Origin of the sequence: Pedosphaera parvula Ellin514 (assembly GCF_000172555.1) — a bacterium.
In the GTDB taxonomy this organism is placed as follows: domain Bacteria; phylum Verrucomicrobiota; class Verrucomicrobiia; order Limisphaerales; family Pedosphaeraceae; genus Pedosphaera.
On record NZ_ABOX02000003.1, the window covers coordinates 115344 to 230686 of the forward strand.

Annotated in this window: 102 protein-coding genes (2 of these 102 cut by a window edge); 46 read left to right on the plus strand and 56 right to left on the minus strand. The window is 52.0% G+C overall.

Translation table 11 applies throughout. The annotated features are described in order from the left end of the window. From CFLAV_RS02910 to CFLAV_RS02920, 3 genes are all read right to left on the minus strand, one after another. Window positions 1-908 carry the 5' portion of an ABC transporter permease gene (locus CFLAV_RS02910; RefSeq protein ID WP_040546662.1) on the minus strand. It extends 109 nt beyond the left edge of the window, so 908 of the gene's 1017 nt are visible here — the first part of the coding sequence; it begins with the start codon at window positions 906-908; its stop codon lies off the left edge, out of view. Then, a complete protein-coding gene (locus CFLAV_RS02915) occupies window positions 901-2406 on the minus strand; it encodes a sugar ABC transporter ATP-binding protein (RefSeq protein ID WP_007413115.1) in 1506 nt (501 codons plus the stop codon). Before CFLAV_RS02915 ends, CFLAV_RS02910 begins: the two co-directional genes overlap by 8 nt. A gap of 109 nt (window positions 2407-2515) precedes the next feature. Beyond that, window positions 2516-4762, minus strand: a complete 2247-nt coding sequence (locus CFLAV_RS02920) for a glycoside hydrolase family 2 protein (RefSeq protein WP_192812789.1) — start codon at window positions 4760-4762, stop codon at window positions 2516-2518. A 322-nt stretch (window positions 4763-5084) separates the two neighbouring features. On the opposite strand from CFLAV_RS02920, the gene CFLAV_RS02925 reads away from it, so the two are divergent. Beyond that, a complete protein-coding gene (locus CFLAV_RS02925; protein WP_007413118.1) occupies window positions 5085-5822 on the plus strand; it encodes a 3-keto-disaccharide hydrolase in 738 nt (245 codons plus the stop codon). 93 nt (window positions 5823-5915) lie between these two features. Here the strand turns inward: CFLAV_RS02925 and CFLAV_RS02930 are convergent, their stop codons facing one another. The 4 genes from CFLAV_RS02930 to CFLAV_RS36355 form a co-directional block, all read right to left on the minus strand. Beyond that, complete coding sequence (locus tag CFLAV_RS02930) at window positions 5916-6827, minus strand: hypothetical protein (RefSeq protein ID WP_007413119.1); 912 nt, start codon at window positions 6825-6827, stop codon at window positions 5916-5918. Between the two features lie 152 nt (window positions 6828-6979). Then, on the minus strand, window positions 6980-7960 hold the full coding sequence (locus CFLAV_RS02935) for a Gfo/Idh/MocA family protein (protein WP_007413120.1): 981 nt from the start codon (window positions 7958-7960) through the stop codon (window positions 6980-6982). A 127-nt stretch (window positions 7961-8087) separates the two neighbouring features. Then, entirely contained in the window at window positions 8088-10100 is a 2013-nt protein-coding gene (locus CFLAV_RS37350; RefSeq protein WP_425500505.1) for a DUF7133 domain-containing protein, read from the minus strand. Beyond that, the gene (locus tag CFLAV_RS36355) at window positions 10033-11097 is read right to left on the minus strand and encodes a PVC-type heme-binding CxxCH protein (RefSeq protein ID WP_083808736.1); all 1065 of its coding nucleotides are present in this window, start codon (window positions 11095-11097) and stop codon (window positions 10033-10035) included. The genes CFLAV_RS37350 and CFLAV_RS36355 overlap by 68 nt, the downstream gene beginning before the upstream one ends. Window positions 11098-11280: 183 nt before the next feature. Here CFLAV_RS36355 and CFLAV_RS02945 point away from each other — a divergent pair, with 183 nt between their 5' ends. Beyond that, entirely contained in the window at window positions 11281-12192 is a 912-nt protein-coding gene (locus tag CFLAV_RS02945; protein WP_007413123.1) for an amidohydrolase family protein, read from the plus strand. Window positions 12193-12202: 10 nt separating this feature from the next. Here the strand turns inward: CFLAV_RS02945 and CFLAV_RS02950 are convergent, their stop codons facing one another. Both CFLAV_RS02950 and CFLAV_RS02955 read right to left on the minus strand, forming a co-directional pair. Further along, entirely contained in the window at window positions 12203-13036 is an 834-nt protein-coding gene (locus CFLAV_RS02950; protein ID WP_160164470.1) for a hypothetical protein, read from the minus strand. 80 nt (window positions 13037-13116) lie between these two features. Beyond that, a complete protein-coding gene (locus CFLAV_RS02955; RefSeq protein WP_007413125.1) occupies window positions 13117-14217 on the minus strand; it encodes an alpha/beta hydrolase in 1101 nt (366 codons plus the stop codon). A 238-nt stretch (window positions 14218-14455) separates the two neighbouring features. On the opposite strand from CFLAV_RS02955, the gene CFLAV_RS02960 reads away from it, so the two are divergent. The 5 genes from CFLAV_RS02960 (at window position 14456) to CFLAV_RS02980 (ending at window position 20487) form a co-directional block, all read left to right on the plus strand. Continuing rightward, window positions 14456-15730 (plus strand): 6-phosphofructokinase, encoded by a 1275-nt coding sequence (locus CFLAV_RS02960; protein WP_007413126.1) that lies wholly within the window; start codon window positions 14456-14458, stop codon window positions 15728-15730. A gap of 262 nt (window positions 15731-15992) precedes the next feature. Beyond that, window positions 15993-17849, plus strand: a complete 1857-nt coding sequence (locus CFLAV_RS36810) for a glycoside hydrolase family 9 protein (protein WP_272941466.1) — start codon at window positions 15993-15995, stop codon at window positions 17847-17849. Then, window positions 17803-19377, plus strand: a complete 1575-nt coding sequence (locus CFLAV_RS36815) for a glycoside hydrolase family 9 protein (RefSeq protein WP_007413128.1) — start codon at window positions 17803-17805, stop codon at window positions 19375-19377. The genes CFLAV_RS36810 and CFLAV_RS36815 overlap by 47 nt, the downstream gene beginning before the upstream one ends. 69 nt (window positions 19378-19446) lie before the next feature. Continuing rightward, the gene (locus CFLAV_RS02975) at window positions 19447-19974 is read left to right on the plus strand and encodes a hypothetical protein (protein ID WP_007413129.1); all 528 of its coding nucleotides are present in this window, start codon (window positions 19447-19449) and stop codon (window positions 19972-19974) included. 189 nt (window positions 19975-20163) lie between these two features. Next, window positions 20164-20487: a BON domain-containing protein gene (locus CFLAV_RS02980; RefSeq protein WP_007413130.1), complete on the plus strand. Its 324-nt coding sequence runs from the start codon at window positions 20164-20166 to the stop codon at window positions 20485-20487. 53 nt (window positions 20488-20540) lie between these two features. Here CFLAV_RS02980 and CFLAV_RS02985 read toward each other — a convergent pair whose 3' ends face one another. The 12 genes from CFLAV_RS02985 to CFLAV_RS03040 form a co-directional block, all read right to left on the minus strand. Next, window positions 20541-21056 carry a signal peptidase II gene (locus tag CFLAV_RS02985; protein ID WP_007413131.1) on the minus strand — a complete coding sequence of 172 codons (516 nt, stop codon included), beginning with the start codon at window positions 21054-21056 and terminating at the stop codon, window positions 20541-20543. Between the two features lie 224 nt (window positions 21057-21280). Then, a complete protein-coding gene (locus tag CFLAV_RS02990; RefSeq protein WP_007413132.1) occupies window positions 21281-22369 on the minus strand; it encodes a winged helix DNA-binding domain-containing protein in 1089 nt (362 codons plus the stop codon). Between the two features lie 135 nt (window positions 22370-22504). Then, window positions 22505-23851, minus strand: coding sequence for a sulfatase-like hydrolase/transferase (locus CFLAV_RS02995; RefSeq protein ID WP_007413133.1), 1347 nt, complete (start codon window positions 23849-23851; stop codon window positions 22505-22507). After that, on the minus strand, window positions 23848-25614 hold the full coding sequence (locus tag CFLAV_RS03000; RefSeq protein WP_007413134.1) for an arylsulfatase: 1767 nt from the start codon (window positions 25612-25614) through the stop codon (window positions 23848-23850). Before CFLAV_RS03000 ends, CFLAV_RS02995 begins: the two co-directional genes overlap by 4 nt. A gap of 25 nt (window positions 25615-25639) precedes the next feature. Next, window positions 25640-27313, minus strand: a complete 1674-nt coding sequence (locus CFLAV_RS03005; protein ID WP_007413135.1) for an arylsulfatase — start codon at window positions 27311-27313, stop codon at window positions 25640-25642. Window positions 27314-27444: 131 nt separating this feature from the next. Next, window positions 27445-27861: a lysozyme inhibitor LprI family protein gene (locus tag CFLAV_RS03010; RefSeq protein ID WP_007413136.1), complete on the minus strand. Its 417-nt coding sequence runs from the start codon at window positions 27859-27861 to the stop codon at window positions 27445-27447. Window positions 27862-27964: 103 nt separating this feature from the next. Continuing rightward, a complete protein-coding gene (locus CFLAV_RS03015; RefSeq protein WP_007413137.1) occupies window positions 27965-28153 on the minus strand; it encodes a hypothetical protein in 189 nt (62 codons plus the stop codon). A gap of 11 nt (window positions 28154-28164) precedes the next feature. After that, a complete protein-coding gene (locus CFLAV_RS31720; RefSeq protein ID WP_007413138.1) occupies window positions 28165-28641 on the minus strand; it encodes an ankyrin repeat domain-containing protein in 477 nt (158 codons plus the stop codon). 229 nt (window positions 28642-28870) lie between these two features. Further along, window positions 28871-29968, minus strand: a complete 1098-nt coding sequence (locus tag CFLAV_RS03025) for a hypothetical protein (protein ID WP_007413139.1) — start codon at window positions 29966-29968, stop codon at window positions 28871-28873. 259 nt (window positions 29969-30227) lie between these two features. After that, on the minus strand, window positions 30228-30467 hold the full coding sequence (locus CFLAV_RS03030) for a hypothetical protein (RefSeq protein WP_007413140.1): 240 nt from the start codon (window positions 30465-30467) through the stop codon (window positions 30228-30230). 359 nt (window positions 30468-30826) lie between these two features. Beyond that, window positions 30827-31627 carry a hypothetical protein gene (locus CFLAV_RS03035; RefSeq protein ID WP_040546668.1) on the minus strand — a complete coding sequence of 267 codons (801 nt, stop codon included), beginning with the start codon at window positions 31625-31627 and terminating at the stop codon, window positions 30827-30829. Window positions 31628-31642: 15 nt separating this feature from the next. Then, window positions 31643-33277: an RNA polymerase sigma factor gene (locus CFLAV_RS03040; protein WP_007413142.1), complete on the minus strand. Its 1635-nt coding sequence runs from the start codon at window positions 33275-33277 to the stop codon at window positions 31643-31645. Between CFLAV_RS03040 and CFLAV_RS33860 the strand changes: the two genes are divergently transcribed. From CFLAV_RS33860 to CFLAV_RS03095, 11 genes are all read left to right on the plus strand, one after another. Beyond that, complete coding sequence (locus CFLAV_RS33860; RefSeq protein WP_083808737.1) at window positions 33263-33529, plus strand: hypothetical protein; 267 nt, start codon at window positions 33263-33265, stop codon at window positions 33527-33529. The genes CFLAV_RS03040 and CFLAV_RS33860 overlap by 15 nt on opposite strands. Before the next feature lie 24 nt (window positions 33530-33553). Continuing rightward, window positions 33554-34042, plus strand: a complete 489-nt coding sequence (locus CFLAV_RS31725) for a DUF5063 domain-containing protein (RefSeq protein WP_007413143.1) — start codon at window positions 33554-33556, stop codon at window positions 34040-34042. Window positions 34043-35193: 1151 nt separating this feature from the next. Next, window positions 35194-37008, plus strand: coding sequence for a carbamoyl-phosphate synthase large subunit (gene carB, locus CFLAV_RS03055; RefSeq protein ID WP_007413146.1), 1815 nt, complete (start codon window positions 35194-35196; stop codon window positions 37006-37008). Window positions 37009-37213: 205 nt separating this feature from the next. Next, the gene (locus CFLAV_RS03060) at window positions 37214-38611 is read left to right on the plus strand and encodes a circularly permuted type 2 ATP-grasp protein (RefSeq protein WP_050785611.1); all 1398 of its coding nucleotides are present in this window, start codon (window positions 37214-37216) and stop codon (window positions 38609-38611) included. A 28-nt stretch (window positions 38612-38639) separates the two neighbouring features. After that, complete coding sequence (locus CFLAV_RS03065) at window positions 38640-39701, plus strand: alpha-E domain-containing protein (RefSeq protein ID WP_007413148.1); 1062 nt, start codon at window positions 38640-38642, stop codon at window positions 39699-39701. 13 nt (window positions 39702-39714) lie between these two features. Then, complete coding sequence (locus CFLAV_RS03070) at window positions 39715-40563, plus strand: transglutaminase family protein (protein ID WP_007413149.1); 849 nt, start codon at window positions 39715-39717, stop codon at window positions 40561-40563. 154 nt (window positions 40564-40717) lie between these two features. Continuing rightward, a complete protein-coding gene (locus CFLAV_RS03075; protein WP_007413150.1) occupies window positions 40718-41164 on the plus strand; it encodes a response regulator in 447 nt (148 codons plus the stop codon). A 275-nt stretch (window positions 41165-41439) separates the two neighbouring features. Further along, window positions 41440-41808, plus strand: a complete 369-nt coding sequence (locus CFLAV_RS03080; RefSeq protein ID WP_007413151.1) for a hypothetical protein — start codon at window positions 41440-41442, stop codon at window positions 41806-41808. A 124-nt stretch (window positions 41809-41932) separates the two neighbouring features. Further along, entirely contained in the window at window positions 41933-42940 is a 1008-nt protein-coding gene (locus tag CFLAV_RS03085) for a tetratricopeptide repeat protein (protein ID WP_007413152.1), read from the plus strand. Then, window positions 42940-43452 carry an LPS assembly lipoprotein LptE gene (lptE, locus tag CFLAV_RS03090; protein WP_007413153.1) on the plus strand — a complete coding sequence of 171 codons (513 nt, stop codon included), beginning with the start codon at window positions 42940-42942 and terminating at the stop codon, window positions 43450-43452. The genes CFLAV_RS03085 and lptE overlap by 1 nt, the downstream gene beginning before the upstream one ends. Before the next feature lie 233 nt (window positions 43453-43685). Then, window positions 43686-44102, plus strand: coding sequence for a hypothetical protein (locus CFLAV_RS03095; RefSeq protein ID WP_007413154.1), 417 nt, complete (start codon window positions 43686-43688; stop codon window positions 44100-44102). Between the two features lie 66 nt (window positions 44103-44168). Here the strand turns inward: CFLAV_RS03095 and CFLAV_RS03100 are convergent, their stop codons facing one another. Further along, on the minus strand, window positions 44169-45146 hold the full coding sequence (locus tag CFLAV_RS03100; protein ID WP_237712358.1) for a serine/threonine-protein kinase: 978 nt from the start codon (window positions 45144-45146) through the stop codon (window positions 44169-44171). Between the two features lie 451 nt (window positions 45147-45597). Between CFLAV_RS03100 and CFLAV_RS03105 the strand changes: the two genes are divergently transcribed. After that, window positions 45598-45936, plus strand: a complete 339-nt coding sequence (locus CFLAV_RS03105; protein WP_150107252.1) for a hypothetical protein — start codon at window positions 45598-45600, stop codon at window positions 45934-45936. Window positions 45937-46393: 457 nt separating this feature from the next. Next, window positions 46394-47722: a 3-deoxy-D-manno-octulosonic acid transferase gene (locus tag CFLAV_RS03110; protein WP_007413158.1), complete on the plus strand. Its 1329-nt coding sequence runs from the start codon at window positions 46394-46396 to the stop codon at window positions 47720-47722. Between the two features lie 63 nt (window positions 47723-47785). Here CFLAV_RS03110 and CFLAV_RS03115 read toward each other — a convergent pair whose 3' ends face one another. The 11 genes from CFLAV_RS03115 to CFLAV_RS03160 all read right to left on the minus strand — a co-directional run bounded on the left by CFLAV_RS03115 (window position 47786) and on the right by CFLAV_RS03160 (window position 61280). Continuing rightward, window positions 47786-48874, minus strand: coding sequence for a type IV pilus twitching motility protein PilT (locus CFLAV_RS03115; protein WP_007413159.1), 1089 nt, complete (start codon window positions 48872-48874; stop codon window positions 47786-47788). A gap of 587 nt (window positions 48875-49461) precedes the next feature. Then, complete coding sequence (locus CFLAV_RS03120; RefSeq protein ID WP_007413161.1) at window positions 49462-50499, minus strand: beta-ketoacyl-ACP synthase III; 1038 nt, start codon at window positions 50497-50499, stop codon at window positions 49462-49464. Between the two features lie 11 nt (window positions 50500-50510). Continuing rightward, window positions 50511-51539: a phosphate acyltransferase PlsX gene (gene plsX / locus CFLAV_RS03125; protein ID WP_007413162.1), complete on the minus strand. Its 1029-nt coding sequence runs from the start codon at window positions 51537-51539 to the stop codon at window positions 50511-50513. Window positions 51540-51594: 55 nt separating this feature from the next. Beyond that, window positions 51595-51783 (minus strand): 50S ribosomal protein L32, encoded by a 189-nt coding sequence (gene rpmF, locus CFLAV_RS37535; protein WP_083808740.1) that lies wholly within the window; start codon window positions 51781-51783, stop codon window positions 51595-51597. A 5-nt stretch (window positions 51784-51788) separates the two neighbouring features. Then, the gene (locus CFLAV_RS03130; protein WP_007413163.1) at window positions 51789-52277 is read right to left on the minus strand and encodes a YceD family protein; all 489 of its coding nucleotides are present in this window, start codon (window positions 52275-52277) and stop codon (window positions 51789-51791) included. A gap of 13 nt (window positions 52278-52290) precedes the next feature. Continuing rightward, window positions 52291-52779 (minus strand): pantetheine-phosphate adenylyltransferase, encoded by a 489-nt coding sequence (gene coaD / locus CFLAV_RS03135; protein ID WP_007413164.1) that lies wholly within the window; start codon window positions 52777-52779, stop codon window positions 52291-52293. Between the two features lie 51 nt (window positions 52780-52830). Further along, window positions 52831-55170, minus strand: a complete 2340-nt coding sequence (locus tag CFLAV_RS03140; RefSeq protein WP_160164471.1) for a CHASE2 domain-containing protein — start codon at window positions 55168-55170, stop codon at window positions 52831-52833. 80 nt (window positions 55171-55250) lie between these two features. Continuing rightward, complete coding sequence (locus tag CFLAV_RS03145) at window positions 55251-56075, minus strand: FecR domain-containing protein (RefSeq protein WP_007413166.1); 825 nt, start codon at window positions 56073-56075, stop codon at window positions 55251-55253. A gap of 142 nt (window positions 56076-56217) precedes the next feature. Further along, window positions 56218-58083 carry an O-antigen ligase family protein gene (locus tag CFLAV_RS03150; RefSeq protein WP_007413167.1) on the minus strand — a complete coding sequence of 622 codons (1866 nt, stop codon included), beginning with the start codon at window positions 58081-58083 and terminating at the stop codon, window positions 56218-56220. A 90-nt stretch (window positions 58084-58173) separates the two neighbouring features. Further along, window positions 58174-59541, minus strand: a complete 1368-nt coding sequence (locus tag CFLAV_RS03155; RefSeq protein ID WP_007413168.1) for a 3-isopropylmalate dehydratase large subunit — start codon at window positions 59539-59541, stop codon at window positions 58174-58176. 884 nt (window positions 59542-60425) lie between these two features. Continuing rightward, entirely contained in the window at window positions 60426-61280 is an 855-nt protein-coding gene (locus tag CFLAV_RS03160) for a hypothetical protein (RefSeq protein WP_150107253.1), read from the minus strand. Between the two features lie 237 nt (window positions 61281-61517). Between CFLAV_RS03160 and CFLAV_RS35395 the strand changes: the two genes are divergently transcribed. After that, window positions 61518-61775: a hypothetical protein gene (locus tag CFLAV_RS35395; protein ID WP_040546675.1), complete on the plus strand. Its 258-nt coding sequence runs from the start codon at window positions 61518-61520 to the stop codon at window positions 61773-61775. Beyond that, window positions 61699-62133 (plus strand): outer membrane beta-barrel protein, encoded by a 435-nt coding sequence (locus tag CFLAV_RS03170; protein WP_160164472.1) that lies wholly within the window; start codon window positions 61699-61701, stop codon window positions 62131-62133. Before CFLAV_RS35395 ends, CFLAV_RS03170 begins: the two co-directional genes overlap by 77 nt. 172 nt (window positions 62134-62305) lie before the next feature. Here CFLAV_RS03170 and CFLAV_RS03175 read toward each other — a convergent pair whose 3' ends face one another. The 4 genes from CFLAV_RS03175 to CFLAV_RS03190 form a co-directional block, all read right to left on the minus strand. Beyond that, complete coding sequence (locus CFLAV_RS03175) at window positions 62306-64831, minus strand: tetratricopeptide repeat protein (protein ID WP_007413171.1); 2526 nt, start codon at window positions 64829-64831, stop codon at window positions 62306-62308. Window positions 64832-65025: 194 nt separating this feature from the next. Then, the gene (locus tag CFLAV_RS03180) at window positions 65026-65733 is read right to left on the minus strand and encodes a hypothetical protein (RefSeq protein WP_040546679.1); all 708 of its coding nucleotides are present in this window, start codon (window positions 65731-65733) and stop codon (window positions 65026-65028) included. Window positions 65734-65802: 69 nt separating this feature from the next. Further along, entirely contained in the window at window positions 65803-68244 is a 2442-nt protein-coding gene (locus CFLAV_RS03185; protein ID WP_040546680.1) for a choice-of-anchor tandem repeat GloVer-containing protein, read from the minus strand. A gap of 224 nt (window positions 68245-68468) precedes the next feature. Beyond that, complete coding sequence (locus CFLAV_RS03190) at window positions 68469-69521, minus strand: virulence RhuM family protein (RefSeq protein ID WP_007413175.1); 1053 nt, start codon at window positions 69519-69521, stop codon at window positions 68469-68471. Between the two features lie 903 nt (window positions 69522-70424). Here CFLAV_RS03190 and CFLAV_RS03195 point away from each other — a divergent pair. After that, window positions 70425-70991, plus strand: coding sequence for a universal stress protein (locus CFLAV_RS03195; RefSeq protein ID WP_007413176.1), 567 nt, complete (start codon window positions 70425-70427; stop codon window positions 70989-70991). Window positions 70992-71245: 254 nt separating this feature from the next. Further along, the gene (locus CFLAV_RS03200; RefSeq protein ID WP_007413177.1) at window positions 71246-71758 is read left to right on the plus strand and encodes a cyclic nucleotide-binding domain-containing protein; all 513 of its coding nucleotides are present in this window, start codon (window positions 71246-71248) and stop codon (window positions 71756-71758) included. Between the two features lie 160 nt (window positions 71759-71918). Here CFLAV_RS03200 and CFLAV_RS03205 read toward each other — a convergent pair whose 3' ends face one another. Beyond that, window positions 71919-72446 carry a Crp/Fnr family transcriptional regulator gene (locus CFLAV_RS03205; RefSeq protein WP_007413178.1) on the minus strand — a complete coding sequence of 176 codons (528 nt, stop codon included), beginning with the start codon at window positions 72444-72446 and terminating at the stop codon, window positions 71919-71921. Between the two features lie 82 nt (window positions 72447-72528). After that, on the minus strand, window positions 72529-72777 hold the full coding sequence (locus tag CFLAV_RS03210; protein WP_007413179.1) for a hypothetical protein: 249 nt from the start codon (window positions 72775-72777) through the stop codon (window positions 72529-72531). A gap of 198 nt (window positions 72778-72975) precedes the next feature. Here CFLAV_RS03210 and CFLAV_RS03215 point away from each other — a divergent pair, with 198 nt between their 5' ends. From CFLAV_RS03215 to CFLAV_RS03225, 3 genes are all read left to right on the plus strand, one after another. Next, on the plus strand, window positions 72976-74739 hold the full coding sequence (locus CFLAV_RS03215) for an RNA polymerase sigma factor (RefSeq protein WP_007413180.1): 1764 nt from the start codon (window positions 72976-72978) through the stop codon (window positions 74737-74739). Between the two features lie 73 nt (window positions 74740-74812). Continuing rightward, window positions 74813-75607 (plus strand): 3-keto-disaccharide hydrolase, encoded by a 795-nt coding sequence (locus tag CFLAV_RS03220; RefSeq protein ID WP_007413181.1) that lies wholly within the window; start codon window positions 74813-74815, stop codon window positions 75605-75607. 385 nt (window positions 75608-75992) lie between these two features. Beyond that, window positions 75993-77672 carry an RNA polymerase sigma factor gene (locus tag CFLAV_RS03225; protein WP_083808742.1) on the plus strand — a complete coding sequence of 560 codons (1680 nt, stop codon included), beginning with the start codon at window positions 75993-75995 and terminating at the stop codon, window positions 77670-77672. Between the two features lie 324 nt (window positions 77673-77996). Here CFLAV_RS03225 and CFLAV_RS03230 read toward each other — a convergent pair whose 3' ends face one another. The 6 genes from CFLAV_RS03230 to CFLAV_RS31730 form a co-directional block, all read right to left on the minus strand. Further along, window positions 77997-78422 carry a DUF4019 domain-containing protein gene (locus CFLAV_RS03230; protein ID WP_007413184.1) on the minus strand — a complete coding sequence of 142 codons (426 nt, stop codon included), beginning with the start codon at window positions 78420-78422 and terminating at the stop codon, window positions 77997-77999. A gap of 21 nt (window positions 78423-78443) precedes the next feature. Further along, a complete protein-coding gene (locus tag CFLAV_RS03235; RefSeq protein ID WP_007413185.1) occupies window positions 78444-79142 on the minus strand; it encodes an SdpI family protein in 699 nt (232 codons plus the stop codon). Continuing rightward, on the minus strand, window positions 79057-79416 hold the full coding sequence (locus CFLAV_RS03240) for an autorepressor SdpR family transcription factor (protein ID WP_050785612.1): 360 nt from the start codon (window positions 79414-79416) through the stop codon (window positions 79057-79059). The genes CFLAV_RS03235 and CFLAV_RS03240 overlap by 86 nt, the downstream gene beginning before the upstream one ends. Before the next feature lie 262 nt (window positions 79417-79678). Beyond that, window positions 79679-80140: a hypothetical protein gene (locus tag CFLAV_RS34525; RefSeq protein WP_007413187.1), complete on the minus strand. Its 462-nt coding sequence runs from the start codon at window positions 80138-80140 to the stop codon at window positions 79679-79681. Next, window positions 80137-80994, minus strand: a complete 858-nt coding sequence (locus CFLAV_RS03255; protein WP_007413188.1) for a hypothetical protein — start codon at window positions 80992-80994, stop codon at window positions 80137-80139. The genes CFLAV_RS34525 and CFLAV_RS03255 overlap by 4 nt, the downstream gene beginning before the upstream one ends. Before the next feature lie 11 nt (window positions 80995-81005). Further along, window positions 81006-83993, minus strand: a complete 2988-nt coding sequence (locus CFLAV_RS31730; protein ID WP_050785613.1) for a Kelch repeat-containing protein — start codon at window positions 83991-83993, stop codon at window positions 81006-81008. A gap of 268 nt (window positions 83994-84261) precedes the next feature. Between CFLAV_RS31730 and CFLAV_RS03265 the strand changes: the two genes are divergently transcribed. The 4 genes from CFLAV_RS03265 (at window position 84262) to CFLAV_RS03280 (ending at window position 89019) form a co-directional block, all read left to right on the plus strand. Further along, window positions 84262-84903 carry a response regulator transcription factor gene (locus tag CFLAV_RS03265; protein ID WP_007413190.1) on the plus strand — a complete coding sequence of 214 codons (642 nt, stop codon included), beginning with the start codon at window positions 84262-84264 and terminating at the stop codon, window positions 84901-84903. A gap of 14 nt (window positions 84904-84917) precedes the next feature. Further along, the gene (locus CFLAV_RS31735; RefSeq protein WP_007413191.1) at window positions 84918-86684 is read left to right on the plus strand and encodes a CHASE domain-containing sensor histidine kinase; all 1767 of its coding nucleotides are present in this window, start codon (window positions 84918-84920) and stop codon (window positions 86682-86684) included. 109 nt (window positions 86685-86793) lie between these two features. Next, window positions 86794-87537 carry a hypothetical protein gene (locus CFLAV_RS03275; RefSeq protein ID WP_007413192.1) on the plus strand — a complete coding sequence of 248 codons (744 nt, stop codon included), beginning with the start codon at window positions 86794-86796 and terminating at the stop codon, window positions 87535-87537. A gap of 75 nt (window positions 87538-87612) precedes the next feature. Continuing rightward, window positions 87613-89019: a sigma-70 family RNA polymerase sigma factor gene (locus CFLAV_RS03280; RefSeq protein WP_007413193.1), complete on the plus strand. Its 1407-nt coding sequence runs from the start codon at window positions 87613-87615 to the stop codon at window positions 89017-89019. A gap of 90 nt (window positions 89020-89109) precedes the next feature. On the opposite strand, the gene CFLAV_RS03285 is transcribed toward CFLAV_RS03280, so the two are convergent. After that, the gene (locus CFLAV_RS03285) at window positions 89110-89853 is read right to left on the minus strand and encodes an MBL fold metallo-hydrolase (RefSeq protein ID WP_007413194.1); all 744 of its coding nucleotides are present in this window, start codon (window positions 89851-89853) and stop codon (window positions 89110-89112) included. A gap of 283 nt (window positions 89854-90136) precedes the next feature. On the opposite strand from CFLAV_RS03285, the gene CFLAV_RS03290 reads away from it, so the two are divergent. From CFLAV_RS03290 to CFLAV_RS03315, 6 genes are all read left to right on the plus strand, one after another. Then, window positions 90137-90670, plus strand: coding sequence for an SMI1/KNR4 family protein (locus tag CFLAV_RS03290; RefSeq protein WP_007413195.1), 534 nt, complete (start codon window positions 90137-90139; stop codon window positions 90668-90670). Continuing rightward, window positions 90667-90990: a hypothetical protein gene (locus tag CFLAV_RS03295; RefSeq protein ID WP_007413196.1), complete on the plus strand. Its 324-nt coding sequence runs from the start codon at window positions 90667-90669 to the stop codon at window positions 90988-90990. Before CFLAV_RS03290 ends, CFLAV_RS03295 begins: the two co-directional genes overlap by 4 nt. A 163-nt stretch (window positions 90991-91153) precedes the next feature. Beyond that, window positions 91154-91744 carry a phosphatase PAP2 family protein gene (locus tag CFLAV_RS03300; RefSeq protein ID WP_040546801.1) on the plus strand — a complete coding sequence of 197 codons (591 nt, stop codon included), beginning with the start codon at window positions 91154-91156 and terminating at the stop codon, window positions 91742-91744. 145 nt (window positions 91745-91889) lie between these two features. Beyond that, on the plus strand, window positions 91890-93923 hold the full coding sequence (locus CFLAV_RS03305) for a beta-N-acetylhexosaminidase (protein ID WP_007413198.1): 2034 nt from the start codon (window positions 91890-91892) through the stop codon (window positions 93921-93923). A gap of 33 nt (window positions 93924-93956) precedes the next feature. Next, window positions 93957-97151, plus strand: coding sequence for a golvesin C-terminal-like domain-containing protein (locus CFLAV_RS31740; protein ID WP_007413199.1), 3195 nt, complete (start codon window positions 93957-93959; stop codon window positions 97149-97151). Window positions 97152-97166: 15 nt separating this feature from the next. Continuing rightward, window positions 97167-97511 carry a DUF6717 family protein gene (locus CFLAV_RS03315; protein ID WP_007413200.1) on the plus strand — a complete coding sequence of 115 codons (345 nt, stop codon included), beginning with the start codon at window positions 97167-97169 and terminating at the stop codon, window positions 97509-97511. A 419-nt stretch (window positions 97512-97930) separates the two neighbouring features. Here the strand turns inward: CFLAV_RS03315 and CFLAV_RS03325 are convergent, their stop codons facing one another. From CFLAV_RS03325 to CFLAV_RS03340, 4 genes are read right to left on the minus strand one after another with little or no spacing between them, the layout of a single operon-like run. Beyond that, window positions 97931-99691 carry an Ig-like domain-containing protein gene (locus CFLAV_RS03325; RefSeq protein WP_007413201.1) on the minus strand — a complete coding sequence of 587 codons (1761 nt, stop codon included), beginning with the start codon at window positions 99689-99691 and terminating at the stop codon, window positions 97931-97933. 59 nt (window positions 99692-99750) lie between these two features. Then, window positions 99751-100287: a phage tail protein gene (locus CFLAV_RS03330; protein ID WP_007413202.1), complete on the minus strand. Its 537-nt coding sequence runs from the start codon at window positions 100285-100287 to the stop codon at window positions 99751-99753. 13 nt (window positions 100288-100300) lie between these two features. Next, window positions 100301-100840, minus strand: a complete 540-nt coding sequence (locus tag CFLAV_RS03335) for a phage tail protein (protein ID WP_007413203.1) — start codon at window positions 100838-100840, stop codon at window positions 100301-100303. Window positions 100841-100862: 22 nt separating this feature from the next. Next, a complete protein-coding gene (locus tag CFLAV_RS03340) occupies window positions 100863-101384 on the minus strand; it encodes a phage tail protein (protein ID WP_007413204.1) in 522 nt (173 codons plus the stop codon). Window positions 101385-101614: 230 nt separating this feature from the next. Here CFLAV_RS03340 and CFLAV_RS03345 point away from each other — a divergent pair, with 230 nt between their 5' ends. The 5 genes from CFLAV_RS03345 (at window position 101615) to CFLAV_RS03365 (ending at window position 104554) form a co-directional block, all read left to right on the plus strand. Further along, window positions 101615-102400 carry an apurinic/apyrimidinic endonuclease family protein gene (locus CFLAV_RS03345; protein WP_007413205.1) on the plus strand — a complete coding sequence of 262 codons (786 nt, stop codon included), beginning with the start codon at window positions 101615-101617 and terminating at the stop codon, window positions 102398-102400. Window positions 102401-102410: 10 nt separating this feature from the next. Next, window positions 102411-102905 (plus strand): GNAT family N-acetyltransferase, encoded by a 495-nt coding sequence (locus CFLAV_RS03350; RefSeq protein ID WP_007413206.1) that lies wholly within the window; start codon window positions 102411-102413, stop codon window positions 102903-102905. 2 nt (window positions 102906-102907) lie between these two features. Next, complete coding sequence (locus CFLAV_RS03355; RefSeq protein WP_007413207.1) at window positions 102908-103120, plus strand: Nif11-like leader peptide family natural product precursor; 213 nt, start codon at window positions 102908-102910, stop codon at window positions 103118-103120. Next, on the plus strand, window positions 103117-104103 hold the full coding sequence (locus CFLAV_RS03360; RefSeq protein WP_007413208.1) for a sulfotransferase: 987 nt from the start codon (window positions 103117-103119) through the stop codon (window positions 104101-104103). Before CFLAV_RS03355 ends, CFLAV_RS03360 begins: the two co-directional genes overlap by 4 nt. Window positions 104104-104206: 103 nt before the next feature. Next, window positions 104207-104554 carry a hypothetical protein gene (locus tag CFLAV_RS03365; RefSeq protein WP_007413209.1) on the plus strand — a complete coding sequence of 116 codons (348 nt, stop codon included), beginning with the start codon at window positions 104207-104209 and terminating at the stop codon, window positions 104552-104554. Window positions 104555-104641: 87 nt separating this feature from the next. On the opposite strand, the gene CFLAV_RS03370 is transcribed toward CFLAV_RS03365, so the two are convergent. The 5 genes from CFLAV_RS03370 to CFLAV_RS03390 all read right to left on the minus strand — a co-directional run bounded on the left by CFLAV_RS03370 (window position 104642) and on the right by CFLAV_RS03390 (window position 111499). Then, window positions 104642-106417, minus strand: a complete 1776-nt coding sequence (locus tag CFLAV_RS03370) for an ABC transporter permease (RefSeq protein WP_007413210.1) — start codon at window positions 106415-106417, stop codon at window positions 104642-104644. Beyond that, entirely contained in the window at window positions 106414-107172 is a 759-nt protein-coding gene (locus CFLAV_RS03375) for an ABC transporter ATP-binding protein (protein WP_007413211.1), read from the minus strand. Before CFLAV_RS03375 ends, CFLAV_RS03370 begins: the two co-directional genes overlap by 4 nt. A gap of 1738 nt (window positions 107173-108910) precedes the next feature. Beyond that, window positions 108911-109666 carry an SDR family oxidoreductase gene (locus CFLAV_RS03380; protein ID WP_007413213.1) on the minus strand — a complete coding sequence of 252 codons (756 nt, stop codon included), beginning with the start codon at window positions 109664-109666 and terminating at the stop codon, window positions 108911-108913. 169 nt (window positions 109667-109835) lie between these two features. Further along, complete coding sequence (locus CFLAV_RS03385) at window positions 109836-110582, minus strand: SDR family NAD(P)-dependent oxidoreductase (protein WP_007413214.1); 747 nt, start codon at window positions 110580-110582, stop codon at window positions 109836-109838. 41 nt (window positions 110583-110623) lie between these two features. Beyond that, a complete protein-coding gene (locus CFLAV_RS03390) occupies window positions 110624-111499 on the minus strand; it encodes an alpha/beta fold hydrolase (protein WP_007413215.1) in 876 nt (291 codons plus the stop codon). 174 nt (window positions 111500-111673) lie between these two features. Here CFLAV_RS03390 and CFLAV_RS03395 point away from each other — a divergent pair, with 174 nt between their 5' ends. Further along, window positions 111674-112594: a LysR family transcriptional regulator gene (locus tag CFLAV_RS03395; protein ID WP_050785619.1), complete on the plus strand. Its 921-nt coding sequence runs from the start codon at window positions 111674-111676 to the stop codon at window positions 112592-112594. Between the two features lie 388 nt (window positions 112595-112982). Beyond that, the gene (locus CFLAV_RS03400) at window positions 112983-113810 is read left to right on the plus strand and encodes a glycoside hydrolase family 32 protein (RefSeq protein ID WP_160164473.1); all 828 of its coding nucleotides are present in this window, start codon (window positions 112983-112985) and stop codon (window positions 113808-113810) included. Between the two features lie 332 nt (window positions 113811-114142). Here the strand turns inward: CFLAV_RS03400 and CFLAV_RS03405 are convergent, their stop codons facing one another. Next, window positions 114143-114325: a hypothetical protein gene (locus CFLAV_RS03405; RefSeq protein WP_040546692.1), complete on the minus strand. Its 183-nt coding sequence runs from the start codon at window positions 114323-114325 to the stop codon at window positions 114143-114145. Between the two features lie 44 nt (window positions 114326-114369). Between CFLAV_RS03405 and CFLAV_RS03410 the strand changes: the two genes are divergently transcribed. Both CFLAV_RS03410 and CFLAV_RS31745 read left to right on the plus strand, forming a co-directional pair. Next, a complete protein-coding gene (locus tag CFLAV_RS03410; protein ID WP_007413218.1) occupies window positions 114370-114831 on the plus strand; it encodes a hypothetical protein in 462 nt (153 codons plus the stop codon). 185 nt (window positions 114832-115016) lie between these two features. Next, on the plus strand, window positions 115017-115343 hold the 5' portion of the coding sequence (locus CFLAV_RS31745; protein ID WP_007413219.1) for a hypothetical protein. 300 nt of this gene lie beyond the right edge of the window; only the first 327 of its 627 coding nucleotides appear in the window; the start codon lies at window positions 115017-115019; its stop codon lies off the right edge, out of view.

The window sequence follows — 115343 nt, forward strand, 5'->3', positions numbered from 1 at the left end:
ACCGAAGGCTCCACACCCAAATTATACATGGTCACTGTAAGCGTCTGAATCAGCAAGGCTCCAATCACGGATCCAACCAGCGAAAATCTTCCTCCCGTCAACGGCGTTCCGCCCACCACCACCGCAAAGATGGCATCCAACTCCATGAACTCTCCAACCCGGCTTGAATCGGCCGCCTTGATGTTCGACGTTGCGATCAATCCTGCCACTCCAGCGCATAATCCCGAGTAGGCATAAACCATGACTTTGACGAGTGAGGCATTGATTCCGCAAAACCGCGCCGCTTTCTCGTTATCTCCAACCGATTCAAGAAAGAGTCCAATTGCAGTCTTCCGCGTGGCCAGCAACGTGAAGCACAGGACGAAAAGCACAATGGTGACAGTGAACGGCAGACCGAGAAAATGTCCATTGCCTATAAAAACAAAAGCTGGATGTTCAAAAGTGATGATCTGCCCCCCGGTAAGCAGCATGGCCAACCCACGTCCCGCTACCATAAGAATGAGCGTTGCTATGATCGGCTGTATGCCCCCGTAGCCAATGAGTATCCCATTGCAGACACCTGCCACGGTTGCGAGGCCGAGACTAAGAGCTACAGCGGCAGCGAACGAAATTTTGGTTACCATGAGCGCCGCCACTGCTCCCGCAATCGCCATCAACGACCCCACCGATAGATCGACGCCGCCGGTCGCGATTATCAAAGTCATGCCGATGGCCAGCAGCATTACTTTTGATCCCTGGTTCAAAATATCGACCAAGGTTCCATAGAGATGCCCATCGCGAACTTCCAGGTGGAAAAAGCTCGGCGAGAAAACCGCATTGAAGCCAAATAAAAGTGTCAGTCCCACCACTGGCCAGAGCAGTGAGCCACCTTGAAAGAGTGATTTTAATTTTGCGAGTGGATCATTCATCGTGCTGGGCAATAACATTCATGATCCGGTTCACCTGAATATCCGCGCCGGAGAGTTCACCAATTTTCTTGCGATCTCGCAACACCGCCACTCGTTGACAGGTGCGCACGATTTCTTCCATGTCCGAAGAAATAAACAATACCGACATCCCTTGCGCTCTCAATGAATGCACGAGCTTTTCAATCTCCGCCTTCGCACCAACATCGATGCCACGCGTCGGCTCATCCAGAATTATCAATTTCGGCTGCATCGAAAGCCACCGCGCCAACAGAACTTTTTGCTGGTTTCCTCCGGAGAGATTTTGAATCAGCGCCTCGGCATTCGGGGTCTTGATGTTTAACGCACGGATGTAATGTTCCGCCAATCGATCCTGCTCTTTGCGTGGTAACAGCCGAAGCGGACCGCGACTTGCCTGCATGGCCAGGATCAAATTCTCGCGCACGGAGAGGTGTGGGATTAACCCTTCGGATTTTCTATCCTCTGAACAAAAGGCCAGGCCATGTTGCACCGCCTGACGCGCTGACTTGATGGTGGCCTGTTTCCCCTGAATCCGAATCTCGCCTTTATCCGGAACCGCAATTCCAAAAAGCATCTTCGCAATCTCAGTGCGTCCCGAGCCTAACAGACCAGCCAACCCCAGAACCTCACCTTCAGCAATGCTCAGACTGACCGGATTCATTAAACCCCGCTTGCTGAGATTAACGGTTTCAAGGAAAACTTTTCTGGCCGGAGCGCTATGCGCGGTTTCCTCTTTTAAATGTTCCATCTCCTCAAACTCGCGGCCAAGCATCGCACCAATGAGCTTCAATCTTGGCAAGTCTGCCGCCAAATATTCGCCCACCAACTTCCCGTTCCGCAGCACCGTAATGCGATCGGACACTGCGTACACCTGGTCCAGAAAATGGGTCACAAACAAAATTGCCATCCCCTCATCCCGCAGCTTGCGCATGATTCCGAACAGAAATTCCACTTCCCGTTCATCAAGGCTCGAAGTCGGTTCGTCGAGAATAAGCACCTTCGCTTGAATGTCCAAGGCGCGCGCGATCGCCACCATCTGCTGCACGGCCATCGAACACGAACCTACCGTCTGTCCCACATCCAGCTTCAGCCCGAGCCGCGCCAAAGCAGCTTCCGCCCTCTTCTTCAACGCCTTCTTCCGTAACAGACCAAAAGTCCTCGGCTGTCGCCCAAGCAAAATATTATCAGCAATCGAAAGCGTGGGTATGAGATTCACCTCCTGATAAACCGTGCTGATCCCCGCAGCCTCAGCTTCGCGGGTGGAACCTGGTGAAATCGCGCGGCCTGCCATTTCAATTCCACCGGCGTCAGGCTTGTGGACGCCGGTAAGCACTTTGATAAGTGTGGATTTGCCCGCTCCGTTCTCGCCCATGAGCGCATGGATTTCCGCTTCGCGCAAATCAAGCCCGGCCCCATCCAGGGCTTTAACACCTTGGAAGGCCTTCACTACATTCTGGGCGCGCAGGACAGAGGCACTCATGGAACTCTCAACACGATACTCAGCACGGGCATTGCTTGACAAGATTTGAAGACAATCATCGGGCTTAGCTTAGTGCTGACCTGTAAATTCGGCAAAATTCAACCTGCGGCTAAGGTGCCTTTGCCGTTGTTGTTGTTTGAACTGGCGTCGCGAGTATCCCGACGTCTATATACTGGCCTCCGCTGGTTTGATGGCAATGCACCGCCAGGATATTCGTGCCCGATCTGAAAGCCGTCATCGCCTCTGGACTGATCTCCGAATCTTCATAATCCGAGGTAAATCCCGGCAACCTCGCCGCCAGCACACCATTGATATAAATCTCAGCATCCTCATCGTGATGAACCTGTAGCACCGCATTCTTCAGTTTTCCATCTTTCAGGGTGAACTGTCGGCGCATCCAGATGTCAGCGGATTTCCACTCGGTCTTGACAATCGCTCCGGGCGTTCCCTTCGTGCCAAAACCCGCACGACCTTCTTTCCAGCTGGTATCGACGAATTCAGATTTTGCCCAATCCGCACTCGGCTGCTCGAAGGTGTATTTCCAACTCACCTTGTCCTGCTGCGCATCAGGAACCACAACCTTGACTTGTGCTTCCTTCGTTTCGCCTTTGTTGGCAGCCAAAGCCTGCTCCGCGTCGAGCTTCATCACCGCCCGATCATAAGTCATCAGGCCATTACATTCGGTTTCCACATCCGTGGTTTGGGTATAGACATAGGCGCACAACCCCGCGTCCTCCTTCAACGCCCACGCCCTGCTGATCAGCGACACATATTTTTGCGTCAGCTTTTTCGAATCCGCCATGCCTTGGTAACCCCACGACTCCTTCGACCACGTATGCCCTTTCATCGCCAGTCCCAAACCACCAAATTCTCCCAACACCGCTGCCCGGTTCGTCTCCGTTTCCGGACAACCCGGTCCCGGATATTTGTGCATATCGACCAGGTCCCCCACGTTTTTATCGGTCCAACCACTGGCATTATCCACCAACCGCGTTGGGTCGGCTTTCTTCACCCATGCCGTCAACCGCTCTGTATCATACTGCCCCCACCCTTCATTGAACACGACCCATGTAACAATGCATGGATGATTATGCCGCCCCGGCAACATGCGCGCCAATTCCGATTCAAACTCCGTCCTCGACTCCGGTGTTTTGTTATCGCCGCTCGGCATATCCTGCCAGACCAACAACCCCAGCTTGTCGCACCAGTAATACCAACGCTCCGGTTCCACCTTGATATGCTTGCGTGTCATGTTGAAACCGAGCTTCTTCAAAATCTCAATATCATATCGCAATGCCTCATCGGAAGGCGCCGTGTAAAGTCCATCCGGCCAAAAGCCTTGATCGAGCGTGCCCATCTGGAAAATCACTTTGCCATTAAGCGCGATGCGATTGATCCCCTTCTCATCTTTTTGCAGCGCAATCTTGCGCATCCCAAAATAACTGCCCACCTCATCCACGGCGCTCTTACCGTGCAGGATTCTCACCTTCAAATCGTAAAGGAAAGGCTGCTCCGGCGTCCAAACTTTCGGCGACTTAATCGCCAGATTCATCTCCTGATTCAACGCTCCCGTGATCCGCACAACCTCTTTGTCATTTTCAAATGCCACCACCTCCACCTGCACATCCGCCACTTTCGAACTGGAGATAACTTTCACTTTCAACGCCCCCGCATCCAGGTCAGGAGTGATCTTCAAATCCTCAATCGCCACCTCGGGCACGGGCTCCAGCCAAACGGTCTGCCAGATCCCAGATGTCGGTGTATAAAAAATTCCTTTCGGAGTCCTGGTCTGCTTGCCCCGCACCTGGTTGCCATCGGTCGGATCGTAAACCTTCACCACCAACTCCTGCTTCCCATCCTTTTTCAAAGCCTCGGTAACATCATAGCTGAAGCCATCATAGCCGCCCTTGTGTGTGCCCAACTCTCTGCCATTTACAAAAACGGTTGTTTTCCAATCCACCGCGCCAAAATGAATCAACACCCGCTCACCCTGCCAATTCCTGGGCACTTCAAACGTCCGCCGATACCACAGCACACTCTTTTCATCCAAACCCTTCATCACGCCCGAAAGCGCCGATTCCACCGGGAACGGCACCAATATTTCTCCGTCAAATTTTTCCGGTTGCGCACTGTCCATCGGCGCGATCGCATAATCCCACAACCCATTCAGATTCTGCCATTCCTTACGCACCATCTGTGGACGCGGATATTCCGGCAGCACGCTCTGCGGTGACACCTGCTTGCCCCACCTGGTCATCAAGGGCCCTTCCGCCGCCTTCCATTCCGCCTGCGCCAGGTCACAACTCAATCCACCGAATAGAACGGTTAGACCAACTGCCTTCAATAAGATTTTCATCGTCATTGCGTTAATGCTTTTTCTGATGGTGCTCCATTAGAATGAACATTCCCCCGCCTTATTCAAGTATGAGAACACCTCCCCGCATGGCATGAACATGCCACAGAAGCTCCAGCTGCTTTCCGCCCTTATTATATTTTAGGAATGCGATGGCTGCCGGACTCCGCCCAAATCGGCTCTGCTTCCCTCCAGCCCTTCACGGGCCAATTCACCTCGACTTGGCCGTGTGCCTGCCTGAAACAACGCAGGAGTTATCCACTGTCCGCGACCTTCTTTCCCTTTTCTCCTTGCCCGGAAAGCCCCGCCTGCACAACATCCATCCATGAAACGCTCCATTTTAATCACTCTCGCCTGTCTGCCTCTGGCCCTGACTTCCTGTGCCACGAGCGAAAAACAAGCCGCCGCCCCCAACACCCTCACCGCCCAGGAAAAGTCTGCCGGATGGCAACTTCTGTTCGATGGTAAAGACCTCGAAGGCTGGCACAATTTCAAACACGAAGGCATCCGCCCCGGTTGGCAGGTTAAGGACGGCACTGTCGCCTGCATCGATCCGCACAACGCTGGCGATATCGTCACCGCCAATAAATACGACTGGTTCGAACTCCAACTCGATTACAACATCTCCGAAGGCGGCAACAGCGGCATCATGTATCACGTCACCGAGGATGGTGGCGCTGCCTGGGCCACCGGCCCCGAGTTCCAACTCGAGGATAACGCGAAGGCGGCCGACAAAATCCGTTGCGGCTGGCTCTATGCTCTCTACCAACCCCCGACCGATCCAAAGACTGACAAGCCTCTGGATGCCACCAAGCCTGCTGGTGAATGGAATCATGTTCGCCTGCTCATCTCCCCGGAGAAATGCGAACACGAAATCAACGGCGTGAAATATTTTGATTACAAGCTCCACAGCGACGACTTCAACGACCGTGTTGCCAAGAGCAAGTTCGGCAAAATGCCTCACTTCGCGAAGTACGACCTCGGTTTCATCGCCCTGCAAGGCGATCACGGCCAGGTCTCCTTCCGCAACATCAAGATCCGTCCGATCGCAGTGACAAAGTAATTGCCTCGACCGCGACTCTTGGTGGTAATTTAAAAGGCGCCATTCTCACACCGGGAATGGCGCCTTTCCTTTTTTAACTGGCCGATGCCAGACTCAAGGCAGAGCCTTATTATGATAGGTATCTTCGAAGTGAATAATGTCCGTATCAGAAACGAGCATCTGGTTAAACTCCCAGGCAAAGCTCACGAACCCGGCAAATCCGATATTGTGAGCGGCCGTGCTGCGCGCGTTGATCGCATTGTCCCAACCTGCATACGACACGCCGGAACGTCCGCGTCCCGTACCCGTCGTGGTTTGGGAGAAACTCTCCACCAGGTACAGCTTGCTCAGCGGCACGCCCACGTTGGCATAGCTGTTCACCGAACTCTGGTATTGAGTCTGGCACCAGCTTACCGAGTTCCCGCTGGCATTGATATCCTGCCCGCTCAGGTAAGTCTCCGTCGCGATGTAGCACTCGTTGGCAAGCCCCTGCCAGTCGGCTGAATTATTTCCCGGATTGGGGAATGGTGAGCACACGATTACGGTATGTCCATAGTAGCCATGCAAACGTGTGACCACGGCTCGCACCCACGCACGGTAATTGGCATCGGATGGCCATGACCCGGCCGACAACTCATTCAAGATGACCCAACTAGGCCTGACACCTGTAACCGTAAAGTTGGGGAGGATATAATTGTTCTCAATATCATCCGCCTTGGCTGCGCCGGTCATGGAACCATAACCCGAATTCAACGTGTTGTAGTAAACGGACAGGAAATTGCCGTTTCCGTTCACTTCTGAACGATGCACATCGCTGCCCATCGCGAGGAAGTGTCCATTCGCACTGGTAAAGTTTAGATGATCAAACTGGCTTTGGCATAAATGCTGGTCTGGTGAACAGGGACAGCAAAACGTCACGATGTCGAATCGCCGGTCTGCGACTGCATGGACACTGGTGCAGAGGGTCGACGTGAGTACAACTGTGATGAGGGAACCAATTAGTTTTTTTAGGATTGAGGATTTCATATGACTAACATGGGTTGTTCGTCAGTTCTTTTTGAGGACTCAATTGCTATAGACAAAGCCCTATCCTAAGTCAACTATTGGACCAGCTTTTTAGCGAAGAAAATTTTAAACAACTTGCGCAAGCTACTTCGAATTAAAGCGCCCGCAAACAGCTATTCCATCGGATATTTCAATCCCCACTGCGCGCGTAAAGCATCCATTGTCTTCATGATGGCAAGTGTTTCGTCCAGCGACATGACCGCACACTCCGTCTTGCCATTACGCATACAGTCCATGAACGCCTCCGCTTCAAATTGGTAGCCATTGCCAGTGTATGGAAATTCCAGAAGTTCCTCCCCGCCATTGTCCAGCGCCACCGTCATGTCTGAACCTTTCCACCATGATTTGTGCAAGGTGATTTTGCCTTCGGTCCCCACGAGTGAAGCTTCATGAAAAGTATTGGCTGTGATCAAGGTCTGTAACAGGGCGAGTTGCCCTTTCGCATGCTTGAAAATCATTGCCGCCTTTTCATCGACTCCCGTCGTCCCGATCTCAACCAGTCCGGTCACCTGGACAGGTGGCCCAAAAATCATATAGGCCAGCGACACCGGGTAAACCCCCAAATCCAGCAACGCACCGCCGCCCAGCGCCGGATCAAACAATCGACCTCCCCGCCGATCTGCCTTGAAACCAAAGTCCGCCGTCAACACCTCCACCTCACCGATAACTCCTTCGGCCAGCAATTCCCGCAACCGCACCATCAACGGCAAAAAACGCGTCCACATCGCTTCCATCAATAGAATCTTTTTCTCCCGGGCAAAGTGAATCACTTGCTCTGCTTGAACCGCGTTAATCGTAAACGGCTTCTCACACAGGACTGGCTTTCCCGCCTCCAATGCCAGCAAAATGTTTTCAGCGTGCAGCGAATGGGGAGTAGCCACATAAACCGCATCCACCTTGGAATCGCTCACCAGGCTTTCATAGCTTGCGTGGCGATAGGGGACATTGGATTCCACCGCAAAAGCATCCGCCCTCGCCTGCGTGCGGGAGCCGATCGCGACCAACTCCGCATCCGGCAGTGTGTGTAATCCTGCCGCAAACTTTTTGGCGATGGCTCCAGTCCCGAGAATTCCCCAACGAATCTTGTCTCCCATAATATCCGAACTGCCAAACGGAATGTGCCGCAGCAGTTCCTAAATAAAATTATCACAATTCAGGCGGTTGACCAAGCCGATCAACCACTCTCAAGCATTCCAAACCGGACCGTCCTTTGCCGAAAACTTACTTTTTCGCTTCGGCAGCCGGACCCGCATCCGCGGTGGAAATATATTCCAACAGGTTGGCAAAATCCTGTGGTGTCAATCCTTGCTCCAAACCTTCCGGCATGAGGGATTGTCCCTGACTCTGCATGCTCTTGATCTTCGAGCGCATCAGATTGTCCTCTTTTCCGAATGCCTGTCTTACCGTAATACTTGACGTCGTTTCGCTCGCGATTATGCCCACCAGGCTCTCATCGTCCTTGGTTTCAATCTGGAAGGCAATATACGCCGGGGCAATCTCACGGTTGGGATCGAGAATATTTACCAGCATCTTTTCTTTGCCGGTATTTTTCACGGTCACCAGGTCTGGCCCCAGTTGATAACCATTGCCGCCCAAGCGATGGCAGGAAGAACAGCGCTGAAGATATATCTCCTTCCCTTTCGCCGCCTCGCCGTTGAGGTTCAAGGCGCTCTGATAAGCATCAATCACATCCTGCCGCTTCTTTTCCTTGAAGTTCGCAAACACTTTGGCAGCGAGCTTATGCACTTCCGCATCATGATGATTGCGCAGGAACTTGATTTGAGCGGTCGTAAGATCAGTGGGCTGCATCGTCCCGCCCGCAATCGTGTTCAACAGCGCCGTCGCTCGTTCCGGCCGTCCCAGCAACACCGACATGATCTCGCTCTTCACGCGAGGGGCAGACTTGGGCCATTGCTTGATCAGTTCGTTGGCAACTTCAGCATCATTGAACCTGGCCAGAGTCGTCACGGCTGCCATCTGAATCATTTGCGGCTGGCTTTTATCAAGCAATGATACCAGCGTGGCACCCGATACCTTGTACTCAGTAAAGGCGAGCAACTGGATCGCCTGTGCACGTGTCGCTTCGTCAGCCTTGCTGTCTGCCGCCACCTTGGAAGCTTGCGCAAAGATGCCTTTCAAAGCTCCTTGAGTATCACTCTTCACCAAAGAACCACCAGACTTCTGCAAACCATCTCCCAGCGAGCGCACGAGGGAAAACGTGAGCGCATCGTCATGCGATTTGCTGATGAACGCCAACACCTGCGCCACTTCCTGCTGGTTATTCTTCGCCCCGACGAGGGAAACCAATTGCAGGAGAAATTCCTGACCCGACTTATTCTTAGTGAAAGCTTCATCCCTGGCCACTGTGCCGAACATTTCACTCGCTCCCTCAGTGAGTGAACTCAGCACCGCTGCCTGAACCCATGAGCTTTGAGCATCCTGTTTTACGATCACACTCAAAACCTGAATTCGGCCTTCGTTTTTCAATTCTCCGAGAGTGAAAGCGAGTTGATAGCGAACGTTGATCGAAGGATCAGATGCCAGATTCTGAAGCCTGCTCCACAGTTTCTTTGATGCCATCGACTTCTTGACGAATTTTTCCGACAACTTGATGGCGTGCTCACGCACATGTGCTTCGGTGTCATTCAAGCCAATCAAGACTTGCTCCTCCTTCAGTGAGTTCAACCCATCCAATGTGCAGAGAGCTTGTAATCGTCCGAGAGCAGATTTGGAGTTCTTCAACAACTTCACCAAGTCCGGCACCGCCGACTTATCCTGTCTCTCATTCAACAAACGCGAGGCCGTATCACGATACCAGCCATTGGGACTTTCCAATGTCGCCACCAGTTCCTTCGTTGAAGTCTTGTCGAGATGGGGCAATGCGGGCTGCTTGTAACCATCCGGCACCACCCGATAAATGCGTCCGCGATCATTGCCGCTATTCAAATCGAGAAATTGCTTGATGCTCGACGGGAGGGACCAGGGATGCTCAATCGTCTCGCGATACATATCGATAACATACAACGTGCCATCGGGAGCATTCGCAAACTGCACCGGACGAAACCACGTGTCCTTCGAAGCCATGAACTCCACATTCTCCTCACCCGGACCGCGCTGGGCTTTCAAACCGACATCGTCTGGCAAGAGCACCTTGCGATGAACGAGATTACCACCCGCATCCCCCACGAAAGCATTGTCCAAGTATTCCTTCGGAAACGCATTGCCTCGATAAATCGTCGTGCCTGTAGCCCCGGTAAAATAACCAGCCGAACGGCCGCCGCCCTCCACTGGCCCACTGACCAGACCGGCCACACGCCAGTGGGGTACGAATCACGCGCCACGGTTCCTCCGGGCTAATACGAAACACCTCCGCTGCCGGGCCATCCACCGCGATGCTCGCCAGCGGCGCTGGCATTGCATAATACGGATTGCGAGCCGCGTATTTGTCATCATACATGAACAAGCGGATGTGGTCGCTGTTGTTGCAGGCGAAACGATGTCCCCAATCGTCAAAGCTCAACCCATGCTGTCCCCCGCCCGATTCCGAAGTCATAGTCATCGTGCGCGGATCGATGACGAAGTCGCGTCCATGCAAATCAAGCGGCTTGGCTTCAGGATGTCTAAGTGATTTGATCCAACCACCGTTACCGCTGGTGGCGCCATGGATTTTGTTATCCAAGCCCCAGTTGAAGCTGTTCAACATCGCCTGCACATTGATGCGTTTCACCCCTTCGGCAAAACCGGTAAAAACCACTTCGCGCACATCCGCCTTGCCATCGCCATTGGTATCCTTCAGGTAAATAATATCCGGCGTGGCACCTACAAAAATCCCGCCATCATAGCAAATCACTGCCGTGGGCCACGCCAGATTTTCCGCATATATGGTGCTCTTATCAAAAACGCCATCCCCATTTGTATCTTCCAGCATGCGGATTCGTCCCAGATGCGGCGTCTCATCCCGGCGCTCGGAATAATCGATCATTTCCACAACGAACAACCGCCCTTTTTCGTCGAAGGACATTGCCACCGGACTCACCACCAGCGGCTCTGACGCTGCCAGTTCCACATGAAAACCGGGTTTAACCTGAAAGGTCTTCAAGGCATCCTTCGGCTCAACCGCCGGCATGCGCGGCAGGTCTTTGGCGGTGATCGTAGGTTCGGCAGCCTTCAGGGCTGGAACCATTAAGAGTGAGGTGGTCACCAACCCCACCAGCGCGGGATACATTCTCATATTAGATAATCGTCTATTCAGACAGCCCGAACGACAAGTGCAAGTGATTTCTGGTTATCTCGGCAAATGAATACAGACGCATCCAGTTCAATCTATCTTCACTGTGACAAAACAATTTTCTGGTTTGAATTCCCATGGCATTCACTCCAGAATCACCGCCAGTCAATCTAACAAACCGATTTCATGAAGCATTCCTGCACTCGCCGCGAGTTTTTGGCCTCCACCTCCCTGATGCTCTTCGCTGCCGCCGCGCATGGAGCAGACGCCCTGCCAGAAAAGCCTGAGCCGATCATCGATATCCACCAGCACACGAATTACAGCTTTCGCACCGATGAACAGTTGCTGGCCCATCAAAAGGCCATGGGGGTGACGCAGACCATTCTCCTGCCAGCAGGTTCGCTCTATGGTCTGGAAGCCAATTGCACGGGGAACTCCGCCGTTTACAACTTTTGCCAGGACCATCCCGGCGAATATGTCTATTGCGCCAACGAGGTGGCCGGTCTGCCGGGAGCCCGCTCAGAAATCGAGAAATGGCTTAAAAAAGGAGCTCTCGGCATTGCGGAACAAAAGTTTCATGTGAATTGCGATTCCCCGGCTATCGAGGAAATTGCCGAGATCGCCCAGGAATACAAAGTGCCGGTACTGCTGCATTTCCAGCACAATGTCTACAATCTAGGAATAGAGAATTTTCATAAAATTCTCGAAAAATATCCCAAGGTCAATTTTATCGGCCATGCCCAGACCTGGTGGAGCAACATCGACAAGAATTCGGATCAAAAAACGATGTATCCCATGGGCAAGGTGACGCCCGGCGGCCTTACCGATCGTCTCCTTACCGAATACCCCAACATGTATGGCGATCTCTCGGCCGGGTCGGGTTTGAATGCCTTGAATCGCGACAAGGAATTCACGCAGGGGTTTTTTGACCGCCATCAGAACAAGTTGCTTTACGGCAGCGACTGCAACGACGCCATTGGCCGCGGCCCCGGCTGTCAGGGCGCGCGCACGATTGCCACCGTCCGCCAGCTTGCACCGAGTAAAGCGATTGAACGAAAACTGCTGTACGAAAACGCCAAACGGGTGTTTAAACTCTGATACCAGCAGCTTATCCTTGTGCCCGTCGTTGCACGCTCCTTTTCACCTTCAAGGAGCGGATAAGGCGCACCCAGTCCTTTTTTTCCTCCGCACTGTCGCGCACCACCGCTCGCTCCCGCACGCCAGGCATGGGCATTCTCAAGGCCTCGCCGGCCTTGCCCACCAATTCTTCAACGGTCGAACACTTTAATCCGAAGTCGGTGTAGAATCGGCTGTTGAGATCATCATTAAGTCCCACGACAACACAACCCGCAACCAGGGCTTCCTTTGGTGGACGAGGCGATCCTTCCTTATCATTGCCACGCCAGACAAAAACCTTGGCATCTTTCAGCATCTCCGCGACGACTGCTTCAGGTTGATTCACTATCTCCACCACCTTGTTTCCGTAACGTTCGCGCAACTGGCTGGCAGTTTCCGGGAACTTGTGCGACCTGGTCATATAACAAATCTGCTCCTTTTTTGGCCTGCCATCATATTCGAAAAGCGAGCGTTGGATGCTTGGCTTGACGATTACGCAGCGCAGTTTCGGATTCTGCTCTTTTAGCCATACCAGCGTGTCGGGAGACTTGCATACGACCAAATCAGCATGTGACTCGATACGCTTATACTTCCCGAAAGCGCAGCAGAGATGGAAAACCTCTTCCCCCATGTTGATCGGGTGGATCGCCGGATAGACTACCAGGTCAGGCTTATAATTATTCTGGTTGATCTCGCAACGGTGCGCGAACCAGTGAACAAGGTGAGAGCCATCAAATGGCTGGATGGTGCTTTTCCCGAGACTGCCCAGCCATCCACAGACCGTGTACAACGATTTGACTCCTCCACTGTAACCTGGAGGTGCCAAAACAACAGAATCGACTGCTCTGATCCGGCGAACAAATTCCCTTCGCTTCTGCAGCGACCTTCTGAACTTCCCTAAATCAATCATCTCAATGCTGACTCCAAAACATGGTATGACTCGAACCGCTCCACATCAGGAAAATCATGCGCGCAATTGGGATGCCTCACCAGCAGATTTTGCGGCACCCCGTAGATTTTATATATTTGTCCCGCTTCATTCACGATTCTGTCCACACTTTGCCATTTGAAATTACTGTCGCCCAGCGGTGCATTGATAAAGCAAACCCGCGGAGCCAACGCTCCGATGAGTTCGTAAAAATCAAAGGGGATTGCGTTCAACTTATAATCAAGCAACTTTGGCATGTATCGTTCACTGGTCCAGCCCTTGATATTTCCGTTCATGTAGTCCTGGTAGGAATCAAATCCGCTGCTGGACACAATCACTTTGATCCGTTCATCGAACACCGCCGTGTAAATCGAATTGTGCCCGCCCAGCGAATGGCCAATCGCTCCATACCTTCCCTTTCGCACGTAAGGCAAAGAGTCCAGCAAGTCCATGCCGCGCTTATTATCCCAGATTGCTTTCATCGTGCCGCTTTGATAACCAAGCGATTTGAGGTCCGGTTGAGAATTGGCCATGAGCGGATAAGCGGGCGAGAGCGTCACAAAGCCTCGTTCAGCCAACTCCGCCGCATACGCTCTATGCTCTTTTCCAAAGCCGACCACGACCTTATGACCGAGTTGCATCTCGGTTGGATGCAGGCAAAGCACGGCGGGAAATTTCTTTTTGCCTTTCAACGCTTCCTTGGGAATGCAGAGATAGGCTGGAACTCTTGAATTGGGTTCGGAGGCATAGCTGATCAATTGACGCACGTAACTTCCGCAATCCACCTCCTCTTCGACCTTCACGTTCAGCGCACAAGACTTCTCTTTTCCCGGCAATGGCCCCATCACCTCCTGCATCGCACGCAAAATGTCAGCGCGCCGTTTGTTCCAGTCCGATTTCGATTTAACCGGCGCCACAACTCCTTTGCTGTTGCGGTATGCCAGCAGATTGGTTCTCTCCAACGCTGCCACAGCATGCGCCCTGTGATCGCTTGAGTCACCCACACTTTCCGCCTGTGCCCATTCCTGACAGGCCACAAGAAATAGCACAGGAAGAACTTTCAGCAGTGGTCGAAGCATCCCTTGATGATTGTCCCCTGCTCAAAAATCGTCAATGCCGCTCCTTAAATGGTTTGCAAGCCTGCAGTTTGCCACAACAGAAGGTCCTAAGTCGGAGGAAAAAAGGGTTTTTTAGACTGGGTCATACGGTTTCGGCTTTACAGATACGCGTGTGGTAGGCAAGGTTTCGCGTCAATTTTTAAACATTTAGGTGAGTTTTTCAGACAAACAACCTCACCTATGCTAAGAATAGCAGCTTATGGCAGAACTTGTTGGAAATCTATTGGTCGCACAGTCTGGTGGTCCCACTGCGGTAATCAACGCCAGTGTCGCGGGTGTCATTCAAGAAGCCGGCAAACATGAGTGCATTGAAGAGATCTATGGTGGTCTCAACGGCATTCTCGGCATCTTGAACGAGGAACTGATCGACATTAACGAAGAAAAAGCCAAAACCATCGAAGGGCTGAAATATACACCTGCCGCCGGTCTTGGTACCTGCCGCTACAAAATCGATTTTAAAAAGAAGCCCGAACAAGCCTCCAAGGACATGGATCGCCTGTTCGAAGTCTTCAAGGCGCATAACATCCGCTTTTTCTTTTATGCCGGTGGTAACGATTCCCAGGACACGGCGCATAAGATTCACGAAGAAGCCATCAAGCGCGGTCATGAAATGCGCGTGATTGGCGTGCCCAAAACCATCGACAACGATTTGCCGCACACCGATCATTGTCCCGGTTATGGTTCCGTCATTAAGTATAATGCCGCCACCGTCATGGAAGTGGCCTTTGATGTCAGCAGCATGGCCACCGATGACGGCTCCTGCTGTTTGATTGAAGTCATGGGCCGCGCCGCTGGTTGGATTGCTGCGGGCACTGTGCTGGCCAAACGCTTGGAATCGGACGCTCCCCATATTATTTTGATGCCCGAGATTCCGCTGAACGAAGCGGTATTTCTCGCCAAGGTGAAAGAAACTGTTGCCTCTCATAAATACTGCATCGTGGTGGTCGGCGAAGGTCTGAAGAACGCTGCCGGTGAAGAAATCGGCGCTGATAAATCCCGCCTCGATGCGTTTGGTCATCCGGTACTTTCCGGCGCGGCTGAGCGCCTTGCCGAGATCATCCAGGGCAAGATCAACCTCAAAACCCGCACGGTTAAACTCGGTTACGCCCAGCGTGCCGCGGAACATTATGCCAGCTTGACTGATTCCCAGGAAGCAGTCGCTTGCGGCGAAGCTGCAGTGAAGGCCGCCGTCTCAGGCCAGAGCGGTTTAATGGTCAAAATTGTCCGCACCCAAACCAGTCCGTACAAGTGGACCACTGGTCTGCAGCCCCTTGGCGATATCGCCAATGTTGAACATTTCCTCCCACGCGATTGGGTGACTGAAGATGGCTTCCTGCCCAACCAAAAGTTTATCGAATATGCCCGCCCTTTGATTGAAGGCGAAGTGAAAGTGCCGACCGAAGGTGGCTTGCCCAAATTCGCAGTTCTGGAAAAAGTGCGCATTGATAAGCAGCTTCCTCCTCACGTGAAGTAAGTCGGCGCCCTGCGCTTAATCAGTTTCTAAATCCCTCTCTTTTTGTGAAGAGAGGGATTTTGCTTTTCTCGCAGGATGTCGCTTAGTAGTTGTCGACACGTAAGAATCATTTCTTACATAATCCATCAGTTTGACTTCTTAAAAAACTCTGCCATTGTTCTCGTGAAAGATGGCTAATGGAGGTTCTTTCCGGTTTCTGTTTCGATTGCTCCCGTTACTGCTTGTTTTGCTTGGCTCGACCGGAGTTGGGGCCAACCTGCCCATGGACGACTCGTTGCCGTTGCGAATGCCCTCAATCGGGGATCACCAGTTGCGAGTTCTTTCCTCCACCTTGTTGGAGTTGACTCTCATCACCACCAAGGCACCCGACCCGGCAACGGTAACACAATGGAACTTTGTTAATGCAGCGGGCCATCTGACTTTGCCCGCCACTTCGGAGTTTGGCGTCAAGGTCAACGGTCAGAGTGTTCCGGTTCAGGCAGTTGGTTTTAAACGTCGTGTGCTTTATGCACCACTGAAACAACGAGATCTGCGTATCGGCAACCAACTCTACCTCCGGCTGAGCAACCCCGTGCCGACCGGTGCAGCGGTCCAGGTTTTTAATCCATCCGCTGCGCTATGGGATACCAACACCATTTTCACTGTCCAGGCAGATGCTCTGCGCTACAGCCCGGTCATTCACGTCAACCAAATCGGATATTTGCCCACCATGCCCAAAAAGGCGATGGTCGGCTTTTACCTCGGCAGCATGGGCGAAATGAATCTTTCCGGCTTTTCAACCTTCCAATTGGTGGATGCCCAAAGTGGAAGCGTCGTCTTTAGCGGGAATCTTACTTCACGACTGGATACGGGCTACACCTATACTCCAACACCTTATCAGCGAGTGCTTCAGGCCGACTTTGGCAGCTTCGTCACGCCCGGTGAATACAAACTCGTGGTACCTGGATTGGGAGCATCCTTTCCGTTCTTCATTGATGAGAGCGTTGCCGCGAATTTTGCCCGCACTTATCAACTTGGCATTTATCACCAGCGCTGTGGCACCGATAATTCCTTCCCTTATACTCGCTTCATCCATGCAGACTGCCACATCAATCCGGTGGAGATTCCAACAATGGATTCGCCGGAGGCCGGCTTTGTCAATGATGTGCTGAATAACGAATCGATGGGGGCGCTCAACAATCCCCTGCACACCGCCCCGCGCATGACCAACATCGACGCCAGTCTCTACCCTTTCATCAACCAGGGTTACATCGATGCCAGCGGGGGGCATCACGACGCTGGTGATTACAGCAAATACACGATCAATGTCGCGGCGCTGATACACTATCTGGTTTTCGCAGTGGACGCATTCCCAGGCGTGAAGGACCTGGATAACCTCGGTATTCCCGAAAGTGGCGATGGCATCAGCGACCTGTTGCAGGAAGCGAAGTGGGAGGCGGATTTCCTGGCAAAGTTGCAGGATGCGGACGGTGGATTTTATTTCATCGTCTATCCGCGTACTCGTGAATATGAGAACGACGTGCTGCCGGATCATGGCGATCTGCAACTGGTGCTGCCAAAGAACACTTCTGGTACGGCAGCGGCCGTGGCGGCCCTGGCTGAAATTGGTTCCTCGCCCACTTTCAAAGCTGCCTACCCTGACGCGGCCTCCAACTATCTGGCCCAGGCCCTGGCCGGCTGGAATTTTCTGCAAACGGCCATTGCCACCTACGGACGCGATGGTTCTTATCAGATGATTACGCAGTACGGGGATGAGTTCATGCACAATGACGAACTGGCCTGGGCGGCAGCAGCCTTGTACGCGGCCACGGGTGATCCGGTTTATGACAACGATTTGCGAACCAACACACCCAATCCGAACGATCCCAATCTCCGGCGATGGGGTTGGTGGAGCATGTTTGAAGGCTATGGCTGCGCGTATCGCACCTATGCATTTGCGGCCCGCACCGGTCGCCTGCAACCGGCGCAACTGAATTCGAATTATCTCGCCAAATGTGAGGCGGAAATAAAGTTCGCCGCCAGCAATGCCGTGTTGTATTCGCAGCACATGGCTTATGGCTCCAGCTTTTCCGATGAGAACAAGCCGATACTCACCGCCCGGTTGGTATTTCTCCGGTGAACAGGCCTTTGATGTTGCTGTGGCCTATCTGATTGCTCCCCAGTCGAGCTACCTTGATATCATCTTCCAAAATTTCAATTATGAAATGGGCTGCAACCCATTGAATGTTTCCTTTCTCACCGGCACAGGTTGGAAACGCCAACGCGAAATCGTGCATCAATACGCACAAAACGATCGACGCACACTTCCTCCGTCCGGCATTCCTTTGGGCAATATTCAACAGGGAGCATACTATGTGGACACCTATACAACCGAACTGGGGGCGTTAATATTTCCACCCGATTCTGCAAATACCGCTCCCTACCCCATGTATGATCGATGGAGCGATGCTTTCAATGTGATGACCGAATTCGTCGTTTCCAGGCAGTCAGGCAAAATGGTCGCAACCACCTCCTGGCTGATGGCGATGACCAGTTACAAAACGCAGGCGTGGAATTCCGCGGTGGGAATAATCACCGGAATTCCGGCACAGACATCGGCAACTAATTCCATTACCGCCAATGTTTTGGCACCAACCATGTCTCTGAACAAGGCGCGCATTGTCTGGGAGGGATTGCTTCAGGAACCTTACCTCGGCCCGCAGTTCAGCTTTACACCGGGGAACATCGGGGACAACTGGATTGAAGTTGAGGCACAACTCCCGGATGGGCGAAGAATTGTGGCGGCCACCAACGTATTCGCTCTGCCCGTGAACTCCTTGCCGCCTGTCGTCACAGATTCAAACACCGTTGCTGCCTATCGATTGGCCACCAACTTCAGCGATGCCATGCAACAACAAACCGATCTGCAAGTCGAAGGAAACGCTGCCCTCGATCCCATAGGCCTGCATGTCGGCGGCATAGGTGACGATGTCACCGTGGATTTGGACAATCTTCTCGTTTACAATCCCACCAACACAGCGGCAATCAGCGTCGAGGCAAAACTGTATATCAACAGCTTCAACGTGCTTGGCCTCGGTGTTGCCAACATGCTGGTCCTGACGGCATCCTGGAACGCGCAACTCAATCTTTCACAGGATACCTGGAAGCCGCAACCGGACATTTGGGGTGGCAGCAATTTGATTCTGGATGGCACCGTCCTCACTAACAGCCTTACGTTGCGGAACTGGCATCTGGTGAACATTACGCTTGATGGGACTGGGTATAGTGTGACGGTCGATACAAACAAAATATTCCAGAATATCAGCTCAGATCTGACGAACTGGAATGGCTCGGGATTTGATACCTTGAGAGCCGGTAATTTCGATGGTTGGATTCGCGATCTCGTCGTGCGCAACATTCAGATCACCAACTATCCCCCTCCCATTTTGAAGGTCATCGGCTTCGCCCCCAATGGCTCCTTTCGCCTGCACATCGACAACGGCACCAGCGGCGCGTTCGTGCTCGAAGCCTCGACTCAATTAACCAACTGGACTCCAATCTATACGAACTCCGTCGGCGGCCAAATCGATTATACTGACACAGCCTCACCCGCGAACCCGAAACGATTCTATCGAGCACGCAACCTGCTCGTGGCCGTTCCACCATGATGCCAGGCACGGTTGCCACTGGCCGACAGTTTTCTGCCATATCCCAAGGTGAAGAACACGCTCACAAATATGAAAACCCACCTGAGCTTTCTATTGTCGGCAATTTTGTTTTCCGGCCTGCTGTCGGGTTGCCATTCCACCAGCGCCGTGGTGCGGGCGACGACGACTCTTTCCAAAGCCCCCAGTTTTGAATGCATTTCAAACGCGGTGCTGCATGTCCCCGGCGTCACCCAGATCCTTCCGGCAAACGTTACACCGGATCCGACCTGGACGGTTTATCATCGTCTCAGCCGCCAGCTTCCCTATGAAAGTTTTCTTTATTTGGAAAATAATGGCACCCGCGGCATGGTTACGCTCAAGCCTCAATGGAAAGCTCCTACCATACTCGAGTTGTCAAAAATCTGGATCGATAAAACGCCTGCAAACGCCGAAGTCGATAGGGTTCGTAGAGTCATGGACGAAATTTATTCTGCCATCCAGGAACAGTGCGGCAATCTGCCTCCGCCTGAAGCCGTCCGGGAGCGATTCGTCAATCTGAAGAATTATGAAAAATCTTTAGCCACCGCATCGGAGGGCATGAAATCTTTACCCCGATAAGCAAGCCACTCTTTAAGGCAATGCGGAGTCGTCTCACTTCAATTCCAAAGATGTCCCCCTCGAAATACCCCATAGGAATCAGTGGTCTTGTTTGCAAATCTCTGGACAACAGCACGACCGCTTCAACGCTCAAGATTATCTGGAGCAGCGGCAGTCGCAAAGAATCAGAAATAATCGAAGGAAAACCATATGTACAATACAAAGAAGATCATGGGGCTGATGATGTGTGCAGGCGCACTCGCATTCACCGCTGGCGTTACCGGCTGCGCGGGCGATCGCTACAACCAAAGCACCGGTGAGCACATCGATGACCGGGCGACCACCACCCGGGTCAAAAGCGCGTTGTCCCACGATGCCACCTATAAGTATGAGAATGTGAACGTCACGACCTTCAAAGGAGTGGTTCAACTGAGCGGCTTCACCGATACCGGAGCCCAGAAGAGCCGGGCTGGCGATATTGCCAAAGGCGTTGAAGGCGTTCGCGAGGTGAAGAACAACATCACCGTTAAGTAATTTGCAACAGCGGGGCGCACTGGTACGGCGAGACTATGCGCTTGCCGTACCAGTTATTTCGGATTTTGCTTTGGATTCTTTTTGCCTTGCTGCCAGAGATCCCAAGCCAGCACCGCGACACCGATCATGATCAGGACATCAGCGGCATTAAACACCCCGGTGTGAAGTGGGCCGGCCTGGAGGAAAACGAAGTCCGTGACGCGCCCGTGACGGGTGGCGCGATCAATGAAGTTGCTCGTCCCACCAGCCCAGACCAGTGCGAGCGCAAAGAAGGAGAGGCGACTCAGCCTGGGACTACGGGCCAGGTAACCAAATAAGACAAGCAGTCCCACCCCCACCCCGAAGGTGAGCAATCCGACACGCAGAGGCTCTGGTAACGAAGAGCCGAGACTCAGGAAAGATCCCGAATTCTCGGCGATCCGCAGCTCGCCCAATCCGCCGGGCAGCGTGACGTATCCCAGCCGGCCAAGTTTCGTGCGTGCGATCTGTTTCGAGGTCTGATCGCAGCCAATCGTGCAGCCGAGAACTATGAATAATATGAGCAGACGGAGTTTAACCGATGCGGTCATAAGTTTAGGGCAACCTGCATTTTCATATTGGAACGTAATAACGGCATCGTTTGAAATGGTTTGTTACCATTGCCTATTTAGCTCATCCATTCAAACAAAAAGACCTTTGGATTCGAGTTTGGTGTTGAAGGAAATTGGGAATAATCGATTCGCTGACTGGAGGTAGAGCAACCAGGTTGAGGCCTTCGAACTTTTCCCATATCAAACTTAAGGCACAAAAATGGTTACGCCTCCTCGCAGGAGAGAATTACAGGCGCGCCCAGATACCTGGCATAGCGTTCGGCAGCAGGTGCAAGCGCGCGCGTTTGAGTTTTAGTCATTGAATCAAAGGGAGTCGGCTGAAGGACTGCTGTCCCCTTTTTGAAAGTGCGCTTCCAAGTTCCGACCACCCGACCATCCCACACGAGTGTCGGACTAAACATACCATTCGATCCCGGGCAGATTTTATCAGCATGTTGCAACTCCAGTGCCGCGGTGCGATCCTTGTAGCCCAACATAAATTCATCAAAACCGGGCAGAAGAAACAGGGTTGATAAGGTGCGGTTCACAACATTTAGCTCCTGAGGCATCCAGTAAACTGTATCGTTGATTTTCATCTGTACGAGTCGTGAGGCGACCGCATCCAGACCGGCTTTGGCATCGGCAATTCTTAATCCGGACCATCCGACGAAATCGTGCAGCGATGCCGGCCCATGGCTGGAGAAATAGCGTTGAGCCAGTTCTGCCAGGGCAACCTCACGTTCCAAACTCTTACTTTTTGGAACCCATTCATCGAGCAGCGCAAAAGTCTGCTGTTTGCCTTCCGGTGCGCCAAAACAAATAAGTCCCTCCTGAGCCAAGCGCCACAAGATATGATAACCGCGCTGGCCTCCAGTCGAGATATGGTTTTTTTCGAGCAACGCATAAATCGCATCGCGAGAAAGTTGTCGACCGCCCTGCAATGCCTGGATAAATAGTTTTTCGCAGCGCGCAAAAACCTTCCCGTCCAGTTCGAGCTCTTGCTGTCGTCGCGCACTGCCGGCAATGGTGCGGGTTGTCAGCAACTTCAGCATCCAACGGACATCTTCAGCCGCTAAAAAGTGCAACGTGCCGCGCATCGGCCAGGTGCGAACAATTGTCCGATCAATAATGGCTCGCTCAATTCCCTTGTCTGTCGTTTCGGGCAGACGGAGGCCAATGGACCATTTCGCACCGGCGAAATCCTGGGCTTGAACCGCTCCAAGCCAGGCGACCACCTGTGCTGGCTGCGCGAATCGTTGTGTAGCGATCTGTTGGTTATAAAGCCGGTGGTGGGCAATATCCAAAGTATTCATTGTTTCTCAGGCCGCCCCGCGTGGCGGGCTGGGATACGATAAATGGCATCTCCGCAGGGAACGAGTGAATTTCTTGCCACCGATTGAGATGGACAGAAAGATTTGGCGGTTATCAACGACTCGCAACGGCCCGGTTCACGGCAAAGAATGCCGCCAGTCGAGGACGAGTGCTGAAAGTCGACGCGTCACTTCGGGATTCTGTTCCGCGACATTGTTTTCTTCCTTCGCATCTGCCTTCAAATCGTAAAGTTCTGCCTGGGTGCCATCCGCATTGACGAGTAATTTCCAATTTCCATCGCGAACCGCAACATTTGGACTACGGTTTCTGCCTTTGGGATAGCCAAAGGAACTGTTGCGACCATATTCCCAGAGCATCGGCTGCTTGTGTATTGCGGATTTTCCAAGGAAGATTTTACTCAAGTCCTCGCCATCGAACTTCACATCCTTTGGCAGACTCGCTTGGGCGATTCCACAAAAGCTGGGAAATAAATCGACGGCATTGATCAATGATTTTTCATCCACCTGTCCGGCGGGGACGTGGCCTGGCCAGCGAATGATCAATGGCAGGCGAATGCCGCCTTCATAGAGACTGATTTTGCTGCCACGCAAACCCGTTGTTCGTTTACCGTTGAAGGTCGGCAACGGCCCGTTGTCGCTGCTGAAGACAAGAATGGTATTTTCCTCCAGGCCCATTTCCTTCAAACCGTCCAGCAGACGTCCCACCTGCCGATCATATTCCGCCATCACGGCCAGGAATTTAGTCTCACGCTCGCCGCCGTCCTTGGATTCCGCCGGATCGCTTCCCTTTGGCACCCAGGGGGTATGCACATCATCCGGCCAGAGGTTCACGTAACACGGTTGGTTCGGATGACGCTTTAGAAAATCCAGAGTTTTATCAACGAAGAAAGAGGTGCGATCCCAACGTTTGACCTTATCGTCCGGTGACCAAATCCAATTGCGGGCGGTGATATCGGGATCCGGTTGAGGACTTTCATACGTGCTGGCATGTTCGTCGAACCCGTAGGCAGAAAAAGGAGGGGCATTGGTGACATCACGACCGCCGCCCATATGCCATTTGCCGATGTGCGCCGTGGCGTACCCGGCAGCTTTGAGCGTGCGGGCGATGGATGGAGCCTTGGGATCAAGGAAGTCTGCCTGCTCCGAGGCGCGATTGCCCGCACGGGTTTGCAGGTAGTTGGTGATGCGCCAGCGTGCCGGATAGGAACCGGTGAGCATTCCGGTTCGCGATGGAGAGCAAACTGGTGAAGCGACGTAATACTGCGTAAACCGCGTGCCTTCGCTTGCCAGCCGGTCAATGTTCGGCGTGGGAATCATTTTACCGCCATAACAGCCGACATCGCCCAGGCCCATGTCATCGGTGAGCAGAAAGATGATATTGGGCGGACGTTTTCCTGACTCGGCCCCATTGGAAAGGAGGCAGACGAAAACCAGCAGACAAAGTGATAGCAACCACTTCTTCATTCCCGGCCTCCTTTGGCCTTGATCTTTTTATTTTTATTCACATCTTCCTTCCAGGCGCCGAGTGGCAGCACATCCGCGCGGGCCGCCCATGCATTCCAGGCGGCAGCGAGTTCCTTAACCTTTTTCGGATTCTTTTCCGCGAGATTACAGGTTTCCGTACGATCACTTTCCATATCGTAGAGTTCCCAAGGTTGGTTCTCTTTCGCAACAAGTTTCCACCGGCCGTCCCGAATGGCCCGATTGCCTTCGTGCTCCCAGAAGATCGGGTTTTTGCGTTTGAGATTTTTGCCATTAAAGGCAGGCTGCAAGGAAACGCCTTCCATCGGTTTAATCGCCTGTCCGTTGAATTCCCTGGGATAAGTCACGCCTGCGACATCCACACATGTGGCCATGATATCAACCAGGTGACCGGGTTGGCTTTCAAGGCGACCATCCCGTCCTGAAGCGATGCCAGCTGGCCAATGCACAATCAACGGAGTGCTGATGCCGCCTTCGTGTACCCAATGTTTGTATTCACGGAAGGGCGTATTGGAAACATTGGCCCAACTGCGACCGTAAGCTACATAGGTGTCCTCCGGCCCAGGCATGACACCGGGACCGCTGCGAACCCAGCGACCGTCGCGAGTTTGCATGGGAGGCCAGATATTGGGTTGCAAGTCATCCGGTCCCATTGGTTTCAAATTTTCATCACGACCATGGCCGCGATCAGTGCGGCCCATGTCCTCCGCACATCCTCCGTTGTCCTGGAGAAAGAATATCAATGTATTGTCGAGGTTCCCCTGCTGTTTCAACTCGGCAACGATGCGACCAATGCCTTGATCCATATTGTCAATCATGGCGGCATAAACCTCCATGCAACGGGCTTCCCACTGCTTGTCCTCCACCTTGTCCCAATCACCCGCCTGGTCGGACAAGTTCCATTTTGGATTGATAAGGCCGAGTTGCTTCAGGCGTTCGAAACGAGCTTTGCGAACCGGTTCATAGCCCTGGTCGAACTTGCCGCGATATTTGGCGATGTCCTTTTCCAGCGCATGCATGGGCCAATGTGCGGCGGTATAAGCCACATACATGAAGAATGGTTTGCCGGTGGATTCCTGTTTGTGCTGTTGCAGAAAGCGGATGGCGTTGTCGCTGATGGCTTCGGTATAATAAAAATGATCGGGTTTGTACTCCGGATCATTTACCGGAGTGACATAGGTGTTCTGACGGCAAAGCGTGGTTGGATCGTAAAAGCTGCCGCCGCCAGTGATGGTGCCGTAAAAGTTTTCAAAGCCACGCTGCACGGGCCAGTCGGATTTATTTGCGTTTTTGCCGATGAACTGGGTGACATGCCACTTCCCGCACATGTAGGTATTGTAACCGCCCTGGCGCATCACCTCAGCGATGGTCATGCATTTGTGGTTCAGACTTCCGACATAACCGTCGTATCCACTGTCATGCGTCATGTGGCCAATGCCAGCTTGGTGCGGGTAAAGGCCACTGAGGAGTGATGCGCGAGTGGGACAGCAACGGGCCGTGTTGTAGAACTGGCTGAACCGGACGCCATTGGTGGCGAGGTAGTCGAGGTTGGATGTTTGAATTTCACTGCCGTAACAGCCGAGGTCGGAGAAACCCATGTCATCGGACATGATGAGCAGGATGTTGGGGCGCTTGGCGGTTGCGGCTGAGACGCTCTCCGATCGCAGAACAAAGGATACTAGAAGGCAGAACAAAACCGCCGCCCTTCCCAAACAAAAGCTGCCGTTTCTTTTCATTCTCTTCATGATGAATGACTGAGAGTTTAGGCAATCACTGCACACTCGCAGCTTCTTTTTTGGCAGCCTTGCCTTTTTTCTTTTTGGGCGTGTTGGCTACGGGTTGGTTTTCTTCACTCGGATACGGTTTTACATGCGCGCGTTCCGCCCAGGCGTCCCATTTGGCGGCAAGTTCCCTGGCTTGGTCAGGTTGCTCAGTGGCGAGATCGTGCAATTCAGTGCGGTCGGTTTTCATGTTGTAAAGCTCCCAGGCACCTTTGCGGTGGAAGCGGACGAGTTTCCAGTCACCAACACGCACGGCAGCGTTGCCTTCGTGTTCCCAAAAAATGGCGTCGCGTTGAATCGGTTTGTTCTCGAATGCGGGTACGAGACTGCGGCCTTCCATGGGCGGAATGGTTTGGCCTTTAAATTCAGTGGGATACTTCGCACCAGAAACATCCACGCAAGTGGCCATGATATCGATGAGGTGACCGGGTTGTGTGCGGAGTTCATCGTGCGCTTTGAAGCCTGCTGGCCAGTGGGCGATGAGCGGCGTGGAGATGCCGCCTTCATGATTAAAATGTTTGTAGCGGCGGAAGGGAGTGTTTTCGAGCGTGGCCCAGGATTGACCACAATAAACAACGGAATGGGCAGAGCCGGGATCTTTGCCTTCGAGCCGGCCTTCCGGACCGCTTTCGGCATTACCACCATTGTCGGACATAAAAAGAATCAAGGTATTGTCGAGGACGCCGCGTTTCTTCAAACCATCGACAAGCGTGCCGATGCTGCGGTCCATGCGCGAAACGACGGCGGCATAAATGGCCATGATGTTATCGAAGTGGTCCTTCTCAGCATCGCTGAGGGAATCCCACGCTTTCACCATGTCAGGGCGGGGAGAGAGCGGCCAGGATTTATCGGTGATGCCCATCTCGATTTGTTTGGCGCGGCGTTGCTCGCGGAGTTTGTCCCAGCTCATTTTGTATTTGCCGCGGAACTTCGCGATGTCCTCGGCGGGCGCTTGCAAAGGGAAATGAGCCGCGTTGTGCGCCAAGTAGAGGAAGAATGGTTTTTTGACGTCGCGGGCTTCGTCAATGAAGCGCAGGCCGTAATCGGTCCAGAGATCGGTGGAATACCAATCCTTGGGCACGGATGGATCGTGAGGAGAGAGTTCCTTGCCGTTGAAAAAGAGTTTTGCCCCTGGACTGTCAGCGAAATAGAAGCCACCGGCAGCGGAAGTCATGTTGCGGTCGAAGCCGCGAGTCCATGGTTCCACACCAGCAGCATGACCCAGGTGCCATTTGCCGGTCATGGCGGTAAAGTAACCGGCTTCATGCAACACTTCAGCGATGGTAACGCATTGATTATTCAGGTGGCCTTGATAACCAGGCTGGCCGCCATCCTCGGTCATGTGCCCCACCCCAGCCTGGTGAGAATAAAGCCCGGTGAGCAGTGAAGCGCGGGTGGGACAACAGCGGCCGGTATTGTAGAATTGCGTGAAACGGAGCCCCTCCTTGGCCAGATTATCGAGATTGGGTGTGGGAACTTCGCTGCCGTAACAGCCGATGTCGCTGAAGCCCATGTCATCCACGAGAATGACGATAATATTTGGCTTGGAGGCGTTGGAGGTTGCAGCCGTGAGGTGGCCGGAAAAGACCGTAGAGAACAAGGAAAGCGAAATCAGCGCGTTCCGAACGAAACGAAATCCGTTTCTTCTGCTCATGGTTATCATAATGGATAAGGCTTGTTTACCAGACTGGTTGAGCAGAGAAAAGGTTTCAATTATTTGGGGAAAGTACCAGGATGCGGCATTTCGACCATCGAAGCCTGTTAGATGAATTTGGCTTCGATTTCAGCGAAGAACTACCTGGGGCTTGCTCGTCCAGCCAATGCATCGGTATAAAGTGCTTCCAACTCGATGACGCGGTGCTCTGTAATGTGTGAGTAGGTAGAATTTGCGATCAGAGGCTGAATGCTTCCACCTTCAGAAAAGCCTGCACGAAAGGAGACTTCACTGGATCGGTATTTTTGCCAGAGCTTTTTCGTTTGCAGAAATTTTTTATGCTCCTGACGGTTGAGTCGACTCTCAATCTTTCTCTCGGTCCGGAGGAGTTTGGCATCCCAGAAATCAGCAATCGCTTTCGAGGTCAGATTCGTTTCAGTTTGGGTTTTGGCCTGGTCCAAGTTGTTTTTTAGCTGCTGCAAATTGGAGTCGGATGGCTCGCCAGCCAGAGCCGCAACTGTGAGAAAGAGACACAAAAAAGCTATAATTGTGCGCATGTTTCAGCTGAAATCGAATGAATTGCTGATATTTTGGATTGAGGTTTCCATGGTGAGGTTAGTCTAAACCTGCGAACTTACAGACCGGGGACTGAGTAAATTTTCATTCGTTCTTGTCCCGTGCTGCAAAGCATTTCTGAACAAAATATAGAACGAAGTACACGATCAAAGCGATTAGCACACCCAGACCTGCCGATGCAAACAGGCCCAATTTAACGATTCGCATGAAGAAATACATGGCGAACTGCTGGACCATGATGAACACAACAATGAGAATCAAAGAGGGTTTCATAAGGCGCACGGTTAGGCATCCTTTTCGCAGTTCTCATCAATTTGTTTCTCCAACTGTTGTATCGAACCGCTCAGCGCCTGGAGGTGCCGGGTGTGCCTCTGCATATGCGTGTCGCTGCCTTTCCCGGCGAAAGTCCGGAGCAACTCACAAATTTCGTCGTTCCCAGTTAGCCGAGCTGTGGTGAACGGTAAATCGCCCGCTGTGCGCGCAAAAGTGTCAGCGCCGTGCTCAAGCAAAAGTTGCACAATCTCCTTATGGCCAAATGAACAAGCCAGATGGAGTGGTGTATATCCTTCCTCGCCTTTCTGATTCACATTGATGCCGTGAGCCAAAAGAATTTTCGCAGCTTCATAGTCACCCCAAACGATAACGCAGTGTAGCGCATTATCCCCGAGCTCGTTTGTGGTGTTAATATCAGAGAAGTCAACATAACCAAAATCCGCCGTCTCTTTGACTCGCTCCAAAACTGCTTGTACTTCGGGTTCCATAGACACACCTTTATATGAAAATAGCTGCTTTTATTAATAAGGTAAACATCGAATTCAGATGGTTGGCAAAACAGGAGTTCCGAAGGATTCAGCGGTGGAGAATGCGAGTTCGAAGCGAACTGATCTACACACAGCGAGGAAGCCGCAGGATGAAGGAGCCGCCGTACTCACTTTAATCCAGTGCAGCAGGCGGCTCCAAAACCATAGATGAGCAGGTCAAACCAATGTCTCAATCGCACTCACGCCTGGCTTCGTCTGCCTCTTCCGCCAGGTCGAATACAAAGTCGAAGAACTTCTTGCTTTGACCGGAGAAGAGTCCCGATTGGGTGAAGCCGGTGAAAGCGGCCACGGCCCCTGCCTGCTGGGTGGAGATGGGCCGGATCACCGAGCAAAGCGGCAGGCTCGTGCTGATGAACTTGCAGGGTGCAGGCATGATTTGATTGGTGTCGATCGGTTCGGCATGATCAATGCCATCCGGAACAGGATCGGGACCATGCGGAAGTTGTGGGAATACTTCGTTGCCGTGGTTATCGAACAATTGAGGCGCGTTACCGGCTTTATCCTGCCAGGTTTGGAAGTGCTGGATCTCAGTGCCACCAATGGCACCGACAATTTTGAGCACCTCCAGGCTGGTTGCCTTGGGGAGGAACGATTGGTAAAGGCTGGAGCCACCCTGCTCGATCGTCGCGAAGTGGAAACCGGCGGTGTTGGCGATGAGTTGGATCTCGAACCCGAAGGTTGGGTCTGTGGGCAAAGGCAGGTCATGGTTCGGAATGGCCGGAACATTTTGCAGAGTCACGATCTGCGCAAAGGTGTCGCCAAAGTCCGGGTTGCCTGGCGATCGGTAGCGTAGATACCAACTGGTATCGACAGTGAGGTCCATCAGATTAGTCAGGCGTTTGGCGGTTTTGTTCGAACCGGTTGCCTGACTGCTGGGCAGAGTGCGAAACTGGTCCAGGTTGATGGGCTTTTGGCCTTTCGACATCAGGTACGCATTGATAAAGCTCTGGTGGCTGAACTCGTCGCGGGTGTTCTGATTCACGTAAGTGGGCATGTCGCCATCGAGCACCTCCAAGGCCAGTTGATAGGCCGGATTACCGAGAGCGAGTTCGGTGTACTGCTGCCAGAGATCCGTCTCCAGTATCTCGGCCGCAGCCAGGAGCCGCAGGATGGCCGCGTCGCCGCGACTGAGTTTGGAGTCGTGTTTGCCGTGATCATTGCCCTGGTCAGCCAACAGCGAGCTGGCTGGAATCAACGCTACGCCTCCGAGGCCAAGGCCCTTCATGAAGGACCTGCGCGCCATGAATTTCGGGGTTTCTTTTTGCATTGGATTATTCCTTTTATTTTGGTTTTTCTGACAAATCGTTTTTGCCAGACGAACTCAGGAGCAAACCTCGGAAGAGGCGCGCTCAGACAAAAGCCTTTCCCCGAAAAGGCAGAATGGTCCCTCCTGTTGTCCGCGGCGTTTTTTTGTCAGTCGTTGAGTATTACAGTGCAAGGGTAACGACACAATGGGGAGTAAACCCCAAACAGGTTACTTTGCTGATGCCGGTAGCGACGCGACAGGCTACGTGCATTTCGTAATCTTAAGCACCAAAGAATCCCTGCTTCCAGGCGAAGAGTATAAAGCCGATGAGTGGCAATTGCAGGAAAACGCCGCCGCCGATGAACCAGCCTCGGGAGGCGACTAGATGGCCGGAGGCATCGAGGGTGTCGTCACGCAGACCGCGGAGAATCCAGCGCAGGCCCCAAAATGAACATAAGCCGAAGGCGATGAATCCTCCCCACATGACTTCGCTTGGCGTGCTGTTGGTGGTGAAGTTCATACAGGTGGCTTTGTGATCGCCTCTCAAAATGTTGGGACTGAATATTCATGACCGGATTCCTTTTACTGCGGACAGTTTGATTTGTGAATGCGGTTTGTCAAGGCGAGTTGAATCTGTGAGAGAATGCGTGGAAGAGTGATTGAAATTTATGGCCATGTTAGTGCGGCGCGCACGGAGTGACGCAGCCCTACCTACGATGCTGGCGCGCGATCCGGAATCGTGGGCTGCGTCCGCAGATAAACTCGATGGGCTGAGTAGAATCACCGACGGGGTTAATGTTCGAGAGACTCTCACACCACCATTTAATTGATTGCTGGCGCGCGGAGTGGAGGCGTTGGTTGCGTTATGCTTGATTATTTTTATAGAGGCCGGGAGGGCTCGTTCCATGAGGGAACGCCCTGTTGCGCCCAGCTGTTTTTACTTACTCCAAAGCGCAGATCAAATTCGGCATCGACTGGTTTTTTTTGGGTAATGAGCCAGTCTCCGGTCATCAGCAAACTGGGGAGTTCCTTGCCGGGCAGGATGACGTACCGCTGCAAGATGGCCTCATCCACGGGAGCGGGTTCGAAGTAAGATTGCAGTTGTGAGAGCGCGGTTGGGAACTGGCCGTTATGGGATTCGATGTATTTGTCCAAGGCAGGTCGCAACATTTCAGCAAATCGCTTTTCGCCAGCCATGCGCAAGGTGCTGAGAGCGCGGCGAAATTCCTTATCCTCGTCAAGATTGCGATCTTTTACGGCGGCGAGCCAGTCTTCCTCGTTGAGCAATTGAAATTCTGGAATCCCAACCTCGGGTGTTTGATTTACTCTCTGTTTAACGAGCCCGACCTTCGACGACCAGGATTTTAAGGCTATTTCGGTGGCGCTGCTGGAAGCGGTATTTGTGGCGGCATTTAAACGGGTTACTTCACTCCGCAATTTTGGCAACTCAGCGGTGTTTTGGCTGAGGCGCTTGTTTTCATCGCGAAGCGCGGCGAGTTGGCGTTGGGCGGTGTCGCGGTCGCGGGTGACCTGGTTGATTTGATCTGAAAGTGTGGCTTGTTGTTGTTGAAACGTCTGGACTTGGGCACGGAGGGTGGAGGTTTGATGAGCTTTGTAGACTCCGATGCCAAAGGCGGGGATAAGCGCGACTATAATGGCGGTTTTTTGGCGCGTGGTCATAGCCATCGTTTTGGATTATTTTGCGGCGGACGCCTGGGCTTCCTTGACTTTAATCATTCGTTGGAGGGCGGCTTGTTGTTCGGGGGTAGTGGCGTAGGGCATCAGGTCGGCGGCTTCGGTTGGTTCGAGGCTATTGTGGGAGGCGGCATAGGCTTTCATCACTGGCTTGAGAGCATTGACATCTTTTCCGATGGTATCGTTCCAGGCTTGATTTCCGGCGCTGCCATAACCGTTCGGGCCTATGCCGAATCGTTGATCGTATTCGGCGTCCACAGGTGCTTTTTGGCTGATAACCTTATCTCCGCCCATGCCCAAACTGGAGATTTCTTCGGCGGGCAGAATGGCAAAACGCTGCAAGATGGCTTCATCCAGAGGTGATTCAAAGTATGGCTGTAATTGAGAGAGGTCGCTCGGAAATTGGCCGTTGTTGGCTTTCATGTATTTGCTCAAGGCCGGCTGCATCATTGAAGCGACCTTGCTCTCGGCATTGTTGCGAAGGTAGCTAAAGGCGCGGCGATAATCTTTTTCGGTGCTCAGATTGCGGCCCTTCACTGCTCCGAGCCAATCTTCGTCGCTGAGTAATTGGAACTCGGGAATGCCTGCCTCAGGGTTTTGTTTCAGCCTTTCCTTGAGCTGCTCGACTCGCGCCAACCAGGATTTTGCGGCGGATTCGGCGGGGCTGCCCGTAGAGGGATTTGCGGCTGCGTTTAGGCGGGTGACTGTGCTGCGCAGTTTCGGCAACTCAGCGGCGTTCTGGCTGAGGCGTTTGTTGTCGTCGCGGAGGGCGGCCAATTGGCGCAAGGCGTCTTCGCGGTCGCGGATGAGTTGATTGATTTTTTCCGCGAGCGGGGCTTGTTGTTGCTGGAGGGCCTGGACCTGGGTTTGGAGAGCGGAAGCTTGTTTAGCTTGGTAGAGTCCCGTGCCGACGGCGGCGATGAGCGTGGCGGCAAGGAGAGTTTTTTGGAGTGTGGTCATAGCAATCGTTTTGGTGACTCCGATGAGAGTTGCGGTGCTGCTGAGGGCGGCGGTGGAAATGGTGGCAGCGAGGCCGATGGGGGCAGCGGTGACGGCTTGGGCGGTGAGCGCAGTGGCGAGTGCGCCGGCTGAAAGAGTGACGCCGCGATTTTTAAGGAGTGAATGGAGTTTCTCCAAGGCGCGATTCACTCGCATGCGGGCGGCGTCCTCGTTGGTGCCGATGGCTGCGCCAACGGTGCGGAAGTCGTGTTGCGCGAAGAAGCGGAGCATGATGGCGGTGCGATCCCCTTCCCCGAGCTGGTTGATGGCTTCGTCGAGGATGGGCGCAACCTGGGCGAGGTTGGCGTCGGAGTGGTCGTGCAACGCATTCATTTGGACGGCTTCGTTTTCACGCAATTGACGGCGGCGTTCGCCCCGGAGGAAGGTGGACGCAACGTAGCAGGTATGCCGATGCAACCAACCGCCGAGCATGACATCCTTGGAAAGCGTCGGAGCAATGCGGGCGAGGTCAACAAAAACGGTCTGCGCGATATCCTGGGCCAGGTGGGCATCGCGATTGACCAACCGAAAGGCGACCGAATAGACGAGGTCGACATAGCGCGTGACCAGTTCCCGGAAGGCGGTTTCGGAGCCGTTCCTGACGTAATCGGCGAGGAGTTGTTGGGTGTCGGTCATCTTCAATTCACTATTAAAGAGCCGCTGCGGGGCGAAACCGAACAAAAAATTTTAGAATTGCCAGGGTATGCAGGCACCAAGAAATCAGGGAGGAGTGGCCACGAGAAGGCACAAAAAGCGCAAAAAAAGACCTTGCTCGGATATGGCATACCGATACAAGTAACCCCATTTATTGAAACTTACAGGCTTGCTTCACAAAAGCAGGTTGCCAGTGATCCGTCCGGTTATATGCTGTTCACAAAAGGACCATGAGGAGATCATCCAGTCCGCAAGTATATGAACCGCTCCGTCGAAGAATTTGTAAATAATGTGCGGAAGTTCTGCCAGTGGGCGGAATCGAGCCAGCATGAGGTCCAAACAGCGCGGGAATTACTGCTGGCGCTCATGCAGGGTGTTTCTTATCTGCCCGCCGATTATACGGAGGAAAGCGAGACAGAGTATCCAGAGCGTAGCCGCGAGGATTGGAAAGCTGATTATAAGCGGTTCGCCGATTTTCCATTTCAATATTACTGGAAGATTTTCTCCCCCTGCAACCTTGACGAAGAAACGCCTGTTACCGGGGACGTCCATGACGATCTGGCAGATATTTATGAGGACTTGTGGCATGGTTTGCAGGCTCTTGATCTGGGAGACGCCACATATGCCAGGAACTACTGGTATGAATCCTATTTCATCCATTGGGGTCACCATGCGTCGTCAGCCGTTTACGCCGTTGATGAGTATTTTAGGAAAGAGTATTTCCGGAAACTTGTGGAAGGGGAATAGATAGGCGGCAAGCCTTAACCGACTGGCAATATTCCCTGCCCAATAAATGATTGCTGGCGCGTGGTTTTCAATCATGGCCGCGTCCTCGGAGTGGCTCGATGGGCTCAGCAGAATCACCGACGAGGTTAGAATTCCGGCGAAGCGTCATTCCACCATTTAATTGATTGCTCGCGCGAGGGATTGGAATCGCGGATCACGTACGCGAATGGGGCAATGGAAGGATGAGATCGCGGGCCTTGCTAGTGCGGCGCGCACGGAGTGACGCGGCCCTACCTACGATGCTGGCGCGAAAGGTTGGATCAGTGACTGGTTGATCTGCGCAGCAATATTCCAGTCAAATATTTAACTAAATCAGTAGCATATTATGAGCCAATCACGCCACTATTAATAACATTAATATAGAAATATATGTTTACTTAGTTATAGTATTTTTGTGTATTTTAGAGGCGGCATAAATCTTTTGAAAGAAGCTTATGGTAGAACATTCAAACATCGACGGGAGACGGGATTCTGGAACCACTGGGCGGTTTGTGGCCTTCGATTATGGCGGCGGCTTCCAGCAAATCGCGGGCGATGAAAGTCGTGTTATCTCGGGTTAACTCGCGCTATCTCGCCTTAACTCGGGTTAAAAAAGTATAAGACTTATGGAATCAATCTTAAAAAAGGACAGTCCGTTGGCAGTCGTTGGTTGCCCGTCGGCAGAGGCAGGTTTTCAGCCAGGACGCCTGCCATTGGAGGGCAAAGGAATTTCGAATAACGCATTTCGAGTTTAGATTGGAACGTCTAACGCCAAATAACGGCAGATAACGGTACATAACGCCAAATAACGGTTAAAAAATTTTTATCGCAGATGAAATGGTTAAAGCAGAATTCAAAATTGAGAGTTGGGATGCCACTCAACTCTGGCTGCGGCCATTCAGCCAGATCGGGCGCATTGAAGGTCAATGGACTAATTGACATGGCGGAGAGGATTAACTTCGTTGGATGGTCACCGAGAGAGGCAGCTCAGTCGGTAATGGTCGGTATCGGACGCCATTAGTCGGTATCGGTCGGTTAAATTATTTTCCGCAAAAACAAGATTGAAACCGGTACTTGCAACCGGGGGCAAACCAAGGCTTACTTTGCCCGGTTTATTTTGAAGATTTAGACACATGAATCGTGACCTGTTAGCCAAAGCAAAGTCGTTGGGTTTTTCGGACCGGCAAATCGCGCATCTCACCGGCCAGACGGAGGATGCCGTTCGCGCTGAACGCAAGAAACTCGGTTTGATTCCGAGCTACCGGCTGGTGGATACCTGCGCCGCCGAGTTTGAAGCTTATACGCCCTATTATTATTCCACGTACGATCGTGGTGACGATGAGATTCGCCCTTCCGACACGCGCAAGGTGATGATTTTGGGCGGCGGTCCAAACCGCATTGGCCAGGGAATTGAGTTTGATTATTGCTGCGTGCATGCGGCGTTCGCGCTGAAGGAAGATGGCTTCGAAACGTTGATGGTGAATTCGAATCCGGAGACGGTTTCAACGGATTATGATACGAGCGACAAATTGTTCTTTGAACCGTTGACGCTGGAAGATGTGCTGCACATTTACGAGCGGGAGAAGTGCTGGGGAGCAATCGCGCAATTCGGTGGACAAACACCTTTGAACCTGGCGCTCGCGTTGCAGAAGAATGGTGTCAACATCATCGGCACTTCGCCGCAGAGTATTGAAATCGCGGAAGATCGCAAGCTGTTCGCGGCGATGTTGAACAAGCTGAATATTCCGCAGCCACCGAACGGTTTGGCGACGAACGAAGCGGAGGCGCTGGAGGCATCGCGCAGACTGGGTTACCCGGTGTTGGTGCGGCCTTCGTTCGTGCTGGGCGGCCGGGCGATGCAGATTGTTTATTCTGATTCGGAGTTGACTCATTACATGCGGTTCGCGGTTGAGGCGTCGCCGGAGCGGCCGGTGTTGGTGGACAAATTTTTGGAAGATGCCGCGGAAGTGGATGTGGATTGCATCACGGATGTGGGGCATTTCAGTGATCCGAAGCAAGGGACAATTGTGATTGGCGGGATGCTGGAGCACATCGAATACGCGGGTGTGCATTCCGGTGACGCGGCGATGGTGTTGCCGCCGCATTCGTTGTCGCAGAAGGTGATTCAGACGATTCGTGAATATACGCATGCGATGGCGCGCGAGTTGAAGGTGATCGGCCTGATGAATGTGCAGTACGCCGTGAAGGGCGACACTGTTTACGTGCTGGAGGTGAATCCCCGGGCATCGCGCACGGTGCCGTTCGTGAGCAAGGCGATTGGGGTTCCGCTGGCGAAGCTGGCGGCGAAAGTGATGGCTGGCAAGAAGCTGACAGAGCTGGGCTTTACCGAAGAGGTCTGGACGAAATATTGGGCGGTGAAGGAATCGGTGTTTCCATTCAACCGTTTTCATGGCCAGGATATTTTGCTTTCGCCGGAAATGCGCTCCACCGGCGAAGTGATGGGCTTGGATGCGGATTTGGGAATTGCGTATGCGAAATCGCAAATGGCGGCAAACTCTCCCCTGCCCTTGAGCGGCCGGGTGTTCATCAGCGTGAGCGATGCGCATAAAGATGAAGTCTCGTCCGTGGCGAAGCTTTTCGTGGATCTCGGTTTCGAGTTGATTTCAACCAGCGGCACAGCGGCGATATTGGAGAAGGCGGGATTGAAAGTGCAACGGTTGTTTAAACTTGCGGAAGGCCGGCCCAACGCGGTGGATTTGTTGAAGAATCGCGAGATTCAACTGGTCATCAACACTCCTGCCGGACAGTCACCGCGGGCGGACGAAATCAAGATTCGCACGACGGCTGTTTATACCAACACGCCGATCATGACGACGTTGAGTGGCGCGAAGGCGGCGGCGTTGGGTATCGCGGCGCTGAAGAAGAGCGGTTACGCGGTCAAGAAAGAGAGCGATTACGCAGTCAAGACGCTTCAGGAATACCACTGAGCCAGTTAGTAAGTCATCGGTGCTGGCCCGGCACAGCGTTGAATTAAAATTAAGTAACGAAAATGAACCAGCGTGTCTGATTTTAGACACCCCACTGTAACCCGATGCTTTTGATTCAAGAATTTTCTTGTTTCAGGCATCTTAATGAGAGTGTAATTCTCCCGTGCTAAGCAAAGGCTACGCAGTCGATGGATTCTTCGACGAGATGTTGTCTGAAACAAACGACATCAGGAGGCATTACCAAAAATTTCAACAGCGGTTTGCCGCGCTCAGCCCCGAGGAATTGGACAACAAACGCAAGGCAATCGAGTTGGCCTTCCTGCGACAGGGAATCACGTTTAATGTTTATGGCGACGCGCAAGGCACCGAGCGCATTTTCCCATTCGACCTCGTGCCCCGCATTATTCCCGCTTCGGAGTGGGAACATATCGAGGCCGGTTTGATTCAGCGCATTACGGCTCTGAACCTGTTCCTGCATGATATTTACCACGATCAGCAGATTTTAAAGGAAGGCGTCATCCCGCCATTTTACGTGCTTTCCGCGCGGCATTTTCGTCGCGAGTTCATGAATTTTCCGGTTCCGAAAAATATCTACATGCATATTTGCGGGACGGATCTCATCCGCGACGATAAAGGTAAATACATGGTGCTGGAGGATAATGGACGCTGTCCATCCGGAGTCTCCTATTTGCTCGAGAATCGTCGGGCCATGAAACGAGCTTTCCCCAATATGTTCGAAAGCATTGGGGTGCGCCCGGTGGATACCTATCCCGCCGACCTGTTGAAAGTTTTGCGTCACAGCTCACCGATCAATGCTGGCGATATCACGGTGGTTCTGCTAACCCCGGGCACGCACAACAGCGCCTATTTTGAGCATTCCTACCTGGCACGCCAGATGGGCATTAACATTGTGGAAGGTCGTGATCTGGTGATCCGCGATGCGCGGGTATATATGCGCACGACGAAGGGCCTGCAACAGGTTCATGTTATTTATCGACGCATTGATGATGACTTTTTGGATCCGACGGTATTTCGTCATGATTCTGTGCTGGGAGTTCCAGGATTGATTAACGCTTATCGCGCCGGAAATGTGAGCCTGGCAAATTCCATCGGGACCGGCGTGGCCGATGACAAGGTGATGTATTATTTCGTTCCCAGGATCATCAAGTTTTATCTCGATCAGGATCCGATTCTGGAAAACGTGCCGACTTACCTGGCCTCCGAGGAACAGGATAGAAAATATATTCTCGAGAATATCGAGCAACTGGTGGTGAAGGCGGCGAATGAATCGGGCGGTTACGGCATGCTGATGGGCCCGAAGGCGAGCAAGGCGGAGATTGAGGAGTTTCGCGGGCGCATTCAGGCTGAGCCGCGTAATTACATTGCACAACCGATGATCTCCCTCTCACAACATCCCACAATCTGCGACGGCAAGTTTGAAGGACGGCACATTGATCTCCGGCCTTTTATTCTGTATGGCGAGAAAACCACCATTGTTCCCGGTGGTCTTACCCGGGTGGCTTTGCGCAAAGGTTCACTGGTGGTAAACTCTTCACAAGGCGGCGGCAGCAAGGATACCTGGGTGCTTTATGGAGATGATTAACCGCTGATAAAACTGTCCAGTTACAATCATGCTTTCACGCGTTGCCAATTCGTTGTTTTGGATGAGCCGTTACCTCGAGCGGGCGGAAAACGTTGCCCGCATCCTGGATGTTAACCTCCAACTGCTCCTGGATTTCCGCAATCTGGATGATAAACGCCTGTTGGAGCACTGGCTGCCGATTGTCCAGAGCACCGGTGATGAAGCGCTTTTTTTCCAGCTTTATAAGGAGGCGCGCGGCCAGACAGTTACGGACTTCCTGACCTTTAATCCCGGCAACCCGAATTCAATCCTCAATTGCATCGCCCAGGCTCGCGAAAACGCCCGTGTGGTTCGTGACCAGATTTCCGGTGAGATGTGGGAGGAGATTAATCGACTGCATCTTTTCATGCGCTCGCCGCGTGCGCGCGAGGTATGGAATTCCAGCCCTTACGATTTTTATAACGAGATTAAAACCAGCTCGCTTTATTTGCAGGGCCTGACGAATGCCACCATCCGTCAAAACGAAAACTGGAATTTTATTCAGATCGGCAAGTTCCTGGAACGCGCTGACAAGACCACTCGCATCCTCGATGTTCGCCACGAAACCCTGGGCAATGAGCAGTTCGGGAAAGCTTTGAACCAGACAGACTATTTGGAATGGTCGGCGGTTTTGCGTTCCTGCAGCGCCTGGGATGTCTATCGTCAAATTTACTCCACTGAAGTGGATCCCGTCCGGGTGGCTGAGTTGCTCCTGCTTTCGGATGACTTTCCGCGTTCCGTGCGCTTCTGCCTGAACGAGTTGGATGCAACGCTACGCCGCATTTCCGGTGTGGCTCCACAAAAGTTTTCCAATGACGCCGAGAAGCTGTCCGGTCGCCTGCTTTCGGAAATCCAGTTCAGCACGGTTCAGGAGATAGTGAGCCGGGGCTTACACGAGTATCTCGATTTGCTACAGAATCGCTTCAACCAGATTGGTGAGGCGCTGTTTGCCGTTTATATTTTTCAACCCTTTGCCGACTTGAATTACGACATGTTGCAACAACAACAACAGCAGCAACAACAAACTCGAATTTCCTTTCATAACACGGAATTTCCTCCGTCCGTATTTTGACCCCGTGTTCCAGATGAAACTGCAAGTTTTCCACCGCACTCAGTATACCTACGCGTCGCCCGTCATCGAGAGTTTCAACGAGGTCCGACTCCATCCACTTTCCATTGATGGTCAAAACTGCCAATCATTCATATTGAAGGTTTTACCGGCATCCCGACTGTCGCATTACTTTGATTTTTTCCAGAACTACGTTCATTTCTTTGAAGTGCTGGGGCCACACAATGTGTTAACCATTGAAAGCACGTCCAAGGTTACAACCGCCTATGTCCCCCTGCCTGAAGATGCGGAAACGGTTCCCTTGAGCAGACTCGCGGAACTCACCCAGCTCGATAAATGTTATGATTTCCTGCAGCCGAGCCAGTTTGTAACACTTGGTCCGGAAGTATGGAGATTGGCTTTGGATGCCACCGCCGGAGAAACCGACACATGGCGCGCAGCCCTGATCATCATGAGATACATCCATGGCAGCTTTACTTACACGCCTCAATCCACGAACGTGAATACGATGGTGGAAGAGGTAATTCAATTGCGCCGCGGGGTTTGTCAGGATTTTGCTCATCTCATGCTCGGCATGTGCCGCTCGCTCAAGATACCGGCACGCTATGTCAGCGGTTACTTATACAATGGCCCCGGCGGCGTGCTGCAAGGCTCGCAGGCTTCCCATGCCTGGTGCGAAGTCTACCTCCCGCAGTTGGGCTGGCGCGCTCTGGATCCCACCAATAATCAGCCGGCGGATGAGAATTATGTCAAAGTCGCGGTTGGGCGCGATTACGCCGATATCGTGCCGGTGAAAGGGAGTTACAAAGGCACCAGGGAAAAGACCATGACCGTACACGTGGAAGTTACCAGCCTCGAAATTTGAAAAAAATTTCGCATTGCAGCATCTAAAATCTTCTTTTTTTTCCTCGCTTTCCAAGTCGGCAACGGTTTCCATCTGCTAGTAACTCAAAAAAACTTTTCTTTAAAAGGAAAGTATTGAGCCGTAACTCGTGCCATAAGTTTCACCCGAGGTAATCATGATGACGATTGATGAACAGGTGGATATTTTGTTGGTTGAAGATAGTGCTGAAGAAGCAGCCATGGCTACAGCGGCCATCAAGGTCCGCGATTTTGGCCAATGGCTTGTCCATGTGATCGATGTTGACCAGGCGCTCGCACTTATCTGCGCCACCAATGTGGCTGCCAATTGGCGGATTAAAACCGCTCCGAAGGTTATTATTCTTGATCTTGAGCTGAGCCGCCGGGGCGGTATCGAATTGCTACAACAGCTCAAGGCAGAAGAACGCACGCGCCACATTCCTGTCGTGGTCTTAACAGGCTCGACGGACGAGAGGGAGATGCTTGAAAGGTACCGTTTGGGTGCGAACAGCTGTGTGGTGAAACCGGTCAATAGTCAGCAATACACCCAGATGATTGGCGACATAGCTCATTACTGGCTTACTATCAACCATCCTTTTACTTAGAACTTTTTTGGGCCATTCCCCAGGCTTTCCTTCCACACAGTCACCTCTGTTTCCACCTACCTTGCGTTAGTCAGCGATCAGCACAATGTTTGCTAATAAGCAAAAGCTTACATGAGCTTGCGCTTTGGAATGGAGGAATATGGGCGATGCTCTTACCAAGTTGTTTGAATATGATGAGTTTCCACGCCCATAGTCCGACGACATGTCGCCTGCCAAAGGCTTCACCATTCGCCAAAGGACCAAAAAGGCAGCCAAACTTTTAAATCATCTTTCATATGAAAACAGAAACATGCCTTCCCAAACGAGCAGAGTTTTACCGTCGGCAACCTGAGAATCACATTCTGGTCCAGAACAACAAGGACGATGTGCTCATCCGCGCAACCCATGACAACTTTTCTGACCAGCGGAAAGCAGCATTTATCAGGGAGTTAGCCGCTGAAGGATTTATCCCGGACCATTACCAATGGTTTTCAGATCCGGATGCCAGCAATTATCTGGGAATTCGATGGGTCGTTGACTCTTCCTGGCTCCAGATAAACAATCAGATCGCGCGAAAAGGAGAGATGCTTTGCGGTCGGGCGCTGATGGTTGCAGCAGTGCTCTGGGTGATCCTTGTTGCCCTGGTGCTTATGTCCGTTGGCTAAATCCACCTCAAATCAGAACCGTCGCTACGAGACCTCCCTGGAGTCCTCTTCGATATCCATGCCATACGATTTTCTGCGGCTACATTCCTTGACTTGGAAATGCCATGTCAGATACGGTTTAGCCATGAAACGATGGTCTGTTTGTCTCCTGCTGACCGCCTTTTGCGTGCTGGGTTTTCCTTATCGGTCACCCGCGCCGTTGGTCTATCGTGCTGGCGAAGGTTGGACTTACGAACCAGTCGGCGGTGAGGGCAAATGGCAAAGAGTTCGGGCTAAGGATCAGTTGGATGTCGCCCAACAAGCTTTCGACAAAAAAGACTATGGCCTGGCGCTGAAAGCCGCTCGCCGTGTGGTCAGCAATTGGCCTCTCTCAGATTTTGCCCCAAAAGCCGAGTACCTGGCCGCTCGTTGCTACGAGGAGAAGACGCAGGACGAGAAAGCCTTCAAGGAATACCAAAAGCTCCTGGAGAAATATCCCAAGGCTGATAACTATCAGGAAATCCTTCAACGACAGTTTGCCATTTGCAACCGTTTCTTAGGCGGTCAGTGGTTCAAATTATGGGGTTATATTCCATTTTTTCCAAACATGGATAAGACAGTAGAAATGTACGAGATGATCATCAAAAATGGACCTTACAGCGATATTGCTCCTCAAGCACAGATGGACATCGGAGCGGCTCGGGAAAAGCAAACGCGTTTTTTAAACGGTAATGAACCTTATATTCAGGCAGCCAAGGCTTACGAACGTGCGGCAGATCGTTACCATGACCAACCCAAATTTGCTGCGGACGCCCTTTACAAGGCAGGATTGGCCTATAACAAACAGGCCCGAACAGCAGAGTACGACCAAAATACGGCCGGGCAGGCAATTGCAACGTTCACCGACTTTATGACTCTCTATCCTAACGATCCACGAGTTTCGGAAAGCGAAAAAACAATCGCCGCTCTAAAAACCGAGCAAGCTCGTGGAAACTATCAAATCGCACGGTTTTACGACAATGGCCATCATTATAAGAGTGCACAGATTTACTATAACGAGGTGCTAATTCAGGACCCCAATTCACCTCTGGCCGCCTCATCTCTAAAGCGCCTCGCAGAACTCAAGAAGTTGCCCCAAAATCCCACGAAGTAGTGCGTCGCTTCCTTACATATCTGGCTGCTACCTGGGCACTTTTTTTCGTTGGGTGTGCAGGGTATCATCTTGGACCTTCCAACGGTGAACTGGCTGGCTCTCGCTCGGTTCAAATCAATCCGTTCATTAATAAAACACTTGAGCCACGTTTGAGCGCTTACCTTATTAACGCCTTGCGTAAAAACCTCCAGCAGGATGGCACGTATTTAATCAACACACATGATGAAGGGGACATTATTTTGAGTGGCGTAATTACCTCCTTCGTCCGCAACGAATTAAGCTTTCAGTCCTCTGATGTCATAACCGTCCAGGATTATGAAATCAGGATGACAGCTCAGGTGACAGCTCGGGAACGCTCAACTGGCAGGATTATTTTTGACAAGCCTGTCGTCGGGCGCACCACCCTGCGTGTAGGCAATGACTTAACCAGTGCCGAGCGTCAGGCCATCCCCATGATGACTGATGACTTGGCGAAAAAAGCAGCAGCACTGTTGGTGGACGGAACTTGGTAGGTATTTTATAGATAGTCAAAGCTGGAGTATTTTCTTAATCCAATTTTTCAGAGAAAATCTTTCCAAGCTCAGTTTTTTGAGCCCCTTCAAGAGAAAAAAGCGTGAAAACCACGCATTTGGAGCGATTTTAGTCCATAAAGGAAGTGAAAATGGTAATCGTTGCCAAATAATACTTGCAGAATTTGCCAATTTGATAGCAGTATCCGCCCTCAGGAAATTAACCCTAAAATATTATGATCAAGTCATTAAGCAAAATTACCATCATGGGCATTCTCTCCGCCGTTGTGCTTGGAGTGCCTGTTACTGTGTCTGCTCAGAGCACGAACAAAACCGCCTCTGCCCCTGCAGCGGCTCCCGAAGCCAAGAGCAAGCCAATTTCGTTCCATAGCAAAGTTGCCTCTGTCGATAAGAGTGCCAAGACGGTCACTCTTGATGACAAGAATAAGCGCACCTTCCAAGTCACTTCGGAAACCAAGATCCTGAAGGACGAGAAACCTGCTACCTTGGATGATGTGACTGCCGGAGAAAACATCAGTGGCAGCTATAAAAAAGGTGAGGACGGTAAACTGACCCTTCGTTCCCTCTACATCGGCGGAAAGAGTGGAGGCAGTTCCAAAAAGAAGGAAAAGACGGACTCCACCCCGAAGTAATCATACATTAATTCTTATACCTGACAGGCAGGCCACTACGGCCTGCCTTTTTTATTTAAACCACAATTATCTGCGCCACCATCCGCCTTTCGAAGATTTGGCGGCAATTGCGTTCTCAGTAAATTGCTGCCTCAGCAAGTGGCTGCGCGAAGCTTCCAAATTCATGATAAACTCGTCGTAACTCTGAAAACGATCTGCAGGATTTTTGGCCATCGCTCGCATGATTGCGTCGCTGGAAGCCTGACTAATCTCTGGAACGACGTGGTTGGGGGGAGTAAGCGGAGTATTTACATGAGCCATAACCACATCTTCAGCGGTAGGTGCTTCAAAAGGCACGTGACCGGTCACGCCGTGATAAAGCGTTGCGCCCAAGCTGTACATGTCGGAAAGGAAGCTCTCAGGCTCCCGCTTAATCTTTTCGGGAGCTACATAATACGGAGTGCCGTGCAGCTCCTCCTGGGGATCAAACTCCCCTTCCGCCTTCCTGGCCAGGCCAAAATCAACCAACTTCGGTTCATTGTCTGCATTGAAGAGGATATTTCCCGGCTTAATGTCTCGGTGCAAAAGATTATGTTTCAGCGCCAAATTCAAAGCCGATCCCACTTTGATTCCAACATCCAAAATATCAAGTTCGGGCAGACGTTTGTAGAGTTCAATACGGCCATCCAGACTTCCCTCATCCGCAATTTCCATAACGAGGTACTTCTGCCCCTCGGCTTCGTCGAAGGTGTAAATATGAATGATATTGGTGTGGTTGAGGGAGGCACAAGCACGAGCCTCACGGAAAAAAGCTTCCGATGCATTAGGATCTTTGGCCACCTCCGGTTTCATTAATTTCAACGCCACCTCGCGCTGCAATGCCGTATCAAATGCCCTATAAACAACCCCATTCCCGCCCGCAGCAATAAATGCGCGGAGTTCGAACTGTTTCAATTGCCAGGGCATCATGATGTGGTAACCGCATTTGGGACACGGGGAGGTCGCCAATGGAGGCAAATCTCCTGGTATAAACACCTTGGCATTGCAGCCCGGGCACGAAAACATGCGTAGTTGCTTCCTCTCTTCACCAGATCCAATCATCACGAGTTACATGATAGCATTATCCGTTCCCACCACAAGATTAGATAATAATGCTGGCTAATCAGAGGTGTGTTTGCAACAGCCGAAGGCTGTGTTGTTTAAATAGAGACAGGATGTGAGCATGCCAACAGTGGCAAAAGATTTGACAAAAATTGGCAAATCTTGTTTACTGTCAAAGTCGGTTTAAGAATGAATACCACGTTTACATTTAAAACCCTGTGCGCCATGAGTTGCGAAGGTCAAATGGTTTCCGTTTGGCACCGCGCGTCCTGGTCCACTGGCAACGTGGGAGGAAATGTCTAGCCGATAATTAATCCAATAGAATTTCGAAAGACCCGCGGTTGCCAAGGCAATCGCGGGTTTTTTGTTTAATTGAGTGCCCCGAATGGGGCGAATACTAAAGAAAGAAAAGAACATGAATGATAAATATCAACAACGCGTGACCGCGAGGTTCGCACCCGATACCACCTTCGAGGTGAAGACGATTCCGTTTCGGGCCGCTGAAACTACTGAATTGGAAGAGTTAAAAAATCGGCTCCTCCTCCAACTGTTAAATAATACAAGCGCTCCTGAGCAAAACACCCTTTTGCGCAGAGCCGCAAATGATGCCGCCGCTCTCGCCTGGGCGACCGCATATCCCCTGCTGTTCTTTCCCACCCTGTTGGACGAAAAAGCCAGGGCAGCGTTACTACAATGGGAGCACCAGGAAAGGGTGCGCGCTCGCAGCCTGAACCTGGTACTGGAAACGGCATGAACACCACCCTTCCCAAGGTAATCCCGTTTGGGGGAGCCGCTTCCGCAGGCGATGCATCGCCCGTGGAAACGGCTCCTCACGGCGGTGACATGCCTTGAAAGATGCAGCACGTCATTCGATTCGTTTGAGCGACGGCAAGTTCACATGGAATCAGTCCCGCATTAGCGAGACCACTCCGTGCCTTGCCCTCGCTCAGACTTTTCATGACCAAGCCCATGAGGAACTGCAACGCTTCTGTTCGGCGGACCAAAATCCAGGTTTGGCAGGCTTTCAATGCCGTTGATTGTATGGTGGTTCTTCACCCAAAACCGAAGTTCCTCCTTCATTATGTGTGAATAAAATTTCCAGGGGGAAGTCGAAAACCTGCGAAAAGTGCTATCTTGCTCGCAGGATTGTCTTTATATTTGCCGTTCTAAAAATAAGGAACAATGGTGAAAGGGCACGGGTATTAGGTTACATGCGTTCGTTGTATAATATTTTATTTCTGATCTTCTTCGTCCTCTCTTCCCCATATTATTTTTTACGGATGTCGCGCCGGGGTAATTGGCAAAAGGGATTTGCCCAGCGTTTCGGCAATTACGATGTAAAGCTCAAACAGTCCATCACTAATCGTCACATTATCTGGCTGCATGCTGTGAGCGTGGGCGAAATGAACGTCTGCATGCAGCTCATCCGGGCCTTGGAGCCTCGTTTGCCAAATGTGAAGTTTGTGGTCTCCACCACCACCACTACTGCCATGAGTGAGCTGCAGAAAAAACTTCCGCCGCATATCGGCAAAATTTATTACCCGGTTGATCGCCGCAAGTTCGTTGCTCGAGCACTGGGAACGATCCGTCCGGATGCCATCATTCTTGTAGAGGCCGAAATTTGGCCAAACTTCATCTGGCGCGCCCGTTCCATGGGTATCCCCTTGTTTTTAGTCAATGCCAGGCTTTCGGATCGCTCGTTTCCGCGTTATAAAAAATTTAAAATCCTTTTCAAACAGCTTTTTGGCGCGTTCACCGGCGTGGGAGCACAAAATGAAACTGACGCAGGAAGACTTGGTGAAGTGGGCTGCCGGCGTGAAGCAATTCACGTTGTCGGGAATTTGAAATTTGATGCTGCTGTTTTGACCGGCCGGCGCACGCTGGACGTACCAGCGATGCTTGGACAACTTGGCGTTCCAACCGATGCTCGGATACTGGTAGCTGGTAGCACCCATGATGGTGAGGAACTCATTTTGGCGGAAATATTTCTTAACCTTAAAAAGCAATTCCCTGATTTGTTTCTAATCCTCGTACCACGCCATTTCGAGCGGGCAAAGTCGGCTGGTAATGACCTCTCGAAGCTGGCAATTAATTTCTTTTATCGGAGCGAGCTGGCTCCTGATACACAATTTGAGCAGGGTGAGCTGGATTGCCTGCTGGTGAATACAACGGGCGAACTGCGGTATTTTTATGAACACGCCACCGTGGTGTTTGTAGGTAAAAGCCTGGCCGCCCGGGGTGGCCAAAATCCGATTGAACCAGCGGCGCTGGGCAAACCGGTTCTATTCGGCCCCAACATGCAAAACTTCACTGACGTTGTGAAAATCTTCCTCGCTGACAAAAGCGCCATCCAGGTAAGCGATGCCGCCGAACTGGAAACGCGGATAGGCGAATTGTTATCCAATCCTCCCCGAAGGCAGGAATTGGGTTACCGCGCTCAAGAGACAGTAAAGGAACATCAAGGAGCCACCGAACGAACGGTGGAAATGATTCTGGAAGGTTGTGCAGCTCGCGATCTTTACACCGTGCCGAAAAAGTAAACTTCCCGCGTCAAAATGAAAAGGGCACGCGCTTGCGTGCCCGTAATTGGTTGTAAAAATGGATTAGCCCAGAATGCGTTTGCCTTCGCTCAGGAAGATACCCTTGAAGTTCATCTCCAGTGCCTGCGGGTTGCTTGCTTTCGCGAGTGCTTCGTGTTGCGAAATTTTGCCTTCCTTGACCAACGCGAACAAGGCCTGATTGAAATTCTGCATGCCGTCGTCCTGACCGGTTTCGATTGCTGCATGCAGTTTTTCGATTCGGTTATCTTCGATCATTTTCTTGACCGTGCTGGTATTGATCATGATCTCACAGGCGGGCGTCATGGTACCCGTCAACGTTGGAACCATGCGTTGGCAAATAACAGCTTGGAGCGTGCCGGCAATCTGGCGTCTGATCTGTTCCCGTTCGTCAGCCTGGAAAAAATCCAGAATACGGCCGACGGATTGCCCAGCCGTGGTTGTATGTAGAGTCGAAAGAACCAAATGCCCGGTATCGGCTGCACTCATCGCCGCACTGAAACTTACTGAATCGCGCATTTCGCCGACCATGATGATATCCGGGTCCTGACGCAAGGCACTCTTGAGCGCTCCTTGGAATGACCTCGTATCCAAACCCACTTCCCGCTGTTCGATGACACATTGATTGTCTTCGAAGACATATTCAATCGGATCTTCGAGCGTGACGATGTGTTTTTTGCTCACCGCATTGACGTGCTCAATCATGGCAGCCAATGTTGTTGATTTACCGCTGCCGGTGGAACCAGCGAGCAGTACGATCCCGCGAGGTGATTCAGCTATCTTTTTAATGACATCGGGCAAACCTAAGGTTTCAAAGCTCGGCACATTCGCCTTTACGAGGCGCATGGCCAGCGCAAAGGAACCGCGCTGCTGAAAAACATTTGTTCGAAACCGTCCGGAACCAGGCTCCAGGTACGAAAAGTCTGTCTCCCTCTCTTCCTCCAATTTTTTATGCAGATGCACGGGAACAATATTCTTTACGACATTGTTCATCCATTCTTCCGTCGGAATAGGACACTCAATTGCAACGAGTGAGCGATTGATGCGGAATACAACCGGAGTGCCAACTTTGATATGAATATCAGAAGCCGCTCCATCATGAGCGAGCTTCAAAATTTTGTGAAAAAGTTCCATACGCTATATGCACTATGATTTACCAGACCTTTAGGAATGCCGACCAGTACCAAATTGTGAATATTGGTTGGGAAGACTACCAGTAATGGAGGTTAGGGATATAAGGAGTTTATCTACCCTAAATCAAACTTTACAGAAATGACAATACAGTGGCGCAAAAGAAGTTTCTTTTGCCTAGGATGAACCGGGAACAGTTCCTTGGATTAGAGCTGCGAAAACGATCACGAATACGCAAGAATGCTCAGTCGTGCTTGTGCCTGCTTGGACAAATCAGTGAATACCATTGAAACGGTGTATCCAGTGTGCCGATTCCCATTACACGCGACCACAACTCCCGTGCAATGAACTTTGGCGGTATCCCGATTCGATTGCAAGGTGACGGTCATCTCAGTCCAAGGCGCAATCGGCTTTATAGAACGGAATTCAACCCCATTTCTACGAACCTTTACCTCCTTCGGTGCAAGTAGCAAACGTGTCTGAAATGCTTCAACGGTTATGGGCTGAAACAAACCAGGACTATTAAGTTTTCTTGCGCTCATAGTGCTGTAGTCAAAATAGCATAATCCTACTTACCGTCAATTTTTTGCCTACCACTCGATGACGGCAGCACCCCAGGTCAGTCCAGCTCCAAATACCACCAGCAAAATCAAGTCTCCACGTTGAATGCGCTTGGATTCAACGGCTTCATCCAGGGCAATGGCCACTGACGCGGCAGAAGTATTTCCATATTTATCCAGGTTAATGAAAACCTGTTCTGGATTGGCACTCAGACGTTCGCAAACCGCATCGATGATGCGACGATTTGCCTGATGCGGAATAATGCACTTGATCTGCGTGATATCGATCTCACACCGGCGTAGTGATTCCGTAGCCGCAGTCTGCATCGCTTGAACTGCATTCTTGAATGTTTCCTTGCCATCCATTCGCAGGAAATGCAGTCCTGCCGCAACCGATTCGGCGCTCGCAGGACACCGACTGCCACCACCAGGCATTGAAAGCAAATCAGCTTTTTGACCGTCGGAACCCATGCAGGCCGTCAACAATCCATGGGCGTTGGGGCGGTTCTGCAAAATCGCGGCACCAGCTCCATCACCAAAAAGCACGCAAGTATTGCGATCGGTCCAATCAACAATGGACGATAACTTCTCAGCACCAATCACCAAAACAGTCCCGTAGGTACGTGACATGATGAATTGCTGACCAATCTCCAGCGCGAAAATGAAGCCGGAGCAGGCCGCTTCTATGTCAAATGCGGCAGCCCGATAGGCGCCGATTTTTCGCTGTACCAGACAGGCAGTTGAGGGAAATGGCATATCCGGCGTGATCGTGGCTACAATGATCAGGTCGATCTCCTCGGGCTTTATGCCAGCCTGCTTCATCGCTTTCAGCGCGGCTTTTGAAGCCAGATCAGAAGTAAATTCGTCCTTGGCCGCAACGCGCCGCGCCTTGATTCCAGTTCTGGTGGTGATCCATTCATCCGTCGTATCCACCATTTTTTCAAGATCATGGTTGGTTACAATCCTTTCAGGCACATAAGAGCCAACCCCGGATATGGAACATGTTTGTCCCTGGAAATTATATTTGGCGCGGGGATTTTTAAATTTTTTCTGAGTGGATGGACTCATGCGTTGGCGAATTATTCTTCCGACTTGGTCGCGGCCAAACGCTCGTTTGCGCGTTGGATTTCCTCGACAATGGTTTTATTGATTCGATTTTGGACAGTTTCCGTCGTGATACGAATTGCATTCATGATGGACTTTTCTTTCGCGGAACCATGTGCCTTCATGACAATGCCGTTCAAGCCTAATAGTGGTGCGCCCCCGTAAATCTCCGGGTCCATCCGGCGCTTGATCACACGAAACGCGTTTTGAGCCAGGTAAGCTCCAAGCTGCCGTTTCGGGTTTCGCACCAACTCGCGTTTTAACATGGCAAATATTCCCACCGCGAGGCTCTCGCATGTCTTCAGAACAATATTGCCAACAAATCCATCGCAAACCACCACATCAACCTTATTGGCAAACAAGTCATGTCCTTCCACGTTCCCAACAAAATTCAAATCCAGCTGCTTGCAAAGCCTGTAGGCTTCCTTGGTAAGTTCGTTTCCCTTCCCCTCTTCCGTTCCATTGCAAAGCAAACCAACCCTGGGATTTTTATAGCGAAGAATCTCCCGGGAATAAACGCTGCCCATAACTGCGTATTGGGCAAGATGAAGCGGCTTGCATTCGATGTTCGCACCGGAATCCAACAATACAAACTCATTGTCAGGCGCAGGAATCACAGTGGCGATACCCGCACGCTCCACACCCGGCAGAGGTCGCAATTTAAAAGTGGCAAACGTGAGTATCCCGCCGGTATTTCCCAGAGAGATAACCGCGTCAGCCTTTCCCTCCGCCACCAAATCAACTGCCTTGGCGATGGAAGAATCCTTCTTTTTGCGGAGGGCAACGGTCGGCTTGTCCTCCATCGTCATTACTTCAGTAGAATGAACGATGTGGACACGCTTATCGACCAAGCCAGATACCTGCATGGCAGCATGGATGTCCTCCTGCTTGCCTACAAGGTACAATGCGCTGATCTTGCTATCCGCCTCGAGTGCTCGTTTGACGCCTTCGATGACGACTCCACAACCGTGGTCGCCACCCATGACATCCACTGCAATTCGCATAAAGAAAAAGATCCCGGAAGCGAGACCTCCGAGTCCGTTTTACTTTGAATATGGATCAAGCCCCGGCCGTAACCGTGAGGACTTGACGCCCCTTATAAAAACCGCAGGCGGGACAAACCCGATGCGGAATGGCAGGAGCTGCACATTGAGGACATGTGCTCAGTTGAGGCAAGGCCAATACACTGTTATAAGCACGGCGTTGACGTTGACGGCTTCTTGATGGTTTGCGCTTGGGTACACCCATATTCTCTAAAATTTTAGTTTATTTAATTCGGCCCAAGCAGACGAAATCTCTTTAGTCTGACCGGTGCCGCCAGTTTTTTTCGATTTACCAGTTACTTTCTTTGGCAGCCCACTGCACTCAGGTTTACACAACGGATGTTGCGGAAACTCTAGGAGAATATCTTCCCTGATATAGGGCGTCAAGTCCACGCAATCATTTAGGATGGGAGCTGATTCCTCCCCTTCCAGTGGCACGTGGCACGTCCAATTCTCCAAATCCAACGGGTACTTAAACTCTTTTAAGCAGCGTGCGCAATCACAATCCAATGCCAAATCCAGGCTTCCTTGAACCAAAAGGCTGGTTTCAAGTCGCTGAATTTCCAAATCGTATTTTAATGGTTGAACTACTCGGACCAGTTCATCCTGGAAATCAATATCTAATTCACCGGCGGAAAGCTCTCCTTGCACATGCAAGTCTTGATTTTCCAAATGTCTTAAGTTTATTAGTAAAGCCATAATAACTAGTATGTTATGTCGGAGATACGGTTCCCTTACTATGTAAGGCCACCTGAACGGGGGATGGCACAAAAGTACTAATATTACCGCCCAATCGTGCAATCTCTTTAACAATCCGCGAACTCAGGAAAGTGTAAGTATCTTTCGGCATCATGAAAATTGTTTCTACCCGTTCGTTCAGCTTACGGTTCATCAAAGCGAGTTGAAATTCAAACTCGAAGTCTGATACTGCTCTTAATCCTCGAATAATGGCCTGGGCTGATTGCTTCTCCGCATAATCAACCAGCAATCCGTCAAAGGTATCTGCTTCTACATTAGGGAGATGCTTCACACATTGCGAAACCAAATCCAATCGTTCAGAAAGGGTAAAAAGAGGGCTTTTGCTCTCATTCTTTGCTACCGCCACGATGACGCGATCGAAAAGTTTGGTGGCTCTTTGGATTACGTCCAGGTGCCCATTGGTTAGAGGATCAAAACTACCCGGATAGATCACCGTGCGCATGCAAACAAACTTAACAAATCGGCGTTGAATTCCTACAAAAAAGCGAGTTTGTCAGTCGCCCTCTTTATCAGTAGGCGCGAGGTACGCAGTTTGAGCTCCTCCTGCTTCTACATTGGAGTAATTCGTCTCTGCTGCCTCTCCCTCCCTTGTCATCCAAGGCACTTCAAAAATGGGAACTGCATTACGAATCCCTTTAACATTCACCGCGGGCAGTTCCATGCAGGCGAGTGCAAGGTTTGGATCGTCCTGGATAATTTCGGCCAGGGTGGCTTCACTAATAATAATACGTCCCTTTCCGGAAACGCTCTCCAACCTTTGGGCAAGATTCACGTCCCGGCCAAACACGGTGTAGTTAAATTGTTCGTTTGTTCCCATCAAGCCGACTGTGACTACGCCAGTGTTAATGCCTGTTCCAACCGATAGAATGGGCAACATCGGCAATAGCGGTTGGTTGGCTGCAGACAATTTGTAATTTTCAGTTTTCCGGCGTTCGTTCTCCAATTCGCGATCATGATTCAGGTGATCAACGGCTCGTTGAATCTCTATGGCAGCCCTTACACCGCAGAGAGCATGCTTTTGGTTAATTACGGGTGCACCCCAAAATGCCATCACACAATCGCCAATGAACTTGTCAATTGTTCCTTGATGTTTAAGCACTACATCGGCAATGACCTTCAAATAGAGGTTGACGGTGGACAGGATCTCGCGAGCTTGTTCATCGAAGATGGTTTCCGCAGCCTCGCCCGAAAGGTTATTTTGTTTAATAAACTCAACCGCCCGCTCGCTGTACAGGTCAGTTATCTCCGTAAACCCACGAATATCCGAGAACAGCACCGTCACGCTTCGGCGCGCTCCACTCAACGCAAGCTTTTCGCTTTTTAACAATTCATTCACGATGTTAGGTGAAACGACTTTGCTGAAAACGGAGCGCACGCGCCGTCGCTCGGCCTGCTCAAACATAACCAGATAAGCCAGCATCACCGCATAGGTGGCGAGCAACCCACCTGCCAATGGCATTACTACGGGAATCCAAAAGTGAAACATCCCATAGCATGCAAAGGCGAACAAGCCGTAGGCTACGAAGGCGACTAAAATCCAAAAGGAAGCAATATGGGGACGGAATTTCCAGGTCAGATACGCCGCGCATAAACCCATAAGGCAGATCAGCACCAGATTCATGAAGAGGGAACTGCGATGTACGAACTGGCCTGAAACAACTGAGTTCGCCACATTCCAATGCTCGCATGCCAGAATGGTATCTTCTTCCAGTGGTGTTGCTCCTCGATCCATCAAATCATTTCCCACCGCTGTGGAGCCGATGACGACCAGCTTGCCTTTCCAAAGATTTCTCAAGCCGTTTGTTTGACCTGTCTGGCGCAGTTGATCCTGGCGCAGCAGATTTTCCATCGGCTCGCTCGTCAACTGGGGATCATTGCCGGTAAGACACCAGTTGATGTAGAAATACCCATCTGAATCCACAGGCAGTATCCTCTCAATTCCATTGTCTCCGCTTAAAATAATCCGCCCTTTTTCCAACTCAATTTTGGCGTGTTCCAGATCCAGCTTGAGCTGCTGTGCTGCCAGAACGATGCCCATATGCCAAATCTGTTCTTCTGTGAATGGATTATCAAAACGCGCCATCCCGGCAGGGATTTTGGCCCCGAGAAAATCTGCCACGTCAAACTTGCCCTCCTTATTTAATGGCACTTTAACCACCTCGCCATTAGATCGCGGAAGAATTATCATTCCGGGTTCCATCCTCGCCTTACTAAGATCAATCCCATAATCGGGATCATCTTCAACCGCCTGGAAGCACCGGTGCCATCTTCGATAGGTCCGAAATGCTCTCGCGCGCCTCAAAATGCCATCGGAATCTTTCGTGGCTGTGATGTCTCCCAACCAAAGAGCATTGGTTCTGAATAATCGAGGCGGGACAACTCCTTTCTCGGACGCCAGAATAACATTACCTGCAGCATGTATCTGCCATGCAAAATACTCATCGGATTCAACCAACTGCCCGTTCGCCATTGGCACCGGAGCATGGTCGTGACGCAGTTCGCCAAAAAGCACATCAAAAGCGCTTGCCGTTGCACCTTGGGAATGGAGTTCCCGGGCTACCCGCCCGTAGATATGACGCGGCCAATAGAGGCCATAACTGAAACCTAATGATCCGTTATTTATCCGTCGAATCGTTTCCTCACTGATGGCTACGAACCCAAGATTCGTGGTCATCAGCGAAGAATGGTTAGCCGCCCGGCGTACTCGAAGGTCGTAAGTCATCCTTTCCAAACGCTCGAAAAAATCGAAGCGAAAAACCTGCACCAGGCAAACCAACCCAATGACTCCGGCAGCAATCAGGAAAGGAGCCTTTCTTGGGGTCTTCAGGTTCACAAGATGAAGGTACACAAAAAAACCAGAGCAACACAAGGCTGCTCTGGTTTGAAAGTCAGGCTTTTGCCCTCGCCACCCAACTACTGGTTCGGGGAAACGAACACGATGGTATGATCCTTCGGATAAGTCGTTGGCGGAGTCTGAGGCGGATAGTTTAGACGCTTATATTCAGCAGTGAGATTGTCGATCACTTTGGTGGGAATTGGCATGATTTTATCAGTGGCAGGATCATAACGGAATCCAGCCGAAACCACGCGGGTTACAACCGATCCGTCCTTGTCCACCACCGCAACCACCACAGATCCGGTCAGCACGTTCACCACTCCAGATGCTGCAATGAGATACGTCGTGCCACGAATACCAGCAACACCGTTTGGAATCTTGATCTCGTACTTCGAAGCCGCAGAAAGCTTTTTCACATTACCCATGATCTGGCCCGCGCGCAAATCCAACTGCGTGTCGCTGACCTCATCGGCTCCGATTTGTTCCAAAGTAAGCTTGTCAATGGCTAAAACCGAATTTTCATAAACTCGAACCACGTTTTGACCCACGGAATCAGCACCACCACCTGATCCACGATGGGAAATGGTCTGGGCCCCACCTTCTCCGACAGTGCCAGTCGAGTCTTTTGTGCCGAGAACAATGTCCACGAGAGAATTATTTCCAGCGGTCTGAATCACGCTGCCTGGCTTGACAAGGTCGCCCTTGGCAACCGTCTGCCAAGTCTTGCCGTCTGTTGAAACCCGGGCCTTCCCCTTCACATTTACGACCTTCGCCACCATCTCCTGATTTGCAGGATTAGCAATGACGGGGGTTTGTGCTGTTGCGTGCGTGGCAAAAGCGACCACCATCAAAGCAACCGCGCCAGCAAGAATATTTTGGGCAAATCCGTGAATCTTTTTCATAAAATCATCCTGTTTTTCTCAGGTCGTAAATCTATAATGCTACTTACCTCTTCTGTTTAACTATTAGCAAATTGGATGTCAATGGAATAATCTCCGGTTGCTATCGCCAAACCGGACGGATAATGAGCAGATTTGCAGCACTTTATTTCGCAACTGCTGCCTCCAGCATCTTCCGTTTAATGATAGGCAGCCAAAACGACGCTTCTGCGTTATTTTCCCGTTCCAAACGTTGCGAACGCGCGAACCACGTCCTCGCCGCTGCATAATCTCCAATCTGCAAAAAATGCCATCCCGTATTCGCTGTAGTTATATATCCATTGGGATCCAATTCATTCCCATGCTGATAATAAGACCAGGATTCCTCGTGTTGACCAATCCAATCCAGGCACATTCCAGTCCGCACCCAATTATATCCATAAAAAGGATCCAGTTTCATGCCGCGCTCATACCATTCCATCGCCTTTTTGGCTAAAGCCTCATAGTCATCACCACCTTGCCTGCTTTTTATCCAATAACATTCCCCGATGGCATAGGTTGTCTCAAAGTTCATCGGCTCCACCTGATGCACTTTTTCCAGGGCCGCGATCTTGGCGTAGGTATATTCTGGAAGGCGATCCGCTTGTCGAAGCCAATAACATTCTCTCGCGCTCCGCCCCGCTTCGTATGTGAGATATGCCCCACTCACCACCAAACTGGCAGTCCCAATAATCTTCATCCACCTGCCAATCCCAAACCAATAACGCTCCGTGGCAAACCTCAAATGACTGCTCAATATTGCCATCAAGCTGATGGCCAGGATGGCCACTGCCGGCGTGTGCAGATTAAAATCAACCGTGGCATGGAGCAGCACGGCGAACAAACCCAGCGACGCTCCCATGACAAAAGCATATTTATTACTCTTTTTTCTCGAAAAATCATCCTGCACTCCGCGTACTGCTCTCCAGCTTTTCCACACTCCAGCATACAAAAGTATCCATGCCGCCAAAACAATGATTGTCCCCACCAGGCCCCAATCGGCCAATGTGTTCAGGTAATCATTATGCGCCCGACCCGGCCTAAGTTGCACATCCTCCGGACGATAAATCCGGAAGACATAATCAAAATGATCAGGACCCACCCCCAGCCAGAAGTGGTCCTGCCACATGCGATAGGCCGGTTTCCAGATCGAGAACCGCAGGTCATCAGCCCTGCCGCTGGAGAACGTGTTGGCAAACCGGGCGTTCATGCTCCGCAACCTGGGTGCCATCACCATTCCTCCGATCAGCAGCAACGCGAGCAGGAGCAGTGCTTGAATCCGAAAATTCCGCTGAGTGAGCAACACACCGCAAAGAGCCGCCAGCGTCACACCCGCCACCAACCACCCTCCCCGCGACATCGTGACACCAATTCCCGCCAACATCGCCACGCAAGCATAGCCAAGCGCAATCTTCATCACATGTGAAAACCGCCCCGCCAGCACATAGCAAAGCCCCACTGGCAACAGCATCTCCAGATAACCAGCGAAGTTATTGGGATAGATGAATGTCCCCCCGGCACGCCCTGTATATGGACTCACTGCCGTCCATACTTTATTGGATTTTGCCACATACTGATAAATGGCATAAAACGAAATCAACATCCCCAGGAAAATCACAGCCAGGGCAAATATCTGCGTCAATTCCTGTCGATGCAGATTGTTTAACACGATCAAGAAGAGGAACGCGTACACCAGTATCCTGATCAATTCCTGTCGCGCGACATACTCAATGTCCGCCTGTAAATATCGCACGATTGCATAAGCGACAAATGCCACCACGCCCCAACAAACCGGCGTCCACAAAATCTTTGGACGAGGGATAAGCCAGAGCCGGATTCCCCATAATAAAAGAGCTCCCACGGTCAGGCCTTGAACAACCAGGAACTCCCATTGTCCTACAGCTCCAAAAGCCAGAGCCGAAAAAACCAGAATTCCAATTACCAGCGCGAGAATCCCCTTCTCACACCAACTATCTATTTGTTCACGGTCCATTCAATAAGATCGCCAGCCATGCACTGCCGCGACCGAAAAAAAATGCGCCGCCACTTTAATAATAATGACGACGCATCGCGCTAAATTCAATCAACTCCAATACTCGCGCGGATCAGTGATCTTGCCCGTCAACGCACTCGCCGCCACCGTTGCTGGCGACGCGAGAAACACCTGCGATTCCTTGTGCCCCATGCGTCCAGGAAAATTACGATTCGTCGCGCTGATGCACTTCATCGGCGTGTTCATGCGACCGAACGTATCCACTGGTCCACCCAAACACGCAGCGCAACCAGCGTTCTCAGTCATCTGCACACCGGCATCGACAAGAATCTGCCACACCGTCTTCTCCCCCCAACGCGCCGTCTGCAAATCATGCACAATCTCTGGTGTCGCCGGCACCCCAAACGTATCAATCATCACCCGCTTGCCTTTCAACACGCGTGCGAATTCCAAAAAGTCGCTCGTCTTTCCACCCGTGCACGAACCGATATACGCGCGGTCCAGCTTCACATCCATCTCCTTCGCCTTCTTCCGTTGGCCCGGATCAGGATGACACGCCACCGTCGGTTCGAGCTTGCTCAAATCCACCACCATATCATAAACGAACTTCTCGTTCGCATCGCGCTCCACCGGCTGATACGTCGCCTTCGTTCCATTCAATTTGCAACGATAATCCACGAACGCCTTGGTCTGCGCATCAAATTCAAAAATTCCATTCTTCCCACCGGCCTCAATCGCCATGTTCGCAATCGTCATGCGATCATCCATCGAGAGACTCGCCACGCCCGAACCATCGAACTGCATCGCCCGATACGTCGCACCGTCGAAGCCGATCTCGCCAATGCAATGCAGGATGATATCCTTCGCCATCACGCCCGGTTGCAACGCGCCTTCCAAACGGAAATGCATTGTCTCCGGCACCTTCAACAACAACTTGCCCGTTCCCATCACGAACCCGGCATCCGTATTGCCAATGCCCGTCGCGAACTCATTGAACGCACCCGCCATGCAAGTGTGCGAATCCGTGCCGAACAAAATCTCGCCCGGACGCGTATGCCCCTTCTGCGGCAAAGCCGTATGACACACACCGGCGTAATTGGAACCATATTGCTTCTTGAGCAATCCCTTCGACGGATCAAAAACCCAGTTGCCATCCGGGTTGTCAATCACGTCATAGAAATACGGCAACCCCTGCTCCCTCACGAAATCGCGCAGAATATCCACGTTGCGGTTCGACTTGCTGTCCGCGGTGAAAATATAATGGTCGGGAATGATGACGACCCTCTGCTTGTCCCACACCTTGGCCGTCTTGCCGAACTCACGCTTGAACACGCCAATCGTGCCCGGACCGCACACATCGTGCGTCATCAGGACATCCGCCGACACCCACACGTTATCGCCGGCTTCAACCTTTGCCTTGCCCGCCGCACGCGCCAGAATCTTTTCCGTCAAAGTCATAAGAGAACCAATCCTAAACGACCTCTCCCCCAACTGCAATATGGAATCCGGATCTCTGCATGTCTCTCGATTTTTCTCATGTAAAAAAATTTTAACCGTTATGTGCCGTTATATAGCGTTATCTGGCGTTATATACCGTTAGCTTTATTAAGATTGAAATTCGCGACTCGGCATTCACAACTTCTCCAACCTTCCGATACCTTCCGATACCTTCCGATACCTTCCGATACCTTCCGATACCTTCCGAATTTCTGTCACTCGACACAGGCCCGTGAAAAACCACCCCCGCTTCAAATTTTGGCAAATGGACGTAACATCTTTCATTCGACCCTCAAAAATCAAAATTTTAAAATAAAATAACTGCAGTTAACTCGCAGTTAGCCCAACCATTCCTTCGCGGCCACATCAATGCCGGAATCATTTATCTACAATCACTTGAAAGAGATGCTCTCGAAGCTGCTTCCATGGCAAACACCTTGTTAATCGGCTTTTCAGCATTTCCCTAATTTCATTTAAAATAATGGAAAATAGTGTTGCAAATTACTAACTGAGTCAAGTATTATTTTACACTTACTCTCTTTTTAATACCTTATTCCGAAGCGCCTTTCCACAAATGTGGCCCACGACCCCGCCACATCCCGCGACCATCGTTTAATCGCGTAGCAATCGACGTAAGGAGATTCATTTCTCCTGCCCCGATTCCCTTCGCGCACGCGACCCACGATTCCAATCCTACCCGCGACCAACCTTAATTGCGTAGAGACTCAAACTTCCCCTCAAAGATTTGCAAATTGCAAGCTCCCCCAGTAAATCCGCGAACCGAATACATCGTGCGCATCGTGCTCCTGGTCTGTCTCTACATCTTGAATCAGCCTATAGACAGTCTACACCTCCTTGTTCCTCATAAGCTGAACCCCCACCAAAAACACCAAAATCGCCGCCGCTCCACCAATAACCGCAGGCTTATGCTGCGAAAGAAATCCCATGCTCGCAGCTACTGGCGCTTCCGTGATTTGTGGTTGATTCAACTTCTGTTCACAGCTTCCGATGATGCGATACAGCCGATTAATCTCCACCATCTCCGCCTCCAACAGCCTCTTTTTCGGAAGCGAACGATCCGTGTAAAAATATTTGGTCATCGAATTGAACTCCAGTTCACGACCATTGAAAGCAACTCCCGGATTCAGATCCGAAGTGACGTACTCGTTCCTGCCATATTGCAAATCCTGCGTGGCACGCACATCCACCGTATCAAAGTTCGGTTTCTCGGCACCGGCGTGAAACCAACCGGGCTGATACGTGGACACCTCCATGTCGGGAGTGCGCCGCAACTCCGTGACCGGCTGATTGACGATCGCTTTGACTCGCGCCATCGCATCCTCCATCACTGCCTTCGGATTTGACGGGTCAGGAGCAGGGCCGGCCGCACCGGCGCCTGGGAGAGAATATTGGGCATTGGCCGCCCATTGTTTTTGTTCCGTGGTGCTCGCCTTCGCCGCATCATAATGAAAATGCTGCTGCATCGCCGGATCCAGATTCTTCAACTTCGTATTCCCCAACCCCTTGTCGTGTGTGAAATAAATATCCGTGGCCGTGACACTTGTCACCGTAACATTGCTGTAAACTTCACTACCAACCTTGAGCACAGGCAACTGTTCATCCGCCCAAACCTTCAGGCTGACAAAAAACAAACTCAACAAAACGACAACTGTAACACGCATCCCCTCGTATGAGTTCACCCTTTGCAATTGTCAAGCCTTCGCGCTTAAACATCCGTCAGACATCAACCTTGAGTGGAACAGCAAGGCGCACCTCAATTTTTAGAAATACTCCACCAACAAAAACTTGACCACAACCGTAAGAACCCCAACACTCCCCCGCCGGGAAAATCAACAATTTGAATTTAAATCGGCAGAAGATCGTCAGTGTTAGTACGGCCGGCCAGGGAGTCGACCGAACCTAATTAACAATCAAAAATGAAATCCAAACTTACTTATCTCGCAGCATCCGCTGCGGCACTCGTAATCACCACTACAAACCTCCAGGCCAAGGACGAACCCGGCTTTTACGCCAAGGTCGATGCCGGCGGCTCGCTGCAACAAGACCTCAAAATCAACGGCGCCGACTTCGCCTTCAATCCCGGCTTCCGCGCCAACCTTGGCCTTCGGCTACAATTTTTGCAAGGCATTCGCCGCCGAATTCGAAACCGGTTCCATCTGGAACTCGGTGGATAAACTCGATGGCATCCCCCTCGCATCTCGTGCGTCGGGCGATCTCTATCAGTATCCGTTCCTCGCCAAAGCCATTTTTAAACTTCCCTTTGACAACGGCCTTACCCCTTACATTGGCGGCGGCGTCGGCGGCATCGGCAGCACACTACATCTGAAGGATCCCTTCCTTGACAGCAGCTCTACCGATTTCACTTTCGCCTATCAGGCCGAAGCCGGCCTGAAATACGCCATCAACGAACACATCGATGTCGGCGTTGGCTACAAATTCCTCGGCACCACCGGCTACAGCTTTTTTCACGGCCCTCGCACAGACGACACCTTCAACCATGCCATTTTCGCCAGCTTCGTCTGGAATTTTTAATTTGAAGGTCTGACTAACTTTTAAAGAACTCCAACATCAAACGCCGGGCGCTCGCACCCGGCGTTTCTTTTTTATCTTACCGATCAATTGGCTTTTCAACTTTCGAAACTCCTCAAGACCAGCCCGCCTCTCGAGGAATTTCCAATCGGCCTCCACAACTATTATTGTTCCCCTATTTACGGCTGCTGTCGTAACTTAGGATATCCACTCCAAACTTACGATTCGGTGGACTGGCCTTCACCTCTGCATATTCACCATTCTTCCACACAATCAAACGCAATCCCGGCTCTTTGCTAACTTCACGCAGGTAGGAATATTGGTAAGTGTCATATATGCGCTTTCCATACGCCGCCACGATGATGTTTCCTTTGCTCAAACCTGCTTTCTGCAACTCCTCGCTATCCCCGTTCAGGAGCACACCGTATTGCGGCGCCTCTTTGAAACTTTCTGGCGTGACCTCTTCCAGTCCCTTGGGAAAGAACGTTTTTATATTTTTCTCCATCTCTGAGTCATACCGGGTATCGCCTGTAGCGAGCCTGTAACGCAGGTAAAACCAGACCACCCCGGCCGTATCTTGATATCGCTCCTCCATCTTTTTGCGGTATTCCAATGCTTCCATCCACTTCCCGTCCATTTCCAACAAATTCGCCTTGGCCCGCAGTCCAGCAAAGGAATACACTTCATCAGCTGCAAAATCAGCCAGTTTGTACGCTTTCTCCTTTTCTCCTTTGTTGAAATAATAGTCGATAAGCCATTCCGACTGATTCGCTGAAGCCACAGCATTCTGGCATTCCTTCATCGCCACCTCCAGATACTCCGCACCCTTGTCAACTTTCTTGTTTTGGACAAAATAATTACCCAGGGCAAGATAGTTACATGGATTCAATTTGGCCACCTTCAGCATCAGCCTCTCATATTCATCAGGCTTATCCTGCAACGTATTGGCAACCTGTTCCATGAAACGGACGTTGTAGTCCACACTGCGATGATATAATGGCTCCAATTGCTCATACGTCGGCTTTGCGTTGGGATATTTCACCTGCAGGTAAGCACCGATCAAATCCCCATCGTAAGGGGCAATGGCCAGCAATTGTTCCATCACCTGCACTGTATCAGCCCTTCGTGTCAAACTCGGATGATCCAATCGCGGATGTAATGTATACACGGTCCCCGGCGGAGGATTATGCTTGTGCCACTCGTTAAGGTGGGGATTCGGTGCCGGCATATACAGCTGTGCGAAGCGCGGTTGGTAGCAAATGAAATTCCAGATCTGAGGAGAGATGAGATGCGGAGTCGCCACCGTCAGTGGAAATGCTTCATCTTCAGCCTTGTGGTAATCTGCCTCATCGAGAGAGATGTAACGCCTCACAAATGGAAACAAGTAAAGGTTGGAGAAATTCTTCTCCGCCGTGCTCGTGAACTCCTTTGCCGATTCCGGAACTCCAAACTTTTCGTTCAAAACGCGAAAGTTCTCAACCAGGGTGTTGCACAGATGCCTCTGACAGAAGAACGCCCACTGGCCCCAGCCAATCACATTCATCTGCGCCTTGCCCTGCGCATCCACAGTGAGGAACCTGGCTGGCTTTTGGTTCAAAGCCTCCACTATCTTATCCTTCTCCAGCTGCTTGTTCTGGTAAGACTGGTAGACTTCACCAAGTTCCTTCATCTCCATCGGAATGCTGTACTGCATCATGACATGCCCCATCCCCACCGAATAGCCGCTCGCATTCACAATCCGGCAATAATCCGGCACTTGCGTATACTCAGTGTTGCTGAATGCATCCCATGCCAGCGAGGTATCAACCGATACGCAATATGCCCGGAAACACTCAATATTCTCTAGCTTTGTAGGCTTGGAAACTCCTTTTATCTCGCGGTAATCGTGGGTGGCCCGGGCTCGCAACAGTCGTATCCACACGTCCATCTGAGGTTGCTTTAATGCCTTGATCCGCTGCAAGGCGCCTGTCTCGTTGTTCATTAAAAGGAATAACTGAGCCATCGCAACCTGGCCGTGGATTCCGTCCGACGAATCTCCCGCCAACTCCCGCGCAAAAGCCAGATGCGCAGCCATCCGGCAAAGCGGCAATCGCACATCGTAAAATTCTCCCGAACTCTCCCTCATGCTGAACGTCCCCAACAGGAACGCCGCCTGCTCGTGCAATTTTGGATTTGTGAAATTCTCACGTATACTCTGCGAAAGCGTTCTGTCCTCCACAGCCAGCACCTCGGCTCGAGGATCAAGCAGGCTCTTTAGCATCTCTTCGTCATCTGGCTCTGCGGGCGGTCGACTCACCTTGGCTATTCCAAGAGTCTTAAATATTTGGCCTGCTGCTTCCTCGTAAACCTCCGGCGACCAGATCGGCTCTTTTACATCCACGACCGTCTTTATGAGTTTTTTCTCCAGCCTTATGGTCACTTCATACTTCGGCGCCCTGAAAGCAGAACCACTGGTTTCCACCGCGTGCACATAAAACTCCTTGGCACTGGGTAACCGCTTATTCTTCGCGTAAAACGCCATCTCACCGACATCTGTCAGAACCTCCTCCACAATAAACTGGGATTCGTCCTGAAAATGGGTTTTGAAGTAACCATCCCCGTTGCTGGACTCGGCTGGACCGCTCTCCTTATGTGAACATCCGCCTAATGCGATTGCGATTAGGATTAAAATGTATCCCCGGCGAACTCTTATACTTGCCATGAGAATCGTATATACCGCCCACGCTTTTTAGGAAAGCCTTGATTACAAGTGAGGTCTTTCAACATTACCCGCAGGCTCACTTGAATTCGCCATCTCCGATGTGGCGATTTCCAAGACTGCACAACTGATGACAATTAGCTTCGGCTGCGATGGAAACTCACCCCACCATCAGTCGACACTTCATCATTACTCCCCTACTTCAACTTCTTCTCGCAACTCCCAATAATGCGATAGAGTCGGTTAATCTCCAACATCTCCGCCTCCGTCAATTTTTTCTTCGGCAGCGAACGATCGACGTAAAAATATTTTGTCATCGCATTGAACTCAAGTTCAGGCCCGTTGAACGCCACCCCCGGATTCTGATCAGTACTAACATACGGGTGCTTGTCATAGATGAACTCCTGGGTCGCGCGCACGTCCACCGTATCGAAATCCGGCTTTATGGCACCGTCATGAAACCAACCCGGCTTATAGATGCTGACATTCATGCCAGATTTACGGCTCACCTGGGTAACCGGTTGGTTGACGATTGCTTTAACTTTTGCAATGGCCTCCTCCATCACCGCCTTCGGGTCTTCCTCCTCGGGCGCAGGAGTTGGACGCGAGGTGTTGGCACTTGGCGGAACATACCGGGCATTAGCATCCTTTTGCTGTTGTTCCGTCGCACTCGCCTTGGCCGCATCATAATGGAAATGCTTCTGCATCTCCGGCTCCAGCCTCTTCAACTTGGCATTGCCCATCCCCTGACCGTGCGAAAAATAAATATCCGTGGTCGTCACACTCGTGACCGTCACATTGCTATAAACCTCACTCCCAACCTTCAACACCGCCAACTTCTCCTCAGCCCAAACGCTCAGACTGCAAAGAAGCACCCCCAATAAAACCACAATTGTAGCACGCATCCCCCTCGTATGAGTTTCCGCCTCGCAATTGTCAAGCATTCACCCTCGAACCACTCACTCTCAACTAACTCACGGCAACTGAACCACCCGATAAAACTTCTGAGCACCGAGTCCAGGTGCATCCGACACCGTTGCAGTCAAATTTGTCGCAGTGATGACACTCCCGAGATTATTCCATTCAGCTTGATTCAAATCAGTTTGGTACTGTAGTTGATAAGCCTGCCCCACTACCGTATTCCACGTCAGCGTCAATCCACCTCCACTGGCATTTGACGCCGCCCGAATCTCCGGTGGCGGAATGAGCCGGTAAATATTGCCAGCCTGGCCAGTCCCGCCCTCGTCGCAGGCTCCATAAAAACTGCCGTCTTGTCCCTGCACGAGTTCGCCCACCGGCCCACTGCCAGTGTTAAAATCAAAAAAGAACAGAGTAGTAAGTGCACCACTGGGCGTCATTCGAAACACGGTGCCTGTATGACCCGCCTCATCACCGGACGTTGTGCCGTAAAAATTGCCATCCTTCCCTTGCACCAGCCCCCCTCTTGGATAGGCCCCGTTATTCCCATCGAACGATAACAAGGACGTGAAAACCCCGTTGGTCGATATTCTGAAAATCGTGCCACGGTTGTACACGCCACCCATTTCAGTCGTGCCATACAAGAACCCATCGCTCCCCTTCACCAGTGGAGCCATGGGATAATTGCCATTTGTGCTACTGAACGAGACCAGGGTGGTGAGCACTCCGTTCGTTGTCATTTTGAAAACTGTGCCACCCCAGTTCGTTCCACCACCAGTCGTGATCCCGTACAGGTTCCCATCATCGCCTTGCACCAATCCCGCCATCGGCGAGGAGCCATTATTATTATCAAAGAGGACAAGGGGGGTCAGGATGCCATTCGTCGTGATTTTGAATACCGTCCCGTTATTGTTCGTACCGCCCGCGTACGTCGTCCCGTACAACGTCCCATCGCTCCCCTCCACCAGGCTCCCTTGAGGCCTTGCACCATTTGTGCCGCTGAACGACGCAAGGGTGCTGAGTGCTCCGTTCATTGTCATTTTGAAAACTGTGCCGCCCAAGTTCGTTCCGCCCGAACTGGTAGTCCCATATAGGTTACCGTCCATGGCTTGCATCAGACTCCCTTCAGACATCTGCCCATCGTTATACAGGTCGAATGCGACCAGCGTGGTGAGACTGCGATCTTTTGCAATTTTAAATACCGTCCCTCGGCCGATCGTCCCGCCGCCCAACGTCGTGCCATAAAGGTTGCCATCGCTGGCCAATAACAGCCCGGCCCCTGGGTGGTAGCCATTAGGGTCATTCAAGAAGGCCAGGCTCGTCAGGTTGCCGTTGGTTGTTATTTTAAACACGGTTGCTTCGTAACCTATGCCGCCCCCACTTGAAGTGGTGCCATAAAGATCCCCATCAGCACCCTGCACCAGGCTGGCAAAAGGCGTGGCCCCATTGGTGCCGCTAAAAAAGGCCAGGGAAGTAAAGACCCCGTTGGTTGTTATTTTGAACACCCCACCGAAATCATGTCCTGCTCCTGATGTTGTGCCATACAAGAGCCCATCACCAGCTTGTACCAGTCCGCCAAATGGGAGTACACCTTGTTCTGCATCAAGCGACACCAATGTGCTGAGCGCACCATCCGGAGCCATTTTGAACACTGTGCCGTTTCCCTTGGCGTCGGTTGTCATCGTCCCGTAAAAATTACCGTCCATCCCGCGCGTCAGTCCGGCGGTTGGGCGGGCCCCATTGGTAAGATTGCAGGAGACCAGCGTTGTCAGAACGCCAGTGGTCGTCAATTTGAACAAGGTGCCATGATCATACACACCTCCTTCTGAGGTCGTGCCATATAACTCGCCGTTACCGCCCTCCACCAGTCCGGCCATTGGTGATGCACCGTTGATGGAATTGAATGAAACGAGTGTGGTGAGAACCCCGTTCGTAGTCAGTCGGAACACCGTGCCGTTAGCGCCACTCCCACCACCGGAAGAAGTCGTGCCATACAGATTGCCATCGCTGGCTTGCATAAGCTCACCATAAGGAAAGCCCCCGTTGGTGAAATCGAAGGAGACCAAAGTGGTGAGAACCCCATTCGTGGTCACTCGGAACACCGTGCCGTCGTCTCCCGTACCACCACTGAGAGTGGTACCATAAAAGTTGCCATCGCTGGCTTGGATCAACCCTCCCCTTGGCCAGGCACCATTTGTTTTGTTGAATGATACCCAGGTCGTGAGGGTGCCATCAGGAGTCATTTTGAATATCGTCCCCTCACCATACCTACCGCTGTCCATTGTAGTGCCATAAAAATTACCATCATCGGCCAGGAGCAGCGGAGCGTACGAAGTATGGACCCCGGTAAAACTATAAATTTCTTCTACAATGCCTCCCTCGGCGCAGGCCACACGCAGTATCAGAAAAACCGCCACCAGCGCGAACCAGCCCATTTGCTTACGATTAAGCCCCACGGACAAAAATGAATGATAGGTCGGAACTGAGCTCTTTGGCATACTTCGAAACATCTTAAATTTTTTTAGATAAATCCTGACGGAAGAAGCACGAGACCCAACCCGTCCACCTCCACGACCACCCGAGCATTCAGAAGAAACGCAGCCCTGTCAAACTCTTCCATTTAACTCGGCCCGATTCCATTGCTGGGAAAAATGACAAACAGTTCCCTGATGCTGAAGCGGATCCGTTTCCCGTTCTTTCTGGAGATCAACCTGGCTTCATTCTAGCTCCTTTTACGCTTCGGCTTGGACAGCTCTTTTGCCTGCTCCTCCAATAATTTCAAATCGGCTTCCAGTGCCACCGTAGCGCTCGACTCCATCTCAGCCCGACGCCGCTTTTCAAATAATGCATATTGCTCCTCGGCACGTCGGCTCGCCTCTTCGCGGGAAACGTTGCCGGAATCCGGCAACACCTGCCGTTCATTAAAACGCAGGAACTCATCCAGCCTCGTGCGCCAATCGCGCATAAACACCTGCTTTCGGCGACTGGCCTGGTCTTCCGCGTAGTCAAGAAACATGACGACAATGCGGTTGAGCTCCGCGATCTCCTTCTTGTTAAGATAGTTCTTGGCGACCGTCACATCACCTTTACGGACCACCCCTCCTTTCCAGCTCGTCAAACCCATGTTCGGCTTGTTGTGGTCAGCCCGCTTGGCAATCAACTCCGGCGCAGTCTTCCCGCTGACGGCATAATGCAGCTTATTTTGGACAGTTTGAAAAAAAACCTGCACCTCCGCCTCATCAACCTTGTAGTCGGCCGCAAGAGCCAGGACTTCCTTTACCCGCAAATACATTCGCCGCTCACTCGCACGAATATCCCGAATGCGTTCGAGCAACTCGTCAAAGTAATCCGCCACGCCCAGCCCTGGTGGATTTTTCAACCGCTCATCATCGAGGACAAACCCCTTCACCAGATATTCCTTCAGCCGCGAGGTGGCCCATTGCCGAAACTGCGTGCCCCGCTGCGACTTCACCCGGTAGCCAACAGAGATTATGAGTTCCAAATTAAAGAAATCGACCTGATAAGTTTTGCCATCCGTCGCAGTTGTTGCAAAATTTGCAACAACTGAATCGCGCTGCAATTCCCTTTCCTCAAAGACATTAGCTATGTGCCTGGAGATCACTGATTTATCCCTCTGAAAGAGCTCAGCAATCTGATTTAATGACAACCAGACAGTGCCCCCTAGGAGCCGTACCTGCATGCGAGTTTGCTGGTCCTCCGTCAGATAAAGGATCACCTCACCACCAGGATTAGCTTCAGGATTATTCTTCGTCATTCTCTTTAACCAACGCGTCACTATTGCTTACCGACACAAGCTCAGCTTTACAAGATTTAGAAATTACCCTCCGTTCACCAAACCACCTTGGGCAATTTAAGTTCCCCACTGATTCGTTCCGTCTCAGCAATCACCTTATGTTTAGCCTCTGTTAAAATCCGAATCATCTCATCCAAATCACGCTCTTTTTGCTCGGCCGTATAGAGCCTTTGTTTGCCGCCATGTTGGAGCCCACCTGGTTGCTGCGAGTCGGCTGCGAAATTCCGCTGAAGCTGTTACAAATTCATCGTTAAAAGGCAAAGCTCGGATTCCAGAGCCTCAACTTCTTCCCGCTTATCACTCAATGGCCGATTTGGATTTTGCGCCACAGTTCGCTGCTGAGTACAACAACCGGTAAAACCGTAGACTGAACAAACTACGAGTAGAAGCAGCACCAGATAACCACCAAGGTGCGTTGTTCGTATCAAATCCCCCGGCTTATTCAAGCGGTTTAATCGTGCATCGAAAGGCAACAAAGCAGGTGTTAACCCCAGTTCGCCGCCCGCCCGCAACTGATAGTGTTATGGACTGTGTGAGAGGAGTTTTGTTTTGCCGCATAATCATAACCATCCGTTTAAGTATTTGCACCACACATGCAGACTGGTCATCGAGTTTCAAGCCCTGGCTCAACAAGAATCAGCTACTGGAGAGCAAAAGATGTGGAGTCATAACCAGCGAAGCGTGGAAGGGTTAATCGTAAGGCAAAGCTCAACCACTAACTATTCAGAATCATGAAAACGAAACCGGCAAAAAGTCGTTCAGGACTGGTCCATCGGCCAAGTCCAATCGTGTCCGGTTCCCGTAGTCCGTGCAACCCAACACGCATTTGCCTGATCAGAATTTAACAACAACAACGAAAAACCTATGAAAGTCAAACCAACCTCAAAACCGGGACAGGTCGTGATGGAACTCAATCGCCGTGATGAAAAGCTGCTCGACCGCAGCTTCGCAGAAGCTCAAGGTCCGGGATGGCCATTCCAGTTAAAGAACATAATGGTGCCCGTTGATTTCTCCGAGTTCTCCAAAAGGGCGCTGGAATACGCACTGCCGCTGGCAGAAAAATTCGGCGCCAAAATTATTTTGGTTCATGTGATTGAACCGACATTTTATCCGGATAATGTGATGATTCCGGCAGAAACTGAGGAAGTGAACGCCATCATGGCAAGCGAGGGACGAAAAATGCTGGATCAATTGGGGGCTGAAAAAATCAAATCAGGCATCGATTCACAGAAAATTATAACCACCGGCAGACCTTACAACGAAATCATCCAGGCCGCCGCCTCCCAACACGCCGACCTCATCATCATGGCCACTCACGGATACACCGGTTTAAAGCACATGTTTATGGGCAGCACGGCGGAACGAGTTGTGCGCCACGCCCCCTGCCCCGTTCTCGTGGTCCGGGAGCGACGACATGAAACTCAGGGCTAAGTCTTGAAAACAGGATGCCACAGGAAATCACGAAATCACGGTGACGCTCGACCAACCTCGTTGCTGTACACGCGCCTGCCAATACCGCTTCCTGCATCCACTGGGAGCGGATATTGGCGCCAGTGGACTTGCTCCATGTCCAGTGAGTGTCGTGGGGAAGAAAGAACACGAATTTGTTTGGTGCCCGTGTCCACGGCCGCGACTGAAACTAATCCACTCTAAACTCAAGCAAGCGCAACAAGAAAAGGAGATTTATGCCAGCCAAGTCGACGATCCACAATCCTGGTGCATCCAGCGTCCCCTTGCTCGAACAACACCCCTTTCTTCAGGGCATGAGCGCACACCAGGTGAAGATACTGGGTGACTGTTCTCGGCAGGCGCACTTCGAACCGGGTGAGCTAATGTTTCGTGCAGGCGACCCGGCCGACCGGTTCTACCTCATTCAAAAGGGAAAAGTGGCGCTCGAATCGCGGACGCAGGACAAAGCCAACCAGCTCATCCAAAATATCGAAGCCGGTGAGGTGCTGGGTTGGTCATGGATGTTTCCACCCTGCTTCTGGCATTTTGATGCCCGAGCCTTGGAATCGACGGATGCCATGTACATCCAGGGAAAACTCCTGCGCGAGGAATGTGAATCCGACCATGATCTCGGCTATGAACTCTACAAACGCATGGCTGAAGTAATGTTGAGCAGATTGCAGGCAACAAGACGCCGTTTATTGAAATTCGAGGGCAATCCCAACCTGGAAAATAAAAAGGCTGGTTGAATGGCTTTGACAGCCCGATCAGCCGAACCGGAGGTGTGCTGAGGTTTTCATGCTGAAGCTCATTCGTCTCAAGCAGACCCTTGGCCTTGAGAGTTGCTCAATAAGCCTGACTTCGTGGCCCCTGCGCAGCAATCCAAAGAATCCATTGTCTGATCCGAACTCACATGCACTTGCGAGAACAACCATTGGAATGCAGCAATTGCCGTCGCGTGGCCTGCAAGCGTTCCATCATTACCTCGGCCATGCGTTTGTAGAGTTCATAACCAAGATCATGGTCGGTTTCGCATTCCTCCCGCAACGGCGTGCCATAAAAGAATAGTGCTTCGGTGGATTCCACCGCGCGCGCATCAAAGTGCCAATAATAAGGTGGAAAGAGCCAGGACCAGCCGAGGACTTCGCCAGCACCTACCGTCTGGATTGGGGTGACCCCACGTTCCTTTACATACGATTCCAGCGCCACCTTTCCTTGATGGATAAGATAAAAGCGGTTGGCGGGATCGCCTTCTCTGAAAATCACTTCGCCGGGTCGAAAATTCACCACCATGCCACAGTCGCTGAGCAGGCGGAGTTGGTGCGGGCTAAACCCCTCCAGGAAGGGATGACTCGCCATCATTGCCGGCAAACCGGCGGTGGTTATAATTCCCGATTGTGGAGTCCTCGAGGAAGTGGATTCAGTGATGGTATTCATATTTAATTAATTCCTTAATCTGCTGGCAGTCCCGACCCGTCCGTTGGCGTAAGTGTTACATAAATTGCGAAACACATGCCCCTCATGATGGTTGCCAAACCCCGCTGGCAAGTGGTTTGACCGGACTGGATTGCCTGGGTTTTTCCGTGTTCCGCCGCTGTTCAGCATCGTAAAGCGCGGATTCCTTTTCCAGCAGCATCACGATGAAGTAGAGAATGAAGAACACCGCGCCGAGTGGACGTCCCAGACCCCACTGTGAAGCTTCTCCGACATCGCTAAACCCAATGCCCAGGGCGATCAAGGAACAGGTAAGAAGAATTTTTTTTAACATAAGTCTGCTTTCAGTTGAGATGAATGATTGTTTAGCATCACGATTCAAGTTTGACTGGGAAGCAGGATTTGGCTCTCCCTATTTTGGCGAAACCTTCTCCTCAATTGTCGTTCGGAGAGGTAGCCCGGAGAAAACTTCCGGGCACAACACAGATTTTTTGTCGGATTCCTCCCCACAGCGGGGATATACTTTCAAACAATGACAAGCGACCTGGAATTGCTGCAAAACTACGTGAAGAACAAATCGGAAGAATCCTTCGCGGCTTTGGTGAATCGTCACCTCAACCTGGTCTATTCCGCCGCTCTCCGCCAGGTTCGCTCCCCGCAACTCGCCGAAGAAGTCGCTCAATCCACTTTTACCGATCTCGCCAGCAGTGCCCACCGCCTCGCGCCCGACACCATCCTGGCCGCCTGGCTCTATCAAGTCGCCCACCGCACGGCCATCAACGTCGTCCGCCGCGAAGCCCGCCGTCAACTTCGTGAACAGGTCGCCTGTGAACTTACCGCCATGAACGCCACCACCGCCGACTGGACGCACATCGCTCCCCTTCTCGACGAAGCCATGCACGCGCTCGATAACACCGACCGCACCGCCGTCCTGCTTCGTTATTTCGAGAATAAATCCCTGCGTGAAGTCGGCCAAACTCTTGGGGTCAGTGATGATGCCGCCCAAAAACGCGTCGGCCGCGCCGTCGAACGTCTCCGTGAGTTTTTCACCAAACGCGGCATCACCATCGGCGCGAGCACTCTTGTCGTCATCCTCTCCGCCAATGCGGTCCTGGCAGCACCCATCACTCTCTTCACCGCCATCACGACAGCCACTGCACTCACCGGAACAATAACTACTGCCACCGCCACCCAGGCCGTCGCCATGACCACACTCCAAAAGACATTAATTGCCACCGCACTCGCCGCCGCCGTTGGCGTGGGAATCTACGAGTCCCGCCAGTCTTCAAATTACCGAAGCCAGTTCCAAACCGCGCAACAACAGCAACGTTTGCTGAGCGAACAAATCACTCGCCTCACCCAGGAGCGTGATGATGCCATGCACCGCCTCGCCTCAATCGGCAACGGCAACCAATCTTCGAACCAGAACTCAGCCCAACTGCTCAAACTCCGCGCCGAAGTAACACGTCTTCGAAATGAGCAGGACAGACTTGCACAATTGTTAAACGAAGATTCCACGCTCTCCCCCGACCCGATGGAAATGCGTGCCAAACTCTGGATGGATAAAGTCAGAAGACTGAAAGAGAAACTGGAACAAAATCCCGGCAAGTCCATACCTGAACTAAAATATCTCAGCGATCAGGATTGGCTGGAGGTGGTTAAGGACGCAGATGTCGTCACCGATTGGGGATACAAGGAAGCCTTGGCTCGACTCAGAAAACTGGCCAAGGACAAGTTCGCTCCCAGACTGTCCCGTGCTTTGCGTGAGTATGCCCGGGCAAACAATAACGAACTGCCTCCTGATACTGCCGCACTGAAGCCCTATTTCGCATCCCCTGTTGAAGACGCCGTGCTCGAGCGTTACCAACTATTACACACAGGCCCCGTGAAGTGGGACGAATGGGTGCTGGCGGAAAAAGCCCCTGCAGACGACCAGAAGGATACCATCTTTAAAGTCGGCCCGACCGGACTCCAATTCAGCAATAGCAGTAGCATGGGCGAAAGCGGCAGCCAAATGTGGGGAACAAATGATCCGCCATTATCAGTCATCGCGCAAAGCGAGGCCAGCCAGAGAAACACTTCAGACGAAGAACTAAAATCCTTCACAAAATCTTTCATGGAGGATCAAGCCAACGCTCGTGATGGGAAAGTCCTGGATCAAGCTTTCAAAGCGTTCTCCGCAGCCAATCCCGGACAGGAACCTAAATCACCGAATGAAATCAAACCTTATCTCCAAACCACCGCGGAAAAGGACGCCTTTGACCGATTGATCAAACGCAACAATGTCTCAAACTGACACAGTAAAACTTCATGTGCAAAAACCGCCTCGATCATTGCCTTCGTCCTGCACGGAGTTATAAACTCAGGGCATGACTTCTCCGAAACGTGATGAACTGGCCAAACCATCTTTCATTCCCTCTCTCGCTTCTTCATTCAAGCTGATCTTTCCCCTCATCCTGATTGTGTTCAGCCTGTCGATGGTGATTCATTGCACCGCACAACCAACTTCCCCTCCTCCAAAAGCAATCATCGACGGCACCGGTTCAAGCTGGCGCATATTGGGCGAAAAAGATTTCGTAAACGTCAACTGCCAACCGTCAACCTGGAATTGGACCAATGGCATCCTCTATTGCACCGGCACTCCCATAGGAGTAAGCCGGTCGGAGAAAGTTTACACGAACTTCGAAATGGTCGCTCAATGGCAACACCAACAATCAGGTGGCAACTCGGGAATCTACGTCTGGGCCTCTCCTGAATCCATCAAGAACCTGGAACAGGGCGCGAAGGGCCCATTTCCCTCAGGCATCGAAGTGCAAGTGCTCGATCACGGTTACAAGGAACAATACGAGAAGAAGTCCAAAAAGAAGGCAACCTGGTTCACCACAAACGGCGATGTCTTTCCGGTCGGCAACTCCACCATGAAGCCATTCGTTCCCACATCTCCCGATGGCAGCCGGAGTTTCCCCTCCAAAAATCTAAGCAAAGGATTTGGCGAATGGAACCATTATTATATCCGCTGCATCAACGGAGAAGTCCGCCTCTGGGTCAATGGTGAAGAGGTTTCAGGTGGCAACAACGTCCACCCGGCAAGCGGTTACCTCTGTATCGAATCCGAAGGTGCCCCCATCCTCTTCAAGGAAATTAGAATTCGGGAACTGCCATGAAAGTGGTCGGGGCGGATATTGGTGAGATGGCTTCGAGTGCCAGCTTGACCTAATCTTCTCAAAGTGTAGTAATAAGAGTAATCAGCTACTTGTGCATTTCAACCCGCCATCGCACCTTGCTGGCAAGGTATCTTGCTTTGGATTGGTATGCCGGCTGGTAACTTTGCTTCTCTCCCCATCGAACTGTCTCGCTGAGAACGTTGCCACTTCTCAACCTGCCACCATAAACACAGTGGCCGTGGATATCACGAAGCACCACTGAGCTTTCCAGGCACCCAAACTGCCGGCCATCCCTAAAGTGACGAACACGCACCGGCCACGAAATCCAATCGACTCCTTCATTCTCGCCAAACCCGAGCGGTCATATCGCGGATGAGAAAAAACTTTGTCGGATTTTCTGCCCAGCGGTTGTTTAATGGATGAAATGTACGATCAGTCCGACGCCCAACTGCTGCGGCTATACGCCGAACACGACAACGAAGCCGCGTTCCGCGAAATCGTCGTTCGCCACACCGGCCTGGTCTACGGCTCCGCACTTCGGCAGGTCGCGTCGCCCGATCTGGCACAGGACGTCGCCCAAAGCGTCTTCACCGACCTCGCCCGCAAGGCAAAATCCATGACTCGAACACTGGACGAGCACGCTTCACTTCTCGGCTGGCTTTATCGCAGCACCCGCTTCGCCGCGCTCACGCAGTTGCGCAATGACCATCGCCGTCAGGCACGCGAAAAACAGGTTATGGAACACTTTGACACAGCTTCCGAAACGGTACCTGACTGGGGTCGTGTCCGTCCCGCCCTGGATGAAGCCATGAGCGAGCTTAGCGAGGAAGCCAGGGAAGCCTTGCTGTTGCGTTACTTCAAAAACAGTGATTTCCGTACGATCGGCCAATGCTTCAAGATCAGCGATGACACCGCCCAAAAACGGGTAAGCCGCGCCTTGGAACGCCTTCGCCAGCATCTAACCAACCGCGGCGTCACCACCACCGCCGTCGCCCTTTCAACCACACTCTCAACCAATGCCGCCACTGTCGCGCCTGCTGGTCTCTCCGCAACCCTCTCCAGCGCCGCCCTGGCTGCAACCTTCTCCGGCACCGCGACAACTATTGCCATGACCACGCTCCAAAAATCCCTGATCACTGCCGCCATCGTTGCCGCCATTGGCACCAGCCTCTACGAAGCACGCCACGCTTCCAATTCTGAAATCCAGGTTCAAGCGCTCAAACAACAGCAACGGCTTGCGTTCAACCAAATCGAAGACTTGCGAAAGGAGCGGGATGCCGCACTGGGTGGAATCGCCGCTCTGAAGGAAGAAAAACTGCAGTGGCATCGCGAGAACGCGGACCTCCCAAGATTGCGCGGGGAAGTTACAAGGATGCGTCGCGACTTGAAGGAACTGGCAGAATCAAACACCGCCGGAAACGATCCCTTCGTGCAAAGAGCCCTCAAGTGGAAGGCCAACGAAGCCCGACTCAGACAACTGTTTGATGATCGACCGAACCAAAGGATTCCAGAGATGGAATTGCTGTCAGAGGACGCCTGGTTGGATCTGGCCAGGGACGAAGACTTGGAATCAGAATCCGGCATCCGCAAGACGCTGAGCGAAGTTCGGCGCTATGCCAGAAACATCTTTGTGAACGATCTGAGCGACGCTCTTGAAAAGTATGCCGAACAGAATAACGGTTCCCTGCCAACAGATATTCTTCAGTTGAAGACCTATTTTAAAAAGCCCGTGGACGACGCTCTGCTACAGCCGTATAAACTTCTGCAGACCGGAAAAGTGAGCGACATGAAAGGGCAATGGGCAATCACAGACACGGTTGTGGATGCGGAATACGACACTCCGTGGGGCATCGGCCCCGGCAGTTTTGGCCCAATGCGTGGTTCGTCGGAAGCAGTGGCAACCCTCAGCTCAAAGCTCAACTCCGCAATTAAAGAGTTCTCCGACGCGAACAATGGCAAGACACCCGGAGAGCTGGAGCAACTCATTCCTTATGTAAAAACCGCTGCTCAATCGAATGCGCTTGAACAGCTGAGTAGAATGAATGTGCGTCTTGGTCAAAAATGATGCGCCCAGATCGCTCCATATTTTTCCGGCGCTATCAACCTGCACCAGCCTTAAGATGTCATTTGGACTGCTGCAGAACTTTTTCAGGGGTTGTATCGCCATTCCTCTTGTCAATCTTCCGCGTCACAAAGGAGCTGTGAATACACCCCAGCATCGGACAGATCAGGACCACAAAACCCCAGGCATGAAAGAACGTCTCTGCGTTCCTGGGTGCGCATAACTGGACCATTCCCACAACAAATATCGGAATCGTCCAGAGCGAAATTATCCTTCCACCATAATGCTATATTTGTCCCGAATGCAGATTAAACGTCCCCCGCTCTCCTACTTGATGAAGTAGCCCGACACCTTCCACTTGCCATCCTCCAACATCGGCGTGACAGTTTCGATGGCATCCTTCTTATTCTCAAATTGTGTCTTGAACTGGATGATGACGTATTCGCCCTTGGGCGCGCCCGGCAATTCAGTCATGTAGTCCCGATTCCTCACCTCTCTCGATTCCACTTTCCCCAGCGGAGCTCGAACCGGCTTCACCATTTCTGCCCACTTTTCCGGGGTCAAGGAATTCTTGAATGGCACAGCAGATTGCTCCCAACTTTCCTTGTAACTCCCCTTGTCAATCAACGCCAACCAGGCAAGTGCAGCATCCGTTGCCGCCTTCTCTTGTTCCGCATGGGAAGAACTTGGTTTGCCGCATGCAGACAATCCGCATGCAATAATCAACAACCAGTAGATGTAGTATTTTTTCATAAAACCCCTCGAATTTAGCCCCTACTGCGAGGCATGCCGAACCACCCCCAGTTTCTTATACAGCACGTAGGAATACAGAATGGAAAAGAGCGCGAATCCTAGAGTGAGAGGTAACACGACCCAGAACGCATAACGCTCCGGTGGCACAATGAAGCAAAGCCCGATCATGAGAAATCCTTCGACCATCATCAATCGCCCACCGACTCGATGGGTTTGCGCCCAGACCTCCTTCGATTCCAGTGTCCATGGGGTGCGAATCCCAACAAAGTAATTGGGACGTAGTTTGGTCATGAAATTTCCCAGCACAACGAATAGGAAACCCATGCCAATATATATCGCGTAGGTGAAATTCGCCCCATCCTTGAAAAGCTTGAGTGTCGCGGCCAGCATTACCAGGGATACAAAGGACATGAACGCGGTAATGGCCAGGCGAAAAATCCGTACTGTTCGCCACAGGCTGGCCCGCATTTCCGGATCGTGCTTTCTCAGCTTGGGATCGATCAACGGCAGTAAACCCGTCAACAAGGCAATCCCAACGTTGACCACAGGTACCAGCAAGGTGCCAAATGACTTCCTCGCGATCCCATCGACTTCTCCACGGGCGTTCCAATGAATCGGCACCCAGCCCGGCAGTCTATCCCAAAGCAGGGCGACGGCGCAAAACGGCACGGCCAGAATCACCACTTGAAGCCACTCCTTTTTCAGATCGGCGAGTTTCATGTTTAACTCCTTTTTTGCTCGGCTTTGACAACTTCATCAACCACGACAGGCATTCATCCAATACGCTTGTATTTAGCGAATAGGTGATAAATTGCCCGTTCTTTTCCGAAAGAACCAGGTCGGCTTGCTTCAGCAGATCCAGATGATGCGAAATGCTCGGCTGGCTGATGGTAAATCCATCGGCAATTTCGCCTGCAGTCATATCCCTCTCCCGGAGCAACTCCAGAATTTTCCTGCGCGTCGGATCATTCAATGCCTTGAAAAGCTTATCCATACTTCCTTCGATATATAGACAAATATCTAAATACTAGCCGAAGTCAAGTTTGTTTGGAAGACATCGGGGATCAGCCCAGCCATTTTCTTCGCTCTGGCCCAACCAAAGCGGCTGAAACGCAAGCATATGGATGTTTACACTGGCAGAATTCAGAATCGTCCCCAGCGCAGCCACTGCCCAAACCGCTGTTTTACGAACCTTCGTGTCAGCCATTAAATCCACTTCGTGTTTTGTGCCCACCGAAAAAAGCCATGCGGAGGCCTCATTTTTTCAGTCGATAACACTTGATAATATTAACTGCTGGCACGGTGACGGTATGCGTTGTGTCTGTGTCCAAAACTGCTTGTGATGTTGGCGACCAAAGTCCACTGTCAGGTGCCCCAGTCTCTTCCAGTGAAAACCCGCTTATCCCCACGGGCCACGAAAGGATTGCATTGCTGCCGGCAAGCCGGATGTTAAGGATCGGTGCATTGGTATTTTGGATGATGGAAACACCGCTCCAATAACCACCTTCAACCGTATAGCCGCCGCCGGAGAGGACTCCAGCATCGGGCTGCCCGACAGTGCCGTTGATGGAAAACGCCCCGCCACTGCTGGTTCCGCCGCCGCCGTCCACGGTAAACCAATCCATGTTGTAACTCTGAGCGCTGGCAAGTCCTTGCACACTTATTCCGAATACAGCAACAAGCTGCACGAGACGGATTCGCTGAAGAATTAATTTCATGGTTTCGTTGAGGACAAGGATTGTTGAGCCAGCCAGGCGTCGCAATCGAGCTTCGGAAAGCTCACTGATGCCACCGTCAGCGTGGCATCAGTCCGCTCCTTAGCCAGGTAAATCAGAAAGCCGGAGGGCGTTTCGATAACGGCGCTCACATCCCCGGCACTTCGCAATTGAGTCTTTAACACTTTTTGCAACTGAAGCGGTAATTCACTGAAGCGGGTCGCCTTCGTCGGGCTGGTTTCATTTTGGGCTGCCGTTGTTTGAACAAACTCCCAGGTATGTTCCCCCACCGACCCCACGGAGGATTCCTCCAGCCGTTTTAGCTGGGTGGATAAACCTTGTGCACCGGAGCGCATTGCCAGCAACTTTGTACGTAGAGCATCAGCTTCTTTTCGCACTTGAGCATGAAGTTTGTCGTCATTTTCAAACCGTTCGCGCAACTCCCGCTCGACGACAATGGGACGGGCAAAACTGCGGGCAAATCGATTCGTATCACTCCCAAGCGCCGCCTTGATCTCCCCCAGGACTTCTGGCGCACGGGTGCTTTGATTAATTCGCGATACCTCCGAGTTTACCTGTACGGTGGTAACTTCGATGTGGAAGTAGGTCTTCAAAGCCGCCTCGCGGTCAGCATCCCGCTCCACCAACCGACGAAGCTGTTCCACTGGCACTACTTCCTCAAATGGAGGTTTCGTCCCGGTGCGATGATTATAATAAACCCGCTCAATCGCCGTGCGGTCCGCCAGCAAGTCGTTGAAGTCATCGGCGTGTAACGAGCAGCATCCGAGCCGCCAACTCAATCCCATCAGCCCAAGACAAACAAGTAAGCGTGTTTCGAATCGCGCAATTCGCATCATAAACGACCTCCTCACGGTTTGAGGTAGAGGTACATTGTTTGCGGCGGTGTATAGCGATAGGTCGTATTGAGATAGGCCGTGCCATTGTAGCCACCCCAGACCAGCATGTCGGAACCGGTCCACACTGCCACGTGATTGCCCCGCACCGGCGGCGCCGAAGCATCCCAGATCATCACCGCCCACCTGTCCTTCGCCGGATCATAGCGCCCTGAAAATTTCTCATAAGGACTGCCACCGGTATCAAAAGTATCCAGGCCACCCCAGACAATCATTTCCGAGCTGGTCCAGATTGCGGAATGCTGGCTGCGTCCGCCATATGGGAAAGGAGCCATGGTCTTCCAACTGTTCGCCGCGGGATCAAAGCGTCCGCCCAACGCGAGGTTGGTGGTCGCATTGACACCGCCCCAGACAATCATTTCCTTGCCCGTCCAAACTGCCGTATGGCCAGTACGATTGGCTGGCGCCCCAACCGTCGGCAGCGCGGTCCATGTGTCATTAGTCGGCTGGTACCGCGAACCTGTATTCTGATAGTTGGGCGAGAAAAATGAACCGTTGTATCCACCCCAAACAATCATTTCCTTGCCGGTCCAAACCGCCGTGCAAGCGGCGCGAGCCGTCGGCACACCGGTGGTACTTATCAAAGTCCACGAATTGCTGGCCGGATTGTAGCGACCACCCAGATTGGGATACGTGCCAAGTGTCGCGCCGTACCCTCCCCACACCAGCATTTCGCTCCCGGTCCACACTGCTCCATGCAAGCCGCGCGCGGGTGGTGCATTGTTGGTAGCCACCGTCTGCCATTGGTCCAGCGCCGGATTATACCGCGCTCCGGTTTTTACCGCCTGCACATCATAACCACCCCAGATAATCATTTCCGTGCCGGTCCAGATCGCGCTGTGATTGATGCGCCCGCTGGGAGCATTCGATACCGATGTGAATTTCCAAACGTTCGCTATCGGGTCAAACCGCGCTCCGGTATGCAAATTGATGCCGGAGTTTTCGCCTCCCCATACAATCATTTCCGTGCCGGTCCAGATCGCGCTGGCACTTTGCCGCGTGCCTGGTTCTGCGGCAGCTTGGAACGTTGACATCGCGCTCCACGTATCGGTAGAAGCCTGATAGCGCCCCCCAATTTCCGTATAGCCACCGCTCGAGGTACCCTGGTAACTGTACCCGCCCCAAACGATCATTTCCGATCCTGTCCAAATGGCGGTGTGCGAACTGCGATCCACAGGCACTCCATTCGTACTCATGGCACTCCAGGTATTGGCTGTGGGATTGTAAATGGCGCCATCCTGATACGTATAGCCGTAGGACTGATTGGAAAAAGGATCGTACCCGGAAAAACCGCCCCCCCAAATGAGCATGCGGGTTCCGGTCCAAACGGCCGAATGGCCCACCCGGGCAGAAAGAAGAGTATTTGTGGCCATGGTGCTCCAGGTATTCGCGGTGGCATTGTAGACCCCGCCGTCCTTCAAATAGTCAGAATTATTGTTTATACCGCCCCAAATGATCATCTGGCTGCCAGTCCATACTGCTGAATTATCATATCGCGCTGTCGGCGCATTGTTCGCCGTCATCGCCGTCCAGGAATCGGTGCTGGGATTGTATTTGCTGCCCGTATTCAGTTCGCCGCCCCAGACGATCATCACGTTCGGGCCCGATGCCCAAACCACCGTGGGTCCGTAACGCGCAACTGGAGCGTTCACCGTGGTGGTAGTCAGCCATGTGTCGTTGACTGGATTATACCGCCCACCGGTGTTCACGTTGGATGAGGCATCCGTTCCACCCCAGATAACCATCTGGCTTCCGGTCCACACAGCCCCGTGATAGTAGCGTGCGCTGGGCGCGTTGATCGTGGAAACGGGCTGCCACGAATCGGTGGCGGGTTTATAACGTGCGCCTGTATTCTGTGTCATGTCGCCGCCCCAGATGATCATCTCGGTTCCAGACCAGACCGCCGTATGGCTGGCTCGTGCCGAAGGTGAGCCGATCTGGCTTAATACCGTCCACGAATCTGCTGCCGGGTTGTAACGGGCACCGTCATTGCGGAGCGAACCGTTGTCTCCACCCCAGATAATCATTTCGCTGCCGGTCCAAACCGCGGTGTGCCCGTCGCGTGCCGGACTATATGTTCCCGTGTTGGTCGGCCCAGTGGCAAGATTCGTCCAGCTTTCCGAAATCAGGTCCACGCGTCCGATCTTCACGTAGCCCGCATTGATAAGATTGGTGGCATTTAATTCCGCTGACAACACGACGCCACCCGAAGCCACTCCGCTTTGGCCGCTGGCCAGCAGGTTGGCTGCGGCTGCACCAGTGCTCAACTGAGTCGCTGTCACTGCACCGGCAGCAATATTTGCCGCCCCGACTGCTCCCGGCGCGAGCTTCGCACTGGTAACCGAACCATCTGCAATTTTCGGCGTTGTCACGGAGCCATCTACAATTTTTGGAGTCGTCACCGAATCATCTTCGATTTTCGGCGTCGACACGGAACCATTGGCGAGCTTCGGCGTCGTCACCGAACCATCTTGAATTTTCTGTGGCGTCACGGAACCGTCAGCCAGCTTTGTGGTGTCCACCGCACCAATGGCAAGTGCATTGCTGCCAACGCCGCCATTCACAACCCCTTGGGCCACGTTGGCTGTCTGCGCGCTGTCAGCACTCGTCGCCAGTGTTGCGCGCCATGCATACGGCGCGCTGGTGATAAGCTGCCTTGGCGTCAATGTTGTGTAATTGCTGCCACCAACGGGAGCCACCTGGAGCTCAAGATAGAGAGGGCTGCCATTGAAGGCATGCGGATCGAAATCAAATCGCGTAGTGAACAAACCGGCAACTGCTCGTACCGTGAGATTCGTAACCGGTGGCACCACGCCGCCCACCCCGTCCGCATCGGCACTGTAAAGTGTGCCGATGATGCTGAAGACCCCGTCTGCTGGCGCATTGCTATAAGTCAGTCTGCCTTGATAAGTGAAGCCGCTACTCTGCGCGTTCGCGTTCAACGAGATCAGGCATGTTGCTAAAACAACGAGCGACGCTGCGCCAGGGAATGCGCGAATTCTTCGCCATATAAGTTCTCGGGCTGAGAGTCTCGATACAACAACGCGGCAAAATAGTTTGAATTTCACGCCTGCATCACTACCCGACACCCCTCTTCTCACCAATGGGCTGAAGGAACCAATTTACGCCCACCACTGGCACTTTAGAACCAGTTTCCAGCAATAGTCTTGCACTTGCCCCACACCAGCCTAGGCTGGTCGTGAACTTTCCGTGAAGAAGATTTTGGTTATCGAAGATCAGCCGGAAATGCGGCGAAGCTTGGAAACGACTCTGGAAATGGAAGGCTTCGAAGTGTTGCTGGCTGAGGATGGTCGCATGGGTCTCGAATTGGCGCTCGCGGCCAGGCCCGACCTGATACTTTGTGACGTCATGATGCCGGGCATGGACGGCCATGGATTATTGCAGGTGCTCCGCGCCGATAACCGCACGGCGCATCTCCCGTTCATCTTTTTAACCGCCCGCGCTGATAAACAAGATGCGCGTACAGGCATGAACTTGGGCGCGGATGATTACCTAACCAAACCAGTCGCCAAATCGGACTTACTCGCTGCCATCTCTTCGCGATTACAGCGTGCCGAGGTACAGAAACGACGGTTGGACGGGAAGCGTGGAGAATTTAAGCCTGATTTCAGCTCGCCCGCAATTTTCGCAAACCTCGGACTCTCCCGCCGCGAGGCAGAAGTGCTATTGTGGGTGGCTCAAGGGAAATCCAACGGCGACATCGCAGATATTCTGGGACTCAGTGAGTTCACGGTGAAACGCCATATGGCGGGTATTTTCGATACGCTTGGAGTGCAAAGCCGCAATGCTGCCATGCTTCGGGCGCTTGAATCGATGGGCTCGGAGCGATAATTGCATTTGTTCTCATGCGCGCGCCTACCAGGATTCGCCAATCATTCTCCGGCCCCATGCTGATGCCGTGGATTGTTTGCATCCTTACGCTGAGTCTCTCCGTCGCGGCCTGGATTCAAGTGCGCCATAATACCGAACGCGAACTGGCACTACATTTCGATTCCCTAAGCTCAATCGCTTGCAACTCCATCCAGCGTGCCATTGGCCTCGAATTTGATGATGCGCAAATCCTGAGCGAACTCCTCCGCCATGACTCCACCATTTCCGACCAGCGCATCACCAACTTTCTCAAATCTGTGCATTGGCAAAGACGCCACCCGGGTTTCATGGACATCGGAGTAGCTCTTTACACCACCAACTCTTCTGGAAATGACTCGTTGTTGGTTAAGCTGAGCGAAAGTCGCGGTCCAAACAGTCTTCACGTCCGCGGCTTTGACCTTTTGAGCGAAGCCGCGCGACGGGCTGTTTTCGAAAAAATCATGGACTTTCCGGGACAAAGGGCAGGCGACGTTGCAAGCTTGACTGATACGAACATGCCAATTCACCCGGGCGTGGTTCAATATCATCCGTTTTGGAAAAGCCCGCCAGGTTTGCTTAAGCCAGAAGAGCGCAAATCCAATTTGCGCGGAGTGGTGTTCGTTTCGATCGATCAATCACAGTTGCTCCGCGGAGTCATGGGCGGACTCACCAACCTTCCGTTGATCGTGACGCTGGTTTCCCAAGGTGCCCCGCGTGTGACCAGGGGGACGATGGCACGCACGGCCACTCTGAGCATCTCCGGAGGTGAATGGCGGTTGGATATCATCCCCTCGCCTTCCTTCTACGCCGGCACACGGATGATATTTCCCACCGTGGTCTTAATCTGCGGGTTAACCATGAGCATGTTGCTCACCAGCATAGTATGGATTCAAGCGCGCCGCCGGGTGGAAGCCGAAACGGCCATCCTTGAATTACGCGTGCGCGATGCGGCAATTTTGGGATTCAATGCCGAACTCGAACGCCGCATTACCCTACGCACCGCCGAACTGGTTGAGAGCCAGACCCGCTTGCGCGCTTCGGAGGAAGAGTTGCGCCACGCCTTGGAACAGGAGAAGGAACTGGTTCGCCTCAAAACAGATTTCGTAAGTTTGGTTTCACATGAATTTCGCACTCCGCTCGGCATCATCCAATCTGCGGCGGAAGTATTGGAGAGCTATTTCGACCGCCTTAAGGCCGAACGACGCAACGCGCACTTGCAGGACATTGCGAGGGCAACCAGACGAATGACTAATCTCATGGAGGAAGTGCTCCTGCTGGGCCGGGTGGACTCAGGCAAACTGGATTGCACACCGCAGGTCCTCGACCTGACAGACTTTTGCCGTCGGCTAACCAACGAACTTCTCGCTGCCACCAATCGCAAGTGTCCGATTGAACTTTCGATTGCCAATCTCGAAGGTCAGGTCGCAACCGACGAAAACACCTTACGCCACATTTTTACGAACCTGCTTTCCAATGCTGTCAAATACTCGACCGGAGGCCATCCGGTCCACTTTAGCGTGGTGCGGGAAAACAATCATGCCGTCTTCGTGGTGCGGGATTCCGGCATCGGCATTCCTCGCGCTGATCTGCCCCACCTTTTTCAGGCGTTCCGTCGCGGCTCCAATGTCGGCGGCACAACCGGAACAGGTTTGGGTCTCGTCATCGTCAAGCGGTGCGTTGAATTGCAAGCTGGAGAATTAACTTTCGTAAGCACTGAGGGTATGGGTACGGCTTTCAAGGTAAAACTGCCTCTGTTTACATAAATTATTTTTGATTCTCATCGTCTCTGGCGTTTCACATCCCGACTGAAATTTATACCGAATGCCATGTTTTCATCGCTCCTAATCCGCCTATCCGCTAAATAATAGCCTGATGAAACAGTTGCTCTTGCTTTGGCTCTGCCTCTCCACTGCTTTGGCTGCGGATGTCAGGTCTGACAGCAATACCGTCGATCGTAAACTCATCATCGACCGCCTTGCCCAGGAACTCGCCCCCCGTCTCGCCCGCTCCCGCTACATGGAAGCCAATCCACAAAAAGTCACCGTGCCGGGCTGGGAAAATTTTCCCACCATCAAATACACCTACACTCTCAACGACAAGGCCACCGGCACCAATAAAACTGTCAGTGTCATCATGCTTAATCCCGATGCCCAACTACTCGCCCGCTGGATCGTGACCGCCTGCTTTGAGGTCAAAGGCTCGGCGGATACGAATCTCACCAAAAAGCTTACCGACCGCATTATCTCCCAATCCGGCGGTCAGTTCCCTGTTCGCGGCATCGTTTACGAAGACATCCTTCCCGCCAATGGCATCCACGAAGTCTATTGTTTTATGGACGGCGTCACCGTGAAAGTGAATGGCGTTGATCATCGCAGTGAAAAACAATCATCCCCGGACCAAATGAACAAAGCCCTTCAAGCCACCAAGGCCGACGTTACCTGGGTCGGCAAATACGCACGCATCCAAGGCACCACCCGTGAGGAATACCAACAAGCTGGCGGCAAGGAGAATGTTCAAGATGCCGCCTGGCTCGACATCAGCCGCAAACTCTATCAACAAGCGTGGAACTCCGACCGCAATGAGCTACTCATCGCTTGGGCCAGGGTCAATCTGTAAGCTGCCGGTTCGCTTGCTCCTTTCATCTGTTCCTTTCCCTGTCCGATTTTTGCACCGGCGGTTACTCTCTCATGAATGAACAGTTTGACGGATCAACAACTACTGCGCGACTACGCCGGCTCCCGGTCAGAAGCAGCCTTTGCCGAACTCGTGCGACGGCACATTGATTTCGTCTATTCCGCGGCCCTGCGCATGGTTCGCGATCGTCATCTGGCCGAGGACATAACCCAGGGTGCCTTCGTGGCTCTGGCGCAAAATGCCGAACAACTCACCAAACACCCGGTTCTGGCCGGCTGGCTGCATCGCACTTCGCAAAACCTGGCCGCCAATGCAGTTCGCGCCGAGGTCCGCCGTCGCGCCAGGGAAGAGAAATCTGCTGCCATGAACGAACAGCTTTCCAACGAAACCGACGCCACCTGGGAGTCTGTCGCCCCTCACCTGGACGCCGCACTGGGCGAACTAAGTGAAACCGACCGGGACATACTTTTGTTCCGCTATTTTCAAGGCAAATCCGCCCGCGAAATCGCGCAAACCCTCGGGCTCACCGACGAAGCAGCACAAAAGCGCGTCAACCGCGCCGTCGAACGCCTCCGCGAAATTTTCGCCAAACGCGGCGTTACTGTCGGTGCTGGCAGCCTCCTTGTTCTCATTTCTGGCAATGCCGTGCAGGCCGCGCCGACTGGATTGTTCACCATCATTTCAACCTCCGCAGCAATGGCCGGCACCGCCGCCATCTCCACCGCAACCAAAACCATCGCTATGACCACACTTCAAAAATCACTGCTCACCGCCACCCTCATCGCCACTGTAAGCACAAGCATCTACCAGACGAAACAAGCTTCAACCCTGCGTGCCCAGATGCAAAACCTTCAACAACAATTGCAACCCCTCACCGACCAAAACAGACAACTCACCCTTGATCGCGAAAAAGGGACACGCCAACTCTCGGCCTTGCGTGCAGAAATTGGACGACTAAATAGCAACCAGTCTGAACTTCTAAGGCTGCGAAGTGAGACGGGAAGGCTCCGACATCAAACGAATGAACTTGGGAAGCTGGTCCGAACCTGGTCCGCCGCCAGCACACCAGACCAATCCTCCGAGTCCACCAACTTCCCCAAGGACTCCTGGGCATTCGTTGGCTTTGGCACACCGGAAGCCACTATTCAGTCGTTCATGTGGGCCAAGAGTCGTGGTGACGTAAAAACAGCGTTCGATGCCGCCACTCCCGAACTTAAACGGAAGATAATGGACCTTTATTTCAAGGATAAAACCGATGCCGAGATTTCGGACTTATTGGTTGATTCTTCAAAAAATCAAAACGGTGTCCGTGTTTTGAAGCGAATGAATGTGGCGGATGACCAGGTGATCTTTCAAGTTCACTTTGATGGCTATCCCGAAAAGTCCTTCGACATACTCTCGCTCAAAAAAATCGACGATGAATGGAAAGTCTCGAATACCGAGGACCACGTGGAGCAAAAGTGATCCTATGGAAAAATTGGATTTGCTTCACGAAGTTCCCGCGAATGCCACACCAAACGCCTCGTCGAACTCAGCCACGACCTGCAAAACGATCTAATCTCGCTCCGCCCTGCCGAAAGTCTCCCGCATCACCACTTTCAAATCCCGCAGCGCACGCCTTCCATCCCCGACAAAGCTCGATCCATGCATGATGGCAAGCGTCCGGGGTTCTAAATCCGCGAGGCCATTCAGCAACCGCTCTGTTTGTGACGTATAAGGCATGTAATCCATCAAAGGCCCCTTTTGATACTCTGAAATGCTTTGATGAACACGGCCAATGATATCCGATTCAGTGACGGCTTCCACTGCCCCAGCCTGATGACACAAATCTGAACAGAACAACGTCTGGTTCGTTTCTTCAAACATCACGCCAGCATCCCAGCCATGCGGCAAATGCGGCGTGGGACAAAACCGAAATTTATATTTGCCAGTTTGCAGAACCTCGTTCTTATCCAGGGCACGCGCAGGCCGGATGGCAAAATCCGCCAGATTTACCAACGACGTCACAACCCCACAAGCCGCCTGGGCAGAGGGTGCGATTTGCAACCATTCATTCAGTGCCCCGCACTCATCCACCTCGAAATGGCTGAAACTGATCCAGCGCAAATCGGCAGGATTGATCAGACGAGCCACCGCCTCGCGTATCTCCGGAAACATCCGTCTCATCCCTGTGTGATAAAGCAGAGGCTCCTCATCCTTCACGAGGAAGTGATTGAATTGAAGGTTGATCTCCGGAACGAAAAGCGAGATGCGATAAACATCCGGCGCAATCTCATTTACCAATGTATTTGCACTCATATTAGCTGGTTTTAGGACCTGGACCGCTTCCGGTCCTGATCAGGTTTCTTATCCTTTTTATTTGTTCCCCCGCTCGCACACAAAAGCAAACAAGGAAATCTAACTCACGTGCGGACGTGATCGGATTTGCCTTCGAGAATAGCACGCATGAGTTTCCAAACAAGGCGGCAATTCATTTGCTTGGTTGGACAATTAATGCCATCAATCTTCACACCCTTCCTGCTTGCCTTTTGCAGTGCCCTCCTCCAGCCTCGATTTATCCATCGCTTTTCGAACTGACCAAATGACCAAAGCTGATCTCCAATTGATCGAATCCGAACTCGGCATCACCCTGCCCGATTCCTATAAACGCGCTGTAGTTCCATTCCCCATTTCCGCCCTCGTTGGCAATACCGATTACGAACTCTGGGACGATGCGCAAGCCCTCATCAAGCTAAACCGCGGCCTGCGCAATGGAGCACACCTCCGTCCAGCGTGGCTACCCCACTTCTTCGCCATCGGCGACCCTCGTGGAGATGAACTCATTGCCATTGATCTTCGCGATGCCAATGCTCCAGCTTGGTGGCTCGACCACGGCTTATTGGACAGCAAAGCCAGTTACCAATCTCACGCCCGCTTCACAGATTGGCTTCAGGAATTTAATCGCGATCTCCGTTCAGACCTTGAAGGCGATGGCTACAATCCTGACGGAACACCGGAAAATTTGAAAGCCGACCAAAATCGGGAAATGAAGCGCGGCTATCTCGGCTGTCTTCTCTTTATAGTCCTCGCAATCTTTGCTTTGGCTACTTATCGTTACTTCCGTCATAACTTATGAAGCGATTAGGTTTCTCACTCCTTTTTCTCGGATTCATTTGGATTATCTACCTCGTCCTTTTCGACTTCACAGCCTATCAATACACGCTGACAGTTTATTACGAGAAATCAAAACTGCCCGAAGGGGAGCAAATCAGCAGAAAGGATTCAGCGACGGCATTGCGAAATCTCGCTCTAGAATTAAAGGATCGGAATCGTCTCGTTCTGCTTCCCGGCTGTCTCATGTTGTCCGGCGGATTACTGGCGGGTTGTTCATCCTCAAAGCATGGAAAAGTCTCAACATTTTCCACCAAGGGTTCGACTTCTGCACCAGGAAGTTAGAAACCCCATACCTCCTCGAGCCGCCGCCCAAACATTGACGCAGTAAAACTTCTGGCGACAACGTCCAGCCAGCAGAGCCATCAAACTTCTCTTCACTTAAATCAATACCATTGAAAATTTTATCAATTCACACCTTCGCATGCGATTCCGTTATTACACACGCATGCAATTTGCTGACCGCATCATTCAACTCATCATCAGCGTTTTTCTTATCGTAGGCGTTTACCAATTCTACTTCTGGTGTCAGCGCAACCACGTTGCCAAGCCACGCGAACTCCGCTCCCCCATTGATGACAGAATCCCCTATCGCCCGCGCTGGGTCTGGATTTATAGCTTTCTTTACTACCCCGTCATTGTCGCCATTAACTGGGTCGTCACCTCGCCGCGACACTACCTTTACGTCGTCATCAGTTTCATGTTTCTCCTCGGCCTGCAAATGTTCTTCTTTACTTTCTTTCCCGTAGCCACGCCAATCGAGTGGCGCACCTGCAATGCCCGACGCGGCCGTTCCGAACGCTTCCTCGCCTTCGTGCAAACCTTCGATGCCCGCTCCAATAGCTTTCCCAGCATGCACACTTCTGTCGCCACTCTCACCGCCCTGCATCTATTTCCTGTGTTCGGCCCCTGGGCCTTCGCCTTCCCCATTCTGATTGCCTTAAGCTGCCTCTTCACCAAGCAACATTACATTATCGATCTTCCCGCAGGCGCCCTCCTCGGCTGGGTCGCCTTCAGCTGTTTTAAACTCATTTACTGAACCTGGGGCCGGACCGCTCTTACTCTCGCCGGGTTCCCTCGGGCAATCTCCGTTCATTCATGAAAAATTATTCATCCTTTTGCTACCAAACTCATCTTGCTTTCCTCCGGCCAACTGACTACGTTTGCAGCTCCTTAGGATTACCATGAAATTAAAGTATCGCGCCGCTGCGCTTCTATTTTGTTTTTTTCCCTTCCTTACCCGCGCAGCCACCACTGTCCCCGCCCTTGTTCCTCAACCGCAACAAATGCAGGTGCGCACAGGTCTTTTCACTCTCTGCCCTTCCCAAAACAACCAAGCTCTGCCGGGACGAGCGCTCACCAAAATCCTCGTGGACAATGCCTCCCTGGAAACCGGTCAGTATCTTTCCACGCTGCTCTTCAAATCCACAGGTTATCAATTTGAAGTGCAGACGAACGCTGATACCTCCGCCGTCAAAGGCGCCATTCTGCTCACCACTGCCAATGCCCTTACTAATCTTACCTCCGAAGGTTACGAACTGACGGTCGCGCCCGACTCGGTCGTCATCCGCGCCCCGGCTTCTGCCGGAGTTTTTTATGGTGTCCAGTCGCTGCTGCAACTCCTTCCTCCCCAAATTTTCTCCACTCATCCTGTGGCTGGCGTGCAATGGACTGCTCCTTGTGTTTACATTCAGGATCAACCCCGCTTCGCCTGGCGTGGCTGGATGCTTGACGTTGTCCGGCATTTCTTCACCAAGCAGGAAGTGAAACAACTGCTGGATGTGATGGCTCAGCACAAGCTCAACACCTTTCATTGGCATCTCGTCGATGACCAAGGCTGGCGAATAGATATTTTGAAATATCCGCTCCTCACTCAGGTCGGTGCCTGGCGTAACGGCATCGATTATGGACTCAATCCCCGCGCCAGCGTCTCCACCGACTTCAATTCGGCCGGCCAATATGGAGGCTACTACACTCAGGATGATATTCGCGAGGTTGTAGCCTACGCACAAAAATTGCATATCACCATCGTGCCCGAAATCGAAATGCCCGGTCATTCCAGCGCTGGCCTCGCGGCTTATCCGCAGTATGGTTGCTCCGCCGGTCCGTTCAACATGGACACAATCAATTACGGCATTGATGTCTACAGCCCCGGCACTCCGGGCACGTTCACCTTCTTGCAGGATGTCCTCACCGAGGTTATGGGGCTGTTCCCCGGTCAATACATCCATTGCGGCGGCGACGAAGTATCAACCACAATCTGGAACCGGACTCCTGCCGATGTCGCCCAGATGCAGCAACTCGGCATCGCTACCAACGGTTTCACTTCCGTCGCTCAATATCAAAGTTGGTTCTCCCGCCAAATCGCCAGCTTTCTTCAGGCACACGGACGCACCATGATCGGCTGGTCAGAAATCGAAAACAGCGGCACCGTCACCAATGCCGCAGTGATGGATTGGATCACCGGCAGCGGCAGCGTTGGAAAGACTACTGCTGAGGGAGGCCAATATGTCGTGATGACGCCAAACACCAATTGTTACATTAACTATTATCAGACCACCGATCGTTCGGTGGAACCACTCAGTCAGTCGGGTTTGCTGCCATTAAGGTCGGTTTATGATTTCGAACCCGTGCCCGCAGGTTTGGCACCCCAATACGTTCCGTATATTTTAGGTGCACAAGTCAATCTGTGGGGCGAGTACGTCCCCTCGCTTAAAAACGCTCAGTTCCGCGCCTACCCCCGTCTCTGCGCGCTGGCCGAAGTCACCTGGACCCCCGCCGCTCTGAAGGACTATACCAATTTTACCCAACGCCTTGCCATCCATGAGCAGCGGCTGGATCAAATGAACGTCAATTACGATCGCGAATCCATCACTCAAATTGGCACCTGGTCTCCCGCGCAGATCACCACTTCCTACATCGCTCTAAGCTGGACCGTCACCACCAACCTCACTTCTTCGGGTGAGGTGGACGTGAACTTCTGGTACACTTCAGGTGCCGATGCTCTCAATATTGCCTGGGTTGCCCTGTGGGAAAATGGCGTCGAAATTGATCGCGACACCCATGCCGGACGCACAGGAGCCAGCCAGACCATCCCAATTTACGTCCTTCATTTGCCAGCCAAAAAACCGGGCGCAACCTACAAAATTAGGGCCTACGTCGCTGGGTGGGGCGGCAACGACTCCCATGGCAATGTGTATCTTCCCAATTGGAACTAAATCGCCAAAACCTACTTTCTCTTTCTTTATCCAATGAACGCCATCGATCAGGCAAACCGAGTTATGTGGAAGAAATCACTTTTTCCTGCTCTGAGCAAACCCACTGCAGTCCTGCCTGCGCTCGCCTGTGCTCTTTTGCTGACCTCTTCGTCCACTGGGTGGTCGCAGCCACTGAACTTTTACACGCTCGCCGGCTATGCTGGCCGAGGGAGCGCGAACGGCATTTCCTCAAGTGTGCAATTTAAGGCTCCCCAAGCCATTGCCATCGATATTTCAAACAATGTCTTTGTTGCCGATACGGAAAATCATGTTATCCGCAAGATTTCTTGTACCGGTATCATCACTACTCTTGCCGGTTCTTTGGGAACTCATGGCAGTCGGGATGGTTCCGGAACGAACGCTCTTTTTTTCCGTCCGGCAGGAATTGCCGTGGACGCCTCCGGCAACGTCCTTGTGGCCGACACTGGGAACAACACTGTCCGTAAGATCACCGCGACTGGCGATGTCACCACCTTCGCCGGATCTGCGGGCAATTATGGTAGCACCGACAACCTCGGCACCAATGCCCTCTTTTATCGCCCCACGGGAATCGCCATCGACAACTTCAACAACATTTTCGTTGCCGACACTGGAAACAACACCATCCGTAAAATCACTCCGTCTGGCAATGTCAACACCATGGCTGGATCTGCGGGCGTTTACGGCAACCTCGATAACTCTGGCGCCAATGCTTTATTCAGTGGACCTCAGGGATTGACAGTTGATAGTTCCGGGAATCTATATGTGGTCGACACCGGCAACGGAACCATCCGCAAAATCACCTCCAGTGGAGTGGTCACCACCTTCGCTGGTTCGGCAGGCAATTATGGCGCCACGAATGGCATCGGCGCAAACGCACTCTTTTATGCTCCGCAAGGAATCACCATCGACCTCTTCGGCTGCGTTTATGTCGCTGATACTGGCAATCACACGATTCGCAAAATTACCTCAGACGGAACCGTCACAACTCTGGCCGGACTGGCCGGAAACTACGGCAGTGCCGATTCTGTGAACAGCAGTGCCAGTTTCTGGAACCCTCAGGGAATCACCTCGGACGCCACCGGCAATCTCTACATTGCTGATACTGGCAACAATACAATCCGCACGATCACCCCTGGCGGATCAGTAACCACCTTCGCCGGTTTACCCTCCATCGGCAGTGCCGATGGTCTCTCTTCCGACGCACGCTTCAGATTCCCGCAGGCAGTTGCAGTGGATGCGGCCACGAATGTTTATGTAGCGGATACTGCCAATCAGACCATCCGCAAAATCTCTCCTTCAGGTCTCGTGTGCACGCTCGCCGGTTCGATCGGACATCCCGGCAGCGTAAATAACATCGGCACGAATGCGCTTTTTTCCGGTCCTCAAGGGATCACGGTCGACGGAGTGGGAAATATCTATGTGGCTGATACGCTCAATCACATTATTCGTAGAATCACTCCTGACGGTGCTGCAACCACGTTCGCTGGCTCGGCTGGAGTTTCTGGAACGGCCAATGGCACCAACACCGATGCACAATTTTACGCCCCTCAAGGACTCGCCGTGGATGGCACAGGTAACGTCTTCGTTGCCGACACCTTTAACAATCTAATTCGCAAAATTACTCCCGGCGGTGCAGTCACCACATTGGCTGGCAACTTTGAAAACTTCGGCAGTTCCGATGGCACGAACAGCAACGCTCGATTCTACTGGCCTTCGGGAGTCGCGGTCGATAACGCGGGGAATGTGTTCGTGGCCGATTACATGAATCACACCATCCGCGAATTGATCCCTTCCGGCACCAATTGGATCGTCAATACCGTGGCCGGCTTGGCTGGCTTCTGGGGAAGCATTGACGGCACGAACACCAGCGCCCGCTTCTTCCAACCGCGAAGCCTTTCCGTTGATGCATCAGGAGCACTCTATGTCGCCGACTCCGGCAACCATGCCATTCGGAAGATTACCCCTTCGGGAACCAATTGGGTCGTAACCACTGTGGCCGGTCTGGCGGGAGCTGCGGGTAGCGTGGATGGCACGGGAATCAATGCCGAATTTTCCCATCCCGCAGGCATCAGCTTGACCAGCGCAGGGATTGTTTATGTCGCCGACTCGGATAATAATACGATTCGTTTTGATGGCTCCGTGCCTTCCACATTGATAAACAATCTCGTGGTAATTCCGCAGTTCACCAGCGCCCTGATCAAGTGGGACACTCTCATCCCAACCACCTCGCAAATCATGTATGGTCCCACGCCCGCTTATGCCAATCTCTCTTCGCTGAATTCAACCCTGCGCACCAACCATTCCTTCCTGGTCACAGGCCTGACAACCAACACCCTTTATTACTTCCAGGCAGTGTGTTCTTCCACCACGAACCAATTTTTCGCCGTTGGCTCGTTCTCCACTCTCGATAATGAAATCATCGTGCAAAGTCACGATGCCTCCTACTCGGGTAACTGGTTGACGAATTCAGGCGCTCAGGATGAGTATGGATATTCCTACAGATATGCCTCCACTACCACCGGTGCGGACACTGCTGAGGCTTTCTTTACTCCCGCAATTTCGGTGCCTGGATACTATGACATCTACATTTGGTACTCAGCAGCCAGCAATCGTTCGACCAATGCTCAGTTCCTGGCCTCATCTCCCAACGGAACGCTACTGACCAAGGTCAATCAGGCCTCGAATGGTGGCGGTTGGAGATTGCTGGCGGCGGGCCAATACTGCGCTTCGGGCACCAACAACTTCGTCCGCATCGGCAACGGCACTGGTGAAACCGGCAGGCTGGTCATCGCCGATGCTGTGCGATGGGTCTACCGTCCGAACCAGGACTCACCGGCCAATGGAACCGTGCCCGCCTGGTGGTCGGCTTTCTATTTTGGCACCAACGGTGTAAATGGTTCGGCTCTTGCGGCCAACGGTCGGACCTTCTTCGAGGATTATCTCATCGGCATCGCACCCAACGATCCAGATACACATCTTGAATTTAATATCTCTCCCATGAATCCCGGATTTCTGGTGACCTTCAGTCCGTGGGAGGGAGGTCGCACTTATCAACTCGCAAGCGCCACCAACCTGAGCAATCCAGTCTGGACAGTCCTTCCAGCCTTGCCTGTGACGCAGAATACTTACGGCGAAGGCCTCATCACTTATACCAACCACAGCGGTTCGCACACATTTTATCGCCTGACAGTCAGTCCTTCCCCCTGATCAGGAGGAACCAGGATGAATGCCATCTCTGTGATTTATCCTTACAGATATCAAGGCATGTGGGTGTTCGATGACCCGGATGTTGGCCTGCGTCGCGAACCATTCGTTGCTGGCATCGATACCATGATCGACCGCCTGGTTCAGAACATCCCGAACGCCGGGAAAGGTTTTCGCCTTTTGTTTTCGCCAACACCGTTTCCGGGCTACACTGTCAAACTGGAATGGCGGCGTGAAGAGTATAGCGGCAATTGGTATTGGTCCCCTGATTATCAGATGGAAGGCTGGCTTTGCCCCGTGCTCTTCAAATATTTTACGGAAGCCCCGAAGGAGCTCTACGGTCGCGCTGAGCCGAAATCATGACTGATGCTGCCCTGCGGTGGGAGGAATATGAAAAATAATCTGCACTCGTGATGTGAAGAATGTTCCGATTGCTCCCTACAATTGATCTTCTCTGATACCGCCGGGTTTCTGCCCATCGAAATGATCGATGTAGGACGTTTCCTACAAGAAAAAGAGAAATTATCCGAGTGGCGGATGCCAGGTCTGTTCTTCACTCTGAACCAGCACATCCGAAGTCCTCCAATCACGGACGCACTTGGATTCGTAACCAGGACCATCCTGGCCAAAACCGCCTGGAGGTGGGGGCTAGTTGGGTGACCCCGATGGTCCGCGTTGGCATTCAGCGCGGGCTAAAAACGCAGGGACGGACAGATTTTGACAATGGAGTCAGAGCGCCGTCCCTGTTGCTTTTTACAATTCGACAACCGATCTCGTTCCGGCTAAGGCGTTATCGACCGATAAAAACGCATTGGCTCTGTCGGTCCCAGGTTTGTATATGAGAGGTGTCCAACCGCGTCGGAGACTACCGAGGCCAGGGTCGTCCAATTCGTAGTGAGCAGATTGGTGTTATATTGGACACGATAAGTAAGATTCGGTGTCCGGGTAAAGTTCAGCACCTTGTTCGTCCCCGCGAGTGAAATACTGGCCGAGGAAACCGTGATTGTCACCAACCCCGTTGCCGTACCGCCATGCGCATCATTTATCACATAATGGAAAGTATCCGTCGCCAGGTTGGCCGATGCGCCATAAAGCACATTGGTGCCTGACAAGCTCACCGCCACTCCAAGGGCGCTCGCCGCGTCCACCGATTGCACAGTCAACGGATCCCCGTCCTGATCCGTGTCATTCGCCAGCAAACTGCTCACCGGAACGGCCATGGGTTGTCCTGCTGGATGATCAAACCGATCCGCATTCGCCACCGGCGGACGATTTGCAGCCGTGCTTACCACCGTGGTGGTTGTATTCGTCACGAACAGCGAGCCATCATTGGCGGTTACTTTGAAGAATGACGTCTCAGTCAGTCCACGCGCAACACGGCCTTGAGCTGGCTTAAAAACCATTTGTCGGATGGCCGTGGTGACTGCGGCACCGGTCCCGGAAAAGCTATAAGACCCGGAGCCGAGTGAGAGGAAACCACCGAGAGCAGTGAATGTCCCTTTTGCCACGTTATCAAGCTGGACCGTAACAGTTAATGCGGAGGCATTATAATCTGTAATGGTGACATTGGAGAAGGGACTCAGGCTTGCCGTATCCAATGTGGCCTGATTCGTCACAGCTCCCGCGATTGTCAACAGGTTTTGCACGGCGGATACTCCGGACACATGGATGCCTGCGGCATACAAACTTGCAGGAGTGCCAGATCCGTCCAGGTTGGCCACTTGAACCCCATTGCCGCCCAGACCGTCGGCGATGTACATCTTTCCGGCGGCCACATCCAGGGCCAGCCCCGTGGGATTGGCAAGATACGTTGACGCCGTAAACAAGACCGTTACACCAGTGCCATTATAGTTTACCCTTCCAATCTTCGCCGGACTCCCGCCTGACGCATATGTCAGATAGACTTTCTGCCCAACCGAATCGAGGGCCACACCGGTGACATTAATTCCGGCGGTATATAGGTTCGTCAATGCCCCCGTGCCGTTCAAATTTGCTTCCTTAACTGAATTCGCATCGGTCACGAACATTTTTCCGATACCCGCATCCACGGCAATCCCGCTGGGATTACTCAGTGATCCAGGTCCTGAATACAGCGTGGTCAAACCCGTGCCATCATAATTCACGCGCATCACCCGGGCGTTCGTAGCAATGCTGCTGGAAGTGGTGAAATAAATTTTTTGATTGCCTGGGTCCAATGCCAGACCTGAAATATTGATACCCACGTTAACCAGATTTGTCACCGGTCCTGTGCCATTCAAATTGGCTGCCCGGATACAATTCGTGCCGTTCCCATCCGCAAAAAATATCTTTCCCGCCACGGCATCCACCGCCACACCATTGGGATTGCTAAATGCTGCCGCTCCCGAATACACGATGGCTGCGCTGTTTGGTCCGCTCACATTGATCCGCGTGACACGGTCGTTTGCCGCAATGGAACTGGATGTGGTGAAGAACAATTGCTGCGCGGAAAGCCGGTCGCCCAACGAGACAGCTGCAGCAAGCATAACCAAACGTGAGAGCACACGGTTTATATTCAGGTGCATGAAATTTATAAATTGTTGACCGTTTGATTATCTTTTTAACGCTCAGCCACTCGAACCTTTTAACTCCGGCTTGGGAAAACGCCCTCGAAGGCGATGATAAAATTCACGGTGAGAAACGGCTGCCGATTTTCATGTGGCTGGGCGCTTGCGTTAATGCCAATCATCCCCGCATTCATCGTGCTGTTCGAGGTTGTCTCATATATCCCCGCCCCCGTGCTTTCCGTCCCGGGAAAATTATTGATCGGCGTCGTCTGCGTGGCCACCAATGCCTGGTTGGTCCCTGCACTGTTGCAATTCACCGCATGATTGTGGATCGGCATCTGGTTGGAAGTAATGGTCACCTGCTCCACACCCTGTGTTCCTCCCTGGACATAATTACTGGTGCCGCTGCTTTGTCCAAAATGAATCGGCACGCGCCCCCGCAAGTCGGGCAACGCAAAAGTAGTCTGCCCATCCCCGCCGTAAGTAGTGCCAATCAGGGCATACAAAACTTCATACTGGGCAATGGGTAGCATCTGCCCCTGACACAACATCCATCCTTGTGGAGGAAAGCTTCCCGCAAACATTTTTATCTCCGAAACATAGGGAGTAGCCATAATTTTGCTCGATTTAAGACCTGGATGGAAAAACTCCGTATAAACAAATGATGAAATTCAAGGCCAGGTAAGGCTGATGATTTTCGTGCGCCACCCCCCCGCCGTTCGTGCCAATCATTTGCGGATTCATATTAGCGCCGGCGGTCGCTGTGGCTTGATAAATACCCGAACCCGCGCTTTGCGTTGCTGGGAAATTGCCCGCTGGATCCGCCTTGGTGCCATGCTGGGACTGGACACCTTGAGCGCTATTGCAATTTACCGGATGGGTGTGCGGCGGCATTTGCAGAGTGGTGAGCGTAACCGTTTCCACCCCCCCTGATTCGCCAATGAAATAATCGCTCAGGCCAGGCCCCTGTCCTTGGGAGAGTGGCACTCGCCCTTGCAGGTTCGGCAACGCAAAGGTTGATGTTCCATTGCCGCCATAATAAGTGCCAATGATGCTAAAAAGCGCCGTATTGGAACTGATGGCCAAAATCTGCCCGTTGCACAGCGCCCAGTTTTTTGGCGCAAAATTCCCTGCAAAAATCCGAATTTCTCCAACATACGGGTTCATAATCTTTTTTCTTCCTAATAAGTTAAGACCTTGAAGGGTAAATTCCGAGCAGGGCGATGACGTAGTTCAAAGTTAAACTGGGTTGGCGATTCTCATGCGCCTGACTCCCACCTGTATTACCAATCACCCCTGCAGCCATCGTATTGTTGCTCGTCGCTTCGTAAATACCTGCCGAATTGCTGCTGGCTAATCCTGGATAATTACCACTGGGATCTGCTTGCGCACCGCCTGTTGTGTTGCAAGCCACCGCGTGATTGTGCAGTGGAAGTTGATTGGTAGCCAACGCAACCGATTCCACACCACCCGTCTGACCTATTACATAATTGCTCAACCCAGTCCCCTGGCCCATGTGCAATGCCGCCCGCCCTTGCAGGTTTGGCAACGCGAAGGTTCTTATTCCATCGCCTCCATAGTATGTGCCCAGAATGCTGAACAGGGCTGAGTTCTGGGCAATGGACAGCATCTGGCCGTTGCAAAGCGCCCACCCTTTGGGAGCGAAATTGCAGGCCATAAGTCTAATTTCACCAATGAATGGACTACCCATGATATACCTTTGCAGCAAAAAAAATGTTAGATCAGAACAAGTCAACAAACCTACACCTCTGCCTCTAAACACGACTTGTGCCAGAATCCTAGAAAGGGGGCGTTGTTTGTAAAGTTTTTAAGTGTTCCAAATTGCGAAATAATAATGACTTCCACAGCAGGTTGGCATCAACTATGCGACACATTTCAAGCTTGAATAACATCGTCATCTGACTATCTAATGCTCACCTTATGAGCTCACTCATTTCGCGCCGTAGTGCCCTCGTTAAAATTGCCGGTGGCGTGGCTCTGTCTGCCAGCCTTTCCCCGTTGCTCGCCGCTGAAAGCGAAAGTCTCAAAACAATTTCGAAAGTTCGTTCCGTGGCAGGGACCAAACCCGCGCTCGCCGAATTATGCAAAGTCGCCTTGGAACTCGGCCTTCCCTCAGTTGAATTGCAAGGCCCCAATGATTGGACCACCCTTAAAGAATCCGGCCTCACTTGCTCCTTGGCCAACGGTGCCGATCTCGGAAAGCAACGCGGCTTCAGCCAGGTCGAACATCATGAAAAGTTGATTGCCAGCTATAAGCAAATTATTCCTCAACTCTCCAAAGCTGGCTTGACCAATCTCATTTGTTACTCTGGTGCTCGTGGCGAACTGGAAGCCGAAACCGCACTCGCCAATTCTGCCTCCGGACTCAAAAAACTCCTGAAGCTCGCTGAAAAAAACCGCGTCACTCTCTACATGGAGTTGACCAATAACGACCTCAATTCGAAGCATTACGATCCGGAGTATTCGACTCAATATTCCCGACTCGCACAACGGCTCGGTTCCGAACATTTCAAAATCCTCCAGGAAGTTTATCAACTCCAAACCGTGCCACTCAGCGCCGTAGCAGCCATTCGGAAATATCATCCGTATCTCGGCTACTATTATCCCGCCGGTTTGCCGAAACAGGCTGAATTTGCCAAAGCCGCAGCAGTCACGACCAGGGATAAAATGCTCCAGTACAACCGTGCTGTTAGACTTGCCGTCTAAACCACCTCGCGTGACTGACATATCGCTCCGGCGCGAAGTTCCCGAAGACGAAGCTTTCCTATTCAAGTTATATTGCAGCACGCGCGCGGAGGAAATTGCTGCCTGGGGTTGGCCCCCTGTCCAACAGAACGCGTTTCTCAAAATGCAGTTCAACGGTCAACGGCATTCCTATCGTTCCCAATTTCCCGAAGCCGAACACCACGTCATTCTGCTCCAAACCGATCCTATCGGCCGATTGCTCGTTTCCAAAAACCATGTTGAGTTCACACTGGTTGATATCGCTCTTTTGCCGGAACAACGGAATCGCGGCATTGGCTCCGCGCTCTTGCGCAATCTTTTGGCTGAAGCAACCTCCTCCAATCGCAAAGTCCGTCTTCACGTTCTAAAATCCAATCCCGCACAAAACCTGTATTCCCGCCTCGGATTTTCAAGGGTCAGCGAGGATGGCCTTTATTCTCAGATGGAGTGGATACCAGAAGTCAGTCCTGCTCCGCTCACTCAATAATTATGTCCCGCGAAAACTTCGAGAATTTTCGCCGACTCGTTTTGGCTGATACGGCGCTTCAGGAAAGATTGCGTTCAGTTTCCGATCGCGAAGCCTTCCGCCTCCTGACCGTCCAGATCGGCAAGGAACTCGGTTTCGATTTCACTGCCGAAGAAGTCGAATCCGCTCTTAAGGACGGCCAACGTGCCTGGATTGAAAGGTGGATACAACCATGACCGCATCGCACCTGGCTGGCTGGACCCCGATCTGGATTGTGCCCCATCCGACCGGACCTCAAGTCGATTGGTGCCATCTAAACGGACTTCGTTTTACGCATCCATTCTTTAACGACACCATCGAGCACGCCGTCCGACATCCCTTCAATCTGCTCTTTCGCCAACGCACTTCCATTGACCTGCTTGGCGAAATGCACGCGACCTGTCCAGGCCTGCATCCCACCGGATTTATTTTTCACATGTCGCGTTGCGGCTCGACGCTCGTCTCTCAAATGCTCGCCGCTCTCCCCCAAAACCTCGTCCTTTCCGAGGCGGGCCCCATTGATGCCATTCTGCGCGCGCATCTGTGGAATCCGAAGTTCGATGAAAATCAACGCATCCTCTGGCTGCAATGGATGGTGAGTGCGCTCGGCCAGCCGCAACAAGCCCGCCAAAAGAATTTTTTTATAAAATTCGATAGTTGGAACGCTCTCGATCTGCCTCTCATTCACAAAGCCTTTCCCGATGTGCCCTGGATTTTTGTCTATCGCGAACCGGTGGAAGTCATCGTCTCCAACTTGAAACAACTCGCCGGCAAAATGCTCCCCGGTGCAGTGCCGCCATCCCTGCTTGATTGCGACCTGGTCACCGCTCTGCTAATGTCGCGCGAGGAATATTGCGCCCGCGCTCTCGCGAAATATTGCCAAAACGCTCTCACTCATCATCAACAATATCCCGGTCTTTTTATCAACTACACCCAGTTGCCTGACGTCGTTTTCTCCTCCATCACCGACCATTTTAAAATGCATTGGTCCACATCTGAAACCGAACAGATGCGCAAGGTAACTCAGTTCAATGTCAAAGATCCCTCGCGGCAATTTGTCGCGGATACCGCCGCCAAAACCCAGGCTGCGAGCGACCTTGTCCGTCGCCTGGCTGATCAATGGGTGCGCCCGTTGTACGACCGACTGGAAACCGTTCGCCAAAAGCAATCTTCCATCTGAAGCGGAACCGCGTCACTTTTTCTCCACCCGCTTTGCGCTCTTCCCGCAACATAAACTTGCCGGGCTTGGACATCTTCGCTCTTCCATGTAACTTGATACTGTTATGTTTGCCCCCGAAGATCTCGAGCGCTTGCGAAAACTGGAACAACTCATCGCCAGGCTCACCGAACAAAAGGAAGCCTTGACCGCTCAGGGCATCGACGCCCCCGCACTCATCGCCAGATGCCACCAGCAATATGACGACTACGTCGCATCCTGCCGGGCCCAGGAACGGGCCTTGGAAGAGCACCTCCAGGCACAAGCCAACCTGGCCGACTCCGAGTACAACCTTTATTTATCTGTCAAAAGACAAGTGGAAGGCATCTCCGAAGCCCAGCCCGATCACCCTCAACTCCCCCACTGGCGAGCCACTCTGGAACAATGGTCACAACATCTTCCCAAATCCGAATGATTCAAGACTCCGGCACAGAATCTTCTGTCTCATAAGCGACTCTCTTTTATTCGTGTCAATTAGTGCACATCAACGGTTCCCCACATCTTACGCCCCCGTCTCTCCCGACAAATCATACCGCTCAAACAATCTCCCCAGCAGCAGCAAACCTCCCCAACACTCCGCCGCAATCAGGATCGCTGCTGGTATCGCGGCCACGGGCAAAATCAAAACCGGATTTCCCATCAAGCCTCCCACCAGCATAACCAAACCAAAAACGATCGCTGGCGGAAGTATCGTCACTGCGAACACAAAAAATTGTCCCAAAGCCAGCACCAGTCTCTGCCCCGTCGCTTCTATTCCCTGCGGCGCATCTTTGCCAGCCTGAAACCACCCCGGAAAAAGCAGCACCGCGCAATTGGGTATCATCAGGCAAATCAAATTCAACCCGGGCATGATTACAGCCAGCGCGAGTCCGGCGGAGATTCTCATGCCCAACGGAATTGCCCGGCCATCGAACTTGTAAAACATCAGCACGCCCATGACGATCAGGAACCAATGGACAAAGGTTAGAATCACCGTCGGAGCCAGCAACTCTCCCAACGCCAATTGCCAGCTCTTTAACGGATAAGTCTTCAACACATCCGCCATAGCCATGTCACTCCGGAAATCCTGCCGAAACAGTTGCGGCCCGATCAGCAACGACCACGCCATCAACATCGGAATCAAAATCGCAATCACCGGCATGACTTCACTGCCAAATCCTGTCCCCCGCAGATACATGCATAAAATGACGCCCACCACCAGCAGCCTCAACCAGAATCGCGGTGTGAAGGAATGTCCGGCGTGAATCAAATTCTTCCACAGCAACGCGACGGACGGCAACCCCGAGGGCTTCAATTCAAACGGTGCCCGTTTCTTCTTCCTGGGCTTGATCATTGCCCCTCCATTCGACCGGCTCGCCCGGATATTCGCGATCCGCTCCGCCATCTTCTGCGACGCTTCCACTGAAGCCTCCTCAAACGCCACATCCGACCGCATCACCCAGACATAATGCACTACCACCAGCAGCGCCGCCGGAGCTAACGCGACCAGAAACGAAACCAAATCCGGCGCCAGATACGGTTTCACAATCAATCGAAATGGAAACAACAAGTATGGCAACGGCCCGGATTCCAGGATCTGCTCCCCGTAATACTTCAAATCTTCCATCCCCGTTAACTCGCTGAAATCCGGTCGCGGAATTTCTTTCATCACCCACACCGCCACTCCCGCCACTCCAAGCCCAGCCAGCGTCAGCACCATCCCGCGCCGCTTCCAATTGGAAATGCCATGATCCAGCAACATCGTCCGCGCGAAGGAAGCCCCCAGCTTGTGCAGGCTTAATATCGAGAAGATCAACCACCAGCCGATGCCATGAATCAAACCTGCTTCCAGCGACCTCGTTCTTCCCGTCAACACTCCTATGAACTGCAGAAAAATCACCGAGGTCACAATCGCAACCTGCGCCTTGAGCAGCTTGAATCGCACCAGCGTCTTTCGATCAATGGGTGCCGGAAAAAGAAACGCCACCTCCGCTTCGCTGAGCACCAACGCCGCCCGCTCCGTCGGAAAAATCCACATCCCCAGGAAAATCACCAATAAAATCAACGCTCCAATCGATTGCCACAAAACCGGGTCCGACGCGCTCGCACCAAACGGCCCGACACCCATTCCACCGGCAAATCTTTTCGGATTGAAAAGAAACCCGATAAAATACGAGTAGAAATATCCCGCTCCAATAATCGCAAAAATCAAATACTTCGGCTGCTTCAACCGACGCACCCGCATCCAGTTGCGATTCTGCCACGACTTGACCAACAAATAAATCAGCGCGCTGTTCATGGCGTGATTGCCGGCGGCACAATCGGCGGCACCCTCGTCTCCGCCGTCGCCTGGAAGAACGCATTCTCCAGATTGTTTTCACCGGTTTCCGAAAACTTCTGTTTGATTTCCTCCACCGTCCCATCCGCCACGTTCTGTCCGCCCTTCAAAATCAACACATGCGAGCAAACCTCCTCCAGCAAATGCAACAAATGCGAGCTGATAATGATCGCCGCCCCTTCCCGGGCTCGTTTCAGAATGGAATCCTTCATCCTCCGAATCCCGATCGGGTCCAACCCCGTCAGCGGCTCATCAAAGAAAATCACCTTCGGCGAGTGCAACAATCCGCACGCAATCACCAGCTTCTGCTTCATCCCCCGCGAAAGTTCGCCCGGCAACTTGTCCTTCTTATCCGTAATCTCCAACTCCGCCAGCAACGGCTCCGTAATCCGTTTGTAATCCGCCACCTGGTAAATCCGCGCGGTGAAAGCCAGATGCTGCTCCACCGTCAAATAATCGAACAACCGCGGTTCATCCGTAAAAAATGCCAGCTCCTTCTTCGCCGGTATCGGATTCGAAACCAAATCGATTCCACAAATCCGCAAACTGCCCCGCGTCGGCGGAATAATCCCCGCCAAACAGCGCAACGTCGTCGTCTTACCCGCCCCGTTCGGACCAACCAACCCCAGCACCTGCCCCGCTTGCACCGCGAACGAAAGCTCATTCACCGCCACAAAATCCCCATACAATTTCGTCAACCCCTGGACTTCAATCATAAGCTTGGAAAATCGCAACCGCCCACCGTTCTTATCATTGTCTCACCCTACCAACCACCGAGCCTCCAGTAAAGCAACGAAGCTCCCCAACCCGTTGACTCGATAACCCGCAACTCTGGAGTTCATTCGTCATTCGAGAGTATCAAAGATCTGCCGTTAACTGCCGTTAGCTCACGGTCTCCGATCTTTTTGATTGCCCATTGTGCAATCAACCTTGCCGTCATTACTGAAAACCTCATCACCATCCGAGACTCCAAATTAAAATGCATTACCCTCATGGCTGGCTCCTGTTTTTAAATTCAAAGTTCAAAAAAAATTTTGACCGTTATCCACCGTTATCTGGCGTTATGTAGCGTTATCCACCGTTAGCTTCTTGAATTCGAAACTCGAAATTCAGCATTCGCTATTTCCATGGCCTCCCGAATCTTATACGGCAACCGCGCAACCTTCTCTTTTCGACGATCCTTCATAACTTTGTTCCTCCATTGGGTTATTTTGTTATAATTGCATGAAGAAGTTCAGGCTAAAACCTCATTTATACTTAATTTATGACCTCATAATATTAACATAGTCATCATTCGTCAACAAAGCTTTTTAACCATTTACACTTATGTTAGACTTCTAATGATGACTAAAACCCCTTTTTGAAACTTTAACCTGCGACTCGGGCTCCTGCATTGATTCGGACACGCTGAAAGCATGCGGCCGTGCGCAAGCATCCCTGGGGATCAGCTCGCCCACTTGGTTATACCGAATGCCAAAAGAAATTTCCGAATGGCAGGAGGGATTTTGGTTTGAGGCAAGGCGGAGGCCGCAGGCGCTATCCTTAGATAGCGGCCAGGCCGACAACGCCGCTTCAAATCAAAAGCACCCTGTTCCCAACAACTAACGAATTTCCTCGCCCTCAAAGTTCATGGCTTTTTCAGCCTCCACTTTCATCAGGCTTATCACCTGTTTTCATTCCAGTTCTTTTCCATTTCGGAAATTAATTTTGGCATTCGGTATAAATGGACGAGACCAGAGTTGGTGATTTGGGGCTTCTCCGAATTGCGGCAACACTCTCCTCGAGTAATGACGGGGCGGCTTGTGGCGCGGTGGTTGGACTCAATGAGCTGACAGCCCGATTCCGACCCTCGCCTCCAAGCTTTTTAGCTTGGTTTTATTAGGGTAAACGAAGGTTGGGAAGGCCACTGTCAGTGAAACTGTCAGTAATGCACCATCTGTTTGATGAGCAATGAGAATTAACTGTAAGCGCAAATAACATACCCCTGATTATACCCTATCCCAAAATCACTACAGGGAACATTCCAAATGTCATAGCAGGACACCAAGAATATAACAAAGACTTGGGCAAATCATTCGGTGAATGTTGCAGCATAGTGCAGTGGCTGACCCACTTGTTGCCTGTTTAAGTCACAAATGTTAACCTCCTGAAGATCTGCACACTCCCTTTGAGGTGTTCCACCGGATCACCTCCGAAAGACTACGCCGCCGCCAGCCAGCCTCTGCATGGCCGTCATTATTATGTGAATTTGGGCTACCACAAGAAGCGTTCACTTTCTGCCAAAGAACTTGACGCCGTTTGCGCCGCCTACGCCCTTGACGACGCGCGGCTTTATCTCAACCGCCAGTGACCGCGAAACAAAGCGGCTGGACTTTGAAAGTCCAGCCGCTTTTTTATTCTTGGGAACTCGTGGCGTCCCCCAAAAACCAGCCGCAAGAGGCGCGGCCTCTGGACTCAGGCGTTCGTGCCGCCATCGACTGTCAGGCTGGCTCCAGTGATATAAGACGCTTCCGGTCCAGCGACGAAGGCTACCATCGCTGCGATATCATTGACATGCCCGTAACGTTTAAGAGCCGTGTTGGCGATTTGAGGAGTTGCCCAGTCGCCCGCAGCCGGATTCAAATCCGTGTCAATCGGGCCGGGTTGCACATTGTTGACAGTGATGCCTCGATTTCCCACCTCTCTGGCCAACCCTTGCGTGAACATCTTGACCGCTGCCTTCGTTGCCGCGTAGGCCGCCAGACCGGGCGTCATATTCCGCTCGCCCACGCACGAGCCGATTGAAATGATGCGACCGCCGTCTTTAATGTGCTTCAGCGCAGCCTGCGTCGCGATCATCACGCCGCGGAAATTGAGGTCAATCACATGGTCCAGTTCCTCCAGCGTGGCCTCCTCGAACGGCTTGGGAATAGCCGTACCGGCATTGTTCACGAGTATATCCAGCCGGCCAAAGGCCGCGACGGTCTTTTCAACGGCGGCCTTGACGGCGGCGGCATCCGTGGCATCCGCTTGAATCGCGATTGCCTTTCCGCCTGCCCGTTCAATTTCTTTAACAACCGAGGCGGCTGCTTCCGCGCCTTTTGTATAAGTAACTCCTACGCGCGCTCCATCGGCTGCCAGCCGCTTGGTAATCGCCGCGCCAATTCCTCGCGAACCGCCGGTGACTATTGCGACTTTGCCCGCCAATTTTTGTCCATTGTTATTGCTCATATTTTTTCCTTTTCTATTTTGTTATCTGTTGTTTTTCGTTGTTTTTTGGATGTGAGATTCACACTTTTCCTCCAAAGCTGACTGCGAGTATAGCCCTGCCAATCCCTGTCAAAGCGCCGGTTATAAGTACGGTTTGCTTAGTCATAACTCCACCTTTGCATTTGTTAAATTAAAGTTTTGAGCCGCCATCCACATGAAGGATATCGCCTGTGATCCAACGCGCATCGTCTGAGGCCAGAAAAGCGATGACGTCGGCAATATCTTCGGGCTGCGCGACGCGTTTGAGCGCCTGCATGCTTTCAGTAAAATCGCGACCTTCGTCGGTTTTTGCAAAGCTCGACATATCTGTTGCAACCACGCCCGGAGCCACGGCATTCACGCGAATGCCACGGTCACCAAGTGCCGCCGCAAAATGTTTGACGAGCGTAGAGATGGCTCCTTTGGTTGCAGCGTAGGCCGCCAAAGTACCGACAGCGGCATGGGCTGCCAAAGATGACAGCAAAATTACACTACTGCCCTTGTGCATGGTTGGCAGCAGTTGCTGAACCAAAAAGAAGGGAGCTCGAACATTGACGGCAAACAGTTCATCGAAGTCCTCGATTGTCGTGTCCTCAAAGGTCGCGGATTTTGCGATTCCGGCATTCGCGACCAGAATATCCAAACGATCACCGATGAGGGCGCGCACTTGTTTGGCCAGCTTATCCGGGCCATCCGCCGCCCGCAGGTCGGCGGCGATCTTTTCAGCGCGTCCGCCGCCTGAACGGATTTCTTTGATCACGGCTTCGGCTTCTTTGATGCTGTTGCTGTAGTGGACTACAACCTGAGCCCCAGCCTTAGCGAGGGCCAAAGCTGTTGCCCGACCAATGCCGCGTGAAGCGCCAGTAACCAAAGCGGTTTTTCCAGAGAGTACAGACATATTTAGGTCCCCTTTTTCAGAGTGTTGAGTGTTTGTTGTTTTCAAGCTGCTACCGCAGGAAATACAGCTTCCCTGGCGATAGCCCAATTCAGGAACTGGTTAGCATGCGCTACGAACAATTCCGGGTATTGGTAGAAAGAGCCGTGATTCGCGTCCGGATAGAGGATCAGCTGGGAGTTCGAAATCAACTGTTGCATGATGTAAGAGTTCACCGTTGGCACAACGACATCGTTACTGCCCTGAACGATCAGGGTTGGCTGTTTGATGTTCTTGACCTGCCCCCGGCCTGCTTCGCCAAAGGCGACATATTTGCCGATTGCTTCGCCCTGAGCTGCTATAGCTTGAGCGCTGACTTCCGGGTCACGGTCTTTACGCAACCATTTGCGTTTTAAGAATTCACGCCCGGCAGCTTGGCTTATTGCAGATGGTGCAAAGTGAACCGACAACCACATATCTTCCGGTTGCTCATAAGTGGCCGAGAAAATATCCTGTGACTTGCTGGTTGACATATCAGCGCCACGGGGGCCGGTGCCAACAAGGATCAAACGGCGGACAAGTTCTGGAGCCTGAAGGGTAATTTCCTGTGCGACCATGCCGCCGATCGAGAAGCCGAGGACATCAACCCTGTCCAATCCAAGCGCCTTGATAAAGGCAATCGCGTTGGCACCCATTTCAGGAAATGACGTTGGGGCTTCGCCTGAGCTGCTCGAGACACCTGTATTGTTGAACAGGATAACTTCACGTTCTTTGGCCAGGCCATCGGTCACTGCCGGATCCCAGTAATCCATCGTGCCGGTGTAGTGCTGGTTGAAAACCAGAGGAACGCCACTTTTTTTGCCGAATTGGCGATAGGCAAAGCGAATGCCATTGGCTTCTACATATTGGGTTGGTACTGTCTCATGGGTATGGTTTGTCATATTAGTCTCCGTTTTGTTGTATGGCTTAAAATTTACGCATCAGCCGATTGTTGATAAAATATCGTTTGTTATCAGTGTTGTATTTAACTCATGGACCTAAACTATCTAAAGTTTGCCACTTTGAAAAAGACCTTGTTGGTTGACTTTCCATACCTATAAGGCATGGTTAAACGGATGGAACTCAGACATCTTAAATATTTCATAGCTGTCGCCGAAGAGGGCAGTCTAACAGTCGCTGCGGAAAAGAGACTGCATACGGCGCAGCCATCCTTAAGCCGCCAAATACGCGATCTGGAATACGAAGTTGGCACGCCTTTGTTTACGCGTAGTGTGCAAGGCGTCGAATTAACGGCGGCGGGGCGAGCCTTTATTGATCATGCGCGCCTTGCCGTTACACAGGCCGACGCCGCGCGCGATGCGGCAAGGCGCGCCGCGAAACCGGCCAACAAGACATTTGCGATAGGGTTTCTGATGGGGCAGGAAATCAATTGGCTGGCCGAAGCGACACGCATCATCGCCAGCGATTTGCCGAATATCGAATTAACGGTGTCCAGCCAATATTCCCCGGATTTGGCAGAGGCTCTTTCATCGTCGCGGCTTGATCTCGCCTTCATGCGCGCCGAGCCAGGCTGGCCTGAGCTTGATTATATCACGATCAGTTCTGAACCTTTCGTCATGATTATGCCCAGCGATCATCGCCTTACCAAACACAAGAAGGTTGATATTCGCGAAATCGCCGGGGAAATTTTTATTGGCGCTTCCGATATCGCGGGCCCCATGCGCCGCAAGATCGAAGAATATCTGGCGGCAAACAATTTGGATATCAAGCCTGCACACCGTATTCACAACCTTACAATGGCGATGTCATTGATCGCGTCAACACGGGGTGTCGCCATTTTACCTATGTACGCATTGAATTTTCTTCCCTGGTCCGTGACCAGCAGACCGCTTAAAGGTACGCCGCCAACAATTGATCTGGTTGTCGGCTACAAAAAATCGAATACATCGCCGATATTGAAAAGCTTTCTGTCTCGCGTCGATCAACTCAAAGAAAAACCGCCGTCTTTGTCCTCCAAGGTTATCCTTAAGAGATAATTCTAGTAACTCCATAAACGCAATGGTTCTGGCGTACGGATCGATATTACCGAGACGGAAGGAGATATGGCAGATGCTTAGCCGCCACCCGGATTGCGGCCTAACCAGTGTCAGTAAAACTGTCAGTGAAAGGTCATTCTAGTAATGAAAAATAGTGAACGGGTCGGTCCTAATTATTTACCCAAAAAAAGCGCTGCTGGCGCGCGACGCGAATATGCTTGCTCCAGCGCATGACAACGGCAATCGTTGATCGTCACCCGTGAGCACAATAAACAAAATCATTTCCATAATACTTTGGACTCTACTGCGTCCAACATGCGCAATGGTTGTTGCGGCCCTGCTATTACCCTCTAATGGCGCAATCGCTCGTGACCTATCCGCCGAACAGGTGTTAAAACCACACATTCAAGCTGACTGGTGGCAAATCGCCGGCGATCCAGATCTGGGTGAATTAACCTCTTCCAAGCAGCAACCGGTTGATTTCGCGGTCTGGCAGGCAACGGACGGGAAATGGCAGCTTTGGTCCTGCGTTCGCGGCACCAAGGAGCCGGGAAACACTCGCCTCCTCTATGCCTGGGAAGGCGAGAAACTGACTGATCCAAACTGGAAGCCAAAGGGCATTACACTCCGCGCTGATCCAAAGATGGGCGAGCACCCGGGCGGTCTGCAAGCCCCCTTCGTCTTCCGCGATGGCCGACGCTTCGTGATGTTTTACGGCAGTTGGGACCATATCTGTTCCGCAATTAGCGCAGATGGAAAATATTTTCAACGTCATCTCAACAGCGAAGACAAAACCCCACTCTTTGGCGAAACATCCGGCAACACGCGTGATCCCATGCTCATTCGCATCGGCAATCTCTGGCATTGCTATTACACCGCCCATCCTGAAAACAAAGGCACGGATTACTGCCGCACCTCCAGCAATTTGCTCGATTGGAGCCCGGCGCACGTCGTCGCAAAAGGCGGCCAGGCCGGCGAGGGACCGTGGTCAGCCGAGTGCCCATTCGTCGTTGAACTCGAGCCGGGAAAATTCTATTTGTTTCGCACGCAACGCTATGGAGCCAATGCGCAGACCAGCGTCTATTTTTCCCACGACCCGCTCGATTTCGGCCTAAACAATGACAAAGACCATTTCGTTTGCACACTTCCAGTCGCTGCTCCTGAAATCATTCACCAGATAAGCAATGGTTCATTGCCGCACTTCTGCCGAGCCTGAAGGGAATACAAGTGGCTCGACTCACATGGGAAAAATAAGCGAGAGGAACTATACCGAATGCCAAAGGAAATTTCCGGATGACAGGAGGGATTTTGGTTTGATTAAGCGGCTGGCCAAAGTAATTACACTAAAGCTTCAATCCCCACGTTCTCGTATTGATCGCCCCAGGGTTACTTGCCCCTGCTAACCATTCACTTTTAGAGCAGATAGGCCGACGGTTAAACGAGTCTCTTGGCGTGGTTGCCAAGGCTCTCCAATTTATCTTTAAATTCACCACGTCCTGAATTGGGCGAAGTTATGTTTGCAATAACCAGGAGCGATGGAATGTTGAGTTAGACGGCGAGCCAAGAAGCACCGTCGGGAAGGCCGGCATCGAAAGGATACTGGCCTTTTTTATCTTTGGATTCCCACCGTTGCCAAGGCACTTCTAATTCGCCATACTGCACCCAAAGATTAGCCTGAGTGGGGTTGATTTCCTGAATGGCCAGTTCCAGAAATGGGACTGGCCTTTTCACTTCGCGAAATGATTTTTCGGTTAGGTTGAGTATAGGAGGCTTCTATGAACCACACCGAACCACCAGAAGATAAAAAAGCGCTTCCAAAAGAATTCTATACGTTTGCCATAAAGCATATGCTTGATGGAGAATCGGCAGCCAGCATTCAAAAGAATTTTACCGAGAACGGATTGCCTTCGGACCTGGCCATGCACATAGTTCACAGAGCAGAGTCGGAATTATCTCACGTCCACTGGCTCAACAGGACGAGCAACCTTTCGCACTTCATTTGTGGATTGGGACTGAATTTTATACTTTGCTTATTTGCGACCGCAATGATTTCGGTTTTAACAAGCCCCGATTCAAATACTGGCTACCAACTCGGACACCCAATTGGACATGGAATTGGGCTGTTCGTTTCCGCCATGGCTACACAACTGAAATTACAATATCTTTTCGCCGGAGCGTTCACGGGTTACTTGCTTTACATCCTTGTTCTCGCACAAGAAATCGGAGCACTTGATTAGCATGGACGTGAACGGGTCGCTTCTTGATAAACCAACGCCAACATCATCGCCACTATTACCGGCAACCTCTCCCTGCCCCAAACCTGGAAACCTTCACCCATTTGTAAATTCCCCAACTTCAGGTATAATACTCCGACTGAGGCAGATCATCATTACGGACAGTGCATTTGGTTAAGGGCAAACTTATGGCAGACCAGAGCGATACACCTTATTTGCAAATCCGTTTCCATCTAGCCGATGGTTCGATTCAGGAATTTCTTCAGGACAACGAAACCGCCGCCCGGCGCATCTTCGAAAACCTTCGTCCCGCCCAGCTTTTCAAACAGGCGCGGATCATGATCGCGGGCACTTATTCAATGACCGCCTTCATCCCCTCCCATATCAGCAAGATCGATCTCGTCGCTGCTGATCTGGCCTGTTGGGAATTCCCCGCCAAGCTTTCCGACGTCGTCGAACTTTCCGAGGCCAAATTCCGCGAACTCTCCGGGCTCGATACCGAGACTTTGGAAAAA

What these genes read in the sequence shown, in the direction of transcription:
- CFLAV_RS02915 (WP_007413115.1), bottom strand. Translation starts at nt 2,406, where the DNA reads ATGAGTGCCTCTGTCCTGCGCGCCCAGAATGTAGTGAAGGCCTTCCAA.
- CFLAV_RS02920 (WP_192812789.1), bottom strand. Translation starts at nt 4,762, where the DNA reads ATGAAAATCTTATTGAAGGCAGTTGGTCTAACCGTTCTATTCGGTGGA.
- CFLAV_RS02925 (WP_007413118.1), top strand. Translation starts at nt 5,085, where the DNA reads ATGAAACGCTCCATTTTAATCACTCTCGCCTGTCTGCCTCTGGCCCTG.
- CFLAV_RS02930 (WP_007413119.1), bottom strand. Translation starts at nt 6,827, where the DNA reads ATGAAATCCTCAATCCTAAAAAAACTAATTGGTTCCCTCATCACAGTT.
- CFLAV_RS02935 (WP_007413120.1), bottom strand. Translation starts at nt 7,960, where the DNA reads ATGGGAGACAAGATTCGTTGGGGAATTCTCGGGACTGGAGCCATCGCC.
- CFLAV_RS36355 (WP_083808736.1), bottom strand. Translation starts at nt 11,097, where the DNA reads ATGAGAATGTATCCCGCGCTGGTGGGGTTGGTGACCACCTCACTCTTA.
- CFLAV_RS02945 (WP_007413123.1), top strand. Translation starts at nt 11,281, where the DNA reads ATGAAGCATTCCTGCACTCGCCGCGAGTTTTTGGCCTCCACCTCCCTG.
- CFLAV_RS02955 (WP_007413125.1), bottom strand. Translation starts at nt 14,217, where the DNA reads ATGCTTCGACCACTGCTGAAAGTTCTTCCTGTGCTATTTCTTGTGGCC.
- CFLAV_RS02960 (WP_007413126.1), top strand. Translation starts at nt 14,456, where the DNA reads ATGGCAGAACTTGTTGGAAATCTATTGGTCGCACAGTCTGGTGGTCCC.
- CFLAV_RS36810 (WP_272941466.1), top strand. Translation starts at nt 15,993, where the DNA reads ATGGACGACTCGTTGCCGTTGCGAATGCCCTCAATCGGGGATCACCAG.
- CFLAV_RS36815 (WP_007413128.1), top strand. Translation starts at nt 17,803, where the DNA reads ATGAGAACAAGCCGATACTCACCGCCCGGTTGGTATTTCTCCGGTGAA.
- CFLAV_RS02975 (WP_007413129.1), top strand. Translation starts at nt 19,447, where the DNA reads ATGAAAACCCACCTGAGCTTTCTATTGTCGGCAATTTTGTTTTCCGGC.
- CFLAV_RS02980 (WP_007413130.1), top strand. Translation starts at nt 20,164, where the DNA reads ATGTACAATACAAAGAAGATCATGGGGCTGATGATGTGTGCAGGCGCA.
- CFLAV_RS02985 (WP_007413131.1), bottom strand. Translation starts at nt 21,056, where the DNA reads ATGACCGCATCGGTTAAACTCCGTCTGCTCATATTATTCATAGTTCTC.
- CFLAV_RS02990 (WP_007413132.1), bottom strand. Translation starts at nt 22,369, where the DNA reads ATGAATACTTTGGATATTGCCCACCACCGGCTTTATAACCAACAGATC.
- CFLAV_RS02995 (WP_007413133.1), bottom strand. Translation starts at nt 23,851, where the DNA reads ATGAAGAAGTGGTTGCTATCACTTTGTCTGCTGGTTTTCGTCTGCCTC.
- CFLAV_RS03000 (WP_007413134.1), bottom strand. Translation starts at nt 25,614, where the DNA reads ATGAAGAGAATGAAAAGAAACGGCAGCTTTTGTTTGGGAAGGGCGGCG.
- CFLAV_RS03005 (WP_007413135.1), bottom strand. Translation starts at nt 27,313, where the DNA reads ATGATAACCATGAGCAGAAGAAACGGATTTCGTTTCGTTCGGAACGCG.
- CFLAV_RS03010 (WP_007413136.1), bottom strand. Translation starts at nt 27,861, where the DNA reads ATGCGCACAATTATAGCTTTTTTGTGTCTCTTTCTCACAGTTGCGGCT.
- CFLAV_RS03015 (WP_007413137.1), bottom strand. Translation starts at nt 28,153, where the DNA reads ATGAAACCCTCTTTGATTCTCATTGTTGTGTTCATCATGGTCCAGCAG.
- CFLAV_RS31720 (WP_007413138.1), bottom strand. Translation starts at nt 28,641, where the DNA reads ATGGAACCCGAAGTACAAGCAGTTTTGGAGCGAGTCAAAGAGACGGCG.
- CFLAV_RS03025 (WP_007413139.1), bottom strand. Translation starts at nt 29,968, where the DNA reads ATGCAAAAAGAAACCCCGAAATTCATGGCGCGCAGGTCCTTCATGAAG.
- CFLAV_RS03030 (WP_007413140.1), bottom strand. Translation starts at nt 30,467, where the DNA reads ATGAACTTCACCACCAACAGCACGCCAAGCGAAGTCATGTGGGGAGGA.
- CFLAV_RS03035 (WP_040546668.1), bottom strand. Translation starts at nt 31,627, where the DNA reads ATGACCACGCGCCAAAAAACCGCCATTATAGTCGCGCTTATCCCCGCC.
- CFLAV_RS03040 (WP_007413142.1), bottom strand. Translation starts at nt 33,277, where the DNA reads ATGACCGACACCCAACAACTCCTCGCCGATTACGTCAGGAACGGCTCC.
- CFLAV_RS31725 (WP_007413143.1), top strand. Translation starts at nt 33,554, where the DNA reads ATGAACCGCTCCGTCGAAGAATTTGTAAATAATGTGCGGAAGTTCTGC.
- carB (WP_007413146.1), top strand. Translation starts at nt 35,194, where the DNA reads ATGAATCGTGACCTGTTAGCCAAAGCAAAGTCGTTGGGTTTTTCGGAC.
- CFLAV_RS03060 (WP_050785611.1), top strand. Translation starts at nt 37,214, where the DNA reads ATGTTGTCTGAAACAAACGACATCAGGAGGCATTACCAAAAATTTCAA.
- CFLAV_RS03065 (WP_007413148.1), top strand. Translation starts at nt 38,640, where the DNA reads ATGCTTTCACGCGTTGCCAATTCGTTGTTTTGGATGAGCCGTTACCTC.
- CFLAV_RS03070 (WP_007413149.1), top strand. Translation starts at nt 39,715, where the DNA reads ATGAAACTGCAAGTTTTCCACCGCACTCAGTATACCTACGCGTCGCCC.
- CFLAV_RS03075 (WP_007413150.1), top strand. Translation starts at nt 40,718, where the DNA reads ATGATGACGATTGATGAACAGGTGGATATTTTGTTGGTTGAAGATAGT.
- CFLAV_RS03080 (WP_007413151.1), top strand. Translation starts at nt 41,440, where the DNA reads ATGAAAACAGAAACATGCCTTCCCAAACGAGCAGAGTTTTACCGTCGG.
- CFLAV_RS03085 (WP_007413152.1), top strand. Translation starts at nt 41,933, where the DNA reads ATGAAACGATGGTCTGTTTGTCTCCTGCTGACCGCCTTTTGCGTGCTG.
- CFLAV_RS03095 (WP_007413154.1), top strand. Translation starts at nt 43,686, where the DNA reads ATGATCAAGTCATTAAGCAAAATTACCATCATGGGCATTCTCTCCGCC.
- CFLAV_RS03100 (WP_237712358.1), bottom strand. Translation starts at nt 45,146, where the DNA reads ATGTTTTCGTGCCCGGGCTGCAATGCCAAGGTGTTTATACCAGGAGAT.
- CFLAV_RS03105 (WP_150107252.1), top strand. Translation starts at nt 45,598, where the DNA reads ATGAATGATAAATATCAACAACGCGTGACCGCGAGGTTCGCACCCGAT.
- CFLAV_RS03110 (WP_007413158.1), top strand. Translation starts at nt 46,394, where the DNA reads ATGCGTTCGTTGTATAATATTTTATTTCTGATCTTCTTCGTCCTCTCT.
- CFLAV_RS03115 (WP_007413159.1), bottom strand. Translation starts at nt 48,874, where the DNA reads ATGGAACTTTTTCACAAAATTTTGAAGCTCGCTCATGATGGAGCGGCT.
- CFLAV_RS03120 (WP_007413161.1), bottom strand. Translation starts at nt 50,499, where the DNA reads ATGAGTCCATCCACTCAGAAAAAATTTAAAAATCCCCGCGCCAAATAT.
- plsX (WP_007413162.1), bottom strand. Translation starts at nt 51,539, where the DNA reads ATGCGAATTGCAGTGGATGTCATGGGTGGCGACCACGGTTGTGGAGTC.
- rpmF (WP_083808740.1), bottom strand. Translation starts at nt 51,783, where the DNA reads ATGGGTGTACCCAAGCGCAAACCATCAAGAAGCCGTCAACGTCAACGC.
- CFLAV_RS03130 (WP_007413163.1), bottom strand. Translation starts at nt 52,277, where the DNA reads ATGGCTTTACTAATAAACTTAAGACATTTGGAAAATCAAGACTTGCAT.
- coaD (WP_007413164.1), bottom strand. Translation starts at nt 52,779, where the DNA reads ATGCGCACGGTGATCTATCCGGGTAGTTTTGATCCTCTAACCAATGGG.
- CFLAV_RS03145 (WP_007413166.1), bottom strand. Translation starts at nt 56,075, where the DNA reads ATGAAAAAGATTCACGGATTTGCCCAAAATATTCTTGCTGGCGCGGTT.
- CFLAV_RS03150 (WP_007413167.1), bottom strand. Translation starts at nt 58,083, where the DNA reads ATGGACCGTGAACAAATAGATAGTTGGTGTGAGAAGGGGATTCTCGCG.
- CFLAV_RS03155 (WP_007413168.1), bottom strand. Translation starts at nt 59,541, where the DNA reads ATGACTTTGACGGAAAAGATTCTGGCGCGTGCGGCGGGCAAGGCAAAG.
- CFLAV_RS35395 (WP_040546675.1), top strand. Translation starts at nt 61,518, where the DNA reads ATGAAATCCAAACTTACTTATCTCGCAGCATCCGCTGCGGCACTCGTA.
- CFLAV_RS03175 (WP_007413171.1), bottom strand. Translation starts at nt 64,831, where the DNA reads ATGGCAAGTATAAGAGTTCGCCGGGGATACATTTTAATCCTAATCGCA.
- CFLAV_RS03180 (WP_040546679.1), bottom strand. Translation starts at nt 65,733, where the DNA reads ATGCGTGCTACAATTGTGGTTTTATTGGGGGTGCTTCTTTGCAGTCTG.
- CFLAV_RS03185 (WP_040546680.1), bottom strand. Translation starts at nt 68,244, where the DNA reads ATGCCAAAGAGCTCAGTTCCGACCTATCATTCATTTTTGTCCGTGGGG.
- CFLAV_RS03190 (WP_007413175.1), bottom strand. Translation starts at nt 69,521, where the DNA reads ATGACGAAGAATAATCCTGAAGCTAATCCTGGTGGTGAGGTGATCCTT.
- CFLAV_RS03195 (WP_007413176.1), top strand. Translation starts at nt 70,425, where the DNA reads ATGAAAGTCAAACCAACCTCAAAACCGGGACAGGTCGTGATGGAACTC.
- CFLAV_RS03200 (WP_007413177.1), top strand. Translation starts at nt 71,246, where the DNA reads ATGCCAGCCAAGTCGACGATCCACAATCCTGGTGCATCCAGCGTCCCC.
- CFLAV_RS03205 (WP_007413178.1), bottom strand. Translation starts at nt 72,446, where the DNA reads ATGAATACCATCACTGAATCCACTTCCTCGAGGACTCCACAATCGGGA.
- CFLAV_RS03210 (WP_007413179.1), bottom strand. Translation starts at nt 72,777, where the DNA reads ATGTTAAAAAAAATTCTTCTTACCTGTTCCTTGATCGCCCTGGGCATT.
- CFLAV_RS03215 (WP_007413180.1), top strand. Translation starts at nt 72,976, where the DNA reads ATGACAAGCGACCTGGAATTGCTGCAAAACTACGTGAAGAACAAATCG.
- CFLAV_RS03220 (WP_007413181.1), top strand. Translation starts at nt 74,813, where the DNA reads ATGACTTCTCCGAAACGTGATGAACTGGCCAAACCATCTTTCATTCCC.
- CFLAV_RS03230 (WP_007413184.1), bottom strand. Translation starts at nt 78,422, where the DNA reads ATGAAAAAATACTACATCTACTGGTTGTTGATTATTGCATGCGGATTG.
- CFLAV_RS03235 (WP_007413185.1), bottom strand. Translation starts at nt 79,142, where the DNA reads ATGAAACTCGCCGATCTGAAAAAGGAGTGGCTTCAAGTGGTGATTCTG.
- CFLAV_RS03240 (WP_050785612.1), bottom strand. Translation starts at nt 79,416, where the DNA reads ATGGATAAGCTTTTCAAGGCATTGAATGATCCGACGCGCAGGAAAATT.
- CFLAV_RS34525 (WP_007413187.1), bottom strand. Translation starts at nt 80,140, where the DNA reads ATGAAATTAATTCTTCAGCGAATCCGTCTCGTGCAGCTTGTTGCTGTA.
- CFLAV_RS03255 (WP_007413188.1), bottom strand. Translation starts at nt 80,994, where the DNA reads ATGATGCGAATTGCGCGATTCGAAACACGCTTACTTGTTTGTCTTGGG.
- CFLAV_RS31735 (WP_007413191.1), top strand. Translation starts at nt 84,918, where the DNA reads ATGCGCGCGCCTACCAGGATTCGCCAATCATTCTCCGGCCCCATGCTG.
- CFLAV_RS03275 (WP_007413192.1), top strand. Translation starts at nt 86,794, where the DNA reads ATGAAACAGTTGCTCTTGCTTTGGCTCTGCCTCTCCACTGCTTTGGCT.
- CFLAV_RS03280 (WP_007413193.1), top strand. Translation starts at nt 87,613, where the DNA reads ATGAACAGTTTGACGGATCAACAACTACTGCGCGACTACGCCGGCTCC.
- CFLAV_RS03285 (WP_007413194.1), bottom strand. Translation starts at nt 89,853, where the DNA reads ATGAGTGCAAATACATTGGTAAATGAGATTGCGCCGGATGTTTATCGC.
- CFLAV_RS03290 (WP_007413195.1), top strand. Translation starts at nt 90,137, where the DNA reads ATGACCAAAGCTGATCTCCAATTGATCGAATCCGAACTCGGCATCACC.
- CFLAV_RS03295 (WP_007413196.1), top strand. Translation starts at nt 90,667, where the DNA reads ATGAAGCGATTAGGTTTCTCACTCCTTTTTCTCGGATTCATTTGGATT.
- CFLAV_RS03300 (WP_040546801.1), top strand. Translation starts at nt 91,154, where the DNA reads ATGCAATTTGCTGACCGCATCATTCAACTCATCATCAGCGTTTTTCTT.
- CFLAV_RS03305 (WP_007413198.1), top strand. Translation starts at nt 91,890, where the DNA reads ATGAAATTAAAGTATCGCGCCGCTGCGCTTCTATTTTGTTTTTTTCCC.
- CFLAV_RS31740 (WP_007413199.1), top strand. Translation starts at nt 93,957, where the DNA reads ATGAACGCCATCGATCAGGCAAACCGAGTTATGTGGAAGAAATCACTT.
- CFLAV_RS03315 (WP_007413200.1), top strand. Translation starts at nt 97,167, where the DNA reads ATGAATGCCATCTCTGTGATTTATCCTTACAGATATCAAGGCATGTGG.
- CFLAV_RS03325 (WP_007413201.1), bottom strand. Translation starts at nt 99,691, where the DNA reads ATGCACCTGAATATAAACCGTGTGCTCTCACGTTTGGTTATGCTTGCT.
- CFLAV_RS03330 (WP_007413202.1), bottom strand. Translation starts at nt 100,287, where the DNA reads ATGGCTACTCCCTATGTTTCGGAGATAAAAATGTTTGCGGGAAGCTTT.
- CFLAV_RS03335 (WP_007413203.1), bottom strand. Translation starts at nt 100,840, where the DNA reads ATGAACCCGTATGTTGGAGAAATTCGGATTTTTGCAGGGAATTTTGCG.
- CFLAV_RS03340 (WP_007413204.1), bottom strand. Translation starts at nt 101,384, where the DNA reads ATGGGTAGTCCATTCATTGGTGAAATTAGACTTATGGCCTGCAATTTC.
- CFLAV_RS03345 (WP_007413205.1), top strand. Translation starts at nt 101,615, where the DNA reads ATGAGCTCACTCATTTCGCGCCGTAGTGCCCTCGTTAAAATTGCCGGT.
- CFLAV_RS03355 (WP_007413207.1), top strand. Translation starts at nt 102,908, where the DNA reads ATGTCCCGCGAAAACTTCGAGAATTTTCGCCGACTCGTTTTGGCTGAT.
- CFLAV_RS03360 (WP_007413208.1), top strand. Translation starts at nt 103,117, where the DNA reads ATGACCGCATCGCACCTGGCTGGCTGGACCCCGATCTGGATTGTGCCC.
- CFLAV_RS03365 (WP_007413209.1), top strand. Translation starts at nt 104,207, where the DNA reads ATGTTTGCCCCCGAAGATCTCGAGCGCTTGCGAAAACTGGAACAACTC.
- CFLAV_RS03370 (WP_007413210.1), bottom strand. Translation starts at nt 106,417, where the DNA reads ATGAACAGCGCGCTGATTTATTTGTTGGTCAAGTCGTGGCAGAATCGC.
- CFLAV_RS03375 (WP_007413211.1), bottom strand. Translation starts at nt 107,172, where the DNA reads ATGATTGAAGTCCAGGGGTTGACGAAATTGTATGGGGATTTTGTGGCG.
- CFLAV_RS03380 (WP_007413213.1), bottom strand. Translation starts at nt 109,666, where the DNA reads ATGAGCAATAACAATGGACAAAAATTGGCGGGCAAAGTCGCAATAGTC.
- CFLAV_RS03385 (WP_007413214.1), bottom strand. Translation starts at nt 110,582, where the DNA reads ATGTCTGTACTCTCTGGAAAAACCGCTTTGGTTACTGGCGCTTCACGC.
- CFLAV_RS03390 (WP_007413215.1), bottom strand. Translation starts at nt 111,499, where the DNA reads ATGACAAACCATACCCATGAGACAGTACCAACCCAATATGTAGAAGCC.
- CFLAV_RS03395 (WP_050785619.1), top strand. Translation starts at nt 111,674, where the DNA reads ATGGAACTCAGACATCTTAAATATTTCATAGCTGTCGCCGAAGAGGGC.
- CFLAV_RS03410 (WP_007413218.1), top strand. Translation starts at nt 114,370, where the DNA reads ATGAACCACACCGAACCACCAGAAGATAAAAAAGCGCTTCCAAAAGAA.